The following is an 85152-nucleotide window of genomic DNA, read 5'->3' on the forward strand; positions in this document are numbered from 1 at the left end:
CTCGAGACCGGCCCGCGGGGCCGCGGCGGATTCCTCGTGCGGCTGCGGGTGCCGCTGGCCGCACCGGCGCCGTCCCACGCGTCGGCGGGGGTGGGCGCATGACGGCGGCCATCCGCGTGCTGCTGGTCGACGACCACGCCGTGATGCGGGCGGGCTTCCGCATGATCCTCGAGTCGGCGGGCGACATCTCCGTCGTGGGCGAGGCCTCGACCGGCGTCGAGGCGGTGGCTGCGGCATCCGCTCTCCGCCCCGACGTGATCTGCATGGACGTGCAGATGCCCGACATGGACGGCGTGGAGGCCACCCGCCGGATCGCGCGCGACCCGTCCGTCGAGGCGGCCGTCGTCGTCGTGACCACGTTCGACCGCGACGACTACCTGTTCGACGCGCTCGCGGCGGGCGCCAGCGGGTTCCTGCTGAAGAACGCAGGACCCGAGGAGCTCATCGCCGCGGTGCGCGTGGCCGCCGCCGGCGACGCGCTGCTCGCCCCGGAGGTGACGCGACGCGTGATCGCCCGCTTCGCGCCGCCGGCGGCTGCTTCCGCTTTCGCAAACGGTGGGCCGCGCGCACACATCGTGACAGGCGAGCAGTCCTGGGCCGGGCCGACCGACCGCTCCGCTGTCGCAAACGGCGGCCCGCGGGAACACATCGTGACAGGCGAGCATGCGGGGGCCGAGCTCACCGAGCGCGAGCGCGAGGTGCTGCAGCTCGTCGCGCAGGCGATGAGCAACGCCGAGATCGCGCAGCGGCTGTACATCGGCGAGGCCACGGTCAAGACGCACGTGTCGAACGTGCTGCAGAAGCTCGGCGCCCGCGACCGTGTCGCCGCCGTCGTCTACGCCCACCGCCACGGCCTGGTCTAGACACGGATGCCCCGCCCGGCCCGCGAAGGGCACTGGGTCGGGGCATCCGATCTGCTGGAACGATGCCGGCGCGAACGCCGACGGGGGGAATCAGGCCGCGACGGGAACGGCGGCGTAGCGGTCGACGAGGGCGCCGAACGCCTCGAGGTAGCCGACGAGGAACTCGGCGGTCTGGTCATTGGTGACCTCGCCGGTCTCGGTGAACAGGCCGGGCGTGGTCTGCACGTAGCCCTCGGGCTGGCCGAGCGTCGGTGCGTTGTAGTGGCTGAGGACGGCCTTGAGGTGCTGCTGCGCGGCCGCGGTGGCGATGCCGCCGCCGGAGGTGCCGATCACGGCGGTGGGCTTGCCGTTGAACGAGCCCTGGCCCCACGGACGGGCGGCCCAGTCGAGGGCGTTCTTCAGCACGCCGGGGATCGAGCGGCTGTACTCGGGGGTGACGATGATGACGCCGTCGACGTCTTCGATCGCCTGCTTGAAGTCGCGCGCGACCTGCGGGAAGTCCGCGTCGAAGTCCGGCGAGTAGAACGGGAGGTCCTTGATCGGGATCTCGACGAGGGTCGTGCCCTCGGGGGCGAGACGCTCCAGGGCCTTGGCGAGGCGGCGGTTGATGGAGGTCGACGAGATGCTGCCGACGATGTAGCCGATGGTCCGCTCGGACATTGTTGTTCTCCTTGAAAGACAGAGGCGTCCCCGGTGGGGGGCCACCGTGGACGTTCCAATTCCATGCAAGCACATGAACCTGTGCATCTATTCCCACGCATGCGACATGACAGCGCACACGTCTCCCCCGTGGAGCGGACGGCGATGATCCCCCTCCGGGGGGAGGACGCCGCCGCAGGCGGTGCGTAGCGTCGGTGTGGTGGGGCTCGACCACCGGGGTGCGAGGCCGACACCTGTGGCTGTTCGGCCGCAGGGTGCGAGAGGAGACAGGATGCTGCAGCTTCGCGGTATCGGCAAGAGCTACGGGGGGCGCCGCGTGCTCGACGACGTGTCGTTCGACGTGCGGCCGGGCCGGCTCACGGGCTTCGTCGGCGGCAACGGCGCCGGCAAGACCACGACCATGCGGATCGTGCTGGGGGTGCTCGCCGGAGACGCCGGCACCGTCACGCTGGACGGCACCGAGGTCACGGCGGCGGACCGCCGCCGGTTCGGGTACATGCCCGAGGAGCGCGGCCTGTATCCCAAGATGAAGGTGCTGGAGCACATCGTGTACCTCGCGCGCCTGCACGGGTTCGCCAAGGCGGATGCCGAGGCCCGCGCCCGCGCGCTGCTCGAGCAGCTGGGACTCGGCGAGCGCCTGAACGACAACGTCGAAACGCTCTCCCTCGGCAACCAGCAGCGTGCGCAGATCGCCGCGGCGCTCGTGCACGACCCGCAGGTGCTCATCCTCGACGAGCCGTTCTCGGGCCTCGACCCGCTCGCGGTCGACGTCGTGGCGGGTGTGCTGCAGGAGCGCGCCGCGGCCGGCGCCGCCGTGCTGTTCTCATCGCACCAGCTCGACGTGGTCGAGCGCCTGTGCGACGACCTCGTCATCATCGCCGGCGGCACGATCCGCGCGGCCGGCGGCCGGGACGCACTGCGCGCCCAGCACTCGACGCGCCGCTTCGAGCTCGTCTCCGCCGGCGACGCCGGGTGGCTGCGGACCGAGCCCGGAGTCGATGTCCTCGACTTCGACGGCGGCTACGCGGTGTTCGACGCGGACAGCGACGAGACCGCGCAGCGGGTGCTGCGCCGGGCCCTCGCACAAGGGGATGTCGCGAGCTTCGCGCCGCAGCATCCGTCCCTCGCCCAGATCTTCCGGGAGGTCATCCAGTGAGCACCACCAACACCCGCCAGGCCCATGCGGTGCTGGGCAGCGGCCAGGCCATCTGGCTCGTCGCCGAGCGCGAGATCGGCTCGAAGCTGCGCAGCAAGGCGTTCGTCATCTCGACCGCGATCCTGTTCGTCGGTGCGCTCGCCCTCGTGATCTGGGGCGGGCTCCAGGCGGCGAACGCGACCGGCACGCCCGTCGCGGTCACCGCCGATGCCCAGCAGTACGTCGTGAACGCAGAAGGCCTCGACGTCACCGAGGTCGCCGACAGATCCGCCGCCGAGGCGCTCGTCGAGGACGGCACGGTCGACGCGGCCGTGGTGGCCGACACGTCGTCGCCCCTCGGCTTCGCCGTGGTCGCGGACTCGTCCCCGCCGACGCAGCTGCTGCTGCAGCTCGCGCAGCTGCCGCCGGTCGAGCTGCTGAATCCGGATGAGGTCAACGCCGCGCTCGGCTACATCGCCGCCGTCGGCTTCGGCATCGTGTTCCTGCTCGCCGCGTCGCTGTTCGGCAGCACGATCGCGCAGAGCGTCGTCGAGGAGAAGCAGACCCGCGTTGTGGAGCTGCTGATCTCGGCCATCCCGGTGCGCTCGCTCCTGGCGGGCAAGGTGATCGGCAACACGGTCCTCGCCATGGGCCAGATCCTCATCCTCGCCGCGATCGCGGTGATCGGCCTCACCGTCACCGATCAGACGGAGCTGCTGCAGGGCCTCGGTGCGCCGATCGCCTGGTTCGCGATCTTCTTCCTGTTCGGCTTCATCCTGCTCGCGTCGCTGTTCGCCGCCGCAGCCTCGATGGTGTCGCGGCAGGAGGACATCGGCTCGACCACGGGACCGCTGACGATGCTCATCATGGCGCCGTACTTCCTGGTGATCTTCTTCAACGACAACCCGGTGGTGCTCGCGGTCATGTCCTACGTGCCGTTCTCCGCCCCGGTCGGCATGCCGATGCGGATCTTCCTCGGCGACGCCCAGTGGTGGGAGCCGCTCGTGTCGATCGCGATCCTCATCGCGACCTGCATCGCCGCGATCCTCATCGCCGCGCGCATCTACGAGAACTCGCTGCTGCGCATGGGAGGCCGCGTCAAGCTCTCGGAGGCCCTCGCCGGCTGAACTAGCGGATTCCGGCTACCACCCGCCGGCCCTCGGCTCCGCCGGGGGCCGGCGGGGTCAGCTCGATCGCGAGAGTCCGCATGCGAGCGGCGTAGACCGCGATCGCGAGGGTCGTGCACGCGTAGAGCACGACGGCCTGCAGGGCATAGGCGGGATAGTCGATGACCCACCGCGACGCGGTGGGATCGCTTACGGCCGCGGGGTTGTCATGCACGTACGGCACCAGCGTCCCCACGAGGTAGCCGACCGCCTGACCGACGCCGTACACGACCAGGAAGGCGCCGAACGCGAGCCACGCCTGCGCTGTGCGGCCGCGCCACACTCGACGCGTTGCACTGAGCGCCGTTCGCGCCTCCCACACCCCTTCGACCGGCGCTGCGGACGCGCTCATCCTGGGCGCGAACACCACGGCGATCGCGAGCAGCGCGAACAATGCCAGCACGCCGATCATCAGCAGGGCCTCGCTGCCGGCACGACTGCGCATGAGCTGAGGCACGAGCATGAGCGCCAAGAGCGGCAGGCAGCCGAGGGCGACGGCAGCCCAGGTCCGCAGGAAGGTGAGGATTCGCATGTCACGAGCCAAGCGGATACGCGTGGGCCCACGACATCCAGTGGACCCCCGTAGTGGCCCGGGGGTGCTCCGGCGGATCAGGCACGCGGATGCCGCGGCCCGGCGCTTCGGCGCGGGTCGAGGCATCCGTCCGTCCGGCGCGCTCAGCCGCCCATCATCTCCGGCGCCATCTCGCCGACTGCGATGACGTTGCCCGCAGGGTCGCGGAACCACGCGATGTCGGGCCCTCCCTCGAAGCCCCGCGAGATCCCCTTCTCATCCGTGCCGTAGTCGGGGTCGCTGTAGATCTTCGTGGTCACCCCACGGGCGTTGAGGTCGTCGACGGCGGTGTCGACATCGTCCACGCTGAAGTTCAGGATCGTGAACACGGCCGGCTCGTGATCCTCCTTCGGATAGACGAAGACGTGGCCGCCGCCGGGGAGCGCGATGGTGAACCCACCGCCCATCTCCTCGTACACGGTCACGTCGAGCCCCAGGGTGTCGCGGTAGAACGCCACGGCCTCGCCGACGTCGGGTACGGCGAAGCTCGAGAACGGACGATCGGTTGTGAACATGACAGCCTCCCAGTGTGTGTCCCCACGACCACGATCCTCTTGCGGGTCCGGCCTGTCGAGGGGTTCACCGTCGGCATCGCGGACGGGATCGCACAAGCCCCTCCCGGACGCCGTGCCGCGTGAATAGGTTGACCTCATGGCCAACGAGACCACGCTTGTCATCCTCGGCGCCTCGGGCGACCTCACCTCCCGGCTGCTGCTGCCCGCCCTGGGGCAGCTGCTCACGATGGAGCCGCAGCGCCGCGTGCGGCTGCGCGGCGCCGGCATGGACGACTGGGACGACGCACGCTGGCGCGACACCGTGCGGGAGGCGTTCGCCGCGGGCGGCTTCGCAGAGGCGTTCCGGGCCGTGGCCGAGACGACCTATCAGCGCGCCGACATCACCGACCCGCGCGACCTCGAGCGGGTGGTCGCCGATCCCGGCGACCGCCTCGCCCTGTACTTCGCGGTGCCGCCCGCCGTGGCGGCGGCAGCCTGCGAGGCCCTCGCCGCCGTGACGATCCCCGAGGGAACGGTGCTCGCGCTCGAGAAGCCCTTCGGCGTCGACGAGGCCTCGGCGCGGCGGCTCAACGCGACGGTGACCGGCCTCGTCCCCGAGGAGCAGGTCTTCCGCATCGACCACTTCCTCGGCCGGTCGACGACCCTGAACATGCTGGGCGTCAGGTTCGCCAACCGCGTGTTCGCGCCGGTGTGGTCGTCGCAGCACATCGAGTCGGTCGTTGTCCGCTACGACGAGACGCTGGGACTCGAGGGCCGCGCCGGCTATTACGACCGGGCCGGCGCTCTCGTCGACATGATCCAGAGCCACCTGCTGCAGGTCATGGCGGTGCTGGCGATGGAGCCGCCCGCCACACTGCACGAGCGGGACTTCCGCGATGCCACCGCTGCGGTGCTGCGCGCGACGCACGTGTGGCAGGACGATCCTGCGCTCGCGTCGCGGCGTGCGCGGTACACCGCGGGCGCGGTCGGCGACCGCCGGCTGCCGTCGTACGTCGACGAGCCGGATGTCGACCCCTCACGCGAGACCGAGACCCTCGCGGAGCTCACCTGCGAGGTGCGCAACGAGCGGTGGCGGGGCGTTCCGTTCACCCTGCGCTCGGGCAAGGCGCTCGCGCGCAAGGACTGCGAGGTGGTCGTGACCTTCCGGCCCGTCAACCATGTTCCGGACGGCCTCACGGGCGCCGCACCCGGCTCGGTGCTCCGCTTCTCGCTCGGACCCGACCGCATGGACCTCGAGCTCAACGTCAACGGCGGCGACGACCCCCTGGAGCTCGAGCGCGCGATCCTGGAGGCCGACCTCGGCGCCGGGGCTCTCAAGGCGTACGGCGAGGTGCTGTCGGGCATCCTCGACGCCGACGCGACGCTTGCCGTGCGCGGGGACGCCGCCGAGCAGTCGTGGCGCATCGTCGACCCCGTGCTCGTGGCCTGGCGTGCGGGCGAGGTGCCGCTCGACGAGTACCCGGCCGGCTCGCTCGGACCCGATCACTGGCAGAAGCTGCCCTGAGCCACGGCGCGGGCCGGCACAGCAGCGCGTGCGCCCGGCACATCCCGGCAGTCGCTTCGGCAGCGCGGCGGCAGGCCCATCCCGACCGGACGGGGCGCAGCGTGGCCGGCGCCCCGGGCCTGCCCGCGGCGCCCAGCGCTCAGCGCTCAGCGTCCAGCGTCCAGCGTCCAGCGCTCAGCGCTCAGCGCTCAGCGCTCAGCGCTCAGCGCTCAGCGCTCAGCGTCCTGCGTCCAGCGCTCAGCGCTCAGCGCTCCACGAGGATCCCGTCGGCATCCGCCCACACGTGCGTGCCCGGAACGAAGGCGACACCCGCGATCGCCAGCGGAACGTCGACCTCGCCGATCCCGGCCTTCGCGCTCTTGCGGGGGTTCGATCCCAGCGCCTTGACGCCGATGGGCAGCTCGCCGATGGCCACGCGGTCGCGGATCGCGCCGAACACGATGAGCCCGGCCCAGCCGTTCTCGACCGCGGACGCCGCGATGAGATCGCCGACGAGCGCGGACTCCAGCGACCCTCCGCCGTCGATCACGAGCACCGCGCCTGCGCCCGGGGTCGCGAGCAGCTCCTTCACGAGCGCGTTGTCCCGGTGGCACCGCACCGTTCGCACGGGGCCGTCGAACGCCACGCGCCCGCCGAAATCGTGCAGTTGCAGCGCGAGCGAGTCCAGCTCGTCGCCGCGCTTGTCGTACAGGTCAGCCGTGGCGGTGGTCATCCCCTCAGGCTAAGCGCCCGTCACGCCCCCACACACGTTCCCAACTCAGGAAGAATCGCGGCACTTTCGCCGAGCACATGCAGGATTCCGGGGTCCGACGAGGAACCCTCCGCCGGATCTCCTGAGTTGCGCACGCGAACGGGCGTGGGCGGGCGCAGGTGGGCGGGCGCGCGTGGACGCGGGCGGGCACGCGTGGGCGGGCGGGCGGACGCGAACGGGCGCGCGTGGTCGCGAGCGGGCACGCGTGGGCGGGCGTCGAAGCGCAGGTCAGTGGGCGGCGGGCGGGTTCTCGTCGGGGTGCAGCGTGCTGAAGAACGAGTACGTGTCGCCGTCGGGGTCGGGGCCGCGCTCCTTGAACTCGTTGACGAGCTCGTAGAGACGGTGCTGGAACTCGGTGCGGTGCTCGGGCGTGAGCTTGAGGCCGAGCCACGTGGTGTCGAGGTCATCGGGATCGACGCCCTCGATCTGCTGCAGGAACGTCTCGATGAGCACGGGGGAACCGCCGGGCATCGACGTCCGCCACGACAGTCCGGTCGCGCGGTACGGCACCTCGCGCGCTCCCTGCGCGCCGGAGCGCTCGGGCTCGGCAGCGAGGTAGCCCGTCTGCACGAGCGTGCGCACGTGGTGCAGCATCGTGCCCGGGTTCATCCCGAGCAGCTCGGCCAGCTCCTTGTTGGTGCGCGACTCGAACGCGCACAGCCGCAGCACGCGCAGCCGCAGCGGCGAGCTCAGCGCGCGCATCCGCGCCTCCGCCTCGGGATCCCCGTGGCGCAGCTCGACCCGGCCTTCCCCTTCGTCCCCCACATGGCCAGCGTACGCCACTGATTGACAGACCTCAATCAGTGACGCAGACTGATTGACATGTCCCAATCAGACGAGCTGCGCGCGGTCGCCACCCCCGAGGAGCTCGCCGCCGAGACGCTCGCCGAAGCGCGTGCCGAGGCCTCGACCCTCACCTCGCGAGCCGGTGCCGATGAGGCCGTGGAGGCGGATCAGGATGCCGCAGCCGCCGCCGCGACGCGCACCCCCGCCGCCACCACGCCCGCCCCGGCGGCCGGCAAGGGCTCGCTGTGGCGCGACCGCAACTTCCTGACCCTCTGGAGCGGCCAGGCGCTCAGCCAGTTCGGCGCGCAGATCACCGAGCTGGCGATCCCCGTGCTGGCCGTCCTCATGCTCGATGCGACCGAGTGGGAGGTGGGCGTCCTCAACGCCGCGCAGGTCGCCGCGTTCTTGGTGGTCGGACTCCCCGCCGGCGCCTGGATCGACCGCATGCGCAAGCGCCACGTCATGATCGTCGCGGACGGGGTGAGGGCCGTCGCCCTCGGCACGCTGCCCGTGCTCGCCCTGGTCGGCGCGCTCGAGATCTGGCACATGATCGTCGTCGCTCTGATCATGGGCATCGCGACGGTGTTCTTCGACGTGTCGAACCAGAGCATCATCCCCTCGCTGGTGCGCACGGATCAGATCGCCGAGGCCAACGGCAAGCTGCAGTCGACCGAGCAGCTGGCGGGCCTTGCCGGTCCGGCGGTCGGCGGATGGCTGGTCGGCGTGCTCGCCGCTCCGCTGGCGATCTTCCTCACCGTCGGCACCTACCTCGCCTCGTTCGTGGCGCTGCTGTTCACCCGCGACCACGAGCGGCTGCGCTCCCCCGACGACCACAGGCCGCTCGTGCACGAGATCGCCGAGGGCCTGCGGTGGGTGTTCGGCAATCCGCTGCTGCGCCGCATCGTCGGCACCACCGGCGTCGCGAACTTCTTCGGCACGATGGCCACCACCCTGCTGCCGATCTTCGCGCTGCGCGAGCTCGGCCTCACGCCGCAGATGCTCGGCATCGTCTTCTCGCTGTCGGCGGTCGGTGGGCTCCTCGGGGCGATCGCGACGCCGCGCATCGTGAAGCGGCTCGGCGAGGCGCGGGCGATCCCGATCAGTGCGATCGCCTTCTCCCTCGCCCCGTTCTTCCTGCCCGCGATCTCGCTCGTCCCGGCACTGGCGTTCCCCCTGCTGGTCGTGCAGTTCTTCGTGATGAGCTTCACGATCCTGCTGTACAACATCACGCAGGTCACCTTCCGCCAGCGCATCACGCCACCGCGGCTCCTCGGCCGCATGAACGCCTCGATCCGATTCGTGGTGTGGGGCGTCATGCCCATCGGCGCCCTCCTCGCCGGTGCGCTCGGCACCTGGATCGGCACCGTGCCCACGCTCTGGATCGCCGCGAGCGGCGAGCTGCTGGCCTGCCTCTTCGTCGTCATCGGCCCCTTCTGGGGCATGCGCGAGCTGCCCGACGCCCACGAGGAGCACGGGACCGGCGGGACCGGCGCTGCCGCTGCCGAGGACGGCGGGGGCGCCGAGCCCGGGCGCTGAGCGGGCGAAGATCGCCGGATGCCCCGGCCCGCCGTGCAGGGTCGGGTCGGGGCCTCCGCGCTCCGCGCGCGACGTCGCCGTGCCTCACGGCCGGCACCCCCGCCCGGTACCTCACGGCCCGGATTACGGCAAGACGGTGCTGACGGGTGCCCGGTCGTGCTTAGGTTGCTCCATGACGGCGCGCATCGTCTCGATCGGCACGGCGGTCCCTGCGACCCGGATCCGGCAGGACGATGTCCGTGCGCTGTTCGCGGGGCAGGACGGTGTCGATCGCCTCACCCGGCGGCGTATCCAGGCGGTGTTCGACGCCTCGGCCATCGAACAGCGTCACACCGTCCTGACCGACCTGGCCACACCGCCCGGTCCACGGGCGGCGGGGGTTCCCGCCTTCGTCGACGCGGAGGGGCGACTGCTCTCCCCGACGACCGGCACGCGCAACGACCTCTACATCGCCACCGCTCCCGCGCTCTCGGCCGAGGCGGCCCGCGAGGCCCTGCGCGACGGGCGCATCGAGCCGTCGGCCGTCACCCACGTCGTCACCGTGTCCTGCACGGGTCTGTTCGCGCCAGGACCGGACTATCGCCTCGTCCGCGACCTCGGCCTGAGTCCCACCGTCGAGCGCTGCCACCTCGGATTCATCGGGTGCGCGGCCGCGCTTCCGGCGCTGCGGGTCGCGACGGCGCTCGCCGCGACGCGGCCGGACGCCGTGGTGCTGGTGGTCTGCACCGAGCTCTGCTCGCTGCACGTGCGCGCGTCTGCCGATCCGCAGCAGATCGTCGCGGCATCCGTCTTCGCCGACGGCGCCGCAGCAGCGATCGTGACGGCGGACCCGGCCGTCGGCCGCGCCGGCGGGCTCGACCTCGAACGCTTCGGCAGCGCGCTCACCGACGAGGGCGAGACCGACATGGTGTGGACGATCGGCGACAACGGCTTCGAGATGGTGCTGTCGGCCGAGGTGCCGCGGATCATCGGCCGCGAGATCCAGGGCGCGGTGGCGCGATTCCTGGGCGACGACGGCGAGCCGGCCGTGTGGGCGGTGCATCCGGGCGGACGCAGCGTGCTCGATCGCGTCGAGACCGGGCTGGGGCTCGGCCCCGACGCGCTGGCCGCCTCCCGCGGCGTGCTGCGCGACTTCGGCAACATGTCGAGCGCGACGATCCTCTTCATCCTCGCGGCGCTGCTGCGCGACGACGCGGTGGGCGACGGCGCCCGTGTCGCCGGGCTGGCCTTCGGTCCCGGGCTCACTGTCGAATCGGCGCTCATGACGAAGCGGCGGGTGGCCGAAGCGGTGGACGACGACATCGCCCTCACCTTGGCGGCATCCGCGTGATGCCGGCGGTGGCCGCCCTCGCTGTCGGCGAGCGTGACGTACGCGCATCGTGCCGACCGTCACCCGCGCCCCACATGCTCGCGGGCGGGCCCGCGTGACCCTCGCCGTCCGCGACGAGCGCCTGGCCGAGCTCATGGACGACCCGGCGTGCGACCCCGACCGACTGCGCGCCACGCTGCGGCGGTTCGGCACGATCAACCGCCTCGTCTCGGGGTGGGGCACGGTCTACCGGCGCGAGCTCGCTCCGCACCTGGCGGCGCTGGGGCGTCCCGCACGCGTGCTCGACATCGGCTCGGGCGGCGGCGACCTCGTCATGCGGCTGGCTGCGGCCGCCAAGCGCGACGGCATCGAGGTCGAGTGGACCGGCATCGACCCCGACCCCCGCTCGCACGAGGTGGCGCTCGAGCGCGACGGCATCGACGGCGTGAGCTTCCGGTGCATGGATGCCGCCACCCTGGTCGCCGAGGGCGACACCTTCGACGCCGTGCTGTCGAATCACGTGCTGCACCATCTCGGCGCCGATCTGCCGGACTTCGTCGCCCAGTCGCAGGCGCTGTCGCACGGACTGGTCCTGCACAGCGACATCGCGCGCTCGCGGCTCGCCTACGCCCTGTACGCGATCGGCATCACGCCGTTCGCGCCCGGCACGTTCCTGCGGACCGACGGGCTGCGCTCGATCCGGCGCAGCTACACGCCGGCCGAGCTGGCCGCCGTGCTCGACGAGGCGAGGCTCGGAACGTGGGCCGTGCAGACACCGGCGCCGTTCCGCGTGCTCGCGACGGGTCGCGGTCGTGGCTGACGTCACGATCGTCGGAGCGGGCCCGGTGGGCACGCTGCTGGCGACCGAACTCGCGCGTCGCGACGTCGACGTGAGGATGCTGGAGCGCCGGCCGGCGCTCGGCGACGGCACCCGGGCCATCGGCATCCACTCCCCCGTCCTCGCCGCCCTCGAGCCGTCGGGACTCACCGACCGGCTGCTCGCCGACGCCGTGCGCGTGCGGCGGGGCGAGGCGCGCAGTCGCGGACGCGTGCTCGGCACTGTGCGCTTCGACGCGCTGGCCGCGCGGTTCCCCTTCGTGGCGACGCTTCCGCAGTCGACCACGGAGTCCGTGCTCGGTGCCGGAGCCCCCGAGCCGCTGCGGGGCGCCCGCGTCATCGCGGTGATCCCGCGTGCGAACGGCGTCGTGGTGCGGGCGACGCACCTCGGCCGCATCATCGAGTTCGAGAGCCGCATCGTGGTGGTCGCGGGCGGCGCGGGCGGCCGCGACCTCGTCTACCGGCCCGGCCGCGTGGGCGTGCGGGAGTACCGGGACCGCTATCTGATGACGGATGCCGCCACCGCCGGCCGTTCCGACGACGACGTCGCGCTGGTGCACCTCGACCCCGACGGGGTGCTCGAGTCCTTCCCGCTGCCCGGCGGCCGGCGCCGGTTCGTGGCCTGGGATGCTCCCGGCGGCGATGACGCGCCTGACGCCCGCGCCGGACGGCTGCGCGAGGCGCTCGCCCGCCGCGGCGAGCAGGCGGCAGCGAACGCCGTGGAGACGGCGACGTCGTTCGGGGTCCGCCGGGTCGTCGCGCCGCAGCTGCGCAACGGACGGGTGTTCGCGATCGGCGACACGGCGCACGAGGTCAGCCCGATCGGCGGTCAGGGCATGAACCTGGGCCTGCTCGACGCCGTGACCCTGGCCCCGCTCCTCGCATCGTGGATGCGCACGGGCGCCCCGCCCGACGCCGAGCTGCGCAGATGGGAGGAGCGCCGGCTGCGGTCGGCTCGGGCCGCGGCGGCAATGGCGACCGTGAACACCGCCCTCGGCCGCGCGCTGCCGCACACCGACCTGCTGCGCCGCACGGCCGTGCGCGCGATGCTCGCCGGTCCGTCCGGTCGCCTGTTCGCCCGGGCGTACGCGATGGACTTCGACGCCGACGCCTGACCGGCGTTGGGCCCCTCGCGGCGGCATCCGTCCCTTCCTGCCCTTCCTTGGGTTTGGGGCGCATGCCGTGCGCTTGGGGCGCGCCGCACGCGCCCCGAACGGACCGCCTGCGCCCCAAACCCCGCGCAGGCACCGCACGCGCCCCACACGCACCGGCTGCGCCCCGAACCCGTGCAGGGACCGCGCGTCAGCCGGCGAGCGCGCTGCCCGAGGCGACGAGCTGGACGGCGAGGAGGAGCGCCGCGAGCATCACGAGGCGGAACAGGGCGCGGGTCGGCGGCCGCGCGATCGCTCGCCACGCGGTGACGACCGCGACGGCGACGACCGCAACGAAGAACACCCAGGACACGGCGGACACAGCAGCGAGGTCGCCGCCGGCCGCGCCGAGCAGCACGGCGATCGCACCCCCGACCACTGCGAGCGCGGCGGTGACCGCCGACGCCCGGGGGCCGAGCCGATGCGGCAGCCCGCGCACGCCGGTGCGGGCGTCGTCGTCGAGGTCGGGCAGCACGTTGGTGAGGTGCACGGCGGCGCCGAGCGCCGCGCCGGCGATCCACGCCCAGCCGGCCGCGAAGGCCGGGTCGGGAGCCGAGAGGGTCGCGAGCGACGGGAAGATCCCGAAGCTCACCAGGAAGGGGACGACGGACCAGGGCGTCGACTTGAGGCCGGCGTTGTACGCCCAGGCAGACCCGAGTGCGAGGGCGTGCGCCGCGAGCATGCGCCAGCCGAGCGGCACCGAGAGCACCAGCGCCAGCGCGAGCAGGCCGAGGGCCGCCGCCCACGCGATGCCGACGGCGACGTCCCCGCGCGCGAGGGGCTTGTCGGTGCGGCCGACCTCTCGGTCGCGGGTCGCGTCGAACGCGTCGTTCGAGATGCCCACCGACAGCTGGCCGGCGAACACCGAGACCGTCAGCAGCGCGATGCGCCAGAGTTCGAGCCCGGTCGCGATCCCGAGCGCGAGCGCGAGCGCCGTCACGACGAGCGTCGGCCCGGGATGCGAGGAGCCCCACAGGGCACGGACGGTGCGCACGCTCGATGCTCTCACGGCCCGGTCCCCGACCTCAGTCGTCGAGCGGCTCAGTCTTCAAGCAGCTCGGCCTCGATCACGTCGTCGTCGTCCGCGGGCTGCTCGGCCACGGACGGGCCGTCGCTGGTGAGCACCAGCGACGAGCCGTCCGCCGCGACATCCACGCGCACGACGTCGCCGTCGCGCACTCCGCCTGACAGCAGCGCCATCGCGAGGCGGTCCTGGATCTCGGACTGGATGAGCCGGCGCAGCGGCCGCGCCCCGAACACCGGATCGTAGCCGCGCTCGGCGAGCCACGCCCGGGCATCGGGCGTCACCGCGAGCGCCAGGCGGCGGTCCTTGAGGCGCCGCTGCAGCGCGAACACCGCGAGCTCGACGATCTGCGCGAGGTCGTCCTCGCTGAGCGCCGAGAACATGACGATGTCGTCGAGCCGGTTGAGGAACTCGGGCTTGAAGGCCTGCCGCACGATCGCCATGACGGTGTCGCGCTTCTGCTCGGCCGACAGCGTCGGGTCGATGAGGATCGGCGAACCCAGGTTCGAGGTGAGCACGAGGATCACGTTCGTGAAGTCGACCGTGCGCCCCTGCCCGTCGGTGAGGCGCCCGTCGTCCATGACCTGCAGCAGCACGTCGAACACCTCGGGGTGCGCCTTCTCGACCTCGTCGAGCAGCACGACCGAGTACGGGCGTCGCCGCACGGCCTCGGTGAGCTGACCGCCCTGCTCGTAGCCGATGTAGCCCGGAGGGGCGCCGACGAGGCGCGAGACCGTGTGCTTCTCGCCGTACTCCGACATGTCGATGCGCACCATGGCGTGCTCGTCGTCGAACAGGAACTCGGCGAGCGCCTTGGCCAGCTCGGTCTTGCCGACTCCGGTGGGGCCGAGGAACAGGAACGAGCCGGTCGGACGGCCGGGGTCGCTGATGCCCGCCCGCGAGCGGCGCACCGCATCCGAGACCGCCTTGACCGCCTGCTTCTGCCCGATCAGACGCTTGCCGAGTTCGGCTTCGAGGTGCAGCAGCTTCTCGGTCTCGCCCTGCAGCAGGCGGCCGACCGGGATGCCGGTCCACGCCGCGATGACGGCCGCGATGTCCTCTTCGGTGACCTGGTCGTTGACCATGCGGTCGCCGGCGGGCTCCTCGCGCTCGGCCTCGACCAGCTGACGCTCGAGCGCCGGGATCTCGGCGTACAGCAGGCGCGACGCCTTCTCGAGGTTGCCCTCGCGCTGCGCGCGCTCGGCCTCCATGCGGGCGGCGTCGAGCTTGGTCTTGAGGTCGCCGACGCGGTTCAGCGACGCGCGCTCGCGCTCCCAGCGGCCCTGCAGCTCGCCGAGACGCTGCTGCTCCGTGGCGAGCGTCTCGTGCAGCGCCGCGAGGCGCTCCTTCGACGCGTCGTCCTTCTCCTTCTTGAGCGCGAGCTCCTCCAGCTTCAGGCGGTCGACGTGACGACGCAGCTCGTCGATCTCGAGCGGCGCCGAATCGATCTCCATGCGCAGCCGCGATGCGGCCTCGTCGATGAGGTCGATGGCCTTGTCGGGGAGCTGCCGCGACGGGATGTAGCGATGGCTGAGGGATGCCGCGGCCACGAGCGCGGCATCCGCGATGGCGACCTTGTGGTGGGCCTCGTACCGCTCCTTGAGCCCGCGCAGGATCGCGACGGTGTCCTCGACCGAAGGCTCGCCGACGTAGACCTGCTGGAAGCGGCGCTCGAGGGCGGCATCCTTCTCGATGAACTCGCGGTACTCGTTGAGGGTGGTCGCGCCGATGAGGCGCAGCTCGCCGCGCGCGAGCATGGGCTTGAGCATGTTGGATGCCGCGACCGACCCCTCGCCGCCTCCGGCGCCCATGAGCACGTGCAGCTCATCGATGAACGTGATGATGCGGCCGTCGGACTCGGCGATCTCCTTGAGCACGCTCTTCAGGCGCTCCTCGAACTGGCCGCGGTACATCGCACCGGCGACGAGCGCGGAGATGTCGAGGGTGACGAGCTCCTTGTTCTTGAGGGACTCGGCGACGTCGCCCGCGACGATCCGCTGGGCGAGGCCCTCGACCACGGCGGTCTTGCCGACGCCGGGCTCGCCGATGAGAACGGGGTTGTTCTTGGTGCGCCGGGTCAGCACCTGGCTGACGCGGCGGATCTCGCTGTCGCGCCCGATGACGGGGTCGAGCTTGCCCTGGCGGGCACGGTCGGTGAGGTTGATCCCGAACTGCTCGAGGGCGCTCTGCGCGTCCTCCTGCCCGGGCTGTTGTGTGGCGTTCATGTCTCTCCTGAAATCCTTGATCGCGAAAGTTGAGTCGCGTTGGCTCAAGTTTACCAGTGTTGCGGTGTGCGGATCAATGTCGCCTCAGTCCTGGATCTCCGCCAGCGCGTCGGCATAGGCGCGGCGCAGCCCTTCGCCGACCCACTCGGAGCCGCGGTAGACGTTGTCCTCCCCGATGTCGGCGGTGAGTCCGCCGGCCGCCAGGTGCGCGATGACCCGCTCCTCGCTCGCGACCACTTTCAGTATCGAGTCGGCGTCGCGCAGCTGATGGGCGAAGCGGCGCAGCACCTCGACGTGCGACAGGCCGATCTCATCGGTGCCCCGCAGCCGCACGATCACCACCGCGCCGCTCGACTCGCGGCTGACATCGGGCAGCTGGCGCTCGAACACCGGCGCGCTCGCGAAGAAGAGGCTCCCGTACGGCTGGAGCACCAGCACCTCCCCCGGCGGGACCACCGCCGGCGGATCGCCCTCGCGCATGCGCCCGTCGTCGGCGAGGTGCACGGCGCGCACGCGCACGCTGTTGGACTGCTCCGCGACGTACAGGATGACGCCGAGTCCGACGCCGACCAGCACCGCGAACTGGAGCGGGATGATCAGGGTCAGCCCGAACGTGACGCCCATGATCGCCGTCGGCAGCGCGCCCGACTTCACCACCGAGTAGATGCGACTCGGCTTGACCGCACGCCATCCCACCACCATCAGCAGGCCCGCCAGTGCCGGCATCGCGACGAACGACACCAGATCCGCAGCGACGAACACCACGACGGCCATCACGGCGCCCGCGATGAACAGCGACATACGCGTCTTCGCGCCGGCCTGCACGATCAGCGACGATCCCGACATCGACCCGCCGACCGGCATCCCCTGGAACAGGCCCGATACGACGTTGCCGAGCCCCTGTCCGAGGAAGTCGCGGTTGGCGTCGGCCCGCTTGCCGTCGGCGGTCGGGATGCCCGCGGACACGGCGGCCCCCTGGACGAGGCCGATGAAGGTCAGCGACAGCGCCGGGATCAGCAGCGCTGGGACGTCGGCGATGCTCGGCAGCACCGGGGCCGGCAGCCCGCGCGGGACCTCGACGATGTCGCGCAGCAGCACCACCGTGCCGCGCACCCACGTGTTCAGCAGCACGGCGCACACCGAGCCGAGGATCACGGCGATGACCAGCCCCATGCTGCCGACCCGGGTGGGCAGGAGCACGACGATCACGAGCACCGAGATCGCGCCGACGATGAGCGACGGGATGCTCCACTGCCCGATGTGCAGGAACACGTCGATCGTCTTGAGCAGCCGATTCGGGCCCTCTGCCTGATAGCCGGTGAAGTTCGAGAGCTGGCCGAGCACGATGTTCACGCCGATCGCCGTGACGAATCCGGTCATGACCGCGGTGGGCACGAAGCTGATGAGGCGGCCGCCCCGCAGGAGCCCGGCGATGACCATCACGATCCCGGTGAGGATCGCGAGCGTGAAGAGGCCTCGATCCGGGTCCGGGAGCGTGCCGAGCTCGGCATCGGAGACGACGAGCGCCATCGCACTGGTCGCCTGCACGGCCATGAACGCGCTGCTCGTGAGCGCCGCGGCGCCCACCATGCCGAAGAGGTAGCCGTACAGCCCGGCCAGCGGGTTCACGCCGGCGAGAAGCCCTGCCGCCAGGCCGTCGGGCACCGCCTCGATGCCGAGGATCACGCCCGCGACGGCGTCCTTGCGCAGGGTCTTGCGCGAGAACCAGGTGCGCGGATGGAAGGCCACGGTCTCACGCTAACGAAGGAGGGACGCGTCGACCGCGAAAGAAAAACACTCAGGATTCTCTCAGGTTCGCTAGTGTGTGCCCCAAGTGCTGCACAGCACCCCTGGGGTGCGGTTCGGGTCTCTCAACCGCACTGGTTTCTCGCCGAACGAAGGGATCTTCACATGACCGACAACAACACCGCAGCCGCGAGCGGGTGGGCAGGGTGGGGCGTCTTCGCCGCCGTCGTCCTGATCGTCACCGGCGCCATCGACGCGTTCCACGGCCTTCAGGCTCTCATCGGCCCTGACACCGCTTACTTCGTCGGCGACGCCGGACTCTTCTCGGTCGACATCCAGGGCTGGGGATGGTGGCACCTCATCGCCGGCGTGCTGCTGATCCTCGTGGGCATCGCCCTGCTGGGCGGCGCGAAGTGGGCGCGCATCACCGCGATCGTGCTGGTCGCGATCAACGCGATCGGCCAGCTCTCGCTCATCGCCGCGCAGCCGTGGCTGTCGCTCGCGGTGCTCGCACTCGACGTGATCGTGATCTACGCGCTCACCGTCCACGGCCGCGAGATCGACGCACGCCGCGGGTAGCGGCGTGACCGAGCGGAGCCCGAGGGCACCGCTCACCTCACGCGACGGATTCGAGCACGGATGCCTCGGCCACCGCTTCGGCGGAGGCCGGGGCATCCGCCATGTGGTCGTCGTTGCACGCGAACCGCGAGCGATACGCGGTCGGCGTGGTGCCGAGCACGCGGGCGAAGTTCTGCCGCAGCACGGCCGCCGAGCCGAACCCGCTCTCGTAGGCGATGCGGTCGAGTCCCAGGTCCGTCTTCTCGAGAAGGCGCTGGGCGTGGATGATGCGCTGGCGGGCGAGCCACGCGGCCGGCGTCGCGCCGTGGTCGGCCTTGAAGCGCCGGGCGAACGTGCGCGGCGACATGTGCGCCTTCGCGGCGAGCTGGTCGACGGTGAGCTCGAGACGCAGGTTGTCGAGCATCCAGTCGGTCACCGGCGCGAGCGAGAGGGAGGTGGTGGCCGGCAGCGGGTTGGCGATGAACTGCGCCTGTCCGCCGTCGCGCTGCGGCGGCACCACCATGCGACGGGCGATGATGTTCGTCAGCTCGGCGCCGAGCTCCTGGCGCAGCAGGTGCAGGCACGCGTCGAGGCCGGCTGCCGTGCCGGCGCTCGTGATGATGCGGCCGTCCTGCACGTAGAGCACGTCGGGGTCCACGTCGATGGACGGGTACATCTCCTTCATCTTGTTCGCGTACATCCAGTGGGTGGTGGCGCGGCGCCCGTCGAGCACCCCTGAGGCGGCGACCACGAACGACCCGCTGCAGACGCTGAGCACCCACGCGCCGCGGGCGACTGCCGCGCGGATCACGTCGAGCACGCGCTCGTCGATGCGGCCCCAGTACTGATGCGGAACCGGCGACACGACGACGAGGTCCGCCTCGTAGGCGAACGACAGATCCTCGTGGACGTTGATCGAGAAGCCCATCTTCGACTCCACGACCCCGGGATCGGGCGTCACGACGCGGAAGTCGAAGCTCGGGATGCCGTCGTCCGAGCGATCGAGGCCGAAGGCCTCGCAGGCGACCCCGAACTCGAACGGCGCGAAGCCGTCCGTGACGATGCAGGCGACCGTGTGCATGCGAACCTCCGTGTGGCAGTTTTCCTGCGATGTGTGGCTATTCTGCCACTCGTGGCAGTTGTCACGCAAGCGTAGCGTTTCTGCCATGTTCATGGTGATTCTTCTCGCAGCACTGTCCGCGGTGGCGCTCTCCTCGACGATCGCCGCCCTTCGCACCGACGGCTACCGTCGGATTCCCACCGACCGCACCCGCCTCCCCTGAGCCTGGCTCAGGCGGTGATGCGCTCGTAGACCTCGACCATCGCGGCGGTCCGCGACGACTGACGGAACCGCTCGCGGACCGACGGATCGGGCCGACGCGCCGTTCCGGCGGAGATATCGGATGCCGCCTCCCGCAGCGCGTCGGCGAGCGCGGCGACCGACGGGTCCGCCGTGACACCGTCGCCGACCGCCCAGAATCCCGCGCCGAGCTCGGCCGCCAGGTCGGGGTCGCTCACCACGGCCGGGGTCCCGAGCGACGCGGCCTCGAAGATCGTCATGCCCTGGGTCTCGAAGCCGATCGAGGTCTGCACCACGGCGTCGGCGGCCGCGATGCGGCGGAGGGTCTGGGCGTACGGCATCCGTCCCGCGAAATCCACCGTCGCGCGCGGGCGCAGCTTCTCGACCAGACGGCGCGCCGCCCGCTGCTGCCCGCCGCCGCCGATGACCTCGACCTCGGCCTCGACCCCCGACGCCGCGAGCGCCTCGAGGAACGGCAGCAGGCGCTTCTCGGGGCTCATGCGGCCGAGCCAGACGAACCGCGGCGGTCCGGGTGCGCGCTCCGCAGGCGCGCCCGCCGAACCCGTCGAGCCCGCCGAGCCCGCCGAACCCGTCGAGCGCGTCGAGCCCATCGAGGCGAGCACCTCATCGAGCACGTCGTCGTCGATGCCGTTCCAGATCACGTCGACCTGCGCGGCAGCACCCGGCCCGGCATCGAGGTGCGGGAGGATCCCACGCCGGCCCTGCGGCACCGCGCCGTGCGCCTCGAGCCGTTTCGCGAAGTGCGACGACGGCGCCGTGACCGCCTCCGAGCGTCCGGCGAACCGGCCCAGGTACGCCCAGCCGTCCCGCCCGACCGGCTTCGCCTCGGCCACGACGCCGAGGGCGCGGCGCTGCCACGCGTTCAGCACCCGCAGCACCAGCTTCGGCAGCGGCGCGGTCGCCTCGATTCCGACGTCGACGCGGTTGTGCATGGTGTGGACCACCGGGAAGCCGTGACGCGCTGCGAACCGATGGCCGATGAACGCGCCCCAGAAGTCCGCCTGCACGTGGACGACATCGACCGCAGGGCGCCCGGTCTCGCGGATGAGCCGCCGGAGTGCGGCATCCAGCCATCGATCGGTGCGGCGTCCCGGCCACGTCATCGAGTACTCGCGGTCCAGCGTGATCGGGATCGACGGCAGATCCAGGTAGGACGGATCGGCGCTTCGTGTCGCCGGCTCGCTCAGCAGCCGTGCGCCCGCCCGGGCCCGGGGGCCGTGCATCGCCGGCGCGACGACCGTGACCGTGTGCCCGGCCTTCTCGAGGAAGCGCCGCTGCAGCCGCATCGAGACCTGGGCTCCGCCGAGGGACTCGACGTGCTGGTCGCCGAACATCACGACGTGCACGATGGCTACTCGGGCAGCGGTTCGTCGCGGTACAGCGCCTCGAACGTGTCGAGCGTGCGGCGCATGTCATGCACCTTGACGCCCTCGAGCGATGCGCGCTGCATGCGCTCGCGCTCCTCGGGCGTCTGGGTCAGCACCGTCGTCAGCTTGGCGGCCAGATCGTCGACGTCGCCGGGGCGGAAGAGGTAGCCGTTCTCGCCGTCGTGCACGAGGTGCGGCAGCGCCACGGCGTCGGCGGCGACGATCGGCAGACCCGACGCCATCGCCTCCATCGTCGCGATCGACTGCAGCTCGGCGATCGAGGCGATCACGAAGAGGCTCGCGTTCGTCAGGAACGACCGCAGCTCGTCGTCGGTGGTGTGGCCGTGGAAGTGCACGCGGTCGGTGAGACCGAGATCCGAGCTGAGCTGCTCGAGGTTGCGCCGCTGGTCGCCGCTGCCGACGATGTCGAAGCGGACGTCGAGGGCAGGGTCGAGCTGCGCGATCGCACGCAGCACGACGTCGATCTGCTTCTCGGTCGTGAGGCGCCCCACGAACACCAGGCGGTGCGCGTCGCGCGGGGAGAGGTCGGCGGTGTAGTTCGACGCCTCGATGCCGCAGCTGACCGGGATGACGCCCTGGATGTCGATCGTGCGCTCGAGGAACTCGGCGGCCTTGCGGGTGGGGGTGGTGACGGCGCGCGTCATCTTGAACGTGCGCTCGGCATCCTGCCAGGCGAGCTTGACGGCGTATCGCGTCCACGAGGCGGGGAGCACGGTGAAGTCGAGCACGTTCTCGGCCATGACGTGATTGGTCGCGATGACCGGGATCCCGCGCTTGCGCGCTTCGCGCGTGAGACCGCGCCCGATCACGATGTGCGACTGGCTGTGCACCACGTCGGGCTGCACTTTGTCGAGCACCCGGCGGGCGTAGTACTTCGAGCGGAACGGCATGACGAACGTGAGCCAGTCGTGCGGGTACCAGCGCCACGACGGCAGACGGTGCATGGTCATCGGCTGCCCCTCGATGACCTCGATGGACGTCCCGTGGTCGCGGTGCGTCTTGCTGGGGGCCATCACGTGCACCTCGTGACCACGGGCCACGAGGCCGGCGGCGAGCCGCTCGGCGAAACGCGCGGCGCCGTTCACGTGGGGCAGGAACGTGTCGGCGCCGATGACGATCTTCAAGGGGTGAGGGGTCGCGGCGGGAGTGTCTTCGGGCGTCGCAGGATCGGTCACGGGGTTGGGGCCTGTCTGTGCGGCGGGCGGGCGGCGGGGGGCGGGTCGCCGCGCGGATCCACTGTACCCGAGGCTCCCCGGAGGCTCTCCAGGAACGCGCCGGACCCGGCACGTACCCTGGTCGCATGCCCCGTTTGCAGGCCGATGCCGATCCCAACCTCTGGGTTCCCGTGACCGAGTCGCTCGGCTTCCGCGGGCGCCGTCACCGCAAGGCGGCGATCCGGATGCTGCTCGGCCAGGCCGGCAGCGCGATGGGCGCTTCGACGGGGTCAGCGACCGCGGGTCCTCGCCCGGGCAGCGGCGTCGCGGCCTGGGCGATGAGCCAGGCGGCACCGTTCCTCATGCGCAAGGCCGCCGGCCGCGTGCTCGTCTGGGTCTGGAAGGCCGACGCCGAGCTCGTCGTCGTGATGGCGCAGGTGCAGCAGGCGACGAACGACCTGCGCGCCGCGCGGGCGATGATGCCGATGGAGTACGACGACACCGAGTCGTTCCGCAACCCGTACCTCGGCGTCGGCGAGAAGCTCGAGCTGTCGCTGCCGCCCGACCCGCGCACCCCGCCCTTCGCGACGTATACGTGGGACACGGGCACGCACTTCGTGACGGTGACGGCGGTGTGCTCCGACCGCGAGCGCTTCGGCACCGTGATCGGCAGCGTCGACGACCTCGCTCGCACGCTGCGCATCGTCGACGACCTGTCCGTCGGCGAGTCGCCCGAGGTGCTGCGCATCGAGCCGAAGAGCTGACGCGGACGCCGACATGACCGAGCCCCGACATCCCGCCGCCCACCGCCCGCTGCGGATCGGCGTGCAGCTGGCGCCGCAGCACGCCTCGTATGCCGCGTACCGCGACGCGGTGCTGCGCGCGGAGGATCTCGGCGTCGATGCGATCTTCAACTGGGATCACTTCTTCCCGCTCACCGAGCCGATGGATGCCGAGCACTTCGAAGCGTGGACGGTGCTGGCTGCGATGGCCGAGCAGACGGAGCGCGTCGAGTTCGGTCCCCTCGTCAACTGCAGCTCCTACCGAAACCCCGACCTGCAGGCCGACATGGCACGCACGGTCGACCACATCAGCGCCCGCGGGACCGGCACCGGCCGGCTCATCTTCGGCACCGGATCGGGCTGGGCGCAGCCCGACTACGACGAGTACGGCTACGAGTTCGGCACGGTCGGCTCACGCCTGGACGCCCTCGCCGACGACCTGCCGCGCATCCGCTCACGCTGGGAGCGGCTCAACCCCGCACCCACCCGGCGGATCCCGATCCTCATCGGCGGTCAGGGCGAGCGCAAGACGCTGCGGATGGTCGCGCAGCATGCCGACATCTGGCACACGTTCACGCGGCTCGGCGACATGCCGCGCAAGATCGGGGTGCTCCACGAGTGGTGTGCTCGCGAGGGCCGCGATCCCGCCGAGATCGAGCTGTCGACCGGCTACACCATCCGCGGCTTCGGCCCGCTTCTCGAGACGGATGCCGCACCCCGCCTGTACGAGCTGGGCTTCCGCCTCATCATCCCGGCGATCGACGGCCCGGACTACGACCTCTCGCCGCTCGCGCCCCTGCTGGAGTGGCGCGACCGGATCAACGGCGCCTGAGCGCGGCGGGCCGGTACGGTAGCCACGTCCGCCGTTGCTCGAGACCATCAGGAGGCCACGCCCATGGGCGCCGTCATCGGAGACATCCTCACGCTCGCCCTCGGTGTCGCGATCAGCCCGATCCCGATCATCGCGGCCATCCTGATGCTGCTGTCCCCGAAGGCGCGGGTGACCGGCACCGGATTCCTGCTCGGATGGGTGCTCGGGATCGTGGTCGCGGTGACCGTCTTCACCCTGCTGTCGTCGGTGCTCCCCGAGGGGGACGAGGACGCATCGCAGCCGATCAAGGGCGTCATCCAGCTCGTCCTCGGCGTCCTGCTGCTGCTCCTCGCGCTGCGGCAGTGGCGCGGCCGGCCGAAGGCCGGAGCGGAGCCGGCGCTGCCGAAGTGGATGCAGGCGATCGACACGATCACCTTCCCCAAGGCCCTGGGCCTCGGATTCCTGCTGTCGGCGGTCAACCCGAAGAACCTGCTCCTCGCGGCGAGCGCGGGCGTGACCATCGGGGCCGCCGGCCTCGACGCCGGCTCGATCGTGGTCGTGATCGCGGTCTTCACCGTGATCGCGGCATCCACCGTCCTCGTGCCCGTCGTCGGCTATCTCATCGCCGCCGAGAAGCTGCGGGGCCCGCTCGACGCGCTGCGCGGCTGGCTCGCGAAGGAGAACGCGGTCATCATGGCCGTGCTGCTGCTGGTCATCGGCGTCGCGATCATCGGCAAGGGCATCGGCAGCTTCTGATCCGAGGCGACCGCGCCTCTGACCCGAGACCGGGCCACTCCCGCCCGGGCTACGGTGGATCCGTGACTTCGCCGACCCACGACCAGGTGCTCCTCGGCGGCGGCGTCTTCCGCATGGGGTCGGACGAGTTCTACCCCGACGAGCAGCCGGTGCACGATCGTGCGGTCGCGGCCTTCCGGATCGACCGGTACGCGGTCACCAACGCCCAGTACGCCGCCTTCGTCGACGACACCGGCTACGTCACCGTCGCCGAGCGCGAGCTCGACCCCGCGAACTTCCCGGGCGCCGATGTCACCTCGCTCTCGCCCGGGGCGATGGTGTTCACCCCGACGCCCGGGCCCGTCGACCTGCGCGACTGGCGCAACTGGTGGCGGTGGGAGGCCGGCGCCTGCTGGCGTCGGCCGTTCGGACCCGAGTCGTCCGTCGACGACAGGCTGCGGCATCCGGTCGTCCACATCGCCTTCGAGGACGCCGCGGCCTACGCCGAGTGGGCGGGGCTGCGTCTGCCGACCGAGGCCGAGCACGAGTACGCCGCCCGCGGCGGGCTCGACGGCCGACGCTTCGCGTGGGGCGACGAGCCCTACCCCGAGGGCGTGGCGCAGGCGAACTCGTGGCTCGGGCGCTTCCCGTACGACAACCAGGGCGTGGGCGACGCGGCGCCGGTCGGCTCGTACCCGCCGAACGGCTACGGGCTCTACGACATGACCGGCAACGTGTGGGAGTGGACCACCGACTACTACACGCCGCGGCACCTGCGCCTGTCGGACAAGCCCGTCGACGCCGGCAAGCGCGCGAACCTGCTCGCCGCGGCGAGCGCCCAGGAGGGTTTCCCGTCCATCCCGCGGCGTGTGCTCAAGGGCGGATCGCACCTGTGCTCGCCGGAGTACTGCCTGCGCTTCCGGCCCGCCGCGCGCTCGCCCCAGGCGGAGGACACCGGCATGTCGCACATCGGGTTCCGCTGCGCGAGCGAGGCCTGACTCTGCGCTACGAGGTCCTTGTCGAGGGGAGTCGGATCGTCGGCGATCGAGGATCACGGTCGTTGAGCGAGCGAGGAACGACCGGGACTCACGCTCCTTGAGCGAGCGAGGAACGACCGGGACTCACGCTCGTTGAGCGAGCGAGGAACGAGCGGACTCACGGTCGTTGAGCGAGCGAGGAACGACCGGGACTCACGGTCGTTGAGCGAGCGAGGAACGAGCGAGACGAAACGCGTTACGCGCTCGGGAAGACCTGCGCCCAGTCGTCGCGCACACTGACGACCGTGAACCCATGGGCGGATGCCGCCTCCAGCGCCTGCTCCGCGCCCTTGTCGTACGGCGCGTCGCCGCGGTCGGTGTCGTCGTCGTGGTGGATCAGCACGCTCAGGCTGCGGGGACTGCCCTGTGCGAACCGGAGCATGGGGATGTCGCCGTTCGAGTTGCCGGCGGCGAGGATCGGCCGACGGCCGACGCGCATCCAGATGCGCACCGGCTTCTCGGGGCCGTCGTCGAAGAACGCGAGCTTCGGCGTGTACCGGACCACGTTGTCGTCCCCGTCGTACTCGAGGCCCATCCCGGTGCCGACCACGCGCTCGGCCGGGATTCCGTAGTAGTCCTGCGTCATCGGGCGCATGAAGTCGCGGTCGCCGCCCGACACGATGTAGACGCCGAAGCCGTTCGCCTCGAGGAACCGGATGAGCTCCACCATCGGCTGGTAGACGGTGTGGGCGTACGAGCTGCCGAGCGACAGGTGGCGCGCATCGCGATAGAAGGCGGCGACGGAGGCCTCGTAGTCCTCGACGCTGGCACCGGCACTCGACTCCGCGACGGCGGCGATGAGGGCGCCCAGGTCGGAGTCGTCGCCGCTGTAGTGCTTGTCGATGGCCTCCCCGAGCCAGGCCAGATCGCCCGACATGGCGGCACGATAGGGCTGGCGGTCGGCGAGTGCGGGATCGGCGGCGGCCGCCGCCTTCCACTGCTCCAGCAGGTAGTGGAGCTGTGTCGGCATGGGCTTCTCGGTCCAGAGCGTCCCGTCGTTGTCGAACACGGCGACGCGGGCATCCGCGGGAACGAAGTCGGGGCCGCCTTCGGCGGTGACGGCGGCGACGAAGTCGAGGATCGCGGCGCGGCTCGCCGTATCGCGCCAGGACGGCAGCTGGTCGGTCATGCACGCGACTCTAGCCCGAGGCGTCGCCGGCTGTTTGGATGGGACGGTACGTCTCGTTCCCCCCTGCCGACAGGCGCGACCGACATCGGTCCACGTCGTCACTTCTTCTACGTCTCGGACGAGGACAGCACCTGCGTCGAGGGCCCGATCGGGCAGACGACGGATGCCGCGCGAATGGGCGCCTCTCCGTCCCGGCGGAAGTTGACGTCGGCCCGCCACACGGCCAGCATCGGGGAATGGCCGACGTTCAGCGCAGCATCCTCCCCATCCCCGATCAGGAATACACCGGCACCGTCACCTACGACGCCACCGATCCCGATACCCACTACCCGCCGATCGAACGTCTGCTGCCGCCGGCGGGCGCGCCTAACGTGCTCGTCGTCCTCATCGACGACACCGGCTTCGGCGCGTCGAGCGCCTTCGGCGGCCCGGTGCAGACGCCGAACTTCGAGCGCGTCGCCGCGCGGGGCCTCAAGTACACCCGGTTCCACACGACGGCCCTGTGCTCCCCGACGCGTGCCGCTCTGCTCGCGGGACGCAACCACCACACCGTGGGGATGGGCGGTATCACCGAGATCGCCACGAGCGCGCCCGGCTACAACTCGCTGCGGCCGAACAACTGCGCGCCGCTGCCGGAGACCCTCAAGCTCAACGGATACAGCACGGCGCAGTTCGGCAAGTGCCACGAGGTGCCCGTGTGGGAGGCGAGCGCGGTCGGGCCGTTCGACCACTGGCCGCACCCGGGCGGCGGCTTCGAGTACTTCTACGGGTTCATCGGCGGGGAGACCAACCAGTGGTACCCCGCGATCTACGAGAACACCTCACCCGTCGAGCCGTGGGGAACGCCCGAGCAGGGCTACCACTTCATGGCCGACATGACCGACAAGGCGATCGACTGGACGCGCCAGCAGAAGTCCCTCGCCCCCGACAAGCCCTTCTTCACCTACTTCGCACCCGGTGCGACGCACGCGCCGCACCACGTGCCGACGGAGTGGGCCGACAAGTACAAGGGGAAGTTCGACCAGGGGTGGGACGCGGTGCGGGAAGAGACGTTCGCGCGACAGAAGGAGCTGGGGGTCATCCCCGAGAACGCGGTGCTCACCGAGCGGAGCGCTGGGATCCCCGCGTGGAACGAGATGAGCGACGCGATCAAGCCCGCCCTCGCCCGCCAGATGGAGGTCTATGCGGGCTTCCTCGCGTACGCCGATCACCACGTGGGCAGGCTCCTCGACGCCCTCGAAGAGCTCGAGGTGCTCGACGACACCCTCGTCTACGTGATCATCGGCGACAACGGCGCATCGGCTGAGGGCTCGATGCACGGCACCACCAACGAGGGCTTCACGATCAACCACATGAACGAGATCGAGGACGAGGCGTACGTCGCCGCCCACATCGACGATCTCGGCACGCCGAGCTCGTACAACCACTATGCGATCGGCTGGGCCCACGCGATGGACACCCCGTACCAGTGGACGAAGCAGGTCGCCTCCCACTGGGGAGGCACCCGGAACGGCACGATCGTCAGCTGGCCCAACGGCGGCGTCGAACAGGGCGGCATCCGCAACCAGTTCTCGCACGTGATCGACGTGGCGCCGACCGTGCTCGAGGCCGCGGGCATCCCGGAGCCGTCCACCGTGCACGGCGTCACCCAGCGTCCGTACGAAGGTACGCCGATGAACTACACGTTCGGCGACGCCGACGCCCCCGAGCAGCACGAGACGCAGTACTTCGAGATGCTCGGCAACCGCGCCATCTTCCACAAGGGATGGACGGCCGTCGCGAAGCACAAGGATCCGTGGCTGGCCTCCTCGCACGGGCTCGACGAGGACGTGTGGGAGCTCTACAACGTCGAGGAGGACTGGACCCAGTCGCGCGACCTCGCTGCCGAAGAGCCCGAGAGGCTCGCTCACCTGCAGCGGCTGTTCCTCATCCAGGCGGCGCGGTTCAACGTGCTGCCGATGGATATCCGCTCCGCCGAGCGGTTCAACGCCGACCTCGTCGGCCGGCCGCAGCTGGTGCTCGGCACGTCGCAGAAGTTCTACCCGGGCATGAGACGGCTCAGCGAGAACAGCGCGATCAACATCAAGAACAAATCGTGGACGGTGACCGCGTCGGCCGACGTGCCCGAGGACGGCGCGAACGGCGTCGTGATCGCCCAGGGCGGCGCCTATGGCGGATGGTCCTTCTACACGGTCGACGGGAAGCTCGCGTTCGCCTACAACCTGCTGGGGATCCGGACCGACATCGTGCGATCGGATGCCGCGGTGCTGGCGGGCGCCCAGGAGCTGCGTGCCCACTTCGCGTACGACGGCGGCGGTCTCGGCAAGGGCGGGACCGTCACCCTCTATGCGGGCGAGGAAAAGATCGGCGAGGGCCGCGTCGAGCGCACGCTGCCGTACCAGTTCACCTTCGATGAGACCGTCGACGTGGGGCGCGACCTCGCCTCGCCGGTGTCCGGCGACTACGCCGCGACGGGCAACGAGTTCAACGGCGCCCTGTCGTGGGTGCGCATCGATCTCGGGGACGACGACCACTCGCATCTGATCGACGACGAGCACAAGCTCGCGGTCGCGATGCTCAAGCAGTAGCGACAGGAGCAGCGCAGGGACGGATGCCTCGGCCGAGGCATCCGTCCCGTTCTTCGTTCCCGGGTGCTTCAGGCGGCGGCCGCCGTCAGCCCTTCCTCGACGGTGTCGTGTGCGCGCCCCGCATCACGGAGACCGGCGTACCAGGAGTCCTTGGCCGCGACGCTCGCCGCCGAGTCGGGGAGCCCGGCGAGGTGGAGCGCGACGCCCCGGCCGGCGAGCTCGCGGTCGAGGTCGGCGAGCATGTCGAGGACCGTCATCGTCACGACGTCCTGCCGCTCGAGGTCGAGCACGACCGCCGTCGCCTGCTCGTCGGTCGCGAGCCGGATGATCGCCTGCTCGTTCTCGAGCGCGTTGGCGGTGTACAGCGCCCGCAGGAGGTGCACCGCGATGGCGTCGCCCCGCCGCTCGTCCACCTCGAGCTTCGGGATATTGAGCTCGCGGAGCACCAGCACGAGCGTCACGACGACCCCGACACCCACGGCGGCGAGCAGACCGGCCGACAGCCCGATGAGGGCGACGACGACGGCGATCCAGAAGTCGGTCGGGCTGATCCGCGCCCAGCGGACGAGCTCCGGGATGTCGATGAGACCGATCACCGCGACGAACACCATGGCGGCCAGCGTCGCCTGGGGCAGCAGACTCAGCACAGGGCCGAAGAACAGCGCGACCAGCACCGCCAGCGCCACCGTGACGAGAGTCGACACCTGCGTCTTGGCGCCGGCGCTCTGGTTGACGGCGCTCTGCGAGAACCCGCCGGCCGCCGGCATCGTGGAGAAGAACGCGCCGGCGACGTTGGCGGCGCCGGTCGCCATGAGCTCCTGGTTGCTGTCGATCTGCGGCTCGGTGGTGCGACGGATGCCGCGAGCCACGGCCGCCGACTCGAGGAAGGCCATCACGGCGATCGCGAGCGCCCCCGGCAACAGTGCCGGCAGCGTCGACAGCTCCGGGAGGCCCGGGAGGGGCAGGCCGGAGGGAACCGGCGCGATGAGGTCGACGCCCGCCTCCTCGAGCCCGGCGAAGGCGACGAGGAGGATGCCCGCCCCGACGACGATCAGCGCACCCGGCACCTTCGGCGCGAACCGCTTGAGCAGGAGGAGTGTCGCGATCGACCCGGCCGACAGCGCGATGGTCGGCCAGTTCACGCTGCCGAACGCCTGTCCGACGGCAGCGAGCGAGCGGAGGAACCCGTGGCCGGAGAAATCGTAGGTCTCGCCCAGCAGCTTCGGCAGCTGGCCGACGGCGACGGTCGCGCCGACGCCGATCTTCATGCCGAGCAGGGTCGCGCCGCTGATGTTCTCGACGAGCGAGCCGAGGGTGAGGAGGCGTGCGAGCAGGAGGATCGCCCCGACCAGGAGAGTCAGCATCATCAGCGCCCCGACGGCGTCGTGCGGGTCGTCCGCCGCGGCCGCGACCCCAGCCGACACGAGGGTGGTGGCCGTGAGAGTCGCGATCGTCGAGGTGGTCGACACGCTCATCGCGCGACTGCCGCCGAGGAGTGCGTAGACGAGCATCGGCACGATGCAGGTGTAGAGGCCGATCTCGACGGGGAGGTTCGCGATCGTCGCGTAGGCCATCGCCTGGGGAACGACGACGGCGCCCGCCGAGAGGCCGCCGACGATGTCGGGCACGAGCCACTCGCGGCGGTAGCCGGCGAGGGTCGGCAGCACGCGGCGCGGACGCGGGGCGGGCGCGGTCGTCGTCATGAGCCGAATCTACCCAGCGACCTGCGCGGGCCGACGCCCCGGCGCGGTGTCGCGTTGCTGTGTCCCGCCGCGGAAGGGTGCCACACTACGGACGTGGACTCCACCTTCCTCGCCAATCTGTCCTGGTCCCTCGCCGTCCTCGTGCATGCCGCGATCGTCATCACCGCGCTCATCGTGATCCCCCGCGGCCGCAAGCCCACGGCGGCGATGGCCTGGATCCTGCTGATCGTGATCCTGCCTGGGATCGGCGTGGTGCTGTATCTCGTGATCGGCAGCGTGCGCCTGCCGGCGAAGCGGCGGGCAGAGCAGGCGCGCATCGACGGGATCATCCGCGACAGGGTGGGCGCGAACGGGCTGCAGCAGATCGAGGCCGACTGGCCGCGGTGGTTCCAGCGCGTCGTGCAGCAGAACGAGACCCTCACCGCCCTGCCCGCGTCAGGGGGCAACGACGCCTCGCTCTTCGGCGACTACCAGGCCTCGATCGACGCGATGGCGGCCGAGATCGACACGGCGGAGACCTTCGTGCACGTCGAGTTCTTCATCGTCGCGTGGGACGACACGACGCGCGGCTTCTTCGCCGCCATGGAACGCGCGGTGGCTCGCGGCGTCACCGTGCGCCTGCTCGCCGACTACGTGTCGACCCGCAGGCTCGGCAACTGCAAGGCGACGCTGGCGGAACTGGACCGCATCGGCGTGAAGTGGGCGTGGATGCTGCCGGTGATGCCCTTCCAGGGCAAGTACCAGCGCCCCGACCTGCGCAACCACCGCAAGATCGTGGTCGTCGACGGCCGCGTCGGCTTCATGGGCTCGCAGAACCTGATCTCGCGCGACTACGACTCCGAGAAGAACATCAAGCGCGGGCTGAAGTGGCAGGAGCTCATGACCCGCCTGACCGGCCCGGTGGTCTCCTCGGTCAACGCCGTGTTCCTCTCGGACTGGCTCATCGAGACGGGCGAGGACCTGTCGGCGACCGAGCAGCTCTCCCCCGCCGCCATCGAGGCGGCGCGCGGCGCCGGTGGCGAGCCGGCGACCGCCGGCGACGGCCTGCTGTGCCAGGTCGTGCCGAGCGGGCCGGGATACGACACCGAGAACAACCTGCGCCTCTTCCTGTCGCTCATCTACGGCGCGACCGAGAAGGTCATCCTGACGAGCCCGTACTTCGTGCCCGACGAGGCGATGGTCTATGCCATCACGACGGCCTGCCAGCGCGGCATCGAAGTGCAGCTGTTCGTCTCCGAGATCGGCGACCAGTTCATGGTGTGGCACGCGCAGCGGTCGTACTACACCGCCCTCCTCGAAGCCGGTGTGCGGATCTTCCTCTACCCGGCACCGTTCATCCTGCACTCGAAGCACTTCTCGATCGACGACGACATCGCCGTGATCGGCTCGAGCAACATGGACATCCGCTCGTTCAGCCTCAACAGCGAGGTCTCGCTGCTGGTGCGCGGCGAGTCGTTCGTCGCCGGCATGCGCGAGGTCGAGCAGGGCTACCGCGACGCGGGGCGGGAGCTCACGCTGGAGGAGTGGCGGCGCGAGCCTGCGAAGGCCACGTTCCTCGATGGCCTGATGCGCCTCACCTCCGCGCTCAACTGACCCGCGCTGCTGCTCAGGCCGCGGCACGCCGAGAATCACGGATGCCGTGGGCCGCGGCATCCGTCCAGGACCCTCATTTGAGGAACTGAGCCGAGTTGAGGAACAGAATGCGGGTGTGGGCCCGCATTCCGGCGCTGATCCTCAATCGAGGCACGCTGGAGACAAGCGGCGGCGTCGAGCTCGAGTGCGATCGATCCGGTCGCGCGCAGGCGGTCCACGCCGTGGGCTGTGCCCCTCATTTGAGGAACTGAGCCGAGTTGATGAACAGAAGGCGGGTGTCGGCCCGCATTCCGGCGCTGATCCTCAACCGAGGACCCAAGTGGTGATGCCGTCGGACGGGACCGAGAGCAGCGCATCGTTCGCGGCGATTCATGCTTCGGCGAGAGGGATGCCGTGGCTAGCGCCAACGCCTCCTCCACAGTCGCTGCCCGACACGGTCTGTCACCAGATCCGGCCTGGAGCACTGCCTGCGATCCTGCTCGCGCGCGAGGCTCGAATCGTGCAGACGACCACCGACCCGGCATGGCTGACCACGGTGCGAGAACATGACGGCATCGCTCGCCAGTCCCTGCTTCTCGGCCGGCAGACGAGCAAACGCGAACTCAAGGATGCCGTCGCGAGCGGTGCGCTCGTTCGCGTCCGGCGATCCTGGCTCGCTCTGCCCGATGCCGACCCGCTCCTGGTCGCCGCCGCCCGGGCAGGGGTTGCACTCAGCTGCGTCACGCGTGCGGAGCGGCTCGGGCTGTGGGTCCATGGAGACTTCACGAAGCCTCACGTCGCGGCGCCGCCGTGCTCGGGCGGGGTCCGGATCGAACAGGACGACGCGGACGCTCCGAAGGCGACGGTGCACTGGTTCACCCCAGTCGTGCCACGGCCACCGCACACCCTCGAGGACGGCATCGAGAACACGCTCATCTCGATCGCGTTGTGCCGGCCTTTCGAATACGCACTCGCCACGTGGGAGTCGGCGTTCCGCACCGGCCTCGCCGATCGGGAGGTGATCGGGCGGCTGAAGCTGCCGCGGATCGCGCGCGACCTGCTCAGCGAATCCACTCCGTTCGCCGACTCCGGGCTCGAAACGATCGTGCCGCGCCGACTTCGTTGGCTGCGCGTGCGGATCGTGCCGCAGGCGTGGCTGCACGGCCATCGCGTCGACTTCCTTCTCGGACAGCGGCTCGTGCTTCAGATCGACGGCGGCCACCATGTGGGCGCGCAGCGTGATTCCGACAACCGTCACGACGCCGAGCTCATCCTCCGTGGCTACCACGTCATCAGGGTGGGCTATCGCCAGGTCATGGACGACTGGCCCGGCGTGCAGCAGCTGGTGATGAACGCGGTCGCGCAGGGTCTGCACCTCGCTCGCTGAGCGCCACAGAGCTCGAGCCGGGCCGCCGCCGCCGCCGCCGCCGGAGCATACGGGGCGTTCGCCCGTAGAAGTCGGTTCTCGCGGTCCTCAATTGAGGATCAGAGCCGAGGTGAGGAAGGAACAACGCCACAGCACCCTCATTTCGGCGCACATCCTCAGTTGAGGAACCGGAGATACCCCGAAGGGCACGGATGCCGCTGGCCGCGGCGCCCGCCCGCTGCGGCGGGTCAGACCTTGAGGTTCTGGCGGGGGACGACGACCTCGCGGATGATCAGCAGGATCGATGCCATGACGGGCAGCGCCACCAGCACGCCGACGACGCCCGCCAGCGCCCCGCCGGCCAGGGCGCCGATCAGCACCAGGGCGGCGGGGATCGCGATCGCCTTGTTCATGACGCGGGGGCTGATGACGTACGACTCGAGCTGGATGTAGATCAGGTAGGCGATGAAGAAGATGAGGGCCTGGGTGGGGCTCGAGAACAGCGCGATGATCGAGGCGAAGATCCAGAAGATCACCGAGCCGAAGAGCGGGATGAGGGTGATCACGAACGCGATCACCGCCATGAGCGCCGGAAAGGGCAGCCCGATCACCACATGCAGGATGAAGACGGCCGCGGCGTTGAGTGACGAGAGGATCACCGAGCCGATCAGCGCGCTGCCCACGGAGCCGGTGATGCGCTCCGTGAGGTCCGCCAGGCGGACGCGGCTGTGCGCCGGTGCCAGGTCGTAGAGCGCGCGCTTGGCCGCGGAGAGCGACGCGAGGAAGTAGAGGGTCAGGGCGATCACGATGAAGCTCGCCGAGATCCCCGCCACGAAGCCGACACCGACGGCCAGCACTCCCCCGCCGAGCATCGCGATGGTCGACGGGGCTGAGATCCAGTCGGCGAGCTGGCCCAGACCCGTGAGCACCGCGGTCTGTGCGTCGGGAGTGAGCTGCGCGAACCAGTCAGACTGCGGGATGTTCTCGACGCCCTCGGGGATGGCCGCGACCAGCTGCACGATCTGCGCGATGACGGGCGGGAGCACGAAGACGAAGAACGCGACCGCCACGAGGGCGAATCCGCAGAACACGATGGCGATGCCCGCGCCGCGCTTGACCTTGTGGCGCTCGAGCATCCGCACGATCGGGTCGAGCCCGAGTGCGAGGAACATCGCCAGCACGATGTAGACGAGGATGGTCGAGATCGAGCCGATCGCCGAGCCGAGCACGAGTGCCGCCAGCACGCCGATCGTCACGAGGAAGCCCGTTGCGAGCGGATGATCGAGCGCCGCCATCACGTTGGAGAAGCGCCGCGGGCGCTCTGCGACGACCGCAGGCACCACGTCGGCGTCGGAGCCCTCAGGTTCATCGGTCATGGGGCCATGATGCCGCTAAGCGGTCAGGAAAGCTTCGAAAATCGGTCATCCCGGTCCGGCGTGTTTGGCGGTAGTCTCCGACCAGGGCAGCCGCGAGGGACGCGGTGGCCATAACTGCACAGCGACGGGTCGACCCCGTCGAGAAAGCTGGTATCCATGGGCGGCTTCTGGGATTTCATCGCCTGGATGTTCTGGATCTTCGTGTTCGTCGCGTACCTGATGGTGATCTTCTCGATCATCGGCGACCTCTTCCGCGACGACAAGCTGAACGGCTGGCTCAAGGCCGTCTGGATCCTCTTCCTGATCTTCGTGCCCTTCCTCACCGCGCTGGTCTACCTGATCGCGCGGGGCAACGGCATGCAGAAGCGCTCGATCGCGCAGGCACAGGAGCTGCGCTCCGCTCAGGACGCGTACATCCGGCAGACCGCGGGCTCGGGGGCGAGCGCCGCCGACGACATCGCCAAGGCGAAGTCGCTTCTCGACTCCGGCGCGATCACCCAGGCCGAGTTCGACAGCCTCAAGGCCAAGGCGCTGGCTGTCTAGCCGGCACCCGAGACAGGAGAAGACATGACGACTTTCGATTACGGCCCCATCGAGTTCTACGCGATCGCGTTCGAAGGCGACCGCCCCGGCCCGGCGGTGCTCCAGGCGATCGACGACCTCGTCGCCTCCGGCACGGTCAATGTGCTCGACCTCGTCTTCGCCCGGCGTTCGCCGGAAGGAGAGCTCGAGGTCCTCGAGCTCTCCGACACGATCGACGACGGCGCGCCGTCGCTCGACCTCGCGGGGCTCGCGGGGCAGGACGACATCCTGTTCCTCGCGGAGAGCCTCGAGCCCGGTTCGTCCGCAGCCATCCTCGTGATCGAGCTGCTGTGGGCGAAGGCGTTCGCGTCGGCGCTCTACGACGCCGGCGGCGCCGTCATCGCGCGCGAGGGCATCCCCGCACCGATCGTCAACGCGTTCCTCGCCGAGAACGCCGACTGAAGGAGGAAGACATGCCACTGAGAAGAATGGGCCGTCCCGGTCTGATCGGCATGGCCGCCCGCACCGCTGTCGTCGCTGGCACGGCGACGGCCGTCTCGGGCAGCGTTCAGCGCCACCAGCAGGAGAAGGCCTACAACGCGCAGGAGCAGCAGGCGTACGAGGCCCAGCAGCAGCAGGCCGCGATGGATGCCGCCGCCGCTCAGGCTGTCGCCAACGCGCAGGCAGCGACCCCGGCCGCTCCAGCCGCTCCGGCGGCTCCCGCCGCCGGCGACGACATGATGGCCAAGATCACGCAGCTCGCGCAGCTGCACGCACAGGGCATCCTCTCCGACGAGGAGTTCGCCGCAGCGAAGGCGAAGCTGCTGTCCTGAGCATCGCTTCGAACGAAGAAGGCCGCGTCCATCCGGACGCGGCCTTCTTCGTGTCACCTGCGGTCGCGGGCGATCATCCGCCGGGGCGTTCGTCTCCGCCGTCGCCGAGCGATCCGTGGTCATCGCCGTGGTGCGCGCCCTCGCCGTCCGCACCGCCTGCGCCCGCACCACCCGCGCCCGCACCGCCACCGACCGCACCGCCGGCGCCCGCACCGCCTGCACCGCCCGCGCCGGCACCGCCCGCACCACCCGCGCCCGCGCCGCCTGCGCCCGCACCGCCCGCACCGCCTCCGCCGGCGGCGCTCTGCGCCGTGAGAGCGTCGATCTTCTCCATCAGCGCCCGCACCTGCGCACGCGTCGCTGGCTCCTGGTCGTCGTGTGCGCGCGACGCGCGCTCGAGCACCCACGAGGCCAGGGTCGCGGTGATCACGCCGGCCAGCGCCACCCCTCCGAGCATGAGCGCCACGGCGACCCAGCGGCCGGCATCCGTCATCGGCACGTAGTCGCCGTAGCCCGTCGTCGTGACGGTCACACACGCCCACCACACCGCGATAGGGAAGGTCGTGATGTTCGCGTCGGGAGCGTGACGCTCTGCTTCGAGCACCGCGAGCGACGCGAGGTAGATCAGGATGACGGAGGCGCCGGCGCCGTAGACGAGGATCTGCGTGCGCAGCACACCGCCCGCGGTCGTCTTCATCCCCGGCAGCCGGGTCATGAAGCGCAGGAGGCGAACGAGGCGCAGGACGGGGATCAGCGCGAACGTCAGCGCAGACAGGTGATGGCGGAACCACCATCGCCGATTCTTCGCGAGCGCCAGGCGCACGAGGTAGTCCGCGATGAACATGGCCCAGGTGACCAGGATCACTGTCGACGCGACCGCCCGGCCAGGACCGTGCAGATCCGCGATCACGCGCCACGAGTACGCGACGAGGTACGCGAGTGAGGCGATCATCAGCGGCACCTCGGTGCGCTTGTGCCAGGCGGTCTCCTCCACATGCGAATTGTGCACCGGATGTCGCCACCCGGGGCACCGGCGCGCCCGCCGCCGCGCAGGATCGCCTCGCGCGGCAGTCGCCCCACTCGCACCGCTACCGCTATCGTGTGCCCCATGCCCGGCCCCACCGCCGCCTCGCCCGCACCGGCCACGCCGCCGGGTCCGCAGCTGACCGTCCGACGCCTGGTGCTGCTGTCGATCCCCGCTCTCCTGATCGGCGTGCTGTCGGCGCTGTCGCTCTGGCTGCTCGAGCAGATCGCCGATCGACTCGACGACGTGCTGTGGACGAACACGCCTCAGGCGCTGGGCATCGCCCCCGACGCACCGTGGTGGATCTTCACGGTGCTGACGGCGACCGGCATCGCGGTCGGCCTCGTCGTGTGGCTCGTGCCCGGCCATGCCGGCCCCGACTCCGCCACCACCGAACTCGCCGCGAAGCCGCTGCAGCTGTGGGTGCTGCCCGGCCTCGTCGTCGTCGTGATCCTCAGCCTCGCGGGCGGGGTGAGCCTCGGCCCCGAGAACCCGATCATCGCCGTCAACGTCTCGCTCGCGATCGCGCTCGTCGCGCGCATCGCCAAGGCGGTGCCGCCCGAGCTCACCGGCGCGCTCGCGATCTCGGCCACGATCGGCGCGCTCTTCGGCACCCCCGTCGCCGCAGCGCTCGTGTTCACCGGCATGGTCGGAGAGTTCAAGATGGGCGGGTCGCTCTGGGACAAGCTGTTCCTCCCGCTCGTCGCGGCCGGAGCCGGGTCCGTGACGACCTTCCTGCTCGGCGGCGGATTCGGCACGGCGACGCCCCTCGCCCCCTACGGGACGCCGCAGGCCTTCGACCTGCTCCTCGGCGCGATCGTCGCGTGCGCCGCCGCCGCTTTCGGGCTCGTGGGCATCTACCTCTTCCCGCTCGTGCATCGCGCGTTCCACGCGCTGCGGCATCCGATGCTCTACATCACGCTCGGCGGGGTGGTGCTGGGGCTGCTGGGGATGATCGGCGGACCGATCACGCTGTTCAAGGGCCTCGAGCAGAGCGGCGAGCTCCTCGCCGATCCCGATGCGTATCCGCCCGGTCAGCTGGCGGTGATCCTGCTCGTCAAGATGGCGGCGCTCGTGGTCGCGGCGTCCGCGGGTTTCCGCGGCGGCCGCATCTTCCCGGCCGTGTTCCTCGGGGTGGCGGCCGGCATGCTGGGCGGCGCGCTGCTGCCGGGCCTGCCGCTGTCGCTCGCCGTGGCGTGCGGAGTGCTCGGCCTCGTGCTGGCGATCGCCCGCGACGGCTGGGTGGCGCTGTTCGTGGCCGTCGCGATGGTCGGCGACATCACGGTGCTGCCGATGCTGTGCATCATCGTGCTGCCCACCTGGCTCGTCGTCACCTGGGCGCGCGAGATGCTCATCACCCCCGCCGACCTCGCGCGCGAGCGCCCGGAGGCCTCGCTCCCCTGGACCGGAGCCCGCTCAGCCGGCTGACGGCTCGCGGCGCGCGTCGTGCGCCAGGGCGGCCGCATTGCGGATGAACAGCACGATCCAGGTGAAGACCAGGATGCCGGCGACGAGCTCGACGGCCGTCAGCGTGTAGTAGCCGATGAAGAAGAACACCGCGAGCAGCAGCGTGACGGCGAGGAAGAGCCACCCGAGGGCGACGAAGGCCCGCGGCATCGACGGGATCCACCGCGGCAGCGCGATGACGAGCACGCCGAACGCGACCACCATGCCCGATGCGACGCTGGTGTGGAGCGCGAAGAACCGGTCCACGGGGAACAAGCCGACCATGCCCAGGAACACGCCGACCACGATGAGCGAGATACGCACGCGGGCGATGCCGTGGGGGTTGGTGGTGGGGATGCCGCGCGTGGAGTACCGCGCGAGCGTGGTCACGAGGAAGCCCGCGACGATGATCGTGATGTTGAACGCGAACGCCGACACGTTGGACGACATGCCGAGAGCGCTGAGGTTGTCCTTCCACCAGTTGGGGTCGCTGGCGGTGAGCATGCTGGCGAGCACGCCGAGGACGAGGAACACCGCGAGGACGACCGCGAGCAGCTGCAGATCCATGTGGGTTGCGGAGTAGAACGCGAGATACGCCGTCATCGCCGAGGTGGCGCCGGCGAGGATGAGCACGGGCAGCGCGAACACCTCGGCACCGATGAACGCGTCTTCGAGGATCACGGCCAGCAGCGTCCAGCCGAGCAGGGCGATGACGGCGTGGGCGAAGGCCAGTGCCGCGACGTCGACATAGTCGAGGGGCTTCAGGCGCCGGTGCACGCCCTGCCGGTGGGCGAGGATCCGGCCGCCGATCACCGCGAGGAACGCCACGACGCCCGACGCGATCGCCGCGAACTGCCCCACCGAGCCCGGGCCCGAGATCGGCGCCGCCTGGAAGCCGAACGCGACCATCGCCACGAGCGCCACGACGATGAACGAGACCGCGCCGACGCCGAGGGCGAGGGACTCGAGCGAGCGCTCGCTGACCCGGTCGAAGACGCGGGGCCGGTGCGGCCGCGACGGATCCGCCGGCTGCCCGTCGGGTGAGGGCAGATCGAGCGAGGTCTGAGTCATGACTGCCTCCGTGAGGATGTGATGCGGACGGTGTGGAGCGGTCGATCAGGGATGCATCAGCGGATCGCGCGCCGCCGAGGCCGGCGTGGCGGTGCGGTCGCCCGACAGCCACCGCAGCCACAGCGACCCCGGATCTCCCTCGAGCACGAGCGCCCGGACGAAGAGCGTGAGGGGGATGGACAGGATCGCGCCGAGCGGGCCGATCACGAATGTCCAGAAGATGACCGAGAAGAAGCTCAGCGTCAGGCTGAGGTCGACCGCGTCGCTGACGAACTTCGGCTGCACCAGCACCTGCAGCACGACGTTGACGACAGAGTAGATCGCGATCACGGCGAGCAGCATCGGCCATCCGCCGACCACGAAGGCCAGCACGGCGGGCGGGATCAGGCCGAGCACGAAGCCGATGTTCGGGACGAAGTTGGTCACGAAGGCGAGCACGGCCCACACGATCGGCGCCGGTACGCCGAGCGCCCAGAGCGCCAGGCCGTCGATGATCGCCACGACGGCGCCGAACGATGCGTTCACGACGTAATAGCGACGGATGCCGGTGTTCAGGCGTCGGATCCGGGCCAGCGCGGGGCGGCGACCGGTGCCGAACACGCGCTCGGCATCGCGATACCGCGCCGCGTCGGCCGCCATGAAGATGATGTAGGACACGACGAAGAAGAGGGCGGTCGCGACGCCGATCACCGTGCCGCCGACGCTGGAGACGAGCCGGACGATCGCGGAGGGATCCAGGACGGATGCCGCGGCATCCGTCGCCTCTCCGTCGAGTCCGACGGACTGCAGCCATGACACGAAGCCGTCGGCGCTGCTGCGCAGCTGGTCCACGTAGTCGGCGACCAGCCGGGCGAACTGCACGCCGGCGACCCACAGCAGCAGTCCCATCACCACGAGCACGAGGTAGGCGACGAGGATGACGGCGGTGGTGCCGGTCCAGCGCGGCCAGCCGCGGCGCTCGAGCGGCCGGCGGACGGGTTCGCAGATGACGACGAGCACGACCGCGAGCGCGAGCGGTCCGATGAGGCTGCGGGCGAAGTACACGCCCGCGAGGATCACGACCGTCGTCGCGAGGACGAAGAGCACGCGCAGCCCCGGCGAGAGAGCGGGAGGCGGAGGGGCGGGCGCGGGGCGGGTCACGCGGTCAGGGTATCGCCACTTACGAGCGGTGCACCGCAGTGCCACACTGGGCGCATGTCAACCACCGCCGAGTCGCCGATCGGGCGCACATGGGCTCCTCTGCCGTCCTATGCCGACCACGTGGCGGAGGGTCGCACCGCACGTGAGCAGAACCCTCGCGAAGCGCTCGCCGAGCTGCCCACGAACGATCGCGATCCGATGGGCATCCTGGACGCCCAGGACGCGGACCGCGTCCCTGAGCTCGTTCCCCTGCGCACCGAGCGCATGGCGGCCAGCGCCTTCGCGTTCTACCGGGGAACCGCCGCCCTCATGGCCGCCGACCTCGCCCGCTCGCCGAGCAGCGGCGTGAGCGTCGGGTCGTGCGGCGACGCGCACGTCTCCAACTTCGGGCTGTACGCGTCACCGCAGCGGACCCTCGTCTTCGACCTCAACGACTTCGACGAGTCCGCGTGGGCGCCGTGGGAGTGGGACGTCAAGCGACTGGTCACCAGCATCGTCATCGCCGGGCAGTCGACCGGGCGCTCCGACTCGGTGGTCCGCGAGGCGTCGCTCGATGCGGTGCGCGTCTACGCGCGCTCGATCGGCGCGGGCGCCAAGCGCAGTCCCCTCAAGCGCTACTACGACCGCTTCGACGCCCTGGCCGCCGAGCGAGCCGTCGACGACGAGACGCGCGCGGCCATCGACTCCGCGATCAAGGAGGCCGAGAAGCGCACCGGCGCGCGGGCGGCGAAGAAGATGACGCAGCTCGACGCCGACGGGCGGATCGTCTTCGTCGAGGCGCCGCCGACGATGACCCACATCGACGCCGAGTCCGAGGAGCGCGTCCTCCGCGTCTTCGACCAGTACGTGCAGACGGCGAACATCGACATCCGAGCGCTCCTGCAGAAGTACCGTCTGTCGGACATCGCCCTGCGTGTGGTGGGAGTGGGCAGCGTCGGGACGAGGTGCTTCGTGATCGCCATGCAGGACGGCGACGACGGCGTCCTGCTGCTGCAGGGCAAGGAGGCGGGCAGGAGCGTGCTCATCGAGCACGGCAAGGCCGAGCAGCCGGAAGGCGTCTCGCGGTTCATCGACCAGTTCGGCGACGGCGGGCGCGTGGTCGGGATGCAGCGCATCCTCCAGGCGGTGTCGGACCCGTTCCTCGGTTATGTGGGCCGCACGACGTACGGGGCCCAGCGCGACTTCTACGTCCGCCAGTTCCGCGACAAGAAGGGCGGGTTCGACATGGACGCGCTCGATGACAAGGGGTTCCTCTGGTACGCCGACGCCTGCGCGGCGACGCTCGCCCGCGCACACGGCCAGTCCCCTGCCTCCGCCGCCGTGGCGGGGTATGCCGGAGGGGGTCGCGTCGCGGGCGAGGCGATCCTCGAATGGGCCTACGCCTACGCCGATCTCTCGCGCGCGGACTGGAAGCTGTTCCGGACGCACCGCGGCGTGGAGGCGGCCGCCTGAGCAGGCTTCACGCCGCCTGAGCAGGCTTCACGCCGCCTGAGCAGGCCTCACGCCGCCTGAGCAGGCATCACGGCGCCTGAGCAGGCCTCACGGCGCTTGAGGGCCTTCGATCCGCATGCGGAGAGAGGCGACGAGCATGTCGAGGCCGATCTCGAAGGCGGCGTCGCTGCGCTCGGAGCCCCCGGCCGCGCCCGCGATCAGCCGGCCGAGCGTCGCGGTGGGCACGTCCGGTCGCCAGATCTCGTCGGGCGACGCGAGGTCCATGCCGAACCCGATCGCATACGCATCGACGATGGCGACGATCGCGAGCACCTCGTCGTCGGCGACCCCTGCGGCGACGAGCGCCGTCGCGAGGCGGTCGTAGCCGGCGATCACATCTGGGTCGGTGATGGTCTTGCCGACGATGAGCGGCACGATGAGCGGATGCTCGGCGTACAGGCGCCGGAGCGCCCGCACGGTGCCGATGACCACGGCATCCCACTCCCCCGTGATGGCCGCGGGCAGATAGCGGCGCGACAGGCGACCGCGCATCAGCTCGACGATCGCGTCCCTGCCGTCCACGTGGTTGTAGAGCGATGACGGCGTCACGCCCAGCCGGCGTGCGAGGGCGTTCACGCCGAACGGCTCGCCCGAGTCGGCGAGGTCGATGGCGGCGTCGGCGATCAGCTCCACCGACAGCAGGTTCACTCTGGGTCTCGGCATCCGTCCTCCATGAGGCATAATAACGAACGGTATTCGTTTAGCGGACCGCGACGCGGTTCCGGGCACAGGGAGGTTCCCGCATGACCGCGACCGTCTACACCGGGGGGCGCATCTTCACCGCCGGCGCGCAGCCCTGGGCCGACGCCCTCGTCGTCGACGGCGACTCCGTGGTGTTCGCCGGCGACGCGGCGCGCGCGACTGCTGCGGCGGGACCGGATGCCGCCACCGTCGATCTGGGCGGCCGCCTGCTGCTCCCCGGCTTCACCGATGCGCACACCCACCTCGTCATGATGGGCGAGGCTCTCGGCCGGGTCGGGCTCACCGACGCGCGCACGCTGGGCGAGATCCAGGAGCGCCTTCGCGCCGCGCGCGAGGCCCGACCCGACGCGGTGCGCGTGCTCGGACGCGGCTGGCTCTTCGACTCCGTGCCCGGCGGCATCCCCACCGCCGCCATGATCGACGCGGCGGTCGACGACGTGCCGGTGTACCTCGACGCCAACGACTACCACTCGTGCTGGGTCAACACGGCCGCCCTCGCGGAGCTGGGCATCACCCGCGACACCCCCGATCCGCTCGGCGGCCGCATCGGGCGGGATGCCGGCGGCGAGCCCGACGGCATGCTCTACGAGACGGCGGCACAGGCGCACGCGTGGGCGTTCCTCGCAGAGCAGACCGACGACGACGACCGCGATGCCGCCGTCGAACGCACGCTCGCCGCCTACGCGGCGACCGGCGTGACCGGGGCGGTCGACATGGCGTTCGACGAGCTCGGACTCGCCGCGTTCCAGCGCGCCGCCGAGCGGCGCGGCGGGCGCCTGCCGCTCCGGGTCGCCGCGCACTGGTTCGTCGAGAACACCGGTGACGAGGCCGCGAATCTGGCGCAGGTCGCCCGGGCGGCGGAGCTCGCCGAGACGGTGCGATCACCGTGGCTGCGGGTGGTCGGCATCAAGCTCGTGGTCGACGGCGTCATCGATGCCTGCACCGCCGCGATGCGGCATCCGTATTCCAACGGCTCGAACGCCGAGCCCATCTGGCCGCTCGCCGACATGAAACCCGTCGTCGCCGCAGCCGACGCCGCAGGACTGCAGGTGGCGCTGCACGCGATCGGCGACCTCGCGAGCGACATCGCCCTCGACGCGCTCGAGCACGCGGCGGAGGTCAACGGACCCCGGGCCCGCCGGCACCGCATCGAGCACCTCGAGTACGCCGCGCCCGGCACCGCCGAGCGGATGGCGCGGCTCGGCGTGACCGCGTCGATGCAGCCCGTGCACGCCGACCCCGCGATCTTCGACAACTGGGCCGCGATGCTCGGCGACGAACGCGTCGACCGCGCCTTCGCGTGGCCCGAGTACGTCGAGGCCGGCGCTCTGCTCGCGTTCTCGACCGACGCGCCGACCGCTCCCCACGAGGCGCTGCCCAACATGTACATCGCGGCCACCCGCAAGTCGGCGCTCGACGGGTCGTTCGCGCCGCGGCATCCGCAGTTCGCGCTGCCCCTCGAGCAGGCCCTCGCCCACGCGACGAGAGATGCCGCGGCCTCCGTCGGCGACGGCGGGACGCGTGGGCGGCTCGAGGCGGGCCTCGCCGCCGACTTCGCGATCGTCGACGTCGACCCGTTCGCGGCGGGGCCGGAGTCGCTGCTCACGGCCCGCGTCGTGCGCACCGTCGTCGCGGGCGAGACGGTCCACGACGCCGGCACACTCTGACAGCGGCTTCGGGCGTCGCGGATCACGCGCTCGGTGACGCCGGCGCACTCCGACCGCCGCTTCGACAGGTCAACCACGCTTCCACAGGTCAACCGCACTTCCACAGGTCAACCGCACTTCCACAGGTCAACCACGCTTCCACAGGTCAACCACGCTTCCACAGGTCAACCACGCTTCCACAGGAGATCCGGTTGCCGAACGTCCTGTACAAGCCCGGTTGACCTGTTGCAGAGACCACGCGGAGCGCGGTTCGGATCCCGGGATCACGGGGCGGGAGACGCCGGCGGATGCTGGGCGAGCCACCCGTTCGCGACGTGCTTGGGCACCTTCAGCAGCCAGGCGTCGGTGACGACCTCGCGCAGTTGGGCCAGGTCGATGCCGTCGAGGCGTACGAGGACGGCGGGATACCCGTCGAAATGGGGGATGGTGAAGAACGCGTCGGGATAGGTCTCGAGCAGCGCCCGCTTCACCTGCTGCCCGTCGGTCCGCACACCGACGACGTCGCCTGGCGGCCATTCGCGCCCGAGCGCCGCCAGCTGCTCGAGGTCGCGTCCGCTCGGCCCGCGCTGCCACACGAACGCACCGGCGGGGGTACGCCAGGAGGCCCCGCCGCGGTGACCGTCGACGCGCTCGACCACCTCGGGAAACCCGAGCGCGATGGCGCGCACGTCGTCGAGAGTCGCCATGAGCACCATCATGCGCCCGAAATCCACGCGACACGAAACGTTTCTGTCTCCGTCTCCCGCCGTGTGATGTACTGAAACAGCCGACCGGGGGGAAGACACTTGATGGTACGTACGGAGCGGCCGCGCCTGCGGCGCTGGATCGCAGGGGTCGTAGCGACCCTGCTCGCCACGACGGGTGCCGTCACCGCAGGCATCGCCCAGCCCGCGCCGGCACAGGCGGCCTACCCCGAGACTGTCAATCCCTTCGCCATCGCGGGCGGCTTCACGGTGTACGCCCGGGAGGACGCACTCCTGCAGAACCAGGAGACCGAAGGGAGCATCGCCGTCGGTGGCACAGCGACCGTCGCACCGGCCGCCGCGAGCCAGTACGCGATCATCCACGTCTCCGCCGGCACCGGCGACTACGACCTGCCCAGGGTCGACGGCGACCCGACGCGCTTCCTCGTCGGCGAGTACAGCACGGCGAGCACCGGCATCCTGGCGATCACCAGCGCGGGCACCAGCGACCCGGCGCTGTGGGGCGACCTCAAGATGGCGGACCGGGACGGCGGGTGGCAGGCGTTCGCCCGCGCCGACTGGCTGCGCCTGAACCAGAACCCGGCGAACCCGGATCAGACGCCGCTCATCGACTCGACCCATCAGCAGTACCCGGAGGATGCCGCACCCCCGAGCGGTGCCGCGGGCAACAACAGCATCTTCACCGCGAACACCTCCGCCACGGCCGTTGCCGACTATGTCGAGGCCAACCGCGATGCGTCGTGGGAGGAGGCGAGCAGCTGCCTCGACGACATCGCCGACCCCATCGCGGGCGTCGGCTATCCGGTCGAGGTGGCCGAGGACGCCGGCAGCCGCGTCGTGCTGGCACCCCTGAGCGCCGATCAGCCGAACATCGTCGACTACGCCAACATCGCCGGCACGGCGCTGATCCAGTTCTCCCCCGGCCCGACACCGGGCGTCTCGAATCCCCTGGTGATCCGCGTTCCCGCCGGCACCACCGACGTGGTCGGTGCGCGCGCCGACCCTCAGGGCGCCTTCTCGCCGTACATGCTGTGGGACCTCTCCCAGCTCACCGGAGATGTCACCGTGACGGCGGCCGAGGCGAGGATCGACGGCTCGATCTACGCCCCCGAGGCGTCGGTCACCGTCGACGCGGCGCCTCTGGACGGGCAGGTGATCGGCCGGAACGTGACGCTGCAGGGCGGCGAGACGCACTCCTTCCTCTTCTCGAGCGAGATCTCGTGCAGCGCCGACAGCGGCACCTTCGCCGTCCGCAAGGAGCTGTCGGGCATCGCACCCGACGATCTGCCCGCGGGCACCACGTTCACCGTGAACTACATCGCCGCGGAGCCGGATGGCACCGTCGCGACGGGGACGCTCGAGGTGCCGGCCGATGGCACTCCCGTCGTCGCCGACAGCCAGTTCCCGATCGGCACCACCGTCGAGTTCGAGGAGATCGCGCCGGAGTCCGTGCCCGGATGGCTCTGGGGCGATCCGACGATCGACCCGAATCCGCTCACCATCGGCGCCGGCACGGCGCAGGTGGTGGTCACGAACACCGCGACCGCGCAGACGGGCACGTTCAGCATCGCGAAATCGATCGAGGACGTGTCAGGCGGTCAGCCGGGTGAGCCGTCCCAACCCACCGTCCCCGTGGCGTGGACCGCGACCTTCGGCGGCGAGCAGATCGGCTCAGGCACGCTGGATGTGCCGTTCGACGGCACTGTCGTCGACGTCGGTCAGGACTTCCCGGTCGGCACCGTCATCGTGCTCACCGAGGAGCTCGACGGCATCGAGCCTCCGGTCGGCTACGAGTGGGCGGGCGCGCACTGGACTCCCGGACGCACGTTCGTCATCGGCGAGACCGGCACAGTCGCCGTCGAACTGGTCAACGCCGTCACGCCCGCCGAGACCGAGCGCACCATCACCATCGTGAAATCGGCCCTCGGAGACGCCGCCGACCCCGCTTACGAGTTCGCCGTCAGCTACAACACCGACCCGCCGGGCACCCGCACGACGCGAGTGCTCCCCGTCGGCGATCCCGAGCTGCTCGACGATGTCGAGGCCGGTGCCGAGGCGCTGCAGCTGGCGGAGCTGATACCGACGGTGAACGGCACGCCCGTCGATCCGGACGACTGGTTCACGCCCGTCATCCGCGTCACGGTCGACGGTGTCGTGACCGAGTACCGTCCCGGGAACTTCGAGGGAGCCGGTCCGCTCGAGACCGCGATCGTCTCGATCCCGCTGCCGGAATCGGGCGACATCGCGATCGAGGTCGTGAACGCGCTGCGCCAGGGCACCTTCGACGTGGCGAAGGCGTTCACAGGCATTCCCCCCGAGAGCGTGCCCTCCGGCCTCGAGGTCACGGTGACCTGGACGGCGACACTGCCCACGGGCGCCGTCGAGACCGGCACCATGCGCGTCTCCGGCGACGGCACACCGGTGAGTCCGGTCGATGACCGCGGCGCGCCGCTCACCTTCCCCTTCGGCACGGTGGTGACCTTCGAGGAGCAGGCCGCACCGGCCGTCCGCGGCGTGATGTGGGGACCCGCGACGTTCGACCCCGACGAGCTCGTGATCGGCGCCGACGGCGAGCTCGTCGTGAGCACGACGCTCACCAACGACGCCACGCTGATCACCGGCACGTTCCAAGTGGTAAAGGACCTCGTCGGGATCGATCCGGACGAGCTGCTCGTCGACTCCTTCACTGTCGCCTACATCGCGCACATCCCCGGGCAGGACCCGGTGACAGGCACCTTCTCGCTCCCCGCCGACGGCACGCCTGCCGGTCCGGTCGACGAGACGGGCGCGCCGCTCGAGTTCCCGATCGGCACCGCCGTGGACCTCGCCGAGACCGAGGTCGAGGCATCCGCTCTGCCGCCAGGGTTCGAGTGGGGCGAGACGATCTGGAGCCCGTCGAGCCACGTCGTGGTCGAGTTCGGCACGACCCCTGTGCTCGAGGTCACCAACACCGCGGTCGAGCTGACGCGCTGGGCCGTGACGAAGGTAGTGGACGGGGATGCCGCATCCGCCGTGCCTTCCGGGACGACGTTCCCCGTCGACTGGTGGTGGGACGGCGTGGCCCAGCCGCGCGTGGAGCTCACCCCGAACGTCCCGGTGTATTCGCCGTACTTCCCGGTCGGAACCATCCTCGAGGTGCAGGAGGGCGAACTGCCCTCCGTGCCCGGCGTCGACTGGGGCGCTCCGGTGTGGACCGTCGACGGAGAGACTCTGACACCCGAGGCGAACGGGCGAACGCTGCTGCCCATGTCGGTCGCCCGCGATACCGACGTGGCCGAGCTCACGCTGACGAACACGGCGGTGACCCGGCCGCTTCCGGCGACCGGTGGCGGCGCGATCTCGCCGCTGGTCCCGATCGGCTCGGTCGTGCTGATCGCCCTCGGTGCACTGCTGGCGACACGACGGACGCAGCGCACGCGGCGCACCTGACGTCAGGCGCTCCACCGTCGCGAGGGTGGGGCCGGCCACGCGTGCCCGCCCTCGCCGCGGATCAGCGCGCATGCGCCGTTGCCCACGAACGCAGACGGCCTATTCGCTGGAGTGGAACACCCCGATGCGATCGCCGTCGCGGACGAACTGCAGTGCGCTGCCGTCAGGGAAGCGCGCACGCAGCTCTTCGGGACTGTTGCTGTCGATCGCGAACTGCACGGTGGCAGGGAAGACGCCCACCCGACAGCCGGAGTAGATCGGTCCGTTCATCGACCAGGAGTTCGTGTCGGCGTCGTCGGCGGGCAGCTGGTCCGTCGCGACGATCGTGAAGCAGTCGGTTCCGTTCCCGGCGGAGCTGAAGCCGCCGGCGGCCTCGAAGAGAGTGAGTCCGTAGTACTCGTAGGCGGCCGAGCTCAGCCCGGCGCCGAACCAGCCCGCGGGCACGTCCACCAGCGTGTCGGGCTCGAGGGTGGCGATCTGCTCGGCACCGCTGGAGACCGAGACGGGAGCCATCGACGTGATCGCATAGGTGACTCCGGCTGCGACGGTGGCTGCCACAACCACCGACAGCACCCACAGCAGTCGCGTGCGGAGGCGCAGGCCGCCCTTCGGTGGCGCGGGATCGGCGCTGGTGGACGTCGAGTCCGCCTCTGCCACGAGGTGCTCGCCTGACGGCGACTCTCCGTGACCTTCGACGTGTCGCGGCGGCGGCGAGTTCGGCTGCGACGCGGGAACCCGCGGGGACGAAGGCTCGGCCTGCGCCGCCGGTTCGGTTCTCGCCGCTGCCGACTCGTGCTCCGCCGGCACGGCAGGCGTGTGGACCAGTGCGACCGCGTCGGATGCCGCCCCCGGCCGCTGGCGAGCCTCGAGTTCGTGCAGTCGTCTCAGCGCGGCCGGGTCCTGGTCGATATCCGCCGAGGGACCGTACGCGCGGGCCCGGAGTGCGCGCAGTTCGTCGAGGGTGGCAGTGTCCATCCCTTGCATCGTGCCACCATGCGGCCGGCGTCGGCGAGGAGGAGCGGCGAACCTGGGGAGAGCGCAGAGACGAGGGCAGCGTCAGTCGACGCGCTTCGGCCGGTACGTCCGGCCGAAGCTGCGCTCCGCGCCCTCGTAGATCTCGACCAGCTCCCAGTCATAGCGGCGCCCGCCGGGGACATCGAAGATGCGGGTGCCGTCGCCGAGGAACACCGGCGCGACGAAGACCTGCAGCTCGTCGATGAGGTCATGCTCGAGGGCCTGGCGGGCGATGTCTGCGCTGATGATCTGCACGTCCTTGTCGCCTGCTATCTCCTGCGCCCGGCGGATCGCCTCGACGACGGTACAGTTCACCGCGACGATGGAGGCGTCGTCCGCGATCTCGTGAGGACGATGCGTCAGGATGAACTCCGTTCCCGACCAGGCGCCGCCGTAGGCCTCGGAGGTCATCTCGTCCCGCTCGTCCTGCTGGGCCTTCGCCGCGTCGTAGCCGTCTCTCCCGGAGATGATCACCCCGACCTCGGCCGCCATGCGCTCGGTGGCGCCCGGCGCCATCGGCTCCGCTGCCGACAACCAGCTCATGTCATGATCAGGCCCGGCGATGAACCCGTCGATCGAACAGGTGAATCCCCACGCGACTTTGCCCATGTCTGAACCTCACGATGTCGGCAGCGAGAACTCTCGCCGTGCGGATGTCGACCAGCCTCCTGCAGAACCCTAGCGAGCCGGCCGACATCTCGCGTCGGAGGGAGGATTCCGCACGGGGTGTGCTGCTCCCTCGGTGCCTCCCGACCGCAGCGAAGCGACCAGACTGATTGACTGGGCGGATGGTTCACCATCCCGCTGCCGATGCCGATCCCGATGCTGATGCCGAGGTGGCCGTGCGCGCGGCGTCGGCCGGTGCCGCCGTTGCGCGAGCGCGCTACAACACCGGGAGCCGGCGTACGGCTGATCGAGGTCTCGACTTCACGACGGAGGCCGACGTCGAGACGGAGCGCGCGATCCGTGACGTGCTCGCCGAGCTGCGGCCGGGCGACGCGATCGTGGGCGAGGAACTCGGATCCAGCGGCGACGGGCGCCGCCGGTGGCTGGTCGATCCGATCTGCGGCACGCTCAACTTCGCTGCCGGCATGCCCCTGTTCGCCGTGAACGTCGCACTGGACATCGATGACGTCACCACCGCCGCCGCAGTCGCCGATCCCGCAGCCGGCGACGTGTTCTGGACGGACGGCGTGGCCGCCTGGCATCGCTCTGCGGCGATCGAGGCCGAAACCGGCGACGACCGCCGCCTGCAACCGGCTTCGTCGTCCCGGCTGGTCACCGTGAACCTGGAGTCCAGCTTTCCTGATGACAGCGGCACCCGCCTGCTGTCGGACGAGGTCTTCCGCGCGCGGTTCAGCCCCCGCTTCCTGTCGACCACGCTGGCTCTCGCGTGGGTCGCCACCGGCCAGCAGGCCGGCTACATCACCGGGGGCGATCTGCGCGGCAGCGTCCACTGGACGGCCGGGATCGCGCTGTGCCGTGCGGCGGGCGCGGTCGTCACCAACCTCGCCGGCGACGAGCTGCACACCGGCGACCACGGCCTGGTGGCTGCCGCGGATGCCGAGACGCACGCCTTCCTGCTCGACCGACTTCACACAGCGGACGGCGAGGCGGCGTAGCGCGTCAGTCGCCTGCGGACTGCTCGCGGTCCTCGGCGGCCGGCGCGATCGGCGTGCGGGGTCGCCACACGACGACCTCGGTCGCCCGCCGCATGCGGGTGCCGTGGCGCAGGGTCACGACGTTGCCGGTGGAACCGGCGGCGAACACCCGGGCGCCGGGGCGCTTCTCGAGCTCCGCTCGCATGCGGTCCTCGAGGTCTCGCACGCGCCCATGCAGCTCCTGCACGCGGTTCTCGAGCTCGAGGATCCGCACGATGGCGGGCAGTCCGATGCCGTCCGCCGACATGCGCGCCACCTCGCGCAGCTGCTCGACGTGCCGCAGCGAGTAGCGACGCGAACCGCCCTGGGTGCGGGCGGGCACAACGAGTCCCAGCCGGTCGTACTGGCGGAGGGTCTGCGGGTGCATGCCCGACAGCTCGGCGGCGACGGCGATCGCGAAGATCGGGGCATCCTCGTCGATGTCGTGCGGTTCAGCCATGCCCCTCACCTCCTTCTCACACACCCGATCGTTGAGCGAGCGACGAACGTGGTCGCTCAACGACCGACTTCATCATGATTTCAGCCCTGCGCCTTCGCCATGAGGTCGGCGCGCGGGTTCTCCTTGGGCTCGAGGCTCTGGAAGCGCTCGAGCGCCTCGCGCGCGGCGTCGTCGAGGTGCGAGGGCACCGCGACCTGCACCTCGGCGAGGAGATCGCCGGTGCCCTTGGCGGTCTCGACGCCCCTGCCCTTGACGCGCAGCACGCGGCCGGACGGCGTGCCCGGCGCGACGCGCAGCCGCACCGGGTCGCCTCCGAGCGTGGGCACCTCGATGGTGGCGCCGAGCGCCGCCTCGGTGAACGTGACCGGCACGGTGACGCGCAGGTTGAGCCCGTCGCGGGTGAACACCGGATGCGGCCGCACCGCGACCTGCACGACGATGTCGCCGTTCTCTCCGCCGTCGGGCGACGGGCGGCCGCGACCGCGCAGACGGATCTTCTGCCCGTCCGACACCCCGGCAGGGATCTTCACCTTGAACGGCTTGCCGTCCTCACCCTGCAGCGAGATGGTCTCGCCCTTGGTCGCCGTGACGAAGTCGATCGTCGTGCGCGCCGTGACGTCGGCCCCGCGGGTCGGGCCGCCGTAGCCGCGGAAACCGCCGGTCGACTGCCCGAACCGGCCCGTGCCGAAGCCCGCACCCTGCTGCTGGTTGAACATCGCGAAGATGTCGTCGAAGTCCTCGGCGTTCTGGTACCGCGCGCCGCGGCCCTGATTGAACATCGAGAAGACGTCCTCGAAGCCGCCTGCTCCACCCTGGCCGCCCGCGGTGAAGCGGGCGCCCGAGCCCATCGCGCGGATCTGGTCGTACTCCTTGCGCTGCTCCGCATCGGAGAGCACCGAGTACGCCTCGCTGACCTCCTTGAACTTCGCTTCGGCGGCAGCGTCACCCTGATTGGAGTCGGGGTGGTACTTCCGTGCGAGCTTGCGGTACGTCTTCTTGAGGTCAGCCTCGCTGACGTCCTTCGAGACGCCGAGCACCGAGTAGAAGTCCTTGTCGAACCAGTCCTGACTGGCCATGGTGCTCCTTCGGGCTAGTCGGCAGGAACCGCGACGACGACCTTCGCCGGACGCAGCTCCACCGAGCCGAGGCGGTAGCCGATCTCGACGACCTCGAGGATCGTGGTCTCGGTCGCGCCGGGCGTCGGCACCTGGAAGATCGCCTCGTGGTGCTGCGGATCGAAGACCTCTCCGGCTGCGCCGTAGGTGGTCAGTCCCATGCGCTCGGCGACGCCGCGCAGCTTCACGGCGATCGCGGCGAACGGCGAGCCCTCTTCGAGGTCCCCGTGCTTCTCGGCGCGGTCGAGGTCGTCGAGCACCGGCAGCAGGCCCTTCGCGACCGCGCCCTGGGCGCGCTCGATCTCGACCTCGCGCTGCTCCTCGGTGCGACGGCGATAGTTGGCGTACTCCGCCTGCAGCCGCTTGAGGTCGTTCAGCAGCGCGGACTCGAGGTCGGCCAGCACGGCGTCCTCGGCCGCGGCATCGGCGTTCTGCGCCGACCCGAGGATGTCGTCCACCGTCAGCTCGTCGCCCTCGTCCGGCTCTTCTCCGTCCTGCGGGACGGGGCCGGAGGCCTGTGCCTCCGACCCCTCCTCGTCAGGACGGACCTCTTCCTCGTCGCCGGCTCCCGAGCCGGCCGTGGGGTCGTGGTCCTTGTCGGCCATGGTTACTTCGACTCTCCTGAGCTTGCCGAAGGGTTCTCTTCGTCTTCGTCGATGACCTCGGCGTCGACGACATCCTCGTCGGAGTTCGTCGCACCCTGGGCGTCACCAGACTCAGAACCGGTCCCCGAGCCTGCCGAAGCGTCCGGAGCCGACTGAGCGGCCTGGCCGGAGGCGTAGATCGCCTCGCCGAGCTTGCCCTGGCTCTGGTTGAGCTTGTCGAACGCGGTCTTCACGGCCTCGTCGTCCTCGCCCGCGAGCGCGGTCTTGAGAGCGTCGACGTCGCCCTGGACCTCGTTCTTGACGTCCTCGGGAAGCTTGTCCTCGTTCTCCTTGATGAGCTTCTCGATCGAGTACGACAGGGTCTCGGCCTGGTTGCGCACCTCGGCGGCCTCGCGGCGCTTCTTGTCTTCGGCGGCGTGCTCCTCGGCCTCGCGCACCATGCGCTCGATGTCGTCCTTCGGCAGCGACGAGCCGCCGGTGATCGTCATCGACTGCTCCTTGCCGGTGCCCTTGTCCTTCGCCGAGACGTGGACGATGCCGTTCGCGTCGATGTCGAAGGTGACCTCGACCTGCGGGATGCCGCGCGGAGCCGGCGCGATGCCGGTCAGCTCGAACGTGCCCAGCGGCTTGTTGTCGCGGGTGAACTCGCGCTCGCCCTGGAAGACCTGGATGGCGACCGACGGCTGGTTGTCGTCAGCAGTCGTGAAGGTCTCGCTGCGCTTGGTCGGGATGGCGGTGTTGCGCTCGATGAGCTTCGTCATGATGCCGCCCTTGGTCTCGATGCCGAGGCTCAGGGGTGTGACGTCGATGAGGAGGACGTCCTTGCGCTCGCCCTTGAGGACGCCGGCCTGGAGGGCCGCGCCGACGGCGACGACCTCGTCCGGGTTCACGCCCTTGTTGGGCTCCTTGCCTGCCTCACGCTGCACGAGCTCCGATACCGCGGGCATGCGGGTCGAACCGCCGACGAGCACGACGTGGTCGATGTCGCCGACCTTGATGCCGGCCTCGCGGATGACGTCCTCGAACGGCTTCTTGGTGCGGTCGAGGAGGTCCTTGGTGAGGTCCTCGAACTTCGCGCGCGTGATCGTCTCCGACAGCGAGACGGGGCCCGAGTCGGTCAGCGACAGGTACGGAAGGTTCACCGAGGTCGAGGTCGAGCTCGAGAGCTCCTTCTTCGCCTGCTCGGCGGCCTCCTTGAGGCGCTGCAGCGCGATCTTGTCGCCCGAGACGTCGACACCGGTGGTGTCCTTGAACTGCTTGATGAAGTAGTCGACGAGACGCTGGTCCCAGTCGTCGCCGCCGAGGCGGTTGTCGCCGGCGGTCGCGCGCACCTGGATGGTCGAGAAGTCGTCGTCCTTGCCCACCTCGAGGAGGGAGACGTCGAACGTGCCGCCACCGAGGTCGAAGACGAGGATGAGCTCGTCCTCCTTGCCCTTGTCGAGGCCGTACGCGAGCGCCGCCGCGGTCGGCTCGTTGATGATGCGCAGGACGTTGAGGCCCGCGATCTCGCCGGCCTCCTTGGTGGCCTGGCGCTCGGCGTCGTTGAAGTAGGCGGGGACCGTGATGACGGCATCCGTCACCGTGTCGCCGAGGTACTGCTCGGCGTCGCGCTTGAGCTTCTGGAGGATGCGCGCGGAGATCTCCTGCGGCGTCCACTTCTTGCCGTCGACCTCGAACGTCCAGTCGGTGCCCATGTGGCGCTTGACCGACGAGACGGTGCGGTCGACGTTGGTGACGGCCTGGCGCTTGGCGGTCTCGCCGACGAGCACCTCGCCGTCCTTGGTGAATGCGACGACCGACGGGGTCGTGCGGAAACCCTCGGCGTTCGCGATGACCTTGGGCTCGCCGCCCTCGAGGACGCTCACGACCGAGTTGGTCGTACCGAGGTCGATTCCAACAGCACGTGCCATGTGTATCTCTCCTTCATATGGACGCAGAACGGATGCCGGCGCCCGGGGTCGATGGGAAGTCTGCTCGCGTCCCCACCCCACTCGTCGAGGTTGAGTCGCGATGGCTCAACCATACGCCCGGGGTGCGGCATCCGTCAAATCAAAGTTGATACGACCTGGCTCAAGTTGGCGTGCGGCGCGTTCAGTGCTCTCACCGGCACTCGCGCAGGCGATCGGCGTCGGAGAGACCGGTGTCGACGCCCGACAGCTTCTCGACGACACCGACGGCGGCGGGCCAGTAGCGCGCGTAGTGCTGCGGGTCGGCGTTGACCTGGGTGCGGTGAGCGACAAGGGTCGGCGCCAGCGCCGGCCTCTCGCCGTCGGGGACGGCCTTCGCCATCGCGCGGTAGAACAGCGTGGCCGCGGTGTACGGGTCCATGCGCTGTTCACGGCTGCCCCAGCTGTCCTGCTGCTGGAACAGTCCGACCGAGGTGGTGCGGCTGCCGTCGGGATTGGTGACGCCGCTCGTCTCCCAGTCGCCGTGGTCGAGGTTGCGCAGGGACGACTCCCCCATGGCGGTCATGACGCCGATCGCCTGGTCGCGCGCCGACAGGCCGAGGTCGCTGCCCGCGCCCATGATGACGGCGGCGTTGTCGAGCTGCTCGGTGTTCCACTGCGACACGGATGCCGGGGCCTCACCGGGCGCGAGGGCGAAGCTCGCGCAGTCCCCGAAGCCGCGGGCGGCGCTGCCGACGACCGTGAACACGGCGGCGATGCCCGCGACCGTGACGATCGCGATGGTCACGATCGCGACGATCAGTGCCGACCGCAGCCGCCGGGCACGGACTGCGGCCGCACGCCGGCGCGCGGCGGTGGAGCGGCGCCGGCCACTCGGCACGGGACGCGACGCGCTTCGCTTCTTCGCGGGAGCAGGGCGGCGCGCGCCGGCTCGTGAGGGGACGGATCGCGCCATGGGGGAAGTCTCGCAGTCACACCTGGGAGTGGCCCGCTCACCCGAGCATCGTCCCCTCCGCGGCCTCGTTCGGCTTCGGGTCGGGCAGGCGCCGCATGCGGAACGCGTTCAGCGCGCCCAGCAGCGCAGCGAGGATGGGGATCAGCAGCGCGACCTGCAGCGCGATGTGGCGGGCTTCGGTGTTGATGCGGACGACCTCGGCGGCGGCCGCCGGGGGCTCGTCTGCGAGGAGCTCTTCGAGGCCCGTGTTCGACATCAGCTCGGCATCCTCCTCGAGTACGGTCGCGACCTGCTCCTGCTGGTCCGCCGACAGCACCGTGCTCGAGTATGCGAGCGATGTGAACGACGCGGCGAGGGTCGCGAGCATGATGGCGCCGGCGAACGCGAGACCGAAGGAGAGCCCGAAAGACCCTGCCGCCGAGTTGACTCCGGCGGCCTCGCTGACCCGCTCGTCGGAGATCGGCGACAGGGTGTAGTTGTTGAGCTGCGAGACGAGCAGGCCGAGGCCCGATCCGGCGATGATGAGCGGCACCGCGAGGTACCAGCCCGAGTCGGCGATCGGTACGAGGGGCACGATGGCGACGAGACCGACGAGGGCGAGCGAGAAGCCCATGAGGATGAGGTTCGCCGGGCGCCCCTTGCCCCGCCGGCCCGCCCAGATCGCCACCACGAACATGCTGAGCGACAGCGGTGCGATCGACAGGCCCGCCTGCAGCGCGTTGTACTCGAGCACCATCTGCAGGTAGAGCGGCAGGACGATCATCGTGCCGCCGAGCGCGATCTGCTGAAGGAGCTGCCCGCTCACCCCCGTACGGAACGGCTTCGACGAGAACAGCGCCGGGTCGAGCAGCACCGGCTTGCCCCTCTTCTTGCGCGCGTTGAGCCACCACGCGAGCCCGCCGAGCGCGACGACGCCGAGGCCGATCAGGAGCCCGACATAGCCGCCGCCCTCCTGCCAGACGAGGATGCCGAGCACGACGCCGCCCATGCCGACGACCGACAGCCCCGCGCCGACGAGGTCGATGGAGCGGTCGCCGTGGTACTTCACGTCCTTCACGAGACCGAGGCCCAGGAGCACCACGGCGATGATGACGGCCTCGAGCGCGAACGCGACCCGGTACGACCAGAACGTCGTGATGAACCCTCCGAGCAGCGGCCCGACGGCCGCTGCGATGGCCGCGGACGCTCCCACGAGCGCGTAGACGCGCTTCTGGTGATCGCCGGCGAAGTTGCCGTGGATGAGTGACTGCATCGACGGCAGGAGCAGGGATGCGCCGATGCCGCCGATCACCGCCCAGAAGATGATGACGGTGGTCAGGCTCTGGGCGAACGTCATCGCCACCGCGCCGACCGCGTAGCCGAGGAGGCCCAGGGTGTAGGCGAGCTTGCGGCCGATGAGGTCGCCGGTCTTGCCGCCGAGCAGGATGAAGGCGGCCGACACCAGGGCTTCGAGCGCGATCGCACCCTGCACGCCGCTGGCGGTCGTGTCGAGCTCGGTCACCACCGCCGAGATCGAGACGTTCATGATCGAGGTGTCGACCACGAGGACGAACATCGCCATCGCGAGAAGGATGGCGAGGCGCCCATTGAAGGCCGGCGCGGGCGGGGTTTCCCCAGTCATGGACGAAGCAAACCACCCGGCGCCCCTCGAGCGCTACGGTGAGTGCGCACCCGCCGTTCACCGAAGGGCCCTACCGTGACCGACATGAGCTCCCCCGCCCCCGGATCGGACGAGCCCGGCGATGCCGCGCAGCCCTCCGGCGCCCCCGGCGCGGGCAGCCCTCCGGAGCACGTCCTGTCGACGGCGGCGCTCAACACCGACGGACTGGACGAGACCCCGGTCCCCCGGCGACGGGTGTTCGCCTGGGCGCTGTGGGACTGGGCGACGCAGCCCTTCAACTCGGTCATCCTGACGTTCGTCTTCGTGTCGCTGTACCTGGTGTCGGACGCGTTCCTCCCCGCCGGCGTCGCGGCGCAGAACGCCGACGGCGAGATGGTGTGCTCGCGGGCTGCGGACGCGGCGACGGAGTACTGCGGCGCCCTCTCGGATCTCGCGGAGTGGTACGGCTGGGTCACCTTCGCCGCCGGCATCCTGATCCTGCTGCTGGCGCCCGTGCTCGGCCAGCGCGCCGACGCGGCGGGCACCAAGAAGCGCTGGGTGGTCGGTGCGACCGCCGTGCTGGCGCTGCTGCAGTTCGCGCTCTTCTTCGTCTACGCCGAGCCCCAGTTCTTCTGGCTCGGAGCGATCCTCGTCGCACTCGGATCGGTCGCCTCCGAGATCGCGGGCGTCAACTACAACGCGATGCTGGTGCAGGTCTCGACTCCGAAGACGATCGGCCGCGTCAGCGGTCTGGGCTGGGGGCTCGGGTACATCGGCGGCATCCTGGCCCTCGCTCTCGTCGTGGTGCTCAACACCTTCGACTGGTTCGGGCTCGACGTGTCGGACGGGCTGGCGTACCGCCTCATCGCGGTCGGCGCCGCGATCTGGACCGTGCTGTTCGCGCTCCCCTTCGTCTTCCTCGTGCCCGAGTCGCCGGCGCAGCCCGGCCGGCCGCGGGTCGGATTCTTCGAGGGCTACGTCGTGCTCGTGCGCGACATCGTCGCGCTCTTCCGCGAGCACCGGCCGACGTTCTGGTTCCTGATCGCGAGCGCCGTCTATCGCGACGGCCTGGCCGGCGTCTTCGCCTTCGGCGGAGTGCTCGCCGCCGTGTCGTTCGGCTTCAGCGCGACCGAGGTCATCGCGTTCGGCATCGCGCTGAACCTCGTCGCCGGCGTGTCGACGATCATCGCCGGCCGCCTCGACGACCGGTTCGGCGCCCGCGCGGTCATCATCACGGCGCTCACCATCCTCATCGTGAGCGCGCTGTTCGTCTTCTTCCTGCGCGAGGGCGGCAAGCCGGTGTTCTGGGTGGGCGGCATCCTGCTGTCGGCCGCGGTCGGCCCCGCCCAGGCATCCAGCCGATCGCTGCTCGCCCGCGTCACCCCGGCCGGCATGCAGGGTGAGGTGTTCGGTCTGTACGCCACCACCGGCCGCGTGATGAGCTTCCTGTCGCCGCTGCTCTGGGCCGCGTTCATCGGCTGGTTCGGGGCGACGCACTACGGCATCCTCGGCATCGTGATCGTGCTGCTCGCGGGACTCCTCCTGCTGCTGCCGGTGAAGGTGAGGCCCGCGGACATCGCCGCGGCGTCGGCGCACAGTCCGCGCTGAGTCGCGGCGTCCGCGCGACCGGCCGGAAGCACCGCCGCATCGGATACCCTCGCAATCGGTGAGATTTCACCGGTGCGACTGGGGGGCCGTCGCGCTTCCCGCGCTGCAGCCGATTCCCGAGAGGCACCGTGTCGATCCCTCGCACCCCCCGACGACTCGCCGAGCGCCGACGCGCCGCGCGTCATCGCCGCGCGGTCGGGTACTGGGGCGTGCTGCTGGCGATGCTCATCTCGCTGTGGATCGGCACGACCGTCGTCCCCCCCGCGTGGCTGCACACTCCTGCGCTCTTCGGCCACCTCGCGTCGGTGATCGTGGGGCTCGGCGCCGCGGTCCTCCTCGAGATGAGCGGACTGCTCTGGATGCTGCGCCGCGCCGGTCTCGACGACCTCCGCCGCGTCGAGCGCACGGTGAGCGGGCTCGCGTGGCTCGGCATCGTCGGGCTGCTCGGGACCGGCGCGTTCCTGCAGCCGGACCTCAGCCAGCCGCTCACGGCGATCAAGATGATCGCCGTGCTCGTCGCGGCGATGAACGGGGTCGGGATGACGCGACTGACCGACGAACTCGCCCGGCTCCCCAGCGGCGTGCGGTTCGCGGCGCTCCCCCGGAAGCTCCAGGCCTGGTGCGTCTGGAGCGCGGTCGTGTCGCAGTCGGCGTGGTGGACCGCGGTGCTGATCGGGATGCTGAACACCGCCTCACGGTGATCTCTCGGCATCCTCACCCTCGCCTCGCAACCGCGAGGGGGTTAGGCTCAAGCCTTACCGGACTACCCGGCCGGTGACCCCCCGCCCGGCCTCACGGCCGCATCGACCTCGAGGATGCCCATGCGCGATCGCACGCGCGGCGACGAGGACGCGCCCGGACCCCGCCGCGGCCAGTCCTCTCAACCGGCGACCGCTGCCCTTCCCGCAGCGTCGCCCTCCGCTTCCACTCCCCCCTTCTCCGCAGCTGGATCGGCGACGAGGCCGCCTCAGCCGACGAAGCCGTCGGCGATCGAGCAGCGCCGTGAGCACCGCCGCAAGCGCCGCCGCCAGATGCTGATCTGGACCACCGTCGTCGGCATCGTCGTGCTGGTCGGATCGATCAGCACGGTGTCGTACGCGATCGTCTCGAACTTCGCCGGGCCCGAGCCTGTCGCGGAGGACCCCGCGCCGGCAGCACCCGCCGTCGTCGAGCCGATCGAGTTCCCGCAGGACGAGCCGGCCGCGACTGCGGGCGCCCAGCCGTGCGCCACCGTGAGCGTCCTGTCGTCGTTCGAGAACGCCGAGATGGTCGAGGGCCTCGCCGCCGCGTACAACAGCCAGCCGCGCAACGTCGCCGGCTCGTGCGTGACGGTGACGACGACGAAGGACAAGTCGGGGGTCGCCGCCGCGGTGGTGGCCACCGGGTTCCCGAGCCTGCCCGACGACCAGAAGCCCACCGTGTGGCTGCCGGATTCCTCCACCTGGGTCGACGTCGCCCAGTCGCAGGGCGCCACCAACCTGCGCGCCGAGGGCACGAGCGTCGGCATCTCGGACGTCGTGATCGCGATGCCCGAGAACCTCGCTGAGACCATCGGATGGGATGCCGAGGCCCCGACGTGGAGCGCCATCTTCGAGGCCGCGGGCGACCCCGACCTGTGGAGCGGTCTCGGCCACCCCGAATGGGGCGCGTTCAAGCTCGGCAAGACCAGCCCGCTGATGGCGACCTCGGGCGAGGCGGCGATGTACGCGTCCTACGGCACGGCGGCAGGCTCGCTTGCCGAGCTCACCGCCACCCAGGTGCAGGATCCCGGCGTCGAGGCCCAGGTGCACCAGAACGAGACGGCGACCAGCCACTACATGGCGACGCCGGAGCACTTCCTCTGGCACGCGCGCCAGGCCGAGGCATCCGGTTCCACCGCCGACTTCCTCTCGGCGGTCATCGTCGACGAGAAGTCGGTGTGGGACTACAACCGCGGCATCACCAGCCGTGACGGCATCACCCGCACGCAGGGCGAGCCGCCGTCGGAGCAGCTCGTGCCCATCTACCCCGCCGACGGGTACTACTCCGCCGACAACCCGGTGATGCGCCTCACCGGCGAATGGATCGATCCGGTCGAGGCCGAGGCCGCCGCCGACTTCATCCGCTTCACGCACACCGCGCAGGGCCAGTCGGCCGTGCGCGCCGCCGGCTACCGCGACCTCAACCGCGCGCTCGACGAGAGCGTCGAGAAGGTCGGCCAGCTCCAGGGCGCACAGCGCGGCACGCTCGCGTTCCCCGCCGCCGACGTCGTGACGGCCGTGCAGGCGTCCTTCCCCGAGGTGCGCAAACGCGCGAACGTGCTGTTCCTGCTCGACGTCTCGGGGTCGATGGACGAGCCCATCCCCGCGGGCGACACGAAGCTCGCCCAGGCACGCAAGGCCATCGAGGCGGCCCTCGGGCACTTCACCACCGGCGACGACGTCGGGCTCGCCGCCTTCGCGCAGGGACCGGACGGTGCGATGCTGCCGGGGCTGGTCTCGCCGGTCACCGACATCGGAACGTCGCGCGACGGGTTCCTCGGGGCCCTCGGCGGACTCAGCTCGATGGGCGACACGCCTCTGTACCAGGCCGTCGACACGTTCGCCGCGCAGCAGGCGGCGTCCTGGACGAGCGACCACATCAACGCGATCGTGCTGCTCAGCGACGGCGAGAACGACGCACCCAACGCCCCCACCATCGGCGCCGACCAGATGCTCGCGAACCTGAAGGACATGCACCACGCGACACCGGTGCTCATCTTCACGCTCGCCTACGGTGCCGACGCGGACGTGGCGACCCTGCAGTCGATCTCGAGCGCGACCGGCGCGCACTACTACGACGCGACCGACCCGTCCAAGCTCGAGGCCGTGCTCGGCGATCTCGTCACGAGCTTCTGACCCGCGGAGCGGCCTGGACGAGCGAGACGAAACGCCCCCGAACGCCGGTCTAACGCCGGCCGTTGAGCGAGCGAGGAACGAGCGAGACGAACGCCCTCCAACGCCGGTCGTTGAGCGAGCGAGGAACGAGCGAGACGAAACGCCCCGGACCGTCTCGCACCGCTCAGCGCGTTTCGTCTCGCTCGCTGGCGCTCCCTCGCTCAACGACCGGTTGGTGACGCCCCGGGCCAGGAGTCGGCGAGCTTGGTGAGGAGGCGCGCGAGCTCGGCGCGCTCGTCGTCGGTGAAGGCCGCGAGCGCTGCGTCCATGGCTTCGCGCCGCTCGCCCCGGAAGCCGCGCACGAGCCGGGTGCCGGCATCCGTCAGAGCTACACGCGTGCGGCGCGCGTCGTCGGGGTCGGCCTCTCGGCGAGCCAGTTCGAGCTCGACGGCCTGCTGCACCAGCCGCGACGCGCGGGGCTGATCGACCCCCACGGCGTCGGCGATCTCGCCCACCGACAGCGGGTGGGATGCCGCGGCCAGCGCCTCGAGCAGCCGCAGGCGTGCGGGTCCGCCGATGCGGCCCGCGCCGCCCCAGGGCGGCGGTCCGCCGAACCCGGGCGGCCCGCCGAAGCCCGGGACGACTCCACCGCGCCCCCACGGTCCGCCGCGTCCACCGCGGCCGGCGAAGCCTCGGATGTCGTCGCCGTGCCCGTGATCCGGGGCGTCGTCGCCGTGATCGGCGCCGGCGCCGTGCGCTCCGCCGTGGCCATGAGCGCCGTGAGGCCCGGCATGACCGTGGGAGTGCGGCCCGCCGCCGTGCGGCCCGGCGCCCTCGGCCCACGGCGGGCGCGGCATGCGTCGACCGCGCAGCCGGGCGAGCGCGGCCGCGATGGCGTCGGACGGGTCGTCGGGAGTGGACGGCATGCGTCCAACTTACATGTGACTTGACATGCATCCCAACTGCATGTCACACTGCATGTACATGCACTTCGACATGTAAAACGTGGCGGCTTCTCACGCCGCCCCTCCCCGAAGGACTTCACACATGAACGACAACGCAGACACCGAAGAGAACGACAACGAGAACGAGACCGGCGCTCCCCGCCCCACCGACCGCCGCCCGCTGGGCTCCTGGCTGCGAGCCGTCGACGCACTGCTGACGCGCGAGTTCGCGACGGCGCTCGAGGCCGAGGGCATCACCCGCCGCGACTGGATGCTGCTGAACGTGCTCTCGGGCGACGTCGACGCCCCCGGCTTCCGTGAGCGCCTGGCCCGCAAGGGCAAGCGCCTGCGCGGCCTCGAGGAGCGCGGCTGGGTCGTCGAGCAGGGCGACGGAACGTGGGCCCTCACCGACCTCGGCCGCTCCGAGAAGGAGCGCATCGGCACCGTCGTCGACGGCATCCGGTCACGGGTCGTCGCCGCGGTCGGCGACGACGAGGCGTACGCCGCGCTGACCGCTTCCCTCGAGGCGGTCGCCCGCGAGTTCGGCTGGGACGAGAACTCCGCCGGCCGCGAGCGCGGCTTCGGAGGGTTCGGAGGGTTCGGGCGGCCCGGCTTCGGCCGCGGCGGCGCCCCTGGCTTCGGACCCGAGTTCGGCGGCCGCGGCTTCGGACCGGGCCGGGGGCCGGGCTTCGGCGGGCGTCCGCGTCCGTTCGATCCCGACATCCACGACGGCTACGGCCACAACCGCCACCGCGGCTTCGCTCCCGGGCGCCCCGGCCACCCGGCCGAGCGCTTCGACGAGCCCATGCGCGGCTACGGTGAGCACGGCTGCGCGGGGCACCACCCGCACGCCGGCCACAGCCACCACGACCACGAGGGCGACGAGCACGGCGACCACCGTCACCACGGCGGTCCCCACCACCACGGCGACCACGGTCACGGCCACCACGGCCACCGCGGCGGCCCGCGCACCCAGCGCGCGTACGAGCGCGGCTTCGACGCCGGGTTCGCCCGCGGCCGCGAGGCCGGCGCCGCCTGACCCCGGCATCCACCCCGCTCGCCTGTCACGATCTGCGGCCGCACGCCGCACTTCGTGACAGGCGAGCGGGCTTTCACGCACCCGGTGTCACGCGCGCGTCACACGCGGAAGGCAAAATGGGCAGGTGACCAACGCGCCCGCGCTCCTCGCCATCTCGCACGGAACCGCGTCGCCCGCCGGGCAGGCGGCCGTCGCGGGGCTGGTGGATGCCGTCGCCCGGCGTCTCCCGGAGGTCACCGTGCGCCTCGGGCACGTGGACGTGCAGCAGCCCGATGTCGCGGCATCCCTCGACGCGATCCCGGAGGGCACACCGGTCGTGATCGTGCCCCTGCTGCTGTCTGCCGGGTACCACGTGCGCGTCGATCTCATCACGCAGACCGCGGGCAGGGAGGGCGTCGTCATCGCCCCGGCACTCGGCCCCGACCCCCGGCTCGTCGATGCCCTCGTGGCACGACTGGCGCCGCTCGCGCCGGCGGCCGGCGACGCTCTCGTGCTCGCCGTGGCGGGATCCAGTGACGACCGCGCGAACGAGGACTGCCGCGTCACCGCGAGGATGCTCGGCGAACGCCTCGGGCGCGAGGTGTCGGTGGGCTTCCTCGCCGCCGCCGACCCGCGGCTCGACGTCGCGGTGGCGCAGGCCGCTGCGACACCGGCCGCGCGCATCGTGGTGGCGGACTACCTCCTGGCGCCGGGCTACTTCCACGACCTCGCCGTGCGGATGGCGGGCGGCGCCCCCGTGGCGCCGCCGCTCCTCGGCGACGACGAGCCGCCGGTGTCCCTGGTCGACATCGTCGTCGATCGCTACCGCGCGGTCGCCTCTTTATCGGACTGAGTCCACGAACGCGTCCACCCGCAACTGTGTGACGCCCCGTTACGCCGGTTAACGGCTCTTGACGTTCGGATAGGCCCTCGGCCCGGTCGCTTCTAGCCTCACGGAATGGACTCGTTAGAGTCCGCCCGGGGACGCCCGGGATCACCCGGAGGCCACCGTGACCATCAGCGAAACCGAAGCGCGCGCTGCGTCGGACCGCCCGCGCGCCGCCGTGCGACCGCCGCGGGCGTCGTCGAAGCCGAACGGCCAGTGGAAGATCGACGGCACCGCGCCGCTCAACGGCAACGAGGAGTGGAAGCAGGTCGACAACGGCCTCAGCGTCCGCGACCGCATCGAGCAGACCTACTCGAAGGGCGGCTTCGCCTCCATCGACCCGACCGACCTGCACGGCCGGTTCCGCGTGTGGGGTCTGTACACCCAGCGCAAGCCCGGGATCGACGGCGGCCGCACCGCGACCCTGACCCCCGAAGAGCTCGAAGACGAGTTCTTCATGCTGCGGGTCCGCATCGACGGCGGCCAGTTGACCACCGCGCAGCTGCGCGTGGTCGCCGGCATCTCGACCGAGTTCGGCCGCGACACCGCCGACATCACCGACCGCCAGAACATCCAGCTGCACTGGATCCGCGTCGAGGACGTGCCCGAGATCTGGCGCCGCCTCGAGGCGGTGGGCCTGCAGACCACCGAGGCGTGCGGCGACGTGCCGCGCGTCGTGCTCGGCTCGCCCGTGGCAGGCATCGCCGCCGACGAGCTCATCGACCCCACGCCGCAGATCGACGAGATCACGTCGCGCTTCATCGGCGACGAGACGCTCGCGAACCTCCCCCGCAAGTTCAAGTCGGCGATCACCGGGCACCCCAGCCAGGACGTGGTCCATGAGATCAACGACGTCGCGTTCGTCGCCCTCGAGCACCCCGAGCTGGGCGTCGGCTACGACCTGTGGGTCGGCGGCGGCCTGTCGACGACCCCGCGCCTCGGCGAGCGCCTCGGCACGTTCGTGCGGCCCGATCAGGTGGCGGAGGCCTGGCACGGCGTCGCCCAGATCTTCCGCGACTACGGCTACCGGCGCCTGCGCAACAAGGCGCGCTTGAAGTTCCTCCTCGCCGAGTGGGGTACGGAGAAGTTCCGGCAGGTGCTGCAGGACGAGTACCTCGGCTATGCGCTCCCCGACGGCCCCGCCGCCCCCGCCCCGGCGACCCCCGGCGACCACGTCGGCGTGCACGAGCAGAAGGACGGACGCTTCTACGTCGGCGTCACGCCCATCGTCGGCCGCGTCTCGGGCCCGACGCTCGCGAAGCTCGCCGACGTCATCGAGGCGCACGGCTCGAGCCGCCTGCGCACGACGCCGCACCAGAAGCTCGTCATCCTCGACGTCCCCGCCGAGAACGTCGAGCCGCTCGTCGCCGAGCTCGACGCGCTCGGGCTGCAGGCGCGACCGAGCCTGATCCGCCGCGGCACGATCGCCTGCACCGGCATCGAGTTCTGCAAGCTCGCGATCGTCGAGACGAAGGTCAACGCGACCGCTGCCGTGCTCGACCTCGAAGAGCGTCTCAAGGGCTTCGAGCTGCCGCATCCGATCGCCCTGCACGTCAACGGATGCCCCAACTCGTGCGCACGCATCCAGACCGCCGACATCGGACTCAAAGGCCAGCTCGTCACCATCGACGGCGAGCAGGTGCCCGGCTACCAGGTGCACCTCGGCGGCGGACTCGCCTCGCAGGACCGCGACGAGCCGGGTCTCGGCCGCACCGTGCGCGGGCTCAAGGTGGCCGCGGACGGCATCGCCGACTACGTCGAGCGCATCGTGACCCGCTTCCTCGCCGACCGCGAGGCCGACGAGACGTTCGCCCAGTGGGCGCACCGCGCCGAAGAGGAGGCGCTGCAGTGACCGTCTCCGCAACGCGTTTCGTCTCGCTCGTTCCTCACTCGCTCAACGACCGGGGCCCTTCGGTCGTTGAGCGAGGGAGCGCCAGCGACCGAGACGAAGCGCCCCGGACCAACGAGGAGGCTCTGGTATGACCGTCTCACTCGCCCCCCGCGTCGCCGTCAAGCGCACGCGCGAAGAGCTGCAGGCGCTCGCCGAGCAGGGCAACCTCGAGCTCGGCAGCCTCACCGACCACGAGGCATCCGCCGCCGAGGTCGTCGCGTGGGTCGCGCGCAACTTCGGAACGGATGCCGCAGCCGTCGCCTGCTCCATGGCCGACGCCGCGCTCCCCCACCTCGTCGCCGAGCAGCTGCCGGGCGTCGACGTGCTCTTCCTCGACACCGGCTACCACTTCACCGAGACGTACGCGACGCGCGACGAGGTGCAGCGTGCGCTCGATGTGCGGATCATCGACATCACCCCCGACCAGACCGTCGCCGAGCAGGACGCCGAGTTCGGCGCCCAGCTCTTCGCCCGCGATCCGGGCCTGTGCTGCGCCCGGCGCAAGGTGGCCCCGCTGCAGGACGCGCTGGGCGGCTACGAGGTGTGGTTCACCGGCGTCCGCCGCGACGAGGCGCCCACGCGCACGAACACGCCCCTCGTGACGTGGGACGAGCGCAACGGGCTCGTCAAGGTCAACCCGGTCGCAGCGTGGAGCTTCGACGACGTGCTCGCCTACGCCACCGCGCACAAGGCGCCGGTGAACCTGCTCGTCGGGTTCGGCTACCCCTCCATCGGCTGCGAACCGTGCACGAAGCCGGTCGCCGCCGGCGAAGACCCCCGGTCCGGCCGCTGGGCCGGGCTCTCGAAGACCGAATGCGGACTCCACGAATGACTCTCGATTCAGCTCAGGGCGTTTCGTCTCGCTTCGCTCGCTCAACGGCCGAAAGCCACCGGTCGTTGAGCGAGCGAGGAACGAGCGAGACGAAACGCGCCGACGGCCTCAGCACCCTCGACCTGCTCGAGGCCGAGGCGATCCACGTCATCCGCGAGGTCGTCGCCGAGTTCGAGCGGCCTGTGCTGCTGTTCTCCGGCGGCAAGGACTCGGTCGTCGTGCTGCACCTGGCGACCAAGGCCTTCGCGCCCGGCCGCGTGCCGTTCCCCGTGCTGCACGTCGACACCGGGCACAACTTCCCCGAGGTGCTGGCCTTCCGCGACGAGACGGTCGCGCGGCTCGGCATCCGTCTGGAAGTCGCCCGCGTGCAGGACTACATCGACGACGGCCGTCTGCAGGAGCGCGCCGACGGCACCCGCAACCCGCTGCAGACGGTGCCGCTTCTCGACGCCATCGCCGCGGGCCGCCACGATGCCGTGTTCGGCGGCGCCCGCCGCGACGAGGACAAGGCCCGCGCCAAGGAGCGGATCATCTCGCTGCGCGACGAGTTCGGGCAGTGGGATCCGCGCAACCAGCGCCCGGAGCTCTGGAGCCTCTACAACGGACGCCACACGCCCGGCCAGCACGTGCGGGCGTTCCCGATCTCGAACTGGACCGAGCTCGACGTCTGGCGCTACATCGAGCGCGAGGGCATCGCGCTGCCGCCGCTGTACTTCGCACACGAGCGCGACGTCTACGCCCGCGACGGCATGTGGCGCCCCGTCGGCCCGTTCTCGCCGCCCCGCGAGAACGAGCACGTCGAGCGCCGCACCGTGCGCTACCGCACTGTCGGCGACATGAGCTGCACCGGAGCGGTGGAATCGGATGCCGCGGACCTCGCCGCGATCGTCGCCGAGGTCGCCGTCTCCACCCTCACCGAGCGCGGCGCGACCCGCGCCGACGACCGCCTCAGCGAGGCGGCCATGGAGGACCGCAAGAAGGACGGGTACTTCTGATGACCACTCTCGAGACCCAGGACGTTTCGTCTCGCTCGTTCCTCGCTCGCTCAACGACCGGGGTGGAGCAGCAGCCGACGCTGTTCCGGTTCGCGACCGCGGGATCGGTCGACGACGGCAAGTCGACGCTGGTCGGCCGGCTGCTGCACGACTCGAAGGCGATCCTCGCCGACCAGCTCGAGCAGGTCGCCCGCACGTCCGCCGACCGCGGCTTCGCGCACGGCGACTTCGACTTCGCCCTCCTCACCGACGGCCTGCGCGCCGAGCGCGAGCAGGGCATCACGATCGACGTCGCCTACCGCTACTTCTCGACGGGCACGCGATCGTTCGTGCTCGCGGACTGCCCGGGCCACGTGCAGTACACGCGCAACATGGTCACCGGCGCGACGACCGCCGACGCCGTCATCGTGCTCGTCGACGGCCGAAAGGGCGTGCTCGAGCAGACCAAGCGGCATCTCGCCGTCGTGGCGCTGCTGCGCGTTCCCCACGTGATCGTCGCGGTCAACAAGATCGACCTGATCGGCTTCTCGGCGGATGCCTTCGCCGGCGTCGCCGCCGAGGCCCGCACCGTCGCGACCGAGCTCGGCATCGAGGATCTGCACGTGCTGCCCGTGTCGGCGCTCGAGGGCGACAACATCGTCGACCGCTCGGACCGCACGCCCTGGTACGACGGCCCGGCGCTGCTCGAGCTGCTCGAGACGCTTCCCGCGACCGATGAGCTGGAGCAGGAGCTCGAGCCGCTGCGGCTTCCGGTGCAGCTCGTGCTGCGCCCGCAGGGCGGCCTGGCACCCGGCATCGACAGGGCCGAGGCGGAGCGCCTGCGCGACTACCGCGCGGTCGCGGGCCGTATCTCGAGCGGCGTCGTGCGTGTGGGCGACCGGGTGGAGGTGTTCCCCTCCGGGCGGGCGACCACGGTCACCGGCATCCGCTCCGCCGGCACCGAGGTCGAAGAGGCGACCGCCCCGCAGTCGGTCTCGCTCGAGTTCGAGGACGATATCGACACCGCACGCGGTGCACTCGTGGTCGCGGCCGGCTCGCTGCCGGCGCCCCGACGCGAGTTCGACGCCGAGCTGTTCCAGCTCGATGCGCGGGCGCTGACCCCCGGCATCCGTGTCCTCATCAAGCACGGCACCGCGACGGTGCAGGCCATCGTCGCGCAGATCGAGTCGCGCTACGACCTCGATGCGCTCACGCACGAGCCCGCGCAGACGCTCGAGACCAACGACATCGGCCGCGTGCGGCTGCGGGTGGCGGCAGACCTGCCGCTCGAGCCGTACCGCACCAGCCGCCACGGGGGCTCGTTCCTCGTGATCCATCCGTCCGACGGCGCCACACTCGCCGCCGGCATCGTGCGCGACTGACCGGTCGCGCACACCAGCCCACCGAGCAACATCCGAACCGAAGGAGGCGACACCGTGAACACAATCCGCACCGCGACCGCAATCACAACCCTGGGACTCGTGGCGGCCATGATGGCCGGGTGCGCCTCCGCTGCGGCGGACCCCGGCAGCGGCGAGACCTCCGCGCCGGTGGACGAGGTGCGCCTCGGCTACTTCGCCAACGTGACCCACGCTCCCGCGCTCGTCGGACTCGAAGAGGGCCTGTTCGAGGACGCGCTCGGCGACGTCGACGTCACGACCCAGGTGTTCAACGCCGGCCCCGCCGCCATCGAGGCCCTCTCGGCCGGCGCGATCGATGCCACGTACATCGGCCCGAACCCGTCGATCAACACGTTCATCCAGTCTGGCGGAGCGTCGGCGCGCATCGTCGCGGGCGCCGCCACCGGCGGCGCGGCGCTCGTCGTGCGCGAGGGCATCGATTCGCCGGACGACCTCGCCGGCACGACGCTCGCGTCGCCGCAGCTGGGCAACACGCAGGACGTCGCACTGCGCAAGTGGCTGGCCGACGAGGGCTTCGAGACCGACACCTCGGGCGGCGGCGACGTGCAGGTCACGCCCACCGAGAACGCGCAGACCCTCACGCTCTTCCAGCAGGGGGAGCTCGACGGCGCCTGGCTGCCGGAGCCGTGGGTGTCGCGCCTGGTCCTCGATGCCGGCGCGCACGTGCTGCAGGATGAGGCCGACCTGTGGGAGGACGGCGAGTTCCCGACCACCGTGCTCCTGGTGCGCAAGGAGTTCCTCGACGAGCACCCCGACGTGGTCGCCGCCCTGCTGAAGGGCCACGAGGCAGCCGTGCAGTGGATCGCCGACAACCCCGACGAGGCGCCGGCCGTCATCAACGGCGCGATCGAGAAGGAGACCGGCAAGCCGCTGGACGACGCCGTGATCGAGCGGGCGCTCGAGCACGTGACGTTCTCTGTCGATCCCCATGCCGACACGTTCGAGACGCTCGTCGAGAACGGCATCGAAGCGGGCACCCAGAAGGAGGGCTCGATCGAGGGGCTTTTCGATCTGCGCCTCCTGAACAAGCAGCTCGAGGCCGAGGGTGAAGACACCGTCTCGGCATCAGGGCTCGGCGAGGACTGACATGAGCACCGCTCCCGCATCCGCCTCCGGGGCCGCGCAGGCGACCCCGGTGGCGGGCGCGCCAGCCCAGGAGCAAGCTGGCGCGCAGGCCCACGAGCAAGCTGGCGCGCAGGCCCAAGAGCAGGCCCGCGCGACGCCCCGCAGTCCTCTCGGCCCCAGCTTCGACAGCGTCACCCCCGTGCCCGCAGCGGCACCCGCGCCCGCACCCGCGGTGCGGATCGACGGCGTCTCCAAGCGCTTCGGCGCCGGGCCCGTCGTGCTCGAGGACGTGTCGCTCGACATCGCGCCGGGCGAGTTCGTGTGCCTCCTGGGCGCCTCCGGCTGCGGCAAGTCGACGCTCCTCAATCTCATCGCGGACCTCGACAAGCCCACCGCCGGGCGCATCGACACGCCCGCCGAGGGTGCGGCCGTGATGTTCCAGGAGGCGGCGCTCATGCCGTGGCTCACCGCGCGCCGCAACGTCGAGCTGGCGCTGCGCCTGCGCGGCGTCCCCCGCGGCGAGCGGCGTGAGAAGGCGCTGACGCTACTGGATGCCGTGAACCTGGCGGACGCGGCCGAGAAGCGCCCGCACGAGCTGTCGGGCGGAATGCGCCAGCGCGTGGCTCTGGCCCGGGCTCTGGCCCAGGACCGCCCGGTGCTGCTCATGGACGAGCCCTTCGCCGCGCTCGACGCGATCACCCGCGACCTGCTGCACGAAGAGCTCGAGCGTGTCTGGCGGGCGACCGGCCGCACCATCGTGTTCGTCACGCACAACGTGCGCGAGGCCGCGCGGCTCGGCCAGCGCGTCGTGCTCATGGGAAGCCGCCCCGGCCGCATCGTGCAGGAGTGGACCATCGCGAAGACCACCGGCCGCCGCATCGAGTCGCCCGAGGTCGCCGCCCTGTCGGTGGAGATCACCGACCAGCTGCGGAAGGAGATCCGCCGCAATGCCGCGTGACACAGTCCGGTCGTTGAGGGAGCGCCCCTCGACAGGCTCAGGGACCGCGAGCGAGACGAAACGCCACGAGCCGACGCACGACGCTTCGCCGGCGCGTTTCGACTCGCAAGCTCGCTCGTCGACCGAAGCGAACGACCTGCGCAGCCTTGCCGCCGGTCTCGACAACCTCCAGACGGATGCCGACCTGGGGCCCGGCCCCTGGCGCCGGTTCGCGACCAGCGTCGTGCCGCCGATCCTCTTCGTCATCATCCTCATCGTCGCGTGGCAGCTCTACGTCGTGATCGCCCAGCCGCGGCCCGACATCGTGCCCGGGCCGGTGGACGTGTGGAACGCGCTGGGCCTGGCGTGGGACTCGGGCCGCCTGCAGGTGGCCGTCGCGACGAGCCTCGAGCGCGGCATCGTAGGCTTCCTCATCGCGATCGTCGTCGGCACGCCCATCGGCCTGCTGCTCGCCGAGGTGCGGCCGATCCGCCGCGCTGTGGGCCCCATCATCTCGGGCCTGCAGGTGCTGCCCTCGGTCGCATGGGTGCCGGCCGCCATCATCTGGTTCGGCCTGTCGGACGCCACCGTCTACTTCGTCATCCTCATGGGTGCGATCCCCTCGATCGTCAACGGCCTGATCGCGGGCATCGACCAGGTGCCGCCGCAGCTGCGGAGGGTCGGCACCGTGCTGGGCGCCTCGCGGTGGCAGCTCGCGACCGCCGTCATCCTTCCCGCCGCGCTCCCGGGATACCTCGCCGGGCTCAAGCAGGGCTGGGCGTTCTCGTGGCGCTCGCTGATGGCCGCCGAGATCATCGCGACCGGCGGCACCATCGGCTTCGGGCTGGGCTCGATGCTCGACCAGAGCCGCGAGCTCGCCGACCTGGCCGGCGTGCTGGGCACCATCATCGTCATCCTCGCGATCGGCATCCTCATCGAGCTCGTCTTCTTCGGACCTCTCGAGCGACGGATGCTGAAGCGTCGCGGCCTGCTCGTCACGGGAGGCGCCCGATGACCGCGGATGAGCCCGGAACCCTGCCGGTCGTTGAGCGAGCGAGGAACGAGCGAGACGAAACGCCCACGGTTCGCGATGCGGCTGAGGACGTTTCGTCTCGCAAGCTCGCTCAACGACCGGAATCGACGACCGCCGGCAAGGTGTGGCTCGTGGGCGCGGGGCCCGGCGACGCCGGGCTGCTCACCATCAAGGGGCTGCGCGCCCTCGAGGCCGCCGACGTCATCGTGGCCGACCGGCTGGGCGCGCGCGCCGTGCTCGACGGCCTCGCCGCCGACGGCGTGGTCCTGCCGGGCGACGTCGTCGACGTCGGCAAGCAGCCGGGTCACCACGCCGTGCCGCAGGACGCCATCAACGCCCTGCTCGTCCAGCTCGCCCAGGACGGCAAGACAGTGGTCCGCCTCAAGGGCGGCGACCCGTACGTGTTCGGCCGTGGTGGCGAGGAGCTCGCCGCCTGCCAGGACGCGGGTGTGGCCGTCGAGGTCGTCCCCGGCATCACGAGCGCCATCTCGGTGCCCGCGATCGCCGGCATCCCGCTCACGCACCGCGGCGTCGCGACCGCCTTCACCGTCGCGACCGCCCACGACCAGATCGAGTCGCTCGGCGGCGGGCCGGACCACACCGTCGTCCTGCTCATGGGGATCGCCACGCTGGCGAACTCCGCGATCACGCTGGCCCGCGGCGATCGCGGCGGCGACTGCCCCGTCGCGGTCGTCGAGGACGGCTTCGGGCCGCGCCAGCGGGTGACGGTGGGGACGCTCTCGACCATCGCCCACCAGGCGGCGGCCCGCGGCATCCGCTCCCCCGCCGTCGTGGTCGTCGGCGACGTGGTGCGGCTCAGTCCCTACGCACCCGCAGCGCTGGCGACCCTCGATCTGTCCTCGTACGACCCGCTCACTCCCGAGCGCAGCCCGCGCGCCTGACCGGCCGCACGCGCGCTCCGTCCGCCTGACCCGAAAGAACCCCCACTGTGACTTCTTCGAGCCTCCGCAATCTCCGCGTCGCGATCGTCGGCGCCGGCCCCGCCGGGATCTACGCCGGCAACATCCTCACCAACTCGGTCGTCGAGGCCGGCGGGTCCGTGTCGATCGATCTGTTCGAGTCGCTGCCGGCCCCGTACGGGCTCATCCGGTACGGCGTCGCCCCTGACCACCCCCGTATCAAGGGCATCGTCAACTCGCTGCACGAGATGCTCGACGCCGGCACCACGCGGTTCATCGGCAACGTCGAGGTCGGCCGCGACATCTCGCTCGCCGAGCTGCAGGAACGCTACGACGCCGTGATCATCGCGACCGGCGCGATCCGCGACGCCGCCCTCGACATCCCCGGCATCGACCTGCCGGGCTCGTACGGCGCCGCCGACTTCGTGGCCTGGTTCGACGGCCACCCCGACGTGCCGACCGAGTGGACGCTCGACCAGCGCGAGGTCGCCGTCATCGGCAACGGCAACGTCGCGCTCGACGTCGCGCGCGTGCTCGCGAAGCACGCCGTGGATCTGCGTTCCACCGAGATCGCCGACAACGTGCTGGCCGGTCTCGAGGCATCCGCGGTCACCGACGTCCACGTCTTCGGTCGGCGTGGGCCCGCCGACATCAAGTTCACGCCCATCGAGCTGCGTGAGCTCGGCGAGGTGCCGAACGTCGACATCGTCGTGCACGACGAGGACTTCGTCGACGCCGACCCCGCGAACGCGGCCAACAACCAGCTCAAGGTCATGCTGCGGGTCCTGAACAGCTGGCGCACGCGCGAGTCGACGGGCGCGAGCCGGCGCCTGCACCTGCACTTCTACCACGCGCCCGTGGCGGTACTCGGCGAGAGCCGCGTGGAGGGCCTGCGCTTCGAGCGCACCGAGCCGACCGGCGACGGACGCGTGCGCGGCACCGGCGAGTTCCGCGAGATCGCCGTGCAGCAGGTGTACCGCGCTGTCGGCTACTACGGCACGCCGGTCATCGACGCGCCCTTCGACGAGAGGGCCGGCGTCGTCTCGAACGTCGAGGGACGTGTGAAGGACGCCGCGACCACCGGCGACGCCGAGGCTCCGGTGATCCCGGGCCTCTACGCCACCGGATGGATCAAGCGCGGGCCGGTCGGGCTCATCGGCCACACGAAGTCCGACGCGATGGAGACCATCGCGCACCTCGTGTCCGACGTCGAGGCCGGGCGCCTGTCGGCCCCGACCGTCGGCGGCGACGTGCTCGACGTGCTCGGCGAGCGCGAGGTCGCGTACACGACGTGGGACGGCTGGCTCGCCCTCGACGCGCACGAGCGCGACCTCGGCGCGAACCACGTGCACACCCGCGAGCGCGTCAAGGTCGTGCCGCGCGACGAGCAGGTCGGCATCTCACGGGGAGTGCTCGTCCAGTGACGTATGTGATCGCCCTGCCGTGCGTCGATGTGAAGGACCGCGCCTGCATCGACGAGTGCCCGGTGGACTGCATCTACGAGGGTGAGCGGTCGCTGTACATCCACCCCGACGAGTGCGTCGACTGCGGCGCCTGCGAGCCGGTCTGCCCGGTCGAGGCGATCTACTACGAAGACGACCTGCCCGACGAATGGCAGGACTACTACACCGCGAACGTCGAGTTCTTCGACGACATCGGGTCGCCCGGCGGTGCGGCCAAGACCGGCGTCATCGCGAAGGACCACCCGGTCATCGCGGCGCTTCCTCCCCAAGGAGACGGCCATGACTGACCCCCTTCCCGCGGCGGAGTCGACCGAGGTCGACGTCGTCATCATCGGCGGCGGCCCCGCGGGGCTCTCGGCCGCCCTCAACCTCGGGCGCGCCCGCGCCTCGGTCGTGCTGGTCGACGCCGGGCGGCCGCGCAACGCCGCCACGATGCGCTCGCACGGCTTCCTCACGCGCGACGGCGTGCCGCCGCTCGAGCTGCGCAAGCTCGCCCGCGCCGAGCTCGCCGCCTACCCGAACGTGCGCGTGCTCGATCGCACCGTCGTCACGGCGCTGCTCGAGAACGAGGGCGGCGACGGGCTGCGCTTCATCGCCGCGCTGCACGGCCGGGGCTCCGGCATCCCGCCCGCCGTCGCGGCGCGATCCGTGCTCGTGGCCACCGGGCTCCGCGAGACCCTGCCCGACATCCCGAGCCTGCGCGCGTTCTACGGCATGACGATCTTCAGCTGCGCCGCCTGCGACGCGTGGGAGTTGCAGGACCGTCCGCTCGCGCTGATCGGCGAGACGCCCGACCTTGCCGCGCGCGCCCGGCTGATCGCCCGCTGGACCGACCGGCTCACCGTCTTCACCAACGGGTCGGATGCCGTCGACACGGTCGAAGAGGCGGAGCTCGCGGCATCCGGGATCGTCGTCGAGAGACGGTCGATCGACGACCTCGAAGGCGACCGCGGTGCGGTGTCGGCCGTGCGGCTCGTCGACGGCACCCGCGTCGAGATCGACGGCGGCTTCGTGCGACCCCAGTGGCACCCGGCGCTCGATTTCGTCGGCGGCATCGAGCTCGACCGCGACGAGTTCGGCAACCTGGTCACCGATCGCTCCGGGCGCACGTCCGTCGCGGGGCTGTACGCCGCGGGGGATGCCGCCTCACCGGGTCCGCAGCAGCTCATCGTCGCCGCCGGCCAGGGAGCCCGCGCCGCCGCGGTGCTCGTGCACGACCTCGTCGGGGTCCGCACCGCCCACTGAGACGCACGGCATCCTCGCCGAGTCCTTACGAAGTCCTTTCGCACCGGCGGGAAGGCGCCTGGACCGGTGCAGGCGCTCCGCCGGAGACCTATCCTGACCACGTGAGCACGGTGCTGGTCGTCGACGACGATGAGGACGTCGGCGACGTCGTCGCCGCGTACCTCCGCCGCGCCGGTCTCGTCGTGCGGCGGGCCGCGGACGGGATCGACGCGCTCCAGGCGGTCATCGCGGATCGTCCCGACATCGTCGTGCTCGACCTGATGCTGCCCGGCATCGACGGCCTCGAGGTCTGCCGCCGGCTGCGGCAGAGGTCGCCCGGGCTCCCGATCGTCATGCTGACCGCCCGGGGCGAAGAAGACGACCGCATCCGCGGGCTCGAGGTCGGGGCCGACGACTACGTGACCAAGCCGTTCAGCCCGCGGGAGCTGGTGCTGCGCGTGCAGTCGGTGCTGCGGCGCAGCGTCTCGCCCGCCGCCGACCTGTCGGCCCCGGCGGAACTGCCCGACATCGCGGTCGACGGAGACCTCGTCATCGACCGGCGCGCCCGTCGCGTGCACCTGGCCGGCAGCGAGCTCTCGCTCACCGTGCGCGAGTTCGACCTGCTCTCGTGGCTCGTCGCCCACCCCGGCGACGCCCTGCGCCGGGACGACCTGATGCGGGACGTGTGGGGCTGGGACTTCGGCGACCCCTCGACCGTGACCGTGCACGTGAGCAGGTTGCGCGACAAGATCGAGCACGACCCCGCGGCACCGCGGCGGCTTGTGACGGTGTTCGGCGTCGGGTATCGCTGGGATGCCGCGCCATGACCGTCTCGACGGACGCCCTGCTGTTCTCCGCCGGCGCCGCGGCGGCGACCGGCATCGTCGGCGCGGCGCTGGTGCTGGCGCTCGCCCGCGTGCGCGTGGCGGCCGCCGCCATCGTCGCCCCGCTCGTGGTCGTGCTGTCGATCGCGGTGGGCGTCGTCGTCGGCGCCGCCTCGATGCTCCTCACCGCCGGCGACATGACCGGCCTGCTGCTCGTGCTGCTCGCCAGCGTGCCGGCCGCCCTCGCCGCCGGCATCGTCATCGCCGCCCGCATCCAGTCCGCCGCACGCGCCGCCGAGCGCGCCGCCGCGGCCGCCGAGACGGAGCGCCGGGTCGAGGGACAGCGACGCGACCTCGTGGCGTGGATCTCGCACGACCTGCGCACGCCGCTCGCCGGCATCCGTGCGACCGCCGAGGGCATCCACGACGGCGTGCTGCCCGACACCGCCGCGGCCGCCACCACGATCCAGCGCAACGCAGAGCGCATGAGCGACATGGTGGACGACCTCCTCACGCTCTCCCGGCTGCAGGCGCCGTCGGTCGCCCTCGAACGCACCGACGTCGATGTCGGCGATCTCGTGTCCGACACCGTGGCGTCGCTGCGTCCGCTCGCCGACGCCGGCGGCGTCACGCTAGCGGGGCGCGCCGAGACCGGCGTGCGCGCGCGGGTCGCCGCGCCGGAGCTGCGGCGGGCCGTGGCGAATCTGGTGGCCAACGGCATCCGTCATTCGCCGTCCGGCTCGATGGTGGAGACCACCGTCGAACTGCACGACGGCGCATTCCGCATCGCGGTCGCGGACGCGTGCGGCGGCATCGCCGCGGACGACCTGCCGCACGTCTTCGAGACAGGGTGGCGTGGCAGCGCAGCACGGCCGACGGATGCCGGCGCCGGGCTCGGCCTCGCGATCGTCCGCGGCGTCGCCGACGCGCATCGCGGCTCCGCCACCGTCCGCAATGCGGCGGCAGGATGCGTCTTCGAGCTGGAGCTGCCGCTGCGCTCCGCGGTGTGAGTCTCAGGCCTCCGGGGCGTCGCCCTGCAGGGCGTCGCGTCCGGGGGCGAGCATCTCGCGCACCTGGTCGCCGTGCGTGGTGGCGGGGGTCACCGTGTCGGGCCACGACGCGATCTGGTCCTCGGCCCAGTCCGCCCACGCGACGATGTGCTCGTAGTGGCCGATCATGAAGGTGTTCGCGAGCGCGAAGAGGTGGCGGCGCTCGGGGAACGTGCCACCTGTGGCGCTGATGTATGCGGCGTAGCGGGCGAACATCTCGCGGTTGGCAAGAGCCCGCTCCTTCGTCTGCGCGAGCGTGCGGCGGAGGTCCTCGACCGACCCCTGGTCGGCGAGCAGCACCCGCACCATGCCCTCGAACTCCAGGGTCGGCGGGCGCACCGGCGTGCTCAGCCAGGCGGCGAGCGCCTCCCGACCGGCCGTCGTGATCGAGTAGATGGTGCGCGCCCGCTTGCCGGTGTGCTCCTGTCGGGTGTGCACGAAACCCTCGTCGCTGAGGCGGTTGAGCAGGGCGTAGCGACCCCGGTCCGCCGACGGCCACAGCTCGGCGACGCCACGACCGAGCTGCTCGGCGAGCTGATAGGCCGACCAGTCGTGGTCGGCCAGGAGGCCCAGGATGAGGTAGCCCGTGGTCGAGAGTTCGCGATCGGCCACGGTGGGCTCCTTCCTCTTCGCATCGGCTTCCGTCGCAGAGCGTAAAAAAAATCCCGCCGGCGCGCGATCGAGCCTATACTGCGGAGTGCAGTAAGCGTGGGCGCGGCATCCCGTCTGAGGACAGGGACCGTTTCCGAGGACGGGCACGACGTGGGGGCGCGGGCTCGTCCGTGCGGCGGGCGATCTGGGGATCGCCCGCCGCACATCCCTCGCCCGGCACGCTGCCCGACACGATGCTGCGGCCCGTCGGCGCACGATCGCCTTCGCCCCCGGGGTGAGGGAGGATGGCCTCGATGTCAACGCCGACCGACCTGCCGCTGGACGAGCTCCGCGCTCTCCAGGCGCGCGCCTACGGGCGCGATGCCGACATCCACTCCGATCCCGCAGCGCTGGCGCGGCTGCACGAGCTCGAGGCCATGGCGTCTGCCGCGCGAGCCGGGTCGACCGCGCCGGCAGCCGACGCCGCTCCGGGGCTGGAGGCGGCAACCCGCGTCGAGACGGCGGCAGGCGGCGCGCCGGCAGAGATCGGCGCCGATGGGGCATCGCGGGCAGTCGCACCCGGGGCGGCTGTCCGTCAGCCGCCGCTCCCAGGCGAGGACGGAGCGGGGACGGATGCCGCAGCCGGCGCGCACCGCGCCGCCACGGCCTCGGCTGAACCCGCACTGGGATCCGGTGCTCCCGCACCGATGGCCGGGGCGGCGACGCCACCCGGTGCCATTGCCGGCGCCGGAGTGCGGCGCGGCGTCTCCGAAGCTGCGGACGCCGATGCCGGACCGGCGGCGACCGACCCCGGCGGTGATGACGCTCCGACCTCGGATATGTCCACGGACGCGCCGGTCCGGCCATGGTGGCGCCGCATCCCGGTGCTGTGGGCGGCCTCGGTCGTCGCCGCCCTGCTCATCGGCGCGGGGCTGTCCACCTGGATCCAGAACATCGAGGAGGGCGGAGTCGCCGTCCTGAGCGAGGATGCGGAGGCCGAGTGGCCGGACGAGTCCTTCGGGGTACGCCCCTCGGGTGGCCGCGTCTTCGACGACTTCCACGGCCTCCGCGTGCTGTCTCTTCGCCAATCCGTCGTACCGGGCAGCTCCCAGACCTGCCTCTACATCCTGACCCCGCCGGATGGGTTCGGTGCGGGCAGCTGTGCTGCCGGGTCGTATCCGGCGTCGGCGTCCTTGGAGGTCGTCCAGTCGTCGCCCGACGAGCTGCGCGAGCGCTTCCCGCTGGGCACGTCGCTCCAGTTCGTGCTCGAGGGGCCGAACGTGCGGGTCTACGCGCGGGAGCCGAGCATCGTCGAGCCGACGCCCTGAGCGTTCAGGAGCCGCGGCTCCCGGCATCCCTGTCCCCCACGTTCGTGCGGTGGAAGTTCTGGAACGAGCGCGATGCCGTGGGCCCCCGCTGACCCTGATACCGGTTGCCGTAGGGACCGGAGCCGTAGGGGCTCTCGGCGGGCGAGGTGAGCCGGAAGTAGCAGACCTGCCCGATCTTCATGCCCGGCCACAGCTTGATCGGGAGCGTCGCGACGTTCGACAGCTCGAGCGTGACGTGACCCGTGAACCCCGGGTCGATGAAGCCGGCGGTCGAGTGCGTCAGCAGGCCGAGACGACCGAGCGACGACTTGCCCTCGAGGCGGGCCGCGATGTCGTCGGGGAGCGAGATCTGCTCGAACGTGGACCCCAGCGCGAACTCGCCGGGGTGCAGGATGAACGGCTCGGAGGGGTCGACCTCGATGAGCCGCGTGAGCTCGGGCTGGTCCTCGGCCGGATCGATGAACGGGTACTTGTGGTTGTCGAAGAGACGGAAGTACCGGTCGAGCCGCACGTCGACGCTGGAGGGCTGCACCATCGCCGGGTCCCACGGATCGAGCCCGATGCGTCCCGCGTCGATCTCGAGCCGGATGTCGCGGTCACTGAGCAGCACGCAGCCAGCCTATCCGGGCGGCGTCCTCGCCGACCGAACGTGACGGGCCCTACGCTCGAGACGACGATGACGGATGCCGCCGCCCGGCGTGCACCCACCCATGCGCCGGCCCCGACAGAGAGGGATGACATGGCGACCGTGCTCTTCTGCCCGGTGACGTTCAACCTGGCCGAGACCACGCGCATGATCCAGGTCGCACGAGCCATGGATCCCGTGCACCGGATCGTCTTCATGGGCTATGAGGACGACTACGTCGCACTCATCCGCGAGGCGGGGTTCGAGTACGTCCCGTGCACGCCGGTGTTCACGTCGCGCGAGCGGGACCAGCTGATCGCGTTCGACCAGGGCAAGACTCTCAAGAGCCCGCTGACGCGCGAGCTCGTGGGCGCCCGCGTCGACGTCGAACGGCAGCTCATCCGCGAGCACTCCGCCGCCGCCGTCGTGACGGGATCGAACCTGACGTCGTACATCTCGGCCCGCGCCGAGCAGGTGCCGCTCTTCTACCCGGTGCCGTTCGCGCTGACCGAGCCGCAGGTGCGGCAGGCGCGCCACCTGTTCCTCGTCGGCGGACGAGGAAGGCTCGCCCGGTTCGCCGATCTGCTGGCCACGGCGGCCTTCCGGTGGATCTACACGAAGGCTCCGCTCGCGCCTCGGGCGTTCGCCCAGGTCGCCGCGGACAACGGCGTGCCGCCGCTGCGCACGGTCGCCTCCCTCATCACCGCGGACCGGAACCTGATCACCGAGATGCCGTGGGAGCTCGACGGCTTCACCCTGCCCGACGGCTTCGAGCGCGTGGGTCCGATCTTCGCCCACATCGACGCTCCGCTTCCCGAGATCGTCGAGCAGCTCGCAGCGGCCGCCGAGCCGCTGGTCTATCTGGGGCTCGGCTCGTCGGCCAACCGCGAACTCGCCCTGCGTGCGGCCCGCGCGCTCGGCACGCTGCCGGTGAACGTCGTCGCCCCGATCGCCCATTACCTCGAACCGGGTGACGACCTCCCGCCGAACGTCCACATCACCGATCTCCTTCCCGCTCACCGGCTCGGCGGTCTCGTCGACGCGGCGGTGCTCCACGGCGGACAGGGAACCGTGCAGACGGCGTGCGCCACCGGCATCCCCTTCGTCGGAATGGGGCTGCAGCCCGAGCAGACCTGGCACGTGCGCATGTGCGAGAAGCGCGGACACGCCATCGCGATCCCGCCGAAGCGTGCCGGATCGCCCGAGTTCCTCGACGCCGTGCGCCGCGTGCTGTCCGACCCCGGCATCCGCTCCGTCGCCCGGGACGTGCAGCGGGCGTACGCCGACGAGGACGGCGCCGCGGCCAGCGCGCGCATCATCGAGGCATCGCTCTGATCGACACGGGCGGATGCCGCGACTTCGTGCCCACGGCATCCGCTCTGTTATCCTTGCCACGCGCCGGGATCCGGCGTCCGGGGCTGTAGTTCAATGGCAGAACTTCTGCTTCCCAATCGGAGACCACCCAACTGATGGGGCACTCTGCGGATCAATTTCCGCGGATTTCCGGCCTTCTCGCGACACACCTCGCCACAGCACGCCATCGCTATGTGAACACCTATGTGTATACCTGTTGCTACGATGCGGGCATGCCGAAGTCGCGTGAGCACGGCCAAGGAGCCCTGTACTGGGTCGAGAGCCGAAAGATGTGGCGCGCAGTAGTGGACGTCGGATTCGACCCGGAGAGCGGCGCGCGACTGCAGAAGGCGCGGATGTCCAAGACCAAGGACGCGGCCGTCAAGAAGCTGAACCTCATGCTGCGGGAGCGCGACTCGATGGGCCTGGTCCTTGATCGCTCCACGCGCGTCAGCGACCTGGCTCAGGCCTGGCTCGATGACGTCACCGGCCGCACGAAGCCGAAGACGCTGACCGGGTATCGATCCAACCTCAAGGCAAGCATCCTCCCGGTCCTCGGTCATCGCATCGCCGCCGACCTCACCCCCGCCGACGTGCGACGCATGCACGCCACCGTGCGAAAACGCGGCGCCGGAGACTCCACGGTCGCGAGCGCGCATCGCACACTGGTGAGCCTGCTCGAGCATGCGAGGGCGGAACGCCTCATTGCCGAGAACGTCGCCGCACTCACCCCTCCCCGACGCACGCGCCCAGGGAAGGCCCGGTCCTCGCTCACACGCGAGGAGGCTCGCACGCTGCTCGGAGCGGGCGATCCGCGTTGGACGCTCGCGCTACTCACCGGACTGCGCAGCGGCGAGGCGCGTGCGCTCCGCTGGGAGGACATCGAGCTTGATCGGGGCATCGCGAGCGTGGCGTGGTCGCTGACCGATGCAACGTTCACCCACGGCTGTGATGGCGAATGCGGCAGGAATCGTGCGGGGAACTGCCCGCAGCGACGAATCAATCTCGCCGCAGACCTCGACTGGGTACCACTCGAGGATCGACACGTGCTCGTACGTCCGAAGAATACGCAGCCCCGCGAGATCCCCCTCACCGAGTCGGCGATCAAGCAGCTGCGCGCTCATCGCGACGCGGATCTCGGTCCGAACCCGCACGGGCTGATCTGGCATCGTGCGAACGGCTCGCCGAAGACGAACACCGACGACAACACCGACCTGCGAACGGCGCTGGCTCGCGCGGGCGTCGACCGACCGGGCGCGACCACGCACTGGTTCCGCCACTCGTACGTCACGCTCTCCGAGCACGCCGGAATCCCGTGGTCAGCGTCCGCGGGTGTCAGCGGTCACGGCAGCCCGGAGGCATCAGACCCCTACCGTCACGTGCTCACCGCCGAGGGCCGGAAGGCGGTCGAAACCCTGGCCGCCTGGGTCGATTCCCACTAGGGCTTGGCTCATTCATCAACTGAAAACCGTGAGGTCACGGGATCGACGCCCGGCGGAGCCACTGAAACCCTCTCCTAGCTTCTATATGGAGGGGGTTTCTTCATTTCCCAGGTCAGACTGTCGGCGACGTTCGAGAACCCGGCCAAAACGACGCTTGAAAACTAGGCCACCCAGACCAGATTGGGTGGGTGATCTCCTTGGAAGATTGGGCGTTGATCAGGCGGCTGGTCGCGGACGGGGTTCCG

At 70.9% G+C, this 85152-nt stretch carries 76 protein-coding genes (1 of these 76 only partly in view); 46 read left to right on the forward strand and 30 right to left on the reverse strand.

Annotation, left to right across the window (positions count from 1 at the left end):
- On the forward strand, window positions 1–102 hold the end of the coding sequence (locus MRBLMI12_RS08245) for a sensor histidine kinase (protein WP_363355550.1). 1194 nt of this gene lie to the left of the window's left edge; the window shows 102 of its 1296 coding nt (coding positions 1195–1296); its start codon lies off the left edge, out of view; its stop codon occupies window positions 100–102.
- Entirely contained in the window at window positions 99–863 is a 765-nt protein-coding gene (locus tag MRBLMI12_RS08250) for a response regulator transcription factor (RefSeq protein WP_363355552.1), read from the forward strand. The genes MRBLMI12_RS08245 and MRBLMI12_RS08250 overlap by 4 nt, the downstream gene beginning before the upstream one ends.
- A gap of 90 nt (window positions 864–953) precedes the next feature.
- On the opposite strand, the gene MRBLMI12_RS08255 is transcribed toward MRBLMI12_RS08250, so the two are convergent.
- On the reverse strand, window positions 954–1523 hold the full coding sequence (locus MRBLMI12_RS08255) for an NADPH-dependent FMN reductase (protein WP_363355554.1): 570 nt from the start codon (window positions 1521–1523) through the stop codon (window positions 954–956).
- A gap of 271 nt (window positions 1524–1794) precedes the next feature.
- Here MRBLMI12_RS08255 and MRBLMI12_RS08260 point away from each other — a divergent pair, with 271 nt between their 5' ends.
- Complete coding sequence (locus MRBLMI12_RS08260) at window positions 1795–2679, forward strand: ABC transporter ATP-binding protein (protein ID WP_349425558.1); 885 nt, start codon at window positions 1795–1797, stop codon at window positions 2677–2679.
- A complete protein-coding gene (locus MRBLMI12_RS08265; protein ID WP_363355556.1) occupies window positions 2676–3785 on the forward strand; it encodes an ABC transporter permease in 1110 nt (369 codons plus the stop codon). The genes MRBLMI12_RS08260 and MRBLMI12_RS08265 overlap by 4 nt, the downstream gene beginning before the upstream one ends.
- A gap of 1 nt (window position 3786) precedes the next feature.
- Here the strand turns inward: MRBLMI12_RS08265 and MRBLMI12_RS08270 are convergent, their stop codons facing one another.
- A complete protein-coding gene (locus MRBLMI12_RS08270) occupies window positions 3787–4356 on the reverse strand; it encodes a hypothetical protein (RefSeq protein WP_363355558.1) in 570 nt (189 codons plus the stop codon).
- Between the two features lie 143 nt (window positions 4357–4499).
- Entirely contained in the window at window positions 4500–4910 is a 411-nt protein-coding gene (locus tag MRBLMI12_RS08275) for a VOC family protein (protein WP_363355560.1), read from the reverse strand.
- A 136-nt stretch (window positions 4911–5046) separates the two neighbouring features.
- On the opposite strand from MRBLMI12_RS08275, the gene MRBLMI12_RS08280 reads away from it, so the two are divergent.
- A complete protein-coding gene (locus MRBLMI12_RS08280; RefSeq protein WP_363355562.1) occupies window positions 5047–6414 on the forward strand; it encodes a glucose-6-phosphate dehydrogenase in 1368 nt (455 codons plus the stop codon).
- Window positions 6415–6658: 244 nt separating this feature from the next.
- Here the strand turns inward: MRBLMI12_RS08280 and rraA are convergent, their stop codons facing one another.
- Both rraA and MRBLMI12_RS08290 read right to left on the reverse strand, forming a co-directional pair.
- A complete protein-coding gene (gene rraA, locus MRBLMI12_RS08285) occupies window positions 6659–7126 on the reverse strand; it encodes a ribonuclease E activity regulator RraA (RefSeq protein WP_363355564.1) in 468 nt (155 codons plus the stop codon).
- 267 nt (window positions 7127–7393) lie between these two features.
- Complete coding sequence (locus MRBLMI12_RS08290) at window positions 7394–7930, reverse strand: winged helix-turn-helix domain-containing protein (RefSeq protein WP_363355566.1); 537 nt, start codon at window positions 7928–7930, stop codon at window positions 7394–7396.
- Window positions 7931–7987: 57 nt separating this feature from the next.
- Here MRBLMI12_RS08290 and MRBLMI12_RS08295 point away from each other — a divergent pair, with 57 nt between their 5' ends.
- The 4 genes from MRBLMI12_RS08295 (at window position 7988) to MRBLMI12_RS08310 (ending at window position 12748) form a co-directional block, all read left to right on the forward strand.
- The gene (locus MRBLMI12_RS08295) at window positions 7988–9487 is read left to right on the forward strand and encodes an MFS transporter (protein WP_363355568.1); all 1500 of its coding nucleotides are present in this window, start codon (window positions 7988–7990) and stop codon (window positions 9485–9487) included.
- A gap of 172 nt (window positions 9488–9659) precedes the next feature.
- Window positions 9660–10817, forward strand: a complete 1158-nt coding sequence (locus MRBLMI12_RS08300; protein ID WP_363355570.1) for a type III polyketide synthase — start codon at window positions 9660–9662, stop codon at window positions 10815–10817.
- A gap of 94 nt (window positions 10818–10911) precedes the next feature.
- Window positions 10912–11616 carry a methyltransferase domain-containing protein gene (locus MRBLMI12_RS08305; RefSeq protein WP_363355572.1) on the forward strand — a complete coding sequence of 235 codons (705 nt, stop codon included), beginning with the start codon at window positions 10912–10914 and terminating at the stop codon, window positions 11614–11616.
- Window positions 11609–12748 (forward strand): FAD-dependent oxidoreductase, encoded by a 1140-nt coding sequence (locus MRBLMI12_RS08310; protein ID WP_363355574.1) that lies wholly within the window; start codon window positions 11609–11611, stop codon window positions 12746–12748. The genes MRBLMI12_RS08305 and MRBLMI12_RS08310 overlap by 8 nt, the downstream gene beginning before the upstream one ends.
- Before the next feature lie 187 nt (window positions 12749–12935).
- Here MRBLMI12_RS08310 and MRBLMI12_RS08315 read toward each other — a convergent pair whose 3' ends face one another.
- The 3 genes from MRBLMI12_RS08315 to MRBLMI12_RS08325 form a co-directional block, all read right to left on the reverse strand.
- Entirely contained in the window at window positions 12936–13778 is an 843-nt protein-coding gene (locus MRBLMI12_RS08315; RefSeq protein WP_363355576.1) for a UbiA family prenyltransferase, read from the reverse strand.
- 47 nt (window positions 13779–13825) lie between these two features.
- A complete protein-coding gene (locus MRBLMI12_RS08320; protein WP_363355578.1) occupies window positions 13826–16033 on the reverse strand; it encodes an ATP-dependent Clp protease ATP-binding subunit in 2208 nt (735 codons plus the stop codon).
- Between the two features lie 84 nt (window positions 16034–16117).
- Entirely contained in the window at window positions 16118–17782 is a 1665-nt protein-coding gene (locus MRBLMI12_RS08325; RefSeq protein ID WP_363355580.1) for a SulP family inorganic anion transporter, read from the reverse strand.
- 162 nt (window positions 17783–17944) lie between these two features.
- On the opposite strand from MRBLMI12_RS08325, the gene MRBLMI12_RS08330 reads away from it, so the two are divergent.
- Complete coding sequence (locus MRBLMI12_RS08330; RefSeq protein WP_349425570.1) at window positions 17945–18358, forward strand: DUF7144 family membrane protein; 414 nt, start codon at window positions 17945–17947, stop codon at window positions 18356–18358.
- Window positions 18359–18395: 37 nt separating this feature from the next.
- Here the strand turns inward: MRBLMI12_RS08330 and MRBLMI12_RS08335 are convergent, their stop codons facing one another.
- From MRBLMI12_RS08335 to MRBLMI12_RS08345, 3 genes are all read right to left on the reverse strand, one after another.
- Window positions 18396–19418, reverse strand: coding sequence for a GlxA family transcriptional regulator (locus tag MRBLMI12_RS08335; RefSeq protein WP_363355582.1), 1023 nt, complete (start codon window positions 19416–19418; stop codon window positions 18396–18398).
- 209 nt (window positions 19419–19627) lie between these two features.
- Entirely contained in the window at window positions 19628–21004 is a 1377-nt protein-coding gene (locus tag MRBLMI12_RS08340; RefSeq protein ID WP_363355584.1) for a glycosyltransferase family 4 protein, read from the reverse strand.
- 5 nt (window positions 21005–21009) lie between these two features.
- Complete coding sequence (locus tag MRBLMI12_RS08345) at window positions 21010–22221, reverse strand: glycosyltransferase (protein ID WP_363355586.1); 1212 nt, start codon at window positions 22219–22221, stop codon at window positions 21010–21012.
- A 125-nt stretch (window positions 22222–22346) separates the two neighbouring features.
- On the opposite strand from MRBLMI12_RS08345, the gene MRBLMI12_RS08350 reads away from it, so the two are divergent.
- From MRBLMI12_RS08350 to MRBLMI12_RS08365, 4 genes are all read left to right on the forward strand, one after another.
- Window positions 22347–22964 (forward strand): hypothetical protein, encoded by a 618-nt coding sequence (locus tag MRBLMI12_RS08350; RefSeq protein WP_363355588.1) that lies wholly within the window; start codon window positions 22347–22349, stop codon window positions 22962–22964.
- A 13-nt stretch (window positions 22965–22977) separates the two neighbouring features.
- Window positions 22978–23814: an LLM class F420-dependent oxidoreductase gene (locus MRBLMI12_RS08355; RefSeq protein ID WP_363355590.1), complete on the forward strand. Its 837-nt coding sequence runs from the start codon at window positions 22978–22980 to the stop codon at window positions 23812–23814.
- Between the two features lie 63 nt (window positions 23815–23877).
- Window positions 23878–24549 carry a GAP family protein gene (locus MRBLMI12_RS08360; protein WP_363355592.1) on the forward strand — a complete coding sequence of 224 codons (672 nt, stop codon included), beginning with the start codon at window positions 23878–23880 and terminating at the stop codon, window positions 24547–24549.
- A 62-nt stretch (window positions 24550–24611) separates the two neighbouring features.
- On the forward strand, window positions 24612–25526 hold the full coding sequence (locus MRBLMI12_RS08365; protein ID WP_363355594.1) for a formylglycine-generating enzyme family protein: 915 nt from the start codon (window positions 24612–24614) through the stop codon (window positions 25524–25526).
- Window positions 25527–25761: 235 nt separating this feature from the next.
- Here MRBLMI12_RS08365 and MRBLMI12_RS08370 read toward each other — a convergent pair whose 3' ends face one another.
- Window positions 25762–26694: an HAD family hydrolase gene (locus tag MRBLMI12_RS08370; protein WP_363355596.1), complete on the reverse strand. Its 933-nt coding sequence runs from the start codon at window positions 26692–26694 to the stop codon at window positions 25762–25764.
- A 236-nt stretch (window positions 26695–26930) separates the two neighbouring features.
- Here MRBLMI12_RS08370 and MRBLMI12_RS08375 point away from each other — a divergent pair, with 236 nt between their 5' ends.
- The gene (locus tag MRBLMI12_RS08375) at window positions 26931–29282 is read left to right on the forward strand and encodes an arylsulfatase (RefSeq protein WP_363355598.1); all 2352 of its coding nucleotides are present in this window, start codon (window positions 26931–26933) and stop codon (window positions 29280–29282) included.
- Window positions 29283–29350: 68 nt separating this feature from the next.
- Here MRBLMI12_RS08375 and MRBLMI12_RS08380 read toward each other — a convergent pair whose 3' ends face one another.
- A complete protein-coding gene (locus tag MRBLMI12_RS08380) occupies window positions 29351–30985 on the reverse strand; it encodes a SulP family inorganic anion transporter (RefSeq protein WP_363355600.1) in 1635 nt (544 codons plus the stop codon).
- 93 nt (window positions 30986–31078) lie between these two features.
- Between MRBLMI12_RS08380 and cls the strand changes: the two genes are divergently transcribed.
- Both cls and MRBLMI12_RS08390 read left to right on the forward strand, forming a co-directional pair.
- A complete protein-coding gene (gene cls / locus MRBLMI12_RS08385) occupies window positions 31079–32578 on the forward strand; it encodes a cardiolipin synthase (RefSeq protein ID WP_363355602.1) in 1500 nt (499 codons plus the stop codon).
- A gap of 115 nt (window positions 32579–32693) precedes the next feature.
- Entirely contained in the window at window positions 32694–33944 is a 1251-nt protein-coding gene (locus tag MRBLMI12_RS08390; RefSeq protein WP_363355604.1) for an endonuclease domain-containing protein, read from the forward strand.
- A gap of 227 nt (window positions 33945–34171) precedes the next feature.
- Here the strand turns inward: MRBLMI12_RS08390 and MRBLMI12_RS08395 are convergent, their stop codons facing one another.
- Window positions 34172–35299 (reverse strand): AI-2E family transporter, encoded by a 1128-nt coding sequence (locus tag MRBLMI12_RS08395; protein ID WP_363355606.1) that lies wholly within the window; start codon window positions 35297–35299, stop codon window positions 34172–34174.
- 156 nt (window positions 35300–35455) lie between these two features.
- Between MRBLMI12_RS08395 and MRBLMI12_RS08400 the strand changes: the two genes are divergently transcribed.
- The 3 genes from MRBLMI12_RS08400 to MRBLMI12_RS08410 are packed head-to-tail and all read left to right on the forward strand — an operon-like array spanning window position 35456 to window position 36654.
- Complete coding sequence (locus tag MRBLMI12_RS08400; RefSeq protein ID WP_349425583.1) at window positions 35456–35842, forward strand: SHOCT domain-containing protein; 387 nt, start codon at window positions 35456–35458, stop codon at window positions 35840–35842.
- Window positions 35843–35866: 24 nt separating this feature from the next.
- Entirely contained in the window at window positions 35867–36283 is a 417-nt protein-coding gene (locus MRBLMI12_RS08405; RefSeq protein WP_349425584.1) for a DUF6325 family protein, read from the forward strand.
- 26 nt (window positions 36284–36309) lie between these two features.
- Window positions 36310–36654 (forward strand): SHOCT domain-containing protein, encoded by a 345-nt coding sequence (locus MRBLMI12_RS08410; RefSeq protein WP_363355765.1) that lies wholly within the window; start codon window positions 36310–36312, stop codon window positions 36652–36654.
- A gap of 73 nt (window positions 36655–36727) precedes the next feature.
- Here MRBLMI12_RS08410 and MRBLMI12_RS08415 read toward each other — a convergent pair whose 3' ends face one another.
- Window positions 36728–37648 carry a potassium channel family protein gene (locus tag MRBLMI12_RS08415; protein ID WP_363355609.1) on the reverse strand — a complete coding sequence of 307 codons (921 nt, stop codon included), beginning with the start codon at window positions 37646–37648 and terminating at the stop codon, window positions 36728–36730.
- Between the two features lie 114 nt (window positions 37649–37762).
- On the opposite strand from MRBLMI12_RS08415, the gene MRBLMI12_RS08420 reads away from it, so the two are divergent.
- Window positions 37763–39106 carry an ion channel protein gene (locus MRBLMI12_RS08420; protein ID WP_363355611.1) on the forward strand — a complete coding sequence of 448 codons (1344 nt, stop codon included), beginning with the start codon at window positions 37763–37765 and terminating at the stop codon, window positions 39104–39106.
- Here the strand turns inward: MRBLMI12_RS08420 and MRBLMI12_RS08425 are convergent.
- Both MRBLMI12_RS08425 and MRBLMI12_RS08430 read right to left on the reverse strand, forming a co-directional pair.
- Window positions 39095–40195: a DUF998 domain-containing protein gene (locus MRBLMI12_RS08425; RefSeq protein WP_363355613.1), complete on the reverse strand. Its 1101-nt coding sequence runs from the start codon at window positions 40193–40195 to the stop codon at window positions 39095–39097. The genes MRBLMI12_RS08420 and MRBLMI12_RS08425 overlap by 12 nt on opposite strands.
- Before the next feature lie 45 nt (window positions 40196–40240).
- Complete coding sequence (locus MRBLMI12_RS08430) at window positions 40241–41335, reverse strand: AI-2E family transporter (protein ID WP_363355615.1); 1095 nt, start codon at window positions 41333–41335, stop codon at window positions 40241–40243.
- 54 nt (window positions 41336–41389) lie between these two features.
- Here MRBLMI12_RS08430 and MRBLMI12_RS08435 point away from each other — a divergent pair, with 54 nt between their 5' ends.
- A complete protein-coding gene (locus tag MRBLMI12_RS08435; RefSeq protein ID WP_349425590.1) occupies window positions 41390–42787 on the forward strand; it encodes a DUF2252 domain-containing protein in 1398 nt (465 codons plus the stop codon).
- An 87-nt stretch (window positions 42788–42874) separates the two neighbouring features.
- Here MRBLMI12_RS08435 and MRBLMI12_RS08440 read toward each other — a convergent pair whose 3' ends face one another.
- Window positions 42875–43489, reverse strand: a complete 615-nt coding sequence (locus tag MRBLMI12_RS08440; RefSeq protein WP_363355617.1) for a TetR/AcrR family transcriptional regulator — start codon at window positions 43487–43489, stop codon at window positions 42875–42877.
- A gap of 80 nt (window positions 43490–43569) precedes the next feature.
- Between MRBLMI12_RS08440 and MRBLMI12_RS08445 the strand changes: the two genes are divergently transcribed.
- Window positions 43570–45195, forward strand: a complete 1626-nt coding sequence (locus MRBLMI12_RS08445; RefSeq protein ID WP_363355619.1) for an amidohydrolase — start codon at window positions 43570–43572, stop codon at window positions 45193–45195.
- Window positions 45196–45458: 263 nt separating this feature from the next.
- On the opposite strand, the gene MRBLMI12_RS08450 is transcribed toward MRBLMI12_RS08445, so the two are convergent.
- Window positions 45459–45881 (reverse strand): MmcQ/YjbR family DNA-binding protein, encoded by a 423-nt coding sequence (locus MRBLMI12_RS08450; protein ID WP_363355621.1) that lies wholly within the window; start codon window positions 45879–45881, stop codon window positions 45459–45461.
- A 102-nt stretch (window positions 45882–45983) separates the two neighbouring features.
- On the opposite strand from MRBLMI12_RS08450, the gene MRBLMI12_RS08455 reads away from it, so the two are divergent.
- Entirely contained in the window at window positions 45984–49328 is a 3345-nt protein-coding gene (locus MRBLMI12_RS08455; protein ID WP_363355623.1) for a collagen-binding domain-containing protein, read from the forward strand.
- Between the two features lie 99 nt (window positions 49329–49427).
- On the opposite strand, the gene MRBLMI12_RS08460 is transcribed toward MRBLMI12_RS08455, so the two are convergent.
- Window positions 49428–50303, reverse strand: a complete 876-nt coding sequence (locus MRBLMI12_RS08460; protein WP_363355625.1) for a hypothetical protein — start codon at window positions 50301–50303, stop codon at window positions 49428–49430.
- 81 nt (window positions 50304–50384) lie between these two features.
- Complete coding sequence (locus tag MRBLMI12_RS08465; protein WP_363355627.1) at window positions 50385–50951, reverse strand: dihydrofolate reductase family protein; 567 nt, start codon at window positions 50949–50951, stop codon at window positions 50385–50387.
- 179 nt (window positions 50952–51130) lie between these two features.
- Here MRBLMI12_RS08465 and MRBLMI12_RS08470 point away from each other — a divergent pair, with 179 nt between their 5' ends.
- Window positions 51131–51964: an inositol monophosphatase family protein gene (locus MRBLMI12_RS08470; protein ID WP_363355629.1), complete on the forward strand. Its 834-nt coding sequence runs from the start codon at window positions 51131–51133 to the stop codon at window positions 51962–51964.
- Between the two features lie 4 nt (window positions 51965–51968).
- Here MRBLMI12_RS08470 and MRBLMI12_RS08475 read toward each other — a convergent pair whose 3' ends face one another.
- The 6 genes from MRBLMI12_RS08475 to MRBLMI12_RS08500 all read right to left on the reverse strand — a co-directional run bounded on the left by MRBLMI12_RS08475 (window position 51969) and on the right by MRBLMI12_RS08500 (window position 58645).
- Window positions 51969–52442, reverse strand: a complete 474-nt coding sequence (locus MRBLMI12_RS08475; RefSeq protein WP_363355631.1) for a heat shock protein transcriptional repressor HspR — start codon at window positions 52440–52442, stop codon at window positions 51969–51971.
- 80 nt (window positions 52443–52522) lie between these two features.
- Window positions 52523–53518 carry a DnaJ C-terminal domain-containing protein gene (locus MRBLMI12_RS08480; RefSeq protein ID WP_349425599.1) on the reverse strand — a complete coding sequence of 332 codons (996 nt, stop codon included), beginning with the start codon at window positions 53516–53518 and terminating at the stop codon, window positions 52523–52525.
- A gap of 14 nt (window positions 53519–53532) precedes the next feature.
- Window positions 53533–54162 (reverse strand): nucleotide exchange factor GrpE, encoded by a 630-nt coding sequence (locus MRBLMI12_RS08485; protein WP_363355633.1) that lies wholly within the window; start codon window positions 54160–54162, stop codon window positions 53533–53535.
- A gap of 2 nt (window positions 54163–54164) precedes the next feature.
- Entirely contained in the window at window positions 54165–56072 is a 1908-nt protein-coding gene (gene dnaK / locus MRBLMI12_RS08490; protein WP_363355635.1) for a molecular chaperone DnaK, read from the reverse strand.
- 190 nt (window positions 56073–56262) lie between these two features.
- The gene (locus MRBLMI12_RS08495; protein WP_363355636.1) at window positions 56263–57024 is read right to left on the reverse strand and encodes a peptidase M23; all 762 of its coding nucleotides are present in this window, start codon (window positions 57022–57024) and stop codon (window positions 56263–56265) included.
- Between the two features lie 37 nt (window positions 57025–57061).
- On the reverse strand, window positions 57062–58645 hold the full coding sequence (locus MRBLMI12_RS08500; protein ID WP_363355638.1) for an MFS transporter: 1584 nt from the start codon (window positions 58643–58645) through the stop codon (window positions 57062–57064).
- An 84-nt stretch (window positions 58646–58729) separates the two neighbouring features.
- On the opposite strand from MRBLMI12_RS08500, the gene MRBLMI12_RS08505 reads away from it, so the two are divergent.
- The 3 genes from MRBLMI12_RS08505 to MRBLMI12_RS08515 all read left to right on the forward strand — a co-directional run bounded on the left by MRBLMI12_RS08505 (window position 58730) and on the right by MRBLMI12_RS08515 (window position 63108).
- The gene (locus tag MRBLMI12_RS08505; RefSeq protein WP_363355640.1) at window positions 58730–60232 is read left to right on the forward strand and encodes an MFS transporter; all 1503 of its coding nucleotides are present in this window, start codon (window positions 58730–58732) and stop codon (window positions 60230–60232) included.
- 128 nt (window positions 60233–60360) lie between these two features.
- On the forward strand, window positions 60361–60933 hold the full coding sequence (locus MRBLMI12_RS08510; protein ID WP_363355642.1) for a hypothetical protein: 573 nt from the start codon (window positions 60361–60363) through the stop codon (window positions 60931–60933).
- Between the two features lie 120 nt (window positions 60934–61053).
- The gene (locus tag MRBLMI12_RS08515; RefSeq protein ID WP_363355644.1) at window positions 61054–63108 is read left to right on the forward strand and encodes a vWA domain-containing protein; all 2055 of its coding nucleotides are present in this window, start codon (window positions 61054–61056) and stop codon (window positions 63106–63108) included.
- Window positions 63109–63308: 200 nt separating this feature from the next.
- On the opposite strand, the gene MRBLMI12_RS08520 is transcribed toward MRBLMI12_RS08515, so the two are convergent.
- Window positions 63309–64013: a MarR family winged helix-turn-helix transcriptional regulator gene (locus tag MRBLMI12_RS08520; protein WP_363355646.1), complete on the reverse strand. Its 705-nt coding sequence runs from the start codon at window positions 64011–64013 to the stop codon at window positions 63309–63311.
- Window positions 64014–64134: 121 nt separating this feature from the next.
- Here MRBLMI12_RS08520 and MRBLMI12_RS08525 point away from each other — a divergent pair, with 121 nt between their 5' ends.
- The 15 genes from MRBLMI12_RS08525 to MRBLMI12_RS08595 all read left to right on the forward strand — a co-directional run bounded on the left by MRBLMI12_RS08525 (window position 64135) and on the right by MRBLMI12_RS08595 (window position 79529).
- Window positions 64135–65070 (forward strand): hypothetical protein, encoded by a 936-nt coding sequence (locus MRBLMI12_RS08525; protein WP_363355648.1) that lies wholly within the window; start codon window positions 64135–64137, stop codon window positions 65068–65070.
- Window positions 65071–65194: 124 nt separating this feature from the next.
- Complete coding sequence (locus tag MRBLMI12_RS08530; protein WP_363355650.1) at window positions 65195–65902, forward strand: sirohydrochlorin chelatase; 708 nt, start codon at window positions 65195–65197, stop codon at window positions 65900–65902.
- A 157-nt stretch (window positions 65903–66059) separates the two neighbouring features.
- On the forward strand, window positions 66060–67787 hold the full coding sequence (locus MRBLMI12_RS08535; protein ID WP_414686205.1) for a nitrite/sulfite reductase: 1728 nt from the start codon (window positions 66060–66062) through the stop codon (window positions 67785–67787).
- 127 nt (window positions 67788–67914) lie between these two features.
- On the forward strand, window positions 67915–68658 hold the full coding sequence (locus tag MRBLMI12_RS08540; protein WP_363355652.1) for a phosphoadenylyl-sulfate reductase: 744 nt from the start codon (window positions 67915–67917) through the stop codon (window positions 68656–68658).
- Between the two features lie 65 nt (window positions 68659–68723).
- Window positions 68724–69653 (forward strand): sulfate adenylyltransferase subunit CysD, encoded by a 930-nt coding sequence (cysD, locus tag MRBLMI12_RS08545; protein WP_363355654.1) that lies wholly within the window; start codon window positions 68724–68726, stop codon window positions 69651–69653.
- Window positions 69653–71014, forward strand: a complete 1362-nt coding sequence (locus tag MRBLMI12_RS08550) for a sulfate adenylyltransferase subunit 1 (protein WP_363355656.1) — start codon at window positions 69653–69655, stop codon at window positions 71012–71014. The genes cysD and MRBLMI12_RS08550 overlap by 1 nt, the downstream gene beginning before the upstream one ends.
- A gap of 54 nt (window positions 71015–71068) precedes the next feature.
- Window positions 71069–72139 carry an ABC transporter substrate-binding protein gene (locus MRBLMI12_RS08555; protein WP_363355658.1) on the forward strand — a complete coding sequence of 357 codons (1071 nt, stop codon included), beginning with the start codon at window positions 71069–71071 and terminating at the stop codon, window positions 72137–72139.
- A gap of 178 nt (window positions 72140–72317) precedes the next feature.
- Window positions 72318–73076, forward strand: coding sequence for an ABC transporter ATP-binding protein (locus MRBLMI12_RS08560; protein ID WP_414686212.1), 759 nt, complete (start codon window positions 72318–72320; stop codon window positions 73074–73076).
- 13 nt (window positions 73077–73089) lie between these two features.
- The gene (locus MRBLMI12_RS08565) at window positions 73090–74070 is read left to right on the forward strand and encodes an ABC transporter permease (RefSeq protein WP_363355660.1); all 981 of its coding nucleotides are present in this window, start codon (window positions 73090–73092) and stop codon (window positions 74068–74070) included.
- 140 nt (window positions 74071–74210) lie between these two features.
- The gene (gene cobA / locus MRBLMI12_RS08570; RefSeq protein ID WP_363355771.1) at window positions 74211–74990 is read left to right on the forward strand and encodes a uroporphyrinogen-III C-methyltransferase; all 780 of its coding nucleotides are present in this window, start codon (window positions 74211–74213) and stop codon (window positions 74988–74990) included.
- A gap of 47 nt (window positions 74991–75037) precedes the next feature.
- On the forward strand, window positions 75038–76432 hold the full coding sequence (locus tag MRBLMI12_RS08575; protein ID WP_363355662.1) for an FAD-dependent oxidoreductase: 1395 nt from the start codon (window positions 75038–75040) through the stop codon (window positions 76430–76432).
- On the forward strand, window positions 76429–76758 hold the full coding sequence (fdxA, locus tag MRBLMI12_RS08580) for a ferredoxin (protein WP_363355664.1): 330 nt from the start codon (window positions 76429–76431) through the stop codon (window positions 76756–76758). Before MRBLMI12_RS08575 ends, fdxA begins: the two co-directional genes overlap by 4 nt.
- A complete protein-coding gene (locus tag MRBLMI12_RS08585) occupies window positions 76751–77716 on the forward strand; it encodes an NAD(P)/FAD-dependent oxidoreductase (RefSeq protein WP_363355666.1) in 966 nt (321 codons plus the stop codon). The genes fdxA and MRBLMI12_RS08585 overlap by 8 nt, the downstream gene beginning before the upstream one ends.
- Before the next feature lie 101 nt (window positions 77717–77817).
- On the forward strand, window positions 77818–78522 hold the full coding sequence (locus MRBLMI12_RS08590) for a response regulator transcription factor (protein ID WP_363355668.1): 705 nt from the start codon (window positions 77818–77820) through the stop codon (window positions 78520–78522).
- Window positions 78519–79529 carry a sensor histidine kinase gene (locus tag MRBLMI12_RS08595; protein WP_363355670.1) on the forward strand — a complete coding sequence of 337 codons (1011 nt, stop codon included), beginning with the start codon at window positions 78519–78521 and terminating at the stop codon, window positions 79527–79529. The genes MRBLMI12_RS08590 and MRBLMI12_RS08595 overlap by 4 nt, the downstream gene beginning before the upstream one ends.
- A 3-nt stretch (window positions 79530–79532) precedes the next feature.
- On the opposite strand, the gene MRBLMI12_RS08600 is transcribed toward MRBLMI12_RS08595, so the two are convergent.
- Window positions 79533–80180 (reverse strand): PadR family transcriptional regulator, encoded by a 648-nt coding sequence (locus MRBLMI12_RS08600; RefSeq protein ID WP_363355672.1) that lies wholly within the window; start codon window positions 80178–80180, stop codon window positions 79533–79535.
- A 293-nt stretch (window positions 80181–80473) separates the two neighbouring features.
- Here MRBLMI12_RS08600 and MRBLMI12_RS08605 point away from each other — a divergent pair, with 293 nt between their 5' ends.
- Entirely contained in the window at window positions 80474–81487 is a 1014-nt protein-coding gene (locus MRBLMI12_RS08605; RefSeq protein WP_363355674.1) for a hypothetical protein, read from the forward strand.
- 4 nt (window positions 81488–81491) lie between these two features.
- Here the strand turns inward: MRBLMI12_RS08605 and dcd are convergent, their stop codons facing one another.
- On the reverse strand, window positions 81492–82097 hold the full coding sequence (gene dcd, locus MRBLMI12_RS08610) for a dCTP deaminase (protein WP_349425623.1): 606 nt from the start codon (window positions 82095–82097) through the stop codon (window positions 81492–81494).
- Window positions 82098–82226: 129 nt separating this feature from the next.
- On the opposite strand from dcd, the gene MRBLMI12_RS08615 reads away from it, so the two are divergent.
- Both MRBLMI12_RS08615 and MRBLMI12_RS08620 read left to right on the forward strand, forming a co-directional pair.
- Window positions 82227–83447, forward strand: a complete 1221-nt coding sequence (locus MRBLMI12_RS08615; RefSeq protein WP_363355676.1) for a glycosyltransferase — start codon at window positions 82227–82229, stop codon at window positions 83445–83447.
- Window positions 83448–83698: 251 nt separating this feature from the next.
- Complete coding sequence (locus tag MRBLMI12_RS08620) at window positions 83699–84907, forward strand: tyrosine-type recombinase/integrase (RefSeq protein ID WP_363355678.1); 1209 nt, start codon at window positions 83699–83701, stop codon at window positions 84905–84907.
- Window positions 84908–85152: the final 245 nt, after the last annotated feature.

The sequence above is a fragment of the Microbacterium sp. LMI12-1-1.1 genome, assembly GCF_040676455.1.
Lineage (GTDB): Bacteria > Actinomycetota > Actinomycetes > Actinomycetales > Microbacteriaceae > Microbacterium.

Coding starts and splice junctions, on each gene's coding strand:
- MRBLMI12_RS08540 (WP_363355652.1), top strand. CDS start 67,915: ATGACCGTCTCACTCGCCCCCCGCGTCGCCGTCAAGCGCACGCGCGAA.
- MRBLMI12_RS08255 (WP_363355554.1), bottom strand. CDS start 1,523: ATGTCCGAGCGGACCATCGGCTACATCGTCGGCAGCATCTCGTCGACC.
- MRBLMI12_RS08440 (WP_363355617.1), bottom strand. CDS start 43,489: ATGCCGAGACCCAGAGTGAACCTGCTGTCGGTGGAGCTGATCGCCGAC.
- MRBLMI12_RS08465 (WP_363355627.1), bottom strand. CDS start 50,951: ATGGGCAAAGTCGCGTGGGGATTCACCTGTTCGATCGACGGGTTCATC.
- MRBLMI12_RS08455 (WP_363355623.1), top strand. CDS start 45,984: ATGGTACGTACGGAGCGGCCGCGCCTGCGGCGCTGGATCGCAGGGGTC.
- MRBLMI12_RS08485 (WP_363355633.1), bottom strand. CDS start 54,162: ATGGCCGACAAGGACCACGACCCCACGGCCGGCTCGGGAGCCGGCGAC.
- MRBLMI12_RS08355 (WP_363355590.1), top strand. CDS start 22,978: ATGACCGAGCCCCGACATCCCGCCGCCCACCGCCCGCTGCGGATCGGC.
- MRBLMI12_RS08360 (WP_363355592.1), top strand. CDS start 23,878: ATGGGCGCCGTCATCGGAGACATCCTCACGCTCGCCCTCGGTGTCGCG.
- MRBLMI12_RS08525 (WP_363355648.1), top strand. CDS start 64,135: ATGAACGACAACGCAGACACCGAAGAGAACGACAACGAGAACGAGACC.
- MRBLMI12_RS08300 (WP_363355570.1), top strand. CDS start 9,660: ATGACGGCGCGCATCGTCTCGATCGGCACGGCGGTCCCTGCGACCCGG.
- MRBLMI12_RS08335 (WP_363355582.1), bottom strand. CDS start 19,418: ATGCACACGGTCGCCTGCATCGTCACGGACGGCTTCGCGCCGTTCGAG.
- MRBLMI12_RS08500 (WP_363355638.1), bottom strand. CDS start 58,645: ATGACTGGGGAAACCCCGCCCGCGCCGGCCTTCAATGGGCGCCTCGCC.
- MRBLMI12_RS08475 (WP_363355631.1), bottom strand. CDS start 52,442: ATGGCTGAACCGCACGACATCGACGAGGATGCCCCGATCTTCGCGATC.
- MRBLMI12_RS08250 (WP_363355552.1), top strand. CDS start 99: ATGACGGCGGCCATCCGCGTGCTGCTGGTCGACGACCACGCCGTGATG.
- rraA (WP_363355564.1), bottom strand. CDS start 7,126: ATGACCACCGCCACGGCTGACCTGTACGACAAGCGCGGCGACGAGCTG.
- MRBLMI12_RS08270 (WP_363355558.1), bottom strand. CDS start 4,356: ATGCGAATCCTCACCTTCCTGCGGACCTGGGCTGCCGTCGCCCTCGGC.
- MRBLMI12_RS08470 (WP_363355629.1), top strand. CDS start 51,131: ATGGTTCACCATCCCGCTGCCGATGCCGATCCCGATGCTGATGCCGAG.
- MRBLMI12_RS08400 (WP_349425583.1), top strand. CDS start 35,456: ATGGGCGGCTTCTGGGATTTCATCGCCTGGATGTTCTGGATCTTCGTG.
- MRBLMI12_RS08515 (WP_363355644.1), top strand. CDS start 61,054: ATGCGCGATCGCACGCGCGGCGACGAGGACGCGCCCGGACCCCGCCGC.
- MRBLMI12_RS08435 (WP_349425590.1), top strand. CDS start 41,390: ATGTCAACCACCGCCGAGTCGCCGATCGGGCGCACATGGGCTCCTCTG.
- MRBLMI12_RS08295 (WP_363355568.1), top strand. CDS start 7,988: ATGTCCCAATCAGACGAGCTGCGCGCGGTCGCCACCCCCGAGGAGCTC.
- MRBLMI12_RS08425 (WP_363355613.1), bottom strand. CDS start 40,195: ATGACTCAGACCTCGCTCGATCTGCCCTCACCCGACGGGCAGCCGGCG.
- MRBLMI12_RS08595 (WP_363355670.1), top strand. CDS start 78,519: ATGACCGTCTCGACGGACGCCCTGCTGTTCTCCGCCGGCGCCGCGGCG.
- MRBLMI12_RS08480 (WP_349425599.1), bottom strand. CDS start 53,518: ATGGCCAGTCAGGACTGGTTCGACAAGGACTTCTACTCGGTGCTCGGC.
- MRBLMI12_RS08405 (WP_349425584.1), top strand. CDS start 35,867: ATGACGACTTTCGATTACGGCCCCATCGAGTTCTACGCGATCGCGTTC.
- MRBLMI12_RS08395 (WP_363355606.1), bottom strand. CDS start 35,299: ATGACCGATGAACCTGAGGGCTCCGACGCCGACGTGGTGCCTGCGGTC.
- MRBLMI12_RS08550 (WP_363355656.1), top strand. CDS start 69,653: ATGACCACTCTCGAGACCCAGGACGTTTCGTCTCGCTCGTTCCTCGCT.
- MRBLMI12_RS08320 (WP_363355578.1), bottom strand. CDS start 16,033: ATGAACGCCACACAACAGCCCGGGCAGGAGGACGCGCAGAGCGCCCTC.
- MRBLMI12_RS08260 (WP_349425558.1), top strand. CDS start 1,795: ATGCTGCAGCTTCGCGGTATCGGCAAGAGCTACGGGGGGCGCCGCGTG.
- MRBLMI12_RS08375 (WP_363355598.1), top strand. CDS start 26,931: ATGGCCGACGTTCAGCGCAGCATCCTCCCCATCCCCGATCAGGAATAC.
- MRBLMI12_RS08520 (WP_363355646.1), bottom strand. CDS start 64,013: ATGCCGTCCACTCCCGACGACCCGTCCGACGCCATCGCGGCCGCGCTC.
- MRBLMI12_RS08495 (WP_363355636.1), bottom strand. CDS start 57,024: ATGGCGCGATCCGTCCCCTCACGAGCCGGCGCGCGCCGCCCTGCTCCC.
- MRBLMI12_RS08620 (WP_363355678.1), top strand. CDS start 83,699: ATGCCGAAGTCGCGTGAGCACGGCCAAGGAGCCCTGTACTGGGTCGAG.
- MRBLMI12_RS08450 (WP_363355621.1), bottom strand. CDS start 45,881: ATGGCGACTCTCGACGACGTGCGCGCCATCGCGCTCGGGTTTCCCGAG.
- MRBLMI12_RS08280 (WP_363355562.1), top strand. CDS start 5,047: ATGGCCAACGAGACCACGCTTGTCATCCTCGGCGCCTCGGGCGACCTC.
- MRBLMI12_RS08420 (WP_363355611.1), top strand. CDS start 37,763: ATGCCCGGCCCCACCGCCGCCTCGCCCGCACCGGCCACGCCGCCGGGT.
- MRBLMI12_RS08350 (WP_363355588.1), top strand. CDS start 22,347: ATGCCCCGTTTGCAGGCCGATGCCGATCCCAACCTCTGGGTTCCCGTG.
- MRBLMI12_RS08615 (WP_363355676.1), top strand. CDS start 82,227: ATGGCGACCGTGCTCTTCTGCCCGGTGACGTTCAACCTGGCCGAGACC.
- MRBLMI12_RS08505 (WP_363355640.1), top strand. CDS start 58,730: ATGAGCTCCCCCGCCCCCGGATCGGACGAGCCCGGCGATGCCGCGCAG.
- MRBLMI12_RS08460 (WP_363355625.1), bottom strand. CDS start 50,303: ATGGACACTGCCACCCTCGACGAACTGCGCGCACTCCGGGCCCGCGCG.
- MRBLMI12_RS08370 (WP_363355596.1), bottom strand. CDS start 26,694: ATGACCGACCAGCTGCCGTCCTGGCGCGATACGGCGAGCCGCGCCGCG.
- MRBLMI12_RS08410 (WP_363355765.1), top strand. CDS start 36,310: ATGGGCCGTCCCGGTCTGATCGGCATGGCCGCCCGCACCGCTGTCGTC.
- MRBLMI12_RS08585 (WP_363355666.1), top strand. CDS start 76,751: ATGACTGACCCCCTTCCCGCGGCGGAGTCGACCGAGGTCGACGTCGTC.
- MRBLMI12_RS08380 (WP_363355600.1), bottom strand. CDS start 30,985: ATGACGACGACCGCGCCCGCCCCGCGTCCGCGCCGCGTGCTGCCGACC.
- MRBLMI12_RS08275 (WP_363355560.1), bottom strand. CDS start 4,910: ATGTTCACAACCGATCGTCCGTTCTCGAGCTTCGCCGTACCCGACGTC.
- dnaK (WP_363355635.1), bottom strand. CDS start 56,072: ATGGCACGTGCTGTTGGAATCGACCTCGGTACGACCAACTCGGTCGTG.
- MRBLMI12_RS08330 (WP_349425570.1), top strand. CDS start 17,945: ATGACCGACAACAACACCGCAGCCGCGAGCGGGTGGGCAGGGTGGGGC.
- MRBLMI12_RS08445 (WP_363355619.1), top strand. CDS start 43,570: ATGACCGCGACCGTCTACACCGGGGGGCGCATCTTCACCGCCGGCGCG.
- MRBLMI12_RS08605 (WP_363355674.1), top strand. CDS start 80,474: ATGTCAACGCCGACCGACCTGCCGCTGGACGAGCTCCGCGCTCTCCAG.